Genomic DNA, 111,912 nt, shown 5'->3' with positions numbered 1-111,912 from the left:
GGCCTCACCGAGGCCCGTACCGGTAAGGACCGCACCACTCTGTTCGGGGACGAGGCCCTGCTCGCCTTCGCCGCCGGACAGGCCGACAAGTCCCCTCGGGCCGTCGTCGAGGCACTCACGGCCCTGCTGGAGAGTTTCGGTGACGGTCTTGAGGACGACACCGCCGTCCTCGCCCACACGCTGCGCGTCCTGCGCATCGTCGGCCTCGACCAGATCTTCACCATCCACCCCGGCAGCGAAACGGCCCCCCGTTCCTGACGCGCGACGCCCCGCCCGCTTCGCAGCGTCCGGGGCACCGGCCCGCACACCGCCGGCCGGCTCACTCGGTGTGAACCTTCAGGGCTGCGCATGCCGCCCGGTTGGCCCGGAAGAGCGAAGGGCGCCGCTCGAACCCGAATGACCCGGGCGCTCGCACGCGCGCGGGGTCAGTGATCGCCGGATGCCTCGAAGGGATGAACCGACGGCCTTGCAGAGATGGGTGGGGCGGGCGGTCAGCACACTGGGAGCGGCAGACGAGGGGGGAGAACATGGCGGAGCGGCGGCGCGTGAGCGCCAGGGCTCGGTACTGGTTCGACACGACCCTGGCCCGCGGTACCTCCGCACTGGTGGGCTGGCTGGTGGTGTTCTGCCTGGCCGTCGTCGTACCCGCGAGCGCGGTGCTGGTATGGACGGGGCCGCACGTCCCCGCCTCGTTGTCGGCCAAGCTCGCGGCGGTGTGGCGCCTGACCGGCGAGACCCTGCGGCTGGGTGGAACGACCGGTACGCCGGTGCGCATGCTGCTGTCGGTACTGCTGGCGCTGGTCGCCCTGTTGTACGTCTCCACCCTCGTCGGTCTCATCACGACCGGCCTGACCGAGCGGCTCATCGCCCTGCGGCGCGGACGCTCCGTGCTCCTGGAGCGGGGGCACGCGGTGGTACTGGGCTGGTCGGAGCAGGTGTTCACGGTGGTGGGAGAACTGGTCGCCGCCAACACCAACCAGCGGGACGCGGCCGTGGCCGTACTGGCCGACCGGGACAAGACCGCGATGGAGGAGGCCCTGCGCGGCAAGGTGGGCCCCACCGGCCGGACCCGTCTGATCTGCCGCAGCGGTCCGACGACCGACCCGGCGGTCCTGACCTTGGCCAGTCCCCACACGGCGGACTCCGTGGTGGTACTGCCGCCCGACGACCCGCGCGGCGACGCGGACGTGGTCAAGACCCTGCTGGCCCTCGGGGCGGCGGCGACCGGCGGCGAAGCCGGCCCGCCCGTGGTGGCCGCGGTCCGTGACAGCCGCTACCTGCTCGCGGCCCGGCTCGCCGCGGGAGCGCGCGGCATCGTCATCGAGAGCGACACGGTGACCGCCCGGCTGATCGCCCAGGCCGCCCGCCGCCCGGGGCTCTCCCTCGTCCACCGCGAACTCCTCGACTTCGCCGGGGACGAGTTCTATCTGACCTCGGATCCGTCGCTGGCCGGCCGGAGCTTCGGTGAGGTGCTGCTCTGCTACGACAACGCCAGCGGCGTCGGTCTGGTCCGCGACGACACGCCGTGGCTGAACCCACCCCCGCAGACGGTGATCGAGCCGGGTGACCGCATCATCGTCATCACCGCCGACGACGACACCGCCCGGCTCTCCGACTGCGCGCCATGGGTGGAGGAGTCGCTGATGGCGAGCCCGGAGCCGGTGCGCACCCGGCCCGAGCGCGTGCTCCTGCTCGGCTGGAACCGCCGGGCCGGCCTCGTCCTGCGGGAATGGGGCCGCAACGCGCCACCCGGTTCCGCCGCCGACGTCATCGCAGACGAGGACGAGACCGCCGGGCGGTACGGGTACGGCGCCGATCCCGCCGGACTGAGCACGGTGTTCCGCCAGGGCGACCCCACCCGGCCCGAAACCCTGCGCGGTCTCGACATCTCCTCGTACGACAGCGTCATCGTCCTCGGTCAGGAACCGCACCCGGGCGGGGTGCGGGAGGAGCCGGACAATCGCACGCTCGTCACCCTGCTGGTGCTGCGCCACCTCCAGCAGGAGATCGGCCGGGAACCACCCGTGGTCACGGAGCTGACCGACGACGGCAACCGGCCTCTGGCACCGATCGGTCCCGGGGCCGACGTGATAATCAGCGGCAAGCTCATCGGCCTGCTGATGGCCCAGATCTCACAGAACCGGCACCTGGCGCGCGTGTTCGACGAGCTCTTCTCGGCAGGCAGCACGCAGATCCACCTGCGGTCGGCCGCCGACTACGTACTGCCCGGCCGGGAGACCTCCTTCGCCACCGTCGTCGCGGCGGCGCGCAGCCGGGGGGAGTGCGCCATCGGTTACCGCAGCCACGCCGAGGCCGGGTCGGGCCCGGGTTACGGGATGCGGATCAACCCGGTCAAGACCGAGCGTCGGCGCTGGGCCGCCGGAGACGAGATCGTCGTCGTCGCCGGCGACGTACCCGAGCGCGTCCTGTGAGGTAACGGCGGGGGCACGGCCTTCGCGGCCGACTCGTCGAGTGGCATCGCAGGCCGCCCCGCCCCAGGGATCAGAGGGCCAGGCCCACGTGCGCGAGAGCCTGCTTGAGCAGGACCCCGTGCCCGCCGGGCATCTCGCTCTGCACGGCCGCGGAAGCCGCCTCCTGGGGGCTGAACCAGACGAGGTCCAGCGCGTCCTGGCGGGGCCGGCAGTCACCGCTCACCGGCACGATGTAGGCCAGGGACACGGCGTGCTGGCGCGGATCGTGGTACGGCGTGATGCCCGCCGTCGGGAAGTACTCCGCGACCGTGAACGGCTGGAGGGAGGCCGGTACGCGGGGCAGGGCGACCGGGCCGAGGTCCTTCTCCAGATGACGCAGCAGCGCGTCGCGGACCCGCTCGTGGTGCAGGACGCGGCCGGAGACCAGCGTCCGGCTCACCGTGCCGTCCTTGCCGATGCGCAGCAGCAGTCCGATGCTGGTGACTTCACCGCTGTCGTCCACGCGCACGGGTACGGCCTCGACATACAGAATCGGCATCCGGGCCCTGGCCATTTCCAGCTCGTCCGTGGTCAGCCAGCCGGGTGTGGTCTCGGTCATGTCAGACATTGCTAGATCATACTTTCCGGATGGGGCGCCCGCTGGGATCGCGGGCCGGTTCGGATACGGGCGGCCCGTACAGTCGGCGGGCGTTGTCGCGGCCCGTCCAGGCCGCGATCCGCAGGGCGTCGCCGAGACTCAACTCGTCGGCGTCCACGCGCTCCTGGAGCAGATCGGCGAGGCCCTGCCGGAAACACAGGGCACCCAGATGGTGGAACTCGGCCACACCGTAGGCGTCGGAGCTGTACAGCAGTTTGCGGAACGGGGTGATCTCCAGAGCCTCTTCCAGCACCGCACGGCAGCGGGCCGGGCCGGTGTAGTGCAGGGCGAGCCCCACGTCCAGGTACACCTGCTCGAACACCGCGGCCAGATAGGCGGCCTGGCGGTGGTACGGCCAGCAGTGCAGCAGCAGGACCGGGACGGTGCCGGCGGTCCGGCGCAGCCAGTCGGTGAGCAGGGCGGGGTCGGCAAGGTGCAGCCGTACGTCCGCGTCGCCGAAGCCGGTGTGCAGCTGAAGCGGCAGGCCGAGCTCGACGGCGGTCCACAGCAGGTGCCGCAGCAGGACCGGGTCGGCGAGCCGTCCGCCGCGCGCCAGCCAGCCCCGGGCCGCCTGTGCCACCTCGGCGTCCGTGGGGCGCTCCGGGTCCAGGGCGAAGCCGGTGCGGTAGGCCGCGACCGACTTCACCGCCACCACGCCCGGCCGGCGCACGGCCGCCTCGGCCGCGGCGCGGAACACGCCCGCGTACTCGCCCGCCTCCACACCCCGCGCGGCCACCGACTCCGCGATCCGCTCCAGCCGTACGACCTCGCCCGCGGTGGCGCCGGCCGCCGCCGCCAGTTCCGCGGGGGAGGTGAGCGGGTGCGGGGCGTAGCCGGTGTCCACGCAGAAGACCTCGGCCCGGGCCGCGGTCAGGAAGCGGCGGTTGACCTCCTGCCAGCCCAGCTCCGCCCGCCGGGCCAGGTAGTCGGCGGGCGGCGCGTGCCGGGGGAGGTCCAGCAGGGGAGCGCAGTGGCGGCGGACGGCCACGCCGGCCGGGCTGTCGAAGGGCGAGACGCCGGGCCAGGCCGCGCCCTCGGTGATCAGGGACTCGAACTCCCCGGTGTCCAGGTCGGCCGTCACCGCGCCGTGGCAGTGGTGGTCCACCAGCGGCAGCGCGGCGAGGGTCTCGTGGACCGGTCCCGGTGCGGCCATGGTCAGTACCTCCAGCGGTAGGCCGCCGCCACCCGGGCGTCGTCGAGTCCGTCGACGGTGGCCGCCTCGCCGAGCCGTACGGCGGTCACCGCGTCGGCGAGGACCGGGCCCAGCGCGGCCCGCAGCACCTGGTCCGCGCGGAACTCCTCGACGGCCTCGGGCAGCGACCGGGGCAGCCGCCGCACGCCGAGGGCCGCCGCCCCGTCGGGGCCGTAGCGGGCCGGATCGCCGGTGATCTCCTCGGGCAGGGCGCGGGCCGCCGCGATGCCGTCGAGTCCGGCGGCGATCGCACAGCCCAGCGCCAGATACGGATTGGCGGCCAGGTCGACCGGTTTGATCTCCATGTTGGCGTCCTGTTCACGGCGGCCCGCCATGCCCGTGATCATGCGCAGGGCGGCCTCGCGAGTCTCGTGGCCCCAGGCGGCGAACACGCCGGCCCACTGGGACGGCCGCAGCCGCAGATAGCTGGCGGGGCTCGGGGCGGTGACCGCCGTCAGGGCCGGCAGGTGGGCGAGGACCCCGGCCGCGAACGACTCCGCCTCGGCCGTCAGGCCGTACCGGCGGTCGCCGCCGGCGTGCAGGTTCACTCCGTCGCGCCAGCAGGACAGGTGCAGGTGGCCGCCGTTGCCGACGCCCTCGGCGCCGACCGCGGGCGCGAACGAGACGCGCAGTCCGTGCCGCCCCGCCACCGCCCGGACGGTCTGCCGGACCAGCACGCTGCGGTCGGCCGCCGCCACCGGGTCCAGCGCGCCCACCGAGATCTCGAACTGCCCGGGCGCGTACTCGGGATGCAGTTGGTCGACGTCCACGCCCTGCGCGGCGCACGCGGCCAGCAGGTCGGCGGTGTAGTCGCTCAGCTCGATCTGCCGGATCGCGCCGTACGCCGGACCGGAGACGGCCGGTACGAACTCCCCGGCGGGCGCCGAACCGAGCCCGACGGCCCACTCGATCTCGATCGCCGCCTTGAAGGAGAGGCCGTGCCGTGCGGCGGCATCGGAGACGACCCGGCGCAGAAAGGTCCGGGCACAGCCGGGGTGCCGGGCGCCCTCCTGGGTGATCCGGTCCACCGGCGCCCACGCCCAGCCGGGCTGCCCTGCCAGCGCCACCAGCTGGTCCAGATCCGGGTAGAGCCGCAGGTCGCCGTCGGGGGAGCCGAGGACGTCGGTGCTGACGATCGAGTCGCCGGCAAGGAACGTGTCGAACACCGGGGACATGCCGACGCCCCAGGACACGGCCGCCTCCAGCCGGGCCGTCGGGATCGTCTTCACCCGGCCGACGCCCGCGGTGTCGACGTACGCCAGCACGATTCCGCGCACGTCCCGGGCCGCCAGGTCGGCGGTGAGCGCGGCGACCCGGCGCAGATCACCGGGGCGCCCGCCGGGCACGGGGTCGGCAAGAGTCGTCATACGTCCTCCTCGGCGGGTTCGGGCGGCGCATGCGGCCGGGATCAGCGTGGCACGGCAACCGCGCCGTACTGCGGCACCGCAGCGGCCGACACCGACGCGGCGCGCCACCGCGAGCGGTGCACCAGGGCCGCCCGGCTCACCCGCTCGCCCGCTCGCCCGGCTCGCCCGGCTCACCCGCTCGCCCGGCTCCAGACCGGCCTTGCCCTGCCGTGTCCCGCGAAAGAAACGGGCGTAGCGGCTCATTTCAGGCGCACCCCGCGGCTGCGGGCGCCCACCCGCCATGAGGAACACTGGACCGGTACCCCGACCCCGACCGGAAGCAGGACATGCCCGCCACGCCCACGCCCATCCTCGACACCTCCGGCTCGCCCGCCGGCCCCGCCGACATCCGGCTGATCGTCACCGACATGGACGGCACGCTGCTGGACGACGCCAAGCGGATTCCGGCCGGGCTGTGGCCGATGCTCGCCGAACTGCGCCGCCGTGGGGTGCTGTTCAGCCCGGCGAGCGGACGCCAGTACGCGACCCTGTACCGGCAGTTCGCCGAGGTCGCCGGGGGCATGGTGTTCATCGCGGAGAACGGCACGTACGTGGTCCGCGACGGCGTGGAGCTGAGCTCCGACCCGCTGGACGAGTCCGTCGCGGCCGGGGTCGCCCGGACGGTACGGCGGCTGGTCGCGGACGGCGCGGACGTCGGCGCCGTCGTGTGCGGCAAGCGGGCCGCGTACGTCGAGCGGACAGACGAGGCGTTTCTGGCGGAGGTGCGCAAGTACTACGTCGAGCACCGGATCGTCGAGGACGTCACCGCCGTGGACGACGATGTGATCAAGGTCGCGGTGTTCGACTTCGGGCCGGCCGAGCACACCACCGCCCCGGCCCTCGCCGCGTTCGCCGCCACCCACCAGGTCGTCGTCTCCGGTGAGCACTGGGTGGACGTGATGAACCGCACCGCGAACAAGGGCACCGCCTTGCGCGGTCTCCAGCGCGCGCTCGGCATCGCCCCCGCGCAGACCATGGTGTTCGGCGACTACCTCAACGACCTGGAGATGCTCGACGCCGCCGAGTGGTCCTTCGCGATGGCGGGCGCCCACCCCGAGGTCGTCCGCCGGGCCCGCCACCTGGCGCCGTCCAACAACGACGAAGGCGTCCTGCGGACCATAGCCCGGGTGCTGGGCCTGTAACCCGGTCGAGAGGCCGAGGCCGGCGGGGTCAGGACTTGCGCCCGACCCCGCCGTACAGCGAGATCGGCCCGTCGGGTTCGCCCTCGGCGCCCCACCGGTCCACGGAGACGATCCCGGGCTCCAGCAGTTCGAGGCCCGTGAAGAACGCGCCGACTTCGGCGTGCGAACGGGCCACCAGGGTCACCCCGCCGGCCGCGTAGGCGGCGATGCCCTTCTGCACGTTCTCCGGCTCGAAGTCGGCGGTCATCGTCGACAGCACCAGGCAACTGCCCGGTGCCAGCGCGCCGACCAGCGTGGACACCAGGTCCCGGGCACCGTCCTCGTCGGCGACGAAGTGCAGCAGGGCGATGAGGGAGAGGGCGACCGGGCGGTCGAGGTCCAGGACGCCGGCGGCCTGTTCGAGGATGGTGTGCGGATCGCGGGCGTCGGCCTGCACGTACTCCGTCACGCCTTCGGGGGTGCCGCGCAGCAGCGCGCCGGCGTGGGCCAGCACGATGGGGTCGTTGTCGACGTAGACCACGCGGGCGTCCGGTGCCACGGACTGGGCGATCTGGTGCAGGTTCGGCTCGGTCGGTATGCCGGTGCCGATGTCCAGGAACTGGCGGATGCCCGTCTGCGCGGCCAGCGTCCGCGTGGTCCGGCGCATGAACGCCCGGTTGGCGCGGGCGGCCTTCGGGGCGCCGCCGTCGATCGCCGCGATCTGCCGGCCCAGTTGCTCGTCGACCGGATAGTTGTCCTTGCCGCCGAGAAACCAGTCGTACACCCGGGCCGGATGCGGCCGGGTGGTGTCGATGTCCTGGATGTCCGGCCCGGTCCCCGTCACGTGCTGCTCCTCGCCCCGTCCGGTCCCGGCGGTCACTCCGGGACGTGCGGGGAGCAGTCTGACACGATCATGAGGCGCGGCGCAGACAGTCTTCGGCCACCTGCTTGTCGAGCGCTGCCCGCACCAACGCGGCCGCCAGCACGGCGGGTTGGGTGTCGCCGGCCAGCTCCGCCAACTTCTCGGGGTCCTTCGGCAGGCCGAGCCGGCCGGCCCCGGAGAGCGCCTTTCGGTCCAGGTAGGGCGCGACGTCCGGCCACACCCGCTGCGCCTCGCGCAGGAAGATGTCGGCGCCGGCCGGCCCGATGCCCGGCTCCTCCTGGAGCAGCCGGGCGAGTTCGCCGGTGTCGCCGTCCGCCTCGCGGTGCAGCCGGCGCAGGTCCCCGCCCCAGCGCTCGGTCAACAGCTCGGCGCCGTCCCCGAGTTGGGTGGCGGTCCGCTCATCGTAGCGGCGGTAGCCGCCCCGGCCGAGCGCGTCCACCCGCTGCTGCCAGTCGGCCTCGGCCATCCGGTGCGGGCTGTCGAGGTGATCCTCGTGCAGGGCCCGGGCCGCGGCCACCGCGACGGAGGCCCGGATCCGTGCGCTGAGGAGCAGGGACAGCACCAGCAACCGGTACAGCGGCTGCGGGGTGTCCGTCAGGCGGATGCCCGCCTCCTCGGCGTACGTCCGCCCGTACTCGGACACCAGCTCGTGGACGACCCGTTCGTCGCGGTTCATGGCTACGGCTTGAGCGGGTCGTGGCCCAGCGTCATCAGCCGGTGCCGGCGGCGGGTGTCCTCCGGCGTGCTCTCCGGCTCGGGTTCGTTCTCCATGTCGACCAGGTCCGCGACCGTGTCGACGACCTTGTACATGACCCGGACGTCGTCGTCGGTGAGGTCGGTACGGCGCTTCTGCAGGATCGCGAGGACGTGCTGCCCGGTGGGCGTGCCCGCCTGCTCCGGCAGCGGTTCCGTCTCCTCGTCGGCGTCCCGGACCTTCAGCCAGGCCGCGAGTTCCGCCGAGGACATGTTCACCACGCGGTGGAAGTCCTCCCACAGCGCCTCGATCTCCAGGGCGTCGGCCATGGGTCTCTCCTTCCGTGGGGGCGGGGTGGGCGTTACCGGCCGGTCGCGTGATCGCGCGGGTGGTTCTCGGCCTCGAACATCCAGCGCTGCTTCTCCAGGTCGGCCGTGACGGAGATCAGCAGGTCCTGGGTGACCGGGTCGGCCTTCTCGGTCGCGTCGATCCGCTCGCGCAGCCGGCCGACGGCCGCCTCCAGCACGGACACCATCAGCTCCACGACCTCGGTGTCGCGCAGCCAGCCGTCCTTGGTGCCAGGCAGCGCGAAGGTCGCGGCGATGGTCTCCGGCCGGCCGTCCGGCGGCACGCCCAGCGCGGCGGCGCGCTCGGCCACCGTGTCCGAGTGTTCCCGGGCCGTGGCGACCACCTCGTCCAGCTGGAGGTGGATCGACCGGAACCGCGGACCCACGATGTTCCAGTGCGCCTGCTTGCCGATCAGCGACAGCCCGAGCAGATCGACCAGCGTCTCCTGCAGGGCCGTCCCGGTGACGCCGAGCGCCTCCTCGGGCAGTGTGCTCCTGACCACGGTCATGGTGCGTCGGTCCCCTTTCGTCAGCTTTCCTCGATCACGTCCGAAAGGGCGGGTGCCCGCTGCGATGGGGAGCAAACAGGCTGATCAGCGGGGCAGCACCCGGTCCAGGAAGCCCAGCATTTCGGCGAAGACCTCCTCCTTGCACGTCTCGTGGAACACCTCGTGCCGCGCCCCCGCGAAGATCCGCTCGGTCGCCCGGCCGCCGCTCAGCCGCTCCACCCCGGGCCGGCTCCCCCGCGGCGGCACCAGCCGGTCGTCGTCGCCGTGCAGCCACAGCAGCGGCAGCCGGCCGACGTCCCCGCCGCGGGCGACGGCCTGAAGGGTCCGGGCGAACGCCTCCAGCGTCGGGCGCTTCATCGGCCCGCGCCAGACCAGCGGATCCGCGGCGTACGCGGCGCCCACGGCCGGGTCCCGGGAGAGCGCGGACGGGCTGACCGGGGTGTCCGGGATCGCCTCCAGGGACAGCAGCCGCCGCGGCAGCTCCCAGCTGCCGATCACCGGGCCGGACAGGACGAGCGCGGTCAGCTCGTCGCCGTACCGCTGGGCGTAGCGGGCCGCGATCAGCCCGCCCATGGAGTGGCCGACCAGCACCAGCGGCAGTCCGGGGTGGGCGGCCCGGGCCAGCTCCGCCACCGCGTGCACGTCCGTGACCAGGTCCTCGAAGTCCTCGATCAGCACCCGCTCCCCGGCCGACCTGCCGTGGCCCGCGTGGTCCGGCCCGTACCCGGCGGCGCCGTGCCCGGTGAGGGCGGCGGCGAGCCCGTCGTACCGGCCCGCGTGCTCGGCGTACCCGTGCACCAAGAGCGCCAGGTAGCGGGGGGCCGGGTGCGGCCACTCGCGTACGGCGAGGGCTCCGTGCGTGCCGTCGAGGACGTGCTCGCGGACGTGGGACATGTCTCCTCCACTGGCTGGGCGAAGTCAGGGAGGATCTTCCCAGCGGGCCGGTCAGAGGTCTATAGTCCAAAACTAGCAGTGCTAATTAATGGGTGCTGCACAGGTCCGTGCCGATCCACAGCGTCGTAGTCGGTCATAGGTCAGGAGTCCAGCCGTGCGTCCCGTCCACTTCGCGGCCGCCCGCCGCACCCCCATCGGCAAGCTGCGCGGAGCCCTCGCCTCCGTCCGCCCCGACGATCTGGCCGCGACCGTGATCCGCCACCTCGTGGGCGACGTGCCCGCGCTCGACCCGGCCCGGATCGACGACGTGTACTGGGGCGCCGCCAACCAGGCCGGCGAGGACAACCGCAACGTCGCCCGCATGGCCGCCCTGCTCGCCGGACTGCCCGAGTCGGTCCCCGGTGCCACCGTCAACCGGCTCTGCGCCTCCGGACTCGAAGCGGTCACCGCCGCCGCTCGCACCATCGCCGCGGGCGAGGCCGACATCGTGATCGCCGGCGGATCCGAGTCGATGAGCCGCGCCCCGTTCGTCCTGCCCCGCCCCGACGAGGCCCTGCCGCACCGCATCGAGACCTACGACACCCGGCTCGGCTGGCGGCTGGTCAACCCCGCCATGAAAGAGCTGCACGGCCTGCTCTCCATGGGCGAGACCGCCGAGGAGGTCGCCGAGCGCCATGGCGTCTCCCGCGCCCGGCAGGACGAGTTCGCGCTGCGCAGCCACCAACTCGCCGCCGCCGCCCGCAAGAACGGCCACTTCGACGACGAGATCCTGCCCGTCGAGCGCCCGGACGGCATCGTGGTCGAGCAGGACGAATGCGTCCGCGAGGACACCTCGCTGGAGAAGCTGTCCCGGCTCAAGCCGGTCTTCCGCCAGGGCGGCACGGTCACCGCGGGCAACGCCTCGCCGATGAACGACGGGGCCGCCGGCCTGCTCCTGGTCAGCGAAGAGGCTCTGAACGAACTCGGCCTCGAGTCCCTCGGCCGCTATGTCGCGGGCGCCTCCGCCGGGGTGCACCCCGACGTGATGGGCCTCGGACCGGTCCCCGCCACCCGCAAGGCGCTGGCCCGGGCCGAGTGGGAGATCGGCGACGTGCAGGAGGCCGAGTTCAACGAGGCCTTCGCCGCACAGGCACTCGCCTGCGTCGACCAGCTGGGCATCGACCCGGACCTGGTGAATCCCACGGGCGGCGCCATCGCCCTCGGCCACCCCCTCGGCTGTTCCGGCGCCCGCATCCTCACCACCCTGCTGCACCGGATGCGCCGCACGGGCGCGGAGCGGGGGCTGGCCACCATGTGCGTGGGCGTCGGACAGGGGAGCGCGGTGCTGATCGAGCGACATTGAGAGGACCGCCCGTCCGGCGATCGACGGCAGCAGCACCCCGAGCCGCAGCAGAGAAACGGAGCAACCGCACATGGCCACCCTGTCCCTGGCCGCGATCCTCGCCGAGAACGCCCGGCGCCGCCCCCACAAGACCGCCCTCGTCGAAGGCGGCCTGCGCCTCACCTTCGCCGAGGTGTGGCAGCGGGCGCTGGCCCAGGCGGGCGCGCTCACCGATCTCGGGGTACGGCCCGGTGACCGGGTCGCCCTGATGGCACCCAACACGGCCGAGTTCCCGATCGCCTACTACGCGATCGCCGCGGCCGGCGGGGTCGTCGTCCCGGTGCACCTGCTGCTGTCCGCCGGCGAGGTCGAGCACGTCCTGCGGGACAGCGGGGCGAGCCTGCTGCTCGTCCACCCGGCGCAGGCGGCGACCGGCAGCACCGCGGCCGAGGCGGTGGGCGTCCGGGCGGTCACCCTGGGCGGCGAGCTGGAGAAGCTCGCGGCCGACGCCGAGCCGCTCCCGGCGTACGTCACCCGGGCCGCCGACGATCCCGCGGTGATCTTCTACACCAGCGGTACGACCGGGGTCCCGAAGGGCGCCGTCCTCAGCCACTTCAACCTGGTGATGAACGCGACCGTCAACGCCTTCGACGCCCACGACATCCGCGCCGACGACACCGCCCTCGGCGCGCTGCCGCTGTTCCACGCCTTCGGCCAGACGGTGTCGCTCAACTCCACCTGGCGGGCCGGTGCCACCCTCGTGCTGCTGCCCCGCTTCGACGCGGCCCGCGCCATCGAGCTGATGGTGGAGGAGGGTGTGAACACCTTCCACGGCGTGCCGACCATGTTCGTCGCCCTCGCGACCGCGGCCGCCGAAGCCGTCCGGCTGCCCGAGCTGCGCGTGTGCATCTCCGGTGGGGCCTCGCTCCCGGTCGCGGTACTGGAGCGGTTCGAGGCCGCGTTCGAGACGACCGTCTACGAGGGCTACGGCCTGTCGGAGACCTCGCCGACCGCCACCGTCAACCAGCCGGTGTTCGGCACGAAGGCCGGCACCATCGGCCACCCGCTGTGGGGCGTCGACGTGGAGATCGCCCGCGCCGAGGTGGAGGGCCGCGTCGAACTCCTGCCGCCGGGCGAGCTGGGCGAGGTCGTCATCCGCGGCCACAACGTCTTCTCCGGCTACCTCGGCCGCCCCGAGGCCACCGCCGAGGCCGTGGTGGACGGCTGGTTCCGCACCGGCGACCTCGGCACCAAGGACGACGAGGGCTATCTGCGGATCCTCGACCGCAAGAAGGACGTCATCATCCGCGGCGGCTACAACGTCTACCCGCGGGAGGTCGAGGAGGTCCTGATGCGCCACCCGGCGATCGCCCAGGTCGCCGTCATCGGCCTGCCCGACGAGCTGCACGGCGAAGAGGTGTGCGCAGTCGTCGTCCCGGCGCCGGGCACCACCGCGGACGCCGCCGCGCTCACCGAGTGGTCCAAGGAGCACCTGGGCAGGCACAAGTACCCGCGGCGCGTGGAGTTCGCGGACGCGCTGCCGCTCGGGCCGAGCATGAAGGTCCTCAAGCGGGAGCTGCGGGCGCGGTACACGGGCCGGTAGGGACCGGTCAGCGAGACGCCCCGCACGCCGCCGGATGTGTGCGCATAGCATCGTCCCCGCATGAACACGATGACGCTCTGGCACATATCCGGCTGGGAGTTCGCGGCGCTCGCCTTCGCGGCCCTGGTCGTCGGCTTCTCCAAGACCGCGGTCAGCGGGGCCAACACGGTCAGCCTCGCGATCTTCGCCGCGGTCCTGCCCGCCCGCGCCTCCACCGGCGTGCTGCTGCCCGTACTGATCGCCGGCGATGTACTCGCCGTCCTCACCTACCGGCGGCACGCGCACTGGCCCACGCTGTGGCGGCTGTTCCCGGCGGTGGCGGCAGGCGTGGTGGCCGGCACCCTGTTCCTGGTGTGGGCCGACGACGGGACCGTACGGACCTCGATCGGCGCGATCCTGCTGCTGATGGCCGGGGTCACCCTGTGGCGGCGGCGCCGGGAGGACGGCGGGGCGGGGGACGAGCCGGACGCGGTGACGACCCGGGCCGGCCGGATGAAGGCGCGCTCGTACGGCGTACTGGGCGGGTTCACGACGATGGTCGCCAACGCGGGCGGACCCGTGATGTCGATGTACCTGCTGTCCGCGGGTTTCCGGAAGCTCGGTTTCCTTGGCACCTCCGCCTTCTTCTTTCTCATCGTGAACCTCTCCAAGGTGCCGTTCAGCGTGGGCCTGGGCCTGATCGACGGGCACTCGCTGCTCCTTGACGCGGCGCTCGCGGTGTTCGTCGTGCCCGGTGCGTTGTTCGGCAAGTGGGCTGTGAACAGGATCAACCAGCGACTCTTCGAACAACTCGTGATCGCGGCGACGATCGTGGGCGGCCTCCAGCTGCTGCTGCGCTAGACCAGCGCCAGACAGTGTCCGACCGGTCAGGTAACCGATAGGTGTTCAGATCGTTCCGACCTTCGTGGGGCGGGGTGATCTATCCGAGGCGGAGTGGGCCCGGCTGAAGCCGCACCTGCCGCGGTCGGCAAATCAAGCACACGATCCCCGAACGAAAAAATCAGCGGGCCAACCGCCGGCGCCGAGGCGGCGCAGGCGGCCGGCCCACCGGCTTCGACCCGGCCATATACAAGCGTCGCAACGAAGTGGAACGAACGGTCCATGCCCTCAAGGGCTTCCGCGCCGTGGCCTGTCCATTCGACAAGCGGGCGTACATCTTCGCGGCGCCGTCGCCGTTGCCGCCGTGCGCCTCTGGCTCCGTCCGTGGCTTGCCGGACAGTCCTTGGAGCCGACCGACAGGTCAAAGGTCAGGAGAGCCCCCCGGCCTTGCGCAAGTGATCGGTGATCGCGTCCCGTGTCCTCATCAAACCCCGGGCAGGCTCTACCAGAGAAGAGCCATCACCTGAGCGCGCAACCTCAGTGAGCAGCCGATAGATGGGGGCGACCTGGTCCTCCAGCGACTTGACCAGGTCGAAGGCGCTACGCGGGCCCACGAGGCGAACCACTGTGCCTTGCCGCCGCACGTGGCCAATGTGGCCGTCAACCACCGCGGCAACCTCCTTCATATCGACCTGGCGACCCTCGTCAAGCTGTTCCGCCGTCTGCCGGAGAGTGCGGGCGACATCAGTGGCCGCTTGCAGAAGATCGGCATACGACTGGATCGACCGGACTTCCTGCTCGGCATGCCGGGCTCGTCGCCACTTGCTGTGCTCCAAATACATGTTGCCTGCAAGTGTTAGGGCGACTCCCGCAAGCGCGGAGGCCACCGGCACTACTTGAGTTGCTATGTCAGCCACAGAGCAGCAGTGTGCCAGCCGTGAGCATCACTCTGCGGAGCGACCCATCGGACACGACCTAGACCGTGTTCCCCCGCTCGAGACCCAGCAGTTCCGGGGCGTCCGCGAAGGAGTCCACGACGTGGTCCGGGGTGCCGCTCGCCTGCTCGTGCGTCTCCGGCTGGTACTTGCCCGTCCTCACCAGCACCCCGGTGAGCCCGGCCCGCTGTGCCGCGAGCACGTCCGACTCGATGTCGTCGCCCACCATCACCGCGTGCTCCGCGCCCACCCCCAGCCGGGCCAGCGCCGCCTCGAAGAACGCCCGGGACGGCTTCCCCGTGACCTCCGCCTCCACCCGCGCCGCCCGCTCCAGCCCCAGCAGGAAGGCACCCGAGTCCAGCTGGAGCCCGGCGTCGGTCCGCCAGTACAGGTTGCGGTGCATGGCGACCAGCCGCGCGCCCCGCTGCAGCTCGCCGAAGGCCCGGTTGAGCGCCGCGTAGTCGAACCCGGGCCCGGCCCCGCCGACCACCACCACGTCGGCACGGTCCTCGACCAGGGTGACGTCCCCCAGGTCCGCCCCGATGTCCCCGCTGTTGAGCAGGGCGACGCGGGCGCCCGGAAAGTGTTCGGCGAGATGTGCGGCGGTGACGGCGGGCGCGGTCAGCACCTCCTCCGCGGCCACCTCGAAACCGGCCTCCGACAGCGTCCCGGCGATCGACGCCCGGGTCCGGGAGGTCGTGTTGGTCACCAGAGCCACGCCGAGCCCGGCCGCGCGCAGGGCGCGCAGCGCCTCCACCGCGCCGGGCAGCGGCTTCCAGGACACGGTGAGAACCCCGTCGATGTCGATCAGAACGGCACGTGCGGACGCCATGGATTCCATGGGCCGACCGTAGCGACCCGGGCGGCGAAGCGGCCCGTACGACCTCGTACGCTCACCCTCATGCCCCCGCATGTCCTGATCCTCGGCGGCACCACCGAGGCCCGCCGCCTCGCCGCCGACCTCGCCGCCCGGCCCGGGGTCCGGGTCACCACCTCGCTCGCCGGCCGGGTCGCGCGGCCCGCGGCGCTGCCCGGCGAGGTGCGCACCGGCGGCTTCGGCGGGCCGGAGGGCCTCGCCGACTGGCTGCGGTGCCAGCACGTCGACGCCCTGGTGGACGCCACCCACCCCTTCGCCGAGTCGATCACGGCCAACGCGGCCCGCGCGGCGCGGGCCACCGGCGTCCCCGCCGTCGTCCTGCGCCGCCCCGGCTGGCGCCCGGGCCCCGGCGACCGCTGGTACGACGTGCCGTCCCTGGCCGGGGCTGCCGAGGCGCTGCCCGGTCTCGGCCGCCGGGTGTTCCTCAGCACCGGACGCCTCGGCCTCGCGGCTTTCGCCCACCTGACGGACCTGCACTTCGTCGTCCGGTCCGTCGACCCGCCCGAGCCGCCGCTGCCACCGCGCACCGAAGTGATCCTGGCCCGCGGACCGTTCACCGTCGCCGGCGAGACGCACGTGCTGCGCGCTCACCGGGCCGACGTCCTGGTCACCAAGGACAGCGGAGGGGAGGCGACGGCCGCGAAGCTGACGGCCGCACGGGACCTGGGTCTGCCCGTTGTCGTCGTACGACGCCCCGCACTGCCTGCCGGGGTGACCGCCGTGCCCGACGTGGCGGGCGTGCTGCGGTGGCTGGTTCTCAGCCCGGCGTGAGGACCGACGCGCGGAGCCGGTCGATGGTGCGCAGCACCTCGTCCCGGTTCTTCGCGCTCGTGATCCAGGCCGGGAGCCGGGCGACCAGGCTCAGCCGCGCCCCGGTGGCGTGCCGGTGGGCTCGCTCGCGCAGGGTGGCGCCGACGCAGCGCCGGATCAGATCGAGGTGCCGCAGGTCGTACACGGCACGCCGGGCCGCCCTACCCGGTGCACGGCAGGGGAGGCCGCGCGCCGCACCCGTCAGGCGTCCCCGGGCTTCCTGCGCAGCAGATACGTGTCCATGATCCAGCCCTTGCGCTCCCGTGCCTCCGCCCGCAGCCGCTCGATGCGCGGACCGGCCTCGGCGATCGGACCGGAGACCAGGATCTCGTCCGGCGTGCCGATGTAGGCGCCCCAGTAGATGTCCATGTCCTCCCCGGCGTACCGCCGGAAGGTCTGGTGCGCGTCCAGCATCACGACCACGTCGTCCACCCCCTCCGGGAAGCCCTCGGCCAGCCGCCGCCCGGTGGTGATCTGCACAGGCCGGGCGACCCGGTTCAGACCCGTGCGGTGGCGGGCGACCAGCGCGGAGACACTGCTGATGCCGGGCACCACGTCGTACGCGAACTCCACCGCGCCGTGCTCCAGCACCTCCTCGAGAATCGCCAGCGTGCTGTCGTACAGCGCCGGATCGCCCCACACCAGGAAGGCGCCGGTGCCGTCCTCGTCCAGCTCCTCGGCGATCAGCCGCTCGTAGATCCCGGCGCGGGCGCTGCGCCAGTCCCCGACGGCCGGCGAGTAGGCCGTGCCGCCCGCCTTCCGGTCCCGCTCCGGGTCCCGGGCCTCCACCAGCCGGTACGACCCCGCGGGCAGATGCGCGTCGAGTATGTCCCGGCGGAGCTGCGTCAGGTCGCTCTTGACCTCGCCCTTGTCGAGCAGGAAGAACACGTCGGTGCTCCGCAGCGCCTTGACCGCCTGAAGGGTCAGCTGGTCGGGGTCGCCCGCGCCGATACCGATGACATGAATCTTTCGCACGCCCCGAGTCTGCCGCATGCCACTGACAGCCCGTCCACCGCCTCCGCACACACCGCGACGGCGCTCCGGACTGGGCCCGGAGGGGCGGCCTCGGCCAGGGTGCCGGGGTGCCTTGGTCAGGGGTGACAGGTCGCCTCGGTCGGCGTGCCGGGCGCCTCGGCCAGGGCGTCGGCTACCTCGGTCGGGGTGCCGGGGCGCGTTGGTCAGGGCGTCGGCTCGCCTCGGTCAGGCGCCGAGCCGGGGCGCCTCGGCCCGCGCGTCCACCGGCGCCGAGCCGTGCTCCACCCGCCCGGCCAGGTCCCGCGCCCACCGGGTGAGCCCCGCCAGATCCAGCCCGTACGGCCGGTCCTCGCCCCGCTCGGCCTCCCACTCCTCGACCGCGCCCGCGCCGCGCCGCAGCAGCCGTGCCCCGCCGACGGTGTTCCCGCGGGCGGCGTGCGTGAGCCCCACCGCCAGCTGGGCCAGCCCCCGCCACAGCGTGCGCTCGTCCGCCGGGCCCGACTTCCAGGCGTCCTCGAAGACCTCGTGGGCGTGGAACGGCCGTCCCGCGGCCAGCAGCGCCTGCGCCTCGGCGACCGTCTCCGCCGGGGTGCGCAGCACCCCCTCCGGCTGCCGGGGGACGCCCTCGGCGCCGTGGGGCAGCGGGCGCCCCAGCCCGTCCCGCGGCCGCGCGTTCCGGGCCCGCCCGTCGGTGTCCCGGTCCCTGGTGGCCGACGTGTCCCCGGTGGCCGACGAGTCTCCGGTGGCCGACGAATCCCTGGCATCCGATGCGCCCGCGTTTCTCATACCGCCGATTGTCCCCTGCCCCGCCCCGGCCTTCTTCGGTACACCCCCGGGCGTGGGGTAGAGTTCTGTCCGCACGATCACGCGGGCACCCGCGAGTGAGCGCAACGGGACGTGGCGCAGCTTGGTAGCGCACTTGACTGGGGGTCAAGGGGTCGCAGGTTCAAATCCTGTCGTCCCGACGTTGCGAGAGTCGCAGGTCAGGGCCGGTTTCGGAGGCATCCGAAACCGGCCCTTGATCGTTCTTGGGGACCAGTTGGGGATCGGCGTCTTTGACCGGTGTCAGCGGGTGACGCGCCTCGGGCTCGGCACGGGCGTGGGGGCGCGGAGCACGCTGAGGTGTGCGGAGAGCGCTGCGCCGGCGGACGTGATCTTGTGTGCCGGAGGTCGTGGCGCCGCAGGCACCAGATCCCCTGGGTGGTGTGGATGTCTCCGACGCGGCAGTCTGAGACCTCGTCGATCCGTGCGGCGGTGCACGCGGCGAAGAGGACCACGTCTCCCCAGCCGCGGTACTGGCCGTGGGAGGGGGCCACGAGCGCGACGGCCGGTGCGACGAGGGTCTCCCAGTCGGGCGGGGCCGGCGGGCGTCGCCGGAGCAGGTGCTGTATCTGTCGGATCACCAGGACCGAATGGGCACGGTACTTGCCGGGGCTCGCGTTCACCCCACCCTGCCCCGCTGACGTCCCGTCACCACCCATCCCGAGGGCTTCTCCCAAAGAACTGAACACGCGGGTCAGGGGTGGTCCCGGAGGGATCCGGGACGACCACCCACCCCTGACCCGTTTTGCGTGAACCGCCGCAGGACGACGGTCTCGATCGCGTCAGCGGGAGTCCACGGTCAGGGGGCCACGGCGCGGCCGGTCTGCGGGGAGATCCGGCCGGCGCACAGGCCCTTGCTCGCCAGCGTCTGGGCGATCCGCGGAACGGCGGCAAGGGTGTTGGCCGGCCATTCGTGCATGAGGATGATCTGGCCGTTGGTCAGCCGGGACACGGCCTGCACGATCGCGTCGGTGCTCGCGCCGTTCCAGTCCTGCGAGTCGACGTCCCAGATGATCTGCCGCAGGCCGTACTTGGCCTCCACCGCCTGGACGGTGGAGTTGGTCTCGCCGTACGGCGGCCGGAAGAGCTGGGGTGTGCCGCCGCCGGCCGCGGCGATCGCCTGCTGGGTGCGGGAGATCTCGGAGTCGATCTGTGCCTGGCTCAGCTGGGTCAGATGGGGATGGGTGTAACTGTGGTTGCCGATCCACATCCCGGCGCTCACCTCGGCCCGGACCTGGGCCGGGTAGGCGGCCGCGAACTGGCCCTCGTTGAACATCGTGGCCCGCAGGCCGTTCTGTTCCAGGGCGTTCAGCAGCGCGGGGGTGCGGCCGCTGGACGGGCCGTCGTCGAAGGTGAGCCCGACGTACCCGTAACAGGTGGCGGCGTGCGCCGGAGCGGCGTCGACGGAGGCGGTGACCGTGCCGGCCACGGCTGTCGCGGCGACGGCCAGTCCGGTCAGCAAGGGGCGGTGCGCGGCGCGCATGCGGGTGGGTCCTCCTCGGATGGGGTGTGACCGCAGTGGGGGAGCGGACGGAGCGGGACGGTCACCCGTTCACCGTGATGTTGGAGCTGCCGCTGCTCTGGTATCCCTCGGTGGCGAGGATCATGTAGTAGCTGAAGCTGCCGAGGGGCATGCCGGCGCGGGCCCAGGCGTCGAAGTGGTTGCCGGTGGTGATGGTGCCGCCGGTCCGCTTGGACTGCCGGACGCTCCAGTACTGGTTGAAGGTCCTGGTGCCTTCCACGGAAGGGGCGTTGTACCGCGTCGTCTGGTAGATGTCGTATGTGCCGCCGTCGCTGGTGACCGTGCCCTTGTAGGTTCCGGTGGGCCGGTAGGTGCCCCAGTTGTCGACGATGTAGTACTCCACGAGCGGGTTCGAGGTCCACCCGTACAGGGCCAGGTAGGCGTTGCCGGACGGGCTGAAGCTGCCCGAGTAGGTCACGGTCCGGCGTCCGCCGTTGCTCCAGCCCTTGCCGGCGACGAAGTTGCCGGTGTTGCGCCACGAGGTGCTGTAGTTGCCGCCGGAGTTCAGCGTCATGGAGACCGTGCCCTGCGCGTCGGTCCAGAACGAGTAGTAGAACCCGTTGTTGGTGCCGGTCTGGTTGGTGGTGATGGTCGTGGCGGCGTGGGCGGTGCCGGGCAGCAGCAGTCCGGACGCGGACGTGGCCAGCGCCAGGGTGCCGGCACGGTTGATGAAGCCGCGGCGGCTCATCGGGCGGGACAGGGCGTTGTTCGGATCCATGCTTTCTCCTGGGTGAGGGCTGATGAGGCGGAAGACCCGGGCAGGCACAGCGTGGGATTGGCATGTTCGCGCCATGAAGTACGGCGGGGCCGTCCCTGCCGGGGGAGGGCTCGATTGCTGGAGAGTATGCGGCCGTGTCGAAAGGGCGGTCAATGCGTCCGTTTCCGAAACTTCATCGAAACTCGGCGACTATACATCGAGTGTAAATCCGAAACTTTCGTCGCATCGGGGCTGACTGATCGAGCACCCCTTGCCGCGATGGTTGACGGCATAGTGGCGGCTGTTTAGCGTGACGCAACACTCGTAAGGCGAATCGAAACTTTCGACCCACCTCCGGGAGTGCTCGTGCCCCTTCCCCGCTTCATCGCGGCCGCCGCCGCGACCTGCTGTCTTGCGCTGCTTCCGCTCACCACCGCGAGCCCCGCGGGGGCGTCTGGCGGCCCCGCCGTACCGGACCGCCCGCTGCGGCAGCTCGCCGCCGACGATCATCTGCGGGTCGGCACCGCCGTCGACATGTCCGCGCTCACCGACGACGCCGCCTACCGGCGGCTCACGGGCTCCGAGTTCTCCACCGTGACCCCGGAGAACGTGATGAAGTGGGAGGCGGTCGAACCCCGCCAGGGGCAGTACGACTACGCCGCCGCCGACCGCCTGGTCGACTTCGCCCGTCGGCACGGACAGAAGGTGCGCGGCCATGTCCTGGTCTGGCACAGCCAGTTGCCCTCCTGGCTCACCTCCGGCGACTTCAGCGCCGATCAGCTGCGTGCCGTCCTGCACCATCACATCACCGACACCGTGCGGCACTTCAAGGGCCGGGTCTGGCAATGGGACGTGGTCAACGAGGCGTTCAACGAGGACGGCACCCTGCGCGACAGCATATGGCTGCGCAAGCTCGGTCCCGGCTACATCGCCGACGCCTTCCGCTGGGCCCACGAGGCCGACCCGCATGCCCTGCTCTTCTACAACGACTACAACACCGAGTGGACCGGCCCGAAGAGCGACGCCGTCTACGACCTGGTCCGCCGCCTGCGCGCCGAGGGCGTTCCCATCGACGGGGTCGGCTTCCAGGGACACCTCGGCATCCAGTACGGCCTGCCCACCGACATGGCCGCCAACTTCGCCCGCTTCGACAAGCTCGGCCTGGCCACCGCCGTGACGGAGGCGGACGTCCGCATGGAGATGCCGGCCGACGCGGCCAAGCTGGCCACCCAGGCCGAGGGCTATCGCCGCCTGCTCGACGCCTGTCTGCGCGCCCGCCACTGCATCTCGTTCACCGTCTGGGGCTTCACCGACAGGTACTCCTGGGTCCCGGGCACGTTCCCAGGCGAGGGCGCCGCCAATCTGTTCGACGAGGACTACCGCCCGAAGCCGGCGTACCGGACGCTCCAGTCGGAACTGGCGGGCCGGGCGCGGTACGGGGTGGCCGAATAGCGCCTCGCGCCGACCCGGAATCCATGTCGCAGCCGTACCGGGGCCGTGTGCGGGTAGCCGGATGGACGGAAACGGTCCGGTCGGCACAGACGGGAAAGATCGTGGACGGACGTTCGCTTCGCGCGGTGGGCTGGGCACGCTCACTGCCGCTCAACAGTCAGGTCAAGGCGGCACGGGACTGGGCGCGGGCCCATCTGGACGAGCTGGGCTGGACGCGATCGGCCCCGGATACGGCGGACGACGTGCTGCTGGTGGTGTCCGAACTGGTCACCAACGCACATGTCCACGCGCACAGCACCGCGCAGTTGGTGATGTCCTGGGACAACGAGTGTCTGCACATCGCGGTGCACGACACCTCCCCCGTGCTGCCCGAACCCCGGCACCCCGGTGCGCTCCAGCCGGGCGGGCGCGGCATGCTGCTGATGGACGCCCTGGCCGACCGCTGGGAGGCCCGGTCCTGCCCGCACGGCAAGACCGTCCTCGCCTGTTTCCGCCCGCCTGCCCGGGCGAACGCCTGACCCGGCGCCCGGTAGCCGGCCTGTCCTGGGACGGTGTTCAGCCGGCGGCGGGCGGTGCGGTGCTCTGGCGCACCACCAGGTGCGTGGCGAGTTCGATGCGCAGCGCGGCCTTTCCGGGGTCCGCGGGCCGCAGCAGCATGCGGGCCGCCTCCTCGGCCATGCGCTGGAGCGGCTGCTGCACGGTGGTCAGCGGCGGGCTCGACCACCGGGCCGGCGGCACGTCGTCGTACCCCACCACCGACAGCTGCCCGGGCACGTTCAGGCCCAGTACCCGGGCCGCCTCCAGGACGCCCAGCGCCTGAAGGTCGCTCCCGGCGAAGATCGCCGTCGGCCGGTCCGGCCGACGCAGCAGGTCCATGGCGTGCTCGAAGCCGCTCTGGACGTGGAAGTCGCCGAACCGCACCAGCTCCGGCTCCGGTTCGCGACCCGCCATCGCCATCGCCGATCGGTATCCGTCCAGACGGGCCAGCGAGCACATCAGATCCTCGGGACCGGTGATGATGGCGACGCGCTCGTGTCCCTGGTCCGTGAGGTGGCGCGTGGCGGCCACTCCTCCGGCCCAGTTGGCCGAACCGACGGACGGGACGTCGGGGTCGGGATCGCCCGCCGGGTCCACGATGACGAACGGAATGGCCCGGGACCGAAGCTGCCTCTTCACGTCCTCCGGGACCGTGGAGAAGACCAGCAGCACGCCGAGGGGACGACGGCGCAGCACACCCCCGATCCACTCCGGCCCGGGAGCCTGCCGTGTCCCGCTCTCGGTGAGCGAGACCGTCGCGTCGTTCCGCTTGGCGACGTTCTCCACGCCGCGGATGAGTTCCATGGCCCAGACGCTCTCCAGTTCGTGGAAGACGATCTCGATGAGCGGGGCCTGCGGCGGTCCCACGGTCCGTCGGCGGTAGCCGTGGACCTCCAGAAGACGCTCGACCTTGGCACGGGTCGTCGGAGAGACATCCGAACGACCGTTGAGGACCTTCGAAACTGTCGGAAGGGAGACGCCGGCCTCTCTGGCCACGGCTGCCAAGGTGACTCTGCGACCGACCTGGGCTTCTTCGCGCATGGCCGCAGCATAAGCCACGACGCCGGGTAACGGTTTGGCTGCGTAGGTGCACAACCGTTGACCATTTCTTCCCCGGCCTCCTAGTGTCCGGCCGCAGGACTTTCGGCTATTGCTCCGAAACTTTCGGAAGGCAGATGACCATGCGTACACGGATGCCCCGAGTGCTCGCTTGTGCAGCGACGCTCGCCCTGGCGGCGAGTCTCGCCGCGTGCGGCAACGGAAGCGGTGGGGGTTCCTCGGACGACGGCAAGATCCACGTGCTGGTCTACGGGGACGCCAGCAACAAGGTGGAGAAACAGATAGTCGACACGTTCAACAAGACGTCGAAGGTCAAGGCCGTCCTCGACACCATCCCCGGCGCCGACTACCAGCAGAAGCTCCAGACGATCATCAACACGCCACAGGCGCCGGACATCTTCTTCAACTGGGGCGGCGGCAGCATCCAGCCCTTCGTCAAGGCCGGGCTGCTGATGCCGCTGGACGACTTCGTCAAGAAGGACCCGGACCTCGACAACAAGTTCCTGCCGAGCGTCTACAACAGCGCCGTCGTCGACGGCAAGCGCTACGGCATCCCCATGCGCGGCACGCAGCCGGTGCTGCTGTTCAGCAACAAGGAGGTGCTCGACAAGGCGGGCGTGCAGCAGCCCGAGACCTGGGACCAACTGCTCGACGCAGCCAAGAAGCTCAAGTCCGAAGGTGTCACCCCCGTCGCCCTCGGCGGCGGCGACCAGTGGCCGACGCTGATGTGGTTCGAGTACGTCTACGACCGCGTCGCCGGCCCCGAGTTGTTCCACAAGGCCCTCGACGGCGACAAGGACGCCTGGGCGAGCGCGGACAGCAAGAAGGCCCTCGGCATGCTCGAGGAACTGGTCGACACCGGCGTCTTCGGCAAGAACTACGACTCGGTGAAGTACACCAACGGCGCCTCGCCCGCGCTGGTGGCCCAGGGCAAGGCGGGCTTCGAGCTGATGGGCTCCTGGTACTACGCCCAGCAGCAGCAGGACGCCAAGGACTTCGCCGCCAAGGGCCTCGGCTACGGCACGTTCCCGACCATCCCCGGCGGCAAGGGCGACCCCTCGGACGTCGTCGGCAACACCAACAACTTCTACTCGGTGCTGAAGAAGACCAAGCACCCCGAGGCGGTCGCCGAGTTCCTGAAGCTCATGTACTCCGATGAGTTCGTCAAGGCCCAGCTGGCCATCGGCAACCTGCCCACCACCACGAACACCCCGCAGTTCCTCGACACGTCGGCCAGCCCCGCGTACTCCCGCTTCCAGTACGACCTCGTGGCCAAGGCCAAGTCCTTCCAGCTGTCCTGGGACCAGGCCTACCCGCCGTCGGCCATCACCCCCATCCACCAGGCCGTCCAGCAGTTCTTCAACGGGCAGCTCGACACGGACGGCTTCATCAAGGCCATGCAGGCCCTCCCGACCGAATGAACCGCTCATGACCACACAGATCACGAGCGCTCCGCCCACCGCCGCGGCCTCCCGGAAGGCCCGGCGACGGCCGGAGGACTCCTACGCCGCCCACGGCACGCGCCCCGGCTTCCTCTGGGCGCTGCCCGCCACCCTGTTCTTCGCCCTCTTCGCCATCGCCCCGCTGATCATGGTGGTGGTGCTGTCCTTCATGAGCTGGAACGGCCTGGGATCACCCCAGTTCGTCGGGACGGACAACTGGAAGCGCATCCTCGACGACCCCGTGATGATCAACAGCATCTGGCTCACCCTGCTGCTCACCGCCCTGGGCGTGGTGATCCAGACCCCGCTGAGCATCGTGCTCGGGGTCTGGGCCGCCGGGCACCAGCGCAACCGCGCCGTCCTCTCGGCGATCTACTTCATCCCGCTGCTGCTGTCCGCCACCGCGGTGTCGGTGCTCTGGCGGGCGCTGCTCGACCCCAACTTCGGCGTCCCCGCGCGGATGACCTGGCTGTTCGGGGACGGCAACCTGTTCGGTGAACAAACCACGGCCATCGGGGTGCTGGCCTTCGTCAGCACCTGGCAGTTCACCCCGTTCCACACGCTGATCTACCAGGGCGCCGCCCGGGCGATCCCGCAGGTGCTCTACCAGGCGGCCGCGATCGACGGCGCGGGACGCTACCGCCAGTTCTTCCACATCACGCTGCCGCAGCTGCGCAACTCGGTCATCACCTCGATGATCCTGATGATCGTCGGCGGGCTCACCACCTTCGAGACCGTGCTCATCCTCACCCAGGGCGGACCGGGCACCGACACCACGATCAGCGCCTACTACATGTACCAGAAGGCGTTCAAGGGCTTCGACTTCGGAGCGGGCTCGGCCATCGCCCTGTGCCTCGTCGTCGCCGCCACGGTCGTCTCGCTGATCGTGGTCCGCGTCTCCGGCTACGACAAGATGCGCAGCGACATGGAGGGGGTGTCATGAGGAACCGCCCCAACCACCTGGCCGGAGCCGGCTCGATCGTCTGGCTCGTCCTGGTGGGTCTGCCGCTGTACGTGATGCTCGCCGCGACCCTGCGCACCCGGCAGGACTACGCGAAGAAGGGCCCGGTGTCCTTCCCCGGCGAGTTCACCCTCGACAACTACACCGGGGCGTTCGACTCGGGATTCGGCCGGTACTTCCTCAACACCATCGTCGTCACCGTCTGCGTGGTCGGCGTGGTGCTGCTGCTCGTACCGCCCCTGGCCTACGCGATCGTACGCAGCCGCAGCCGCGTCACCTCGCAGATCTTCCGGCTGTTCCTGCTGGGCCTCGCCATCCCCGCCCAGGCCGTCATCGTGCCGATGTTCTACCTGATCAGCGAGGCGGGCCTGTACGACAACCTCCTCGGCGTCATCCTTCCCACCGCCGCGTTCTGCCTGCCGATGTCGGCGCTCATCCTCAGCGGGGCCATGCGCGACATCTCCCCGGAGCTGTTCGAGGCCATGACGGTGGACGGGGCGAGCCCGACGCGGATGTTCTTCCAGCTCGTCGTCCCGCTCTCGCGCGGCGGCCTGTCCACGATCGTGGTGTTCTCCGCGCTCCAGGCCTGGAACGGCTTCCTGTTCCCGCTCGTCCTGACCCAGTCCGACTCGACCAAGGTGATCACCCTCGGTCTGTACAACTTCCAGACCGAACACGGCGTCGACATCCCCGGTCTGCTGGGAGCGGTGACGCTGTCCATGGTGCCCGTCCTGCTCGTCTACCTGTTCGCCCGCCGGGCCCTGGTCCAGGGTCTGATGGGCATGGGAGGAAAGTGACCGCCAACGTGGCCGTAGAGACCACCCCCGAAGTCCCCCTCTGGAACGACCCGACCCAGGACATCGGCACCCGCGTCTCCGCGCTGATCGACGCGATGACCCTGGAGGAGAAGACCGCCCAGCTGTACGGCGTGTGGGTCGGCGCATCCGACGAGGGCGGCGAAGTCGCACCGCACCAGCACGACATGGAGGAGGCCGTCGATCTCGACGCCCTGCTGCCCGCCGGCCTGGGCCAGCTGACCCGCCCCTTCGGTACGGCACCCGTCGACCCCGCGCTCGGCGCGCTCTCCCTGCTGCGCACCCAGACCCGGATCGCCGCCGCGAACCGCTTCGGCATCCCTGCCCTGGCCCACGAGGAATGCCTGGCCGGATTCGCCACCTGGGGCGCCACCGCCTACCCCGTCCCGCTGTCCTGGGGCGCCACCTTCGACCCCGGTCTGATCCGCCGGATGGCCGCCGCGATCGGCCGCGACATGCGGTCCGTCGGTGTCCACCAGGGCCTCGCGCCCGTCCTGGACGTGGTCCGCGACGCACGCTGGGGCCGCGTCGAGGAGACCATCGGCGAGGACCCCTACCTCGTCGGCAGCATCGGCACCGCCTACGTCCAGGGACTCCAGTCCGCCGGCGTCGTCGCCACCCTGAAGCACTTCGCCGGCTACTCCGCCTCCCGCGCCGGCCGCAACCTCGCACCCGTCGGCATGGGCCCGCGCGAACGGGCGGACGTTCTCCTGCCCCCGTTCGAGATGGCCCTGCGCGAAGGCGGAGCCGACTCCGTCATGCACGCCTACACCGACACCGACGGGATCCCCTCGGCGGCCGACGAAGACCTGCTCACCGGGCTGCTGCGCGACACCTGGGGCTTCGCGGGCACGGTCGTCGCCGACTACTTCGGCATCGCCTTCCTGAAGACCCTGCACGCAGTCGCCGGCGACTGGGCGGACGCGGCGGCCACGGCCCTGCGCGCGGGTGTCGACGTGGAACTGCCCACCGTGAAGACGTTCGGCGCGCCTCTGGCCGAAGCCGTCGCCGCCGGCCGGGTACCGGAGGCGCTGATCGACCGCGCCCTGCACCGGGTGCTCCTCCAGAAGGCGCGGCTCGGCCTGCTCGACGCGGACTGGAACCCGGTCCCGGCCCGGCTCGCGGGAGCGGACCTGGACGACCCCGACGCCCTGCGCGGCACCGTGGACCTGGACACCGCCGAGAACCGGGAACTGGCCCGCACCGTGGCGGAGGAAGCGGTCGTCCTGCTGACCAACGACGGTACCCTGCCCCTCGGCCGGCCGCGCCGCATCGCCCTGATCGGCCCCAACGCGACCAGCCCCACGGCCGTGCTGGGCTGCTACTCCTTCCCGCAGCACGTCGGCGTGCACCACCCGCAGACACCGCCCGGCATCGACCTGCCCACACTGGAGGACGCCCTCAGGCGGGAGTTCCCCGACGCGGAGGTCACCGTCGTCCAGGGCACCGGCGTCGACGACGGTGACATCTTCGGCATCCCCGAAGCCGTCGGCGCCGCGCGCCAAGCCGACGTCGTCGTCGCGGCCCTCGGTGACCGTGCGGGCCTCTTCGGCCGCGGCACCAGCGGTGAGGGCTGCGATGCCGAGTCCCTGGCCCTGCCCGGTGCCCAGCAGCGGCTGCTCGACGCGCTGCTCGACACCGGCACGCCGGTGGTGACGGTCCTGCTGGCCGGCCGGCCCTACGCCCTCGGCCGCGCCGCCGACGAGGCCGCCGCGCTCGTGCAGTCCTTCTTCCCCGGGGTCGAGGGCACCACCGCCATCGCCGGTGTGCTCAGTGGCCGGACCAACCCTTCCGGACGGCTGCCCGTCAGCGTGCCCCGCGACACCGGCGGTCAGCCCGCCACCTACCTCGGGGCCCGGCTCGCCCAGGCCGGCGACGTGTCCAGCATCGACCCCACCGCGGCCTTCGCGTTCGGGCACGGCCTGTCCTACACGTCCTTCGACTGGAGCGAGCTGAGGGTCGACCGGCCGGAGGCGGACACCGGCGGCGAGTTCTCCCTCGCCTTCACCGTGCGCAACACAGGGGAGCGGGCCGGTACCGAAGTCGTCCAGCTCTACCTGCACGACCCGGTCGCCTCCGTCGTCCAGCCGGTGCAGCGTCTCGTCGGCTACGCCCGGGTCCCGCTCGCCCCGGGCGAGGCCCGCCGGCTGCGGGTCACCGTGCCGGCCGATCTGGCCTCCTTCACCGGCCGCGACGGGCGACGGGTGGTGGAACCGGGCGAACTGGAGCTGCGTCTGGCGGCGTCCAGCACCGACGCCCGCCTGACCGCGACGGTGAGGCTGACCGGCCCCGAGCGCCATGTGGACCACAACCGCCGGTTCCACGCGCGCTTCGAGCCGGAGCCGGTGCGGCCGACGAGCCCCGCCGTCTGACCCGCGCCGGGCCGTGGCCCGCTGCCCCGCCGACGGGGAGCGGGCCACGGCGCGTGGCCGGTTCCGGCGACCGGCGCGGAGGTCCAGCCCGGTGCGCGGGGGCGCCCGGGGCCGGACCGGACCTCCACGGCGCCGCCTCCGGTCAGCCGCGCCGCACGGTGACGGTCACCAGGCTGTCCGGGCCGGCCAGGACCCAGGCCCGGCCGGCCGTCCGGCGTACGACCGTCGCACCGCCGTCGGCCGTGACCCGCCAGGTGCCGGGCGGGAAGGACAGCTCGGTCAGCCGGGAGCCGCGGGACGCCGCACGATAGACCAGGCGGTAGAGGCCCGCCCCGGAGTCGTACGCGGCGGAGCGGACCGTGCCCGCCACCGTCTCGGCGTACGGCTCGGCGGTCAGCTCCTTGTTGGTGCGGAAGGCACCGGTGTCGTCGACCGCGCAGTACCCGCCGCCGTAGCACCACACATAGCCGGCCCAGCCGGAGGCATAGCGGCCCAGGGAGGCCAGCGCGTCCCGGTAGAAGCGGTTCATGTGCGGCAGGGCGTTGTTCAGCGGGCCCCACTCGCCGACCACGACCGGGACCCGGTACCGCCGCGGGTACGCGGTGACCGCCCGCTCGTACGCCTCGATCCAGCCGGCGCCGGGATCGTAGTCGCCGCCCGCCTCCATGGCGGAGTTGTAGAAGTGCGGCGCGTACACGACCCGGGGATCGTCCACGCGTCGGAGGCCGGTCGGTACGCCCTCGCCGACGATCGGGGTCGGTTCCACGAACACCCAGGCGTCCCGGTCGGCCGAACGGACGGTGTCGGCCAGGCGGTTGTACATCGGCGTGAGCTGGTCGCGTTCGATGCGGCGCGCGGCCGTCGCGAGGTCCTCCCCGGGCCGCAGTTCGCCCATCGGCTCGTTGATCAGGTCGTAGCCGAGCACGGCCGGATGGTGGGCGAAGCGGGCGGCGAGGAGGCGCCACATCCCGGCCTGGGCGCGTCGGAGGTCCGCGTCCGCGTAGAGATGGGTGAAGGCGCGTTGTACGGCGGGCTCGAAGTACTCGGCGAACCAGTCGTCCGGATGGGCGGTGAACGGCAGTCCGTCGGTTCTGGTCGCCCACGCGGGCACCCCGCGGTGGCCGAAGGCGGGCCCGAAGACGTCCTGGTGGGCGTCGATGACGACCTTCACGTCGTAGCGCTCGGCCCAGTCCAGGACGCGTTCGATCCGGCGCAGGTAGTCCCGGCTGTACCGGCCCGGACTCGGCTCCAGGTCGTCCCAGAAGACCAGCAGCCGGGCGAAGTCGAAGCCCTGGGCCCGCATGTCGCGCAGGTGGCGTTCGGTGATGCCCGTCAGGGCCTCGTCGCCCCGGTGCGTCTTGTCCTCGATGTTCCAGCCGTGCAGGGTGAGCACCCGCCCGTGCCGGTCGGTGAGCCGGGGTATGTCCGCTCCGGTCTCCTCGGCGTGGGCGGTGGCGGGGGCGAGCAGCGCGGCGACGACCGCGCCGGCCGTGAGAAGCACTCGCAGCACAGGAAACCTCCGGGGCGACGGTGTTCGATGTGCCGCGCATCCCACCAGCCGCCGCCGCACTCTTCAAGGCCTGGACTCGCTTCGGCTGCTGTGACTTGACGCGGCTCACCTACCGCGCCGGACTTCAGGGCTCAAGAAGACGAGCCCGTCGACGCGTCGCGGGACACGGTCACCGGTCGTCCCCGGGGAGCCGGACGCTGCGCACCACCTTGTCCTCGCCGCCGCCGGCGAGGAACCGCCCGTCCGGATAGAACGCCACGGCGTTCACCGAGCGGTCGTACTTGACGGCGAACAGCGACTGCCCCGTGTCAGCCGACCACACGGATACGGTGCCGTCCTCGCTGCCGGTCGCGAGCATGGTGCTGTCGGGACTGAAAGCCACCGACCGCAGTCCGGCGTTGTGCTCCACACGGAAGAGCGGCGTCCATGTCTCCGTTTCCCTGACCTCAGCGGCACGGTCCTGGCTGCAGGTGGCGATCTTCCGCCCGTCCGGGGAGAAGGCGACGCCGAGGACGAAATCGTGGTGGGGGATCCGGGCCTTCTGACGGCCCGTGTTGTCCCAGACGTACGCGTTCTTGTCCTCGGACGCCGTGAGCAGCAGGCGTCCGTTCGGGCTGAACCTCACGGCCTTGACCGCGCGGGCATGGCGCAGGGTCAGTACGCGGTTCGCGGTGCTGAGGTCCCATACACAGACCGTCGCATCCGCGCTGCCGGTGGCCAGGTACTGCCCGCTGCCGTCGAAGTCGACCGTGTTGACGAAATGGCGGTGGGCCAGCTCGGCGTCCATGGATCCGGTCGACACGTCCCAGACGCGCGCGAAGTTGTCCGTACTGCCGGTGGCCAGTCTGCTGCCATCGGGACTGAAGGCGGTCGCGTTCACCATCGTGCTCCACCCGCCGAGCCGGCGCTCCCACCTCGGCCGGCCGGTGACCACGTCCCAGACCCGAATGAGCTTGCGGGAGCCGGTGGCGAGCAGGCGCCCCTGCGGATGGACGGCCAGACTGACCACCCAGTGCCCGGTGTCGATCGCCGTGAGGGGCGTGATGCCGGGGGAAGGCGTTCTCGGCGTAGGTGGAGGTGGAGGTGGAGGTGGAGGTGGAGGCGGGGACCGCCGCCCGGGCGGCGGCGGGGGCTGCGGGAAGGACGGCTCGGTTTTTCTGTCACGGTGCGCCTCACGCCCCGGCCGGTTGGTGTCTTCGGCCACTTGCCGCGGGGGAGTGGGCGGCCGCGAAGAGGTGAGGTCGAAGAGCCGGGCGTCGCCGCTGCGCTGGTACAGGACGGGCGTGAAGCACTCGAGGCTGTCGTCCTTGTCGGCCCGCAGCGCGATACGACCCGTGCGGACCGCCTCGTCGACCGGCCGGTTGGCCGCGAGGGCCTGGTAGAAGGCCCGGGAGAAGAGCACGGCCGCTTTGTCGGTCACCGGGAACTGCATGGCCACCACGGCCGGCACCGTGTATTCGAGCTTGGCCGCCGTGCTGGAGAACAGATCCAGCGCGTGGGAGGTTCCCGTCTCGCAGCTGTTGAGCACGACGAGGCGTGGTGCGGGCTCGGCGACGCTGATGAGCGAGCCGAGCGCCTCGGCGTGCAGTGGATCCTCCCGGCCCTGCTCGTCGGCGAAGACGATCATTCCCTGCCGCCGTTGCTCGTCGAACCTCCCGTGCCCGATGAAGTGGAAGATGTGGCAGCCGCGGAACAGCGCGTCGAAGAGATGCTGCTTGGTCTGCCCCTGCACCCAGTCGAGCTGCACCATCCCCGTGTCCATGAGCGGCTTGAGCGCGGAACTCAGGCCCTCTCGCTCCATGTCCGCGTTCAGCGTGCCCAGCGAGCCGGGCAGGGCCACCATGCCGAGGATGCGCAGCGGCGGATCCACGCGCAGCGGCGAGACCGGCTCCAGCATCTCCACGTAGCGGATGATCGGATGGTGCAGGCACAGATAGCCGCCGAGTTTCGCGTCGTACAGAAGCTCCCAGGGCAGTGCCGCCAGCTCCGGGGAGCGGACCCGGAGGATCATGCGCAGCCGCCGGCCGCGTTCCTGCGCCTTCTGCCTGCTGGACAGATAGAGCGCCTTGATCGCGCTATGAAACACGGAGTCGAACAGTGTGCCGCCGACCTGCCGGGCGGGCGCCTCCAACCCCGGTCCCGCGCTCCGTGAGCGCGCGGCGGACCCCAGAACGGCCGCCTCCAGCGAGGGCAGCCGGTCCAGCAGCTCGTCCGCGTCGATGGCGGCGACGGTGGTGTCCTCACCGCACGGCGACGACACCTCGATGCGGTAACCGCCGGGCGCCTCGCTCATTTCGAGCACGAAATCAAATTCCGCCGCCATGGCGCCCTTCTCCCCTTCGGCAGGTCAATGCCGCGCTTCGGCCACGGTGTGTGACGGCGTGGCGGGGGTCTCGTTCTCGTCCCCTTCGGGTACGGAGGCGTTGCCGTTCAACCATTTGAGGAAGTCGGCGTAGTGCCGGGGATCCGAGACCTGGGCAAAGACGACGATGTTGTAACGCCGGTCCGTGTAGACGGCAACTGCGGTGTTTCCGACCATGTAGCAGGCTTGCTCGCCGACCGTGACAGACTGGTCACTGAGGGCCCACTCCTCTTTGCTCCCCTTCTTGACGTCGTCCACAGAGCTGCACTTGGCTCCCGGCAGATTGGTGGGGTCGGCTTTGTTCAACCAGTACTCCTGCATCGAGTCGACGTCGGGGAACAGGGTGAACCACGCCTGCTCCGGCGTGGTGTCGTCATCGGTGCCGGTGCATTCGAGTCCCACCGCTCCCTTGGGGGATTCAGCGGCTTCCGAGCAGTCCATCGCAGTCTTGACATCGGACGGAACGTGGGTCCTGAGTTCCGCCAACGCGGGGCCGCGCTTTTCCGTCTCGGTCGCCACGCCCCACATTCCACCCGCCAGCAGCAGCACGCCCAGAATGGCGAGCGCGATGCGTGGTGTCCGGTGCATCTTGGGAATGGTCATGAGGCGCCGGGAAATGCCACTGCCGATCAGGGCGGCGGCCAGCAGGATAACTCCGATGACGATGAGAACGATCTCGAGGGCGAGGGGCATGGCTCGCCTCCTTCGTGCGTGAAGCCGCATTCTCTACGGCTGAAGCCCACCGACCCTGCCCTCGCCCGCGGCGCACACGCTCGGGAATTAAGAGAACCGTCAACTACCTGGCGGTGTGCGGAATTTCGTGCTAATCCAGATCTTATGGCGATTATGGAGTTCCCGCTACACGATGGTGGCACCGTGCTCGTCAAAGTCTCCGACGAGCAGGTGCCAAGCCCTGTGATCACCCGAGGCGCGTCCACATCCGCGGTGATCGAGAAGGCCGAGGGCACGTTCGACTCCCTCACCCGTGCGGTGCGCGCAGTGGCCCATGGCATGGCTGCCCAGATGGAAGGACTCGTGCAACGCCCCGACGTTCTCCTCGTGGAATTCGGTGTCGAGTTGAACGCCCAGGCAGGAGCGGTCATCACGACGGCCGGGGCCTCGGCTCAACTGAAAGTCAGCCTGACATGGACCAAGTCCTGAGCGAGCTCACTCACTTCGCGGTTCGTGTATGACGGCGACTTCGCCCGGAGGGACCGTCACCGAGTACCCCAGCTCCTGGCCGCTGAGCAGTTCCACCGACCCCGGCGCCACAGCGGGTTCGGGGCCCTGACCGGTGTGGTCGATGACGAACAGGTAGTCCGCCTCCGGGCCGCGCCGACGGGCCCCACCGCCGTGCCCGCGCCGGGTCACGTGCGGGCGGGTCAGCCCTTGTTGGAGCCCAGTGTCAGGCCGCTGACGAACTGGCGCTGGAGGGCGAAGTAGACGACCAGGGTCGGGATCGCGGTCAGCAGGGAGCCGGCGGCGACCAGGTTCGGGTCGGTGAAGTACTGGCCGGAGAGGTTGTTCAGCGCCGAGGTGATCGGCATGTTCTCGCCGGTGGAGATCAGCACGAGCGCCCAGAAGAAGTCGTTGTAGATCCAGATCGACAGCAGGGTGGCCAGGGCCGCCATCGCCGGCTTGCACAGCGGCAGCGTGATCTGCCAGTACAGCCGCCACACCGAGGCGCCGTCGACCAGCGCCGCCTCCGTCAGCTCGTGCGGCAGCGATCGCATGTAGTTGCTCAGCACGAACGCGCAGAACCCGGACTGGAACGCCACATGGATGAGGACCAGGCCCAGCGCGGAGTCGTACAGCTTGCCGCTCGCGGTGATGCCCGGCAGGTTCGTGAGCAGGTACAGCCGGTACAGCGGGGTGATGATGACCTGCTGCGGGAGCAGGTTGCCGGCCGTGAACACCAGCAGCAGCGCCAGGTTGAGGTGGAAGTCGAACCGGCTGACGTAGAAGGCGACACAGGAGGACAGGAACAGCGTCAGCAGCACGGCCGGGATCGCGATCACCAGCGTGTTGCCGAAGTAGTGCATCATGTCCGACTGCTGGAACGCGTGTTTGAAATTGTCGAAGTTCAGCGTGTCCGGCCAGGACACGTAGCCCTTCGCGCTGGTCTCGCTGTACGGGCGCAGGGCCGAGAAGACAGCCCAGAGCAGGGGTGCGAGCCAGGCCAGGGCGGTGCCCGCGAGGAAGACGTGCAGCAGGACCCGGGCGGGGCGGATCGGGGCGCGCCGCTTCAGCGGGAGAACGGTGCCGCTCATGCGCGTCGCTCCTTCCGGAAGGTGGCGATCAGATACGGGACGATCACCGCGAGGGAGATGACCAGGAGGACCACGGCGATGGCGGAGCCGTATCCGATACGGCTGGACTCGCCGATGATGTTGTTGGTGACCAGGATCGACAGCAACTCGGTGCCCTGCGCGCCCTTGTTGAAGACGAAGACCAGGTCGAAGGCGCGCAGCGCCTCGATGATGGTGACGACCAGGACGACCGTGTTGGTCGGGCGCAGGGTCGGGAAGATGACGTTCTTGAACGTCTGCCACTCGTTCGCGCCGTCCAGCGCGGACGCCTCCCTGAGCGAGGGGTCGACGCTCTTCAGACCGGCCAGGTACAGGATCATCATGTAGCCGGTGTGCCGCCAGGACGCGGCGATGAGGACGGCCCACAGGTTGAGGTCGGGGTCGCCGATCCAGTCGATGTAGTGGCCGGGCTCGTTGGCGCCGAGGATGCTGTTGATCAGGCCCGTGTCCGGGTTGTAGACGAGCTGCCAGACGAAGCCGATGCACGCCATCGAGATGACGACCGGCAGGAAGAACGCGGTCTGGTAGACCCGGGTGAACCGGATCTTCTTGTCCAGTTGGACGGCGAGGAACAGGCCGAGCGGCGTCGGGATCAGGATCAGCACCACGAACCAGATGACGTTGTGCTGGACGGCCGGCCAGAACTGCGGGTTGTCGGTGAAGAGTTGCCGGAAGTTGTCCAGGCCGACCCACGTGATCGAGTCGAACCCGATGCCGTCCCAGGTGGTGAAGGCGAGGAAGACCGAGGCGATGGCGGTGACCCAGACCAGGATCACGTGCAGGACGGTCGGCACGCCCGCCATCACGGCCAGGGTGAACCGGTCACGGCGGGTCAGCAGGCGCCGGTGGCCCTGCGTGCCCCGCTTCTTCTCAGGCGTGGCGCCCGGCGGCACGGCCGCCGCCTCCGGGCTCTTCGTCGTCGTGTCGGTGGTCATCGGGCCGCTCACGAGGACGCGAAGATCGTCTTCTTCTGGCGTTCGATGGACGACAGCAGGCCGTCCACGCCCTTGGGGTTCTGGAGGAACTTCTGGAGGCCGGGCTGCATCACCGTGGAGGTGAAGTCGGGACGGCTGTCGCGGTCCATGAACTGGGTGAGGCTCTTGGCGCTGCCGATCATCTCGAACGCCTTCTTCTGCAGCGGCGAGTAGGAGGACGTGTCCGCCTTGCTGGAGGCGGCCACCACGCTCGAGTCGGTCTTCAGGTACAGCTCCTGGGCCGCCGGGCTGCCCAGGTACTCCAGCAGCTTGACCACACCGGCGTGGTTCTTCGGGGACTTGCTGACCATGAAGCCGTCGGTCGGGGCCTCGACCGTGCCCTGGCCGTACGCGGAGTTGATCTCCGGGAAGGCGAAGAAGTCGAGGTCGTCCAGGTCGGCCTTGTTCGTGAACTGCTGGGCCACGAAGGAGCCGAGGAGGTACATCCCGGCCTTCTTCGCCACCAGCGTCTGCGCGGCGTCCTGCCAGGTGCGGCCCATGAAGCCGTCCTGGTGGTAGGGGAGGATCTCGGCCCAGTGGTCGAAGACGTCCTTCACCTTGGTGTCGGTCCAGGATGCCTTGCCCGCCATCAGCTCGACGTGGAAGTCGTAGCCGTTCAGGCGGAAGTTGATCTGGTCGAAGGTGCCCATCGCGGGCCAGGCGTCCTTGTCGCCGAAGGCGATCGGGACCAGGCCGTCCTTCTTCATCTGCTTGCACAGGGCGACGAAGTCGTCCCAGGTGGCCGGGACCTTGTAGCCGTGCTGCCGGAAGACGCTCTTGCGGTAGAAGACCGCCCACGGGTATGTCGTCATCGGCACGAAGTAGTACGTGCCGTCCTCGCCCTTGCTGAGCTTCTTCATCGCCTCGGGGAAGTTGTCCCCGATCTTCGCCCACACGTCGTCGATCGGTGTGGCCAGCTTCTTCGCGGCGAAGAACTGCATGCGGTAGCCGGCGAACCAGTTGAACACGTCGTCCGGCGTGCCCTGGAGATACGAGTTGATCTGCTCCTGGAAGGTGTTGTGGTCCTTCGTGTTCACATCGACGGTGATGCCGGACTGCTTCTTGAAGGCCGCGTAGACGCTCTCGAAGGCTGCCTTCGGCACCGCGTCCGAGGCATTGGAGCCGACGGTGACGGTCTTCGGGTCGGAGGCAGAACCGCTGCCTCCGCAGGCGGACAGCAGGGGTATGCCGGCCCCGGCGAGCAGGGCGGCACCGCCGGCTCCGCGCAGCAGCGAGCGGCGGCTGGGACCCGGGACGGAAAGACCGGAGGGGGAGAGGCGCATGGCGGCTCCTGAGAAACAGGGTTCGGCCAAGGGGGTGAGTTGATCGCCGAAAGGTCTCCGAAACCGCTCAGAAACCAACTCGACCGAACATCGTGGGCGTAATAACAGCCCCACGTCCGCTCAGGCGTCAATAGCTCCGGTCGTACTGGGGGGTCTCTTGCCCGAAACGTAATCGACACTGTCACCTGCACCATTGCGGGCGGGCGGATCAGAGCGGCCCCCGCGGCCCGGGGCGGCCGCGGGGGCTGTGTGAAACAGATCGTTCCGTTTCAGGTCCTGACCAGCAGCTGGAAGTCGAAGGCGTACCGGGACGCGCGGTAGACATGGCTGCCGTACTCCACCGGCCGGCCGGCGTCGTCGTAGGTGGTGCGCTCCATGGTGAGCAGGGCCGCGCCCGGCTGCTCCTCCAGCAGGGCGGCCTCCGCGGTGCCTGCGCTCCGGGCGCCGATGGACTGGCGTGCGCTGCGCAGCGTGATCCCGGCGGCGCGCAGCATCCGGTACAGACCCGTCGACTCCAGCCGCCCGGTGTCGAGTTCGAGCGGGGAGGCGGGCAGGTGGTTGCACAGGAACGCCACCGGCCGGCCGTGCGCGCAGCGCAGCCGCTCCAGCACGGTGACCTCCGTGCCCTCCGTGAGGCCCAGTGCGGCGGCCACCTCGGCGGGCGCCGGGATCCGCTCGTTGCGCAGCACCCGGGTGGTCGGTGCCTGTCCGGCCGACTCCAGGTCGTCGTAGAGGCTGCTGAGCTCCAGGGGGCGTCTGACCTTGCTGTGCACGACCTGTGTGCCGACCCCGCGGCGGCGCACCAGCAGCCCCTTGTCGACCAGGGACTGGATCGCCTGGCGGACGGTGGGCCGGGACAGCCCGAGCCGCGCGGACAGGTCGACCTCGTTGCCCAGGAGGTTCCCCGGGACCAGTACCCCGTGCTCGATGGCCGCCTCCAGCTGCTGGGCGAGCTGGTGGTACAGCGGCACCGGGCTGGTGCGGTCCAGGGCGAGGGTGAGGCGGTCCAGCGCGCGATCGCCCGGTGCCGTTCGCTGCGCCGTGCGGTGTACTGGGCTCATGCCTCCCAGGTGTAGGTCCGGGAAGGTGAGGGTGTCAATGGTTTGTACTTACATTCGGACCTGCTCGTGAAATGATGTCTTAACAAAGTATTGACAGCGGGCTCGACAGAGGCTTGTATCCCGTCCCAACGCAATCGCGTCCCTTGCCCCGTCGCACGCACAGTGAGGTGCAGGAAAGATGGAACGCTCTTCTCGCTTCCGCTCCCGCAGACTGGCCCCCGTCGTGGCCACGGCCGCTGCGGCAGCCCTCACCCTGGCCGGCTGCTCCAGCAGTTCCGGTGGCAAGAAGGCCGAGGAGGAAGCGGCGAACGCCTCCGCGGGCAAGGCGAACACCCCCCGTATGACCGTCGCGCTGGTCACCCACCAGGCGCCCGGCGACACCTTCTGGGACACCGTCCGCAAGGGCGCGGAGGCCGCGGCGGCCAAGGACAACATCAAGCTCGTCTACTCCCCCGACCCGAACGCGGGCAACCAGGCCGGCCTGGTGCAGAACGCGATCGACCAGAAGGTCGACGGCATCGCGGTCACCCTGGCCAAGCCCGACGCGATGAGGGGCGTGATCGGCAAGGCCCAGCAGGCCGGGATACCCGTGGTCGGCCTCAACTCCGGGGTGAGCGACTGGAAGAAGCTCGGCCTGCTGGAGTTCTTCGGACAGGACGAGAGTGTGGCGGGCGAGGCTGTCGGCGACAAGCTGAACACCACCGGCGCGAAGAAGATCGTCTGCGTGATCCAGGAACAGGGCAACGTGGGCCTCACCCAGCGCTGCGACGGCGTGAAGAAGACGTTCAAGGGCACCACTGAGACCCTGTATGTGAACGGCACCGACATGCCGTCCGTGAAGTCGACGATCACGGCGAAGCTGAAGCAGGACAAGGCCCTCGACACCGTGGTCACCCTCGGCGCCCCCTTCGCCGTGACCGCGGTCCAGTCGGTGGGCGACGCGGGCAGCAAGGCCAAGGTGGCCACCTTCGACCTCAACAAGGAACTGGTCAAGGCCGTCCAGAACGGCGCCATCGAGTTCGCCGTCGACCAGCAGCCCTATCTCCAGGGCTACCTGGCGGTCGACTCGCTGTGGCTCTACAAGAACAACGGCAACTACAGCGGCGGCGGTGAGCAGCCGGTGCTCACCGGCCCGGCCTTCGTCGACAAGTCCAACGTCGACAAGGTCGCCGAGTTCGCCGCGAAGGGCACCCGGTGATGGGCATGACCCAGCAGGCTCGGCCGGCGGTGGGCAGACCGCCGGCGTCCGGACCCCGGCAGACCGACGGCCGCACCGCCCGCCGCCCGCTGGTGCTGAGGCTGCTGGCCCGGCCCGAGGTGGGCGTCTTCCTCGGAGCCGTCGCCGTCCTGGTCTTCTTCCTGATCGCGGCGCCGCCGGTGCGCGACGGCAGCTCGATGGCGAACATCCTGTACCAGTCCTCGACCATCGGCATCATGGCCCTCCCGGTGGCCCTGCTGATGATCGGCGGCGAGTTCGACCTCTCCTCCGGCGTCGCCGTGATCTCCTCGGCGCTCACCGCGAGCATGCTCAGCTACCAGCTGACCCTCAACGTGTGGACCGGCGTGATCGTCGCCCTCCTCGTGTCCCTCGCGATCGGCGCCTTCAACGGCTGGATGGTGATGAAGACCGGGCTGCCCAGCTTCCTGGTCACCCTCGGCACCTTCCTGATCCTCCAGGGCGCCAACCTCGCCGCGACCAAGCTGGTCACCGGCAACGTCGCCACCGACGACATCAGCGACATGGACGGCTTCGACCAGGCCAGGAAGATCTTCGCCTCCTCCTTCGACATCGGCGGGGTCCAGGTGAAGATCACCGTGATCTGGTGGCTGGTCTTCGCCGCCCTCGCCACCTGGGTGCTGCTGCGCACCAAGTACGGCAACTGGATCTTCGCCGTCGGCGGCAACAAGGACAGCGCCCGTGCCGTCGGCGTCCCGGTGAGGTTCACCAAGATCACCCTGTTCATGCTGGTCGGCCTCGGCGCGTGGTTCGTCGGCATGCACAACCTGTTCTCCTTCAACACCGTGCAGTCCGGCGAGGGGGTCGGCCAGGAACTGATCTACATCGCCGCGGCCGTCATCGGCGGCTGTCTGCTCACCGGCGGCTACGGCTCCGCGATCGGCCCGGTCTTCGGCGCGTTCATGTTCGGCATGGTGCAGCAGGGCATCGTCTACGCCGGCTGGAACCCGGACTGGTTCAAGGCATTCCTCGGCGTGATGCTCCTCGGCGCCGTCCTGATCAATCTGTGGGTCCAGCGCACGGCGACCCGGAGGTGACCCATGACTGACAACGGAACCGGAACGCACGGTGCCGTCCTGAAGGACAGCACACCCGCCCAGGACGGCCCCCTCGTCCAACTGCGCGGCGCCGGCAAGTCCTACGGCAACATCCGCGCCCTGCACGGCGTCGACCTGGAGGTCCACGCCGGCCGGGTCACCTGCGTGCTCGGCGACAACGGCGCCGGCAAGTCCACCCTCATCAAGATCATCTCCGGGCTGCACCAGCACACCGAGGGCGAGTTCCTCGTCGACGGAGAGCCGGTGCGGTTCACCACCCCGCGCGAGGCGCTGGACAGGGGCATCGCCACCGTCTACCAGGACCTGGCGACCGTCCCGCTGATGCCGGTGTGGCGGAACTTCTTCCTCGGCTCCGAGATGACCAAGGGCCCCTGGCCGCTCCGCCGCCTCGACATCGCCCGCATGAAGAAGACCGCCGACGAGGAACTGCGCAACATGGGCATCGTCCTGGACGACCTGGAACAGCCCATCGGCACCCTCTCCGGCGGCCAGCGGCAGAGCGTGGCCATCGCCCGCGCCGTCTACTTCGGCGCCCGCGTCCTCATCCTGGACGAGCCGACGGCCGCCCTCGGCGTGAAGCAGTCCGGCGTGGTCCTGAAGTACATCGCCGCCGCCCGCGACCGCGGCCTCGGCGTCATCTTCATCACCCACAACCCCCACCACGCCTACATGGTCGGCGACCACTTCAGCGTGCTGCGCCTCGGCACCCTGGAACTGTCCGCCGACCGCACCGAGGTCGGCCTGGAGGAGCTGACCAACCACATGGCCGGCGGCGCCGAACTCGCCGCACTCAAGCACGAACTGGCCCAGGTGCGCGGCGTCGCCGTCGAGGAGCTGCCCGAGGCGGGCGACCTGACCGCACCCGTGGTGACCTCCCCCGAAGGGAACTCCTGACCATGCCCCACGCCCTCGACCGCATCCGGGTCGGCTCGGCCCCCGACTCCTGGGGCGTCTGGTTCCCCGAGGACCCGCAGCAGGTCCCCTGGGAACGCTTCCTCGACGAGGTCGCCGAGGCCGGCTACGACTGGATCGAACTGGGCCCGTACGGCTACCTCCCCACCGATCCGGCCCGGCTCACCGACGAGGTGGCCAAGCGGAACCTGAAGGTCTCGGCGGGCACCGTCTTCACCGGCATGCACCGCGGCCCGGCCGTCTGGACGGAGACCTGGGCGCACGTCAGCCAGGTCGCCGCGCTCACCCAGGCGATGGGCGCGAAGCACCTGGTGGTGATTCCCTCCTTCTGGCGGGACGACAAGACCGCCGCGATCCTGGAACCGCCCGAGCTGACCGCCGAGCAGTGGGCGCACCTGACCAAGGGCATGGAACGGCTCGGCCACGAGGTCAGGGAGACCTACGGCCTGGACATCGTCGTGCACCCGCACGCCGACACCCACATCGACACCGAGGAGCACGTCGAGCGCTTCCTCGATTCGACCGACTCCGAGTTGGTCAACCTCTGCCTGGACACCGGGCACTACGCCTACTGCGGCGGCGACAGCGTCAAGCTGATCGAGACCTACGGCGAGCGGATCGGGTACCTGCACCTGAAGCAGGTCGACCCGGACGTCCTCGCCGAGGTGGTCGCGCACGAGGTGCCGTTCGGGCCGGCCGTGCAGCGCGGGGTGATGTGCGAACCCCCGTCCGGGGTACCGGAACTGGGACCGGTGCTGGAGGCGGCCCAGCGGCTGGGCGTGGACCTGTTCGCCATCGTCGAGCAGGACATGTACCCCTGCGAGCCGGACACGCCACTGCCGATCGCGGTGCGCACCCGGCGCTTCCTGCGGTCCTGCGGGGCCTGAGGGGGATCGAAGGGTGGTCAAGGAGCCGGGCCGCGGGCAGAACCGCGGCCCGGTTCCTGCGGTATCCCAGCGGATTCGGCCAGCCGGTGGCCGGGAACCAACCTGGGGCACGCGGGCGTTGGGAACGATGACGGGGGTTGCCCGCGCAGACGGGAGGACGAGATGACACACCGCACGGAACCTCGCAAGGCGCCCCAGGACCCCGCCGACGCGGCGGCTCTGCGCCGCGACCGCTTCGGCACGCTGCCGGAGCGAATACGCCCGCAGGACACGGTGGAGACCAAGCCGGCCACCACGCCGGATCCGGCACGGGACACGTACAACCCCGACGAGTGGCTGATCCGCTACTGCGGCTGACACAGCAGGGGATTACGGCGCCGGGCCCGTGGCCCGGCGCCGCCTCGTGGGCTCAGCCCTGCCGCACGTCCGCGAGCGTCACCGGCCGGTGCTCGTGCAGCGACAGGGTGCACGCCTCGGCGATCCAGCCGGCCTCCAGGGCGTCCTCGACGGTGCACGGGGAGGGGCGGGTGCCGGCCACGACCTCGGTGAAGGCGGCCAGTTCGGCCCGGTAGGCGTCGGCGAAGCGGTCCATGAAGAAGTCGTGCGGGGTGTCGGACGGGAAGGTCACGCCGGGCTCGACCGAGCGGAGCGGGAGCTTGTCGTCCAGGCCGACGGCGATGGAGTCGGCGAAGCCGTGCAGTTCCATGCGGACGTCGTGACCGCGTGCGTTGTGGCGGGAGTTGGACACCACCGCGATCGTGCCGTCGTCCAGGGTCAGGATCGCGGCGGTGGTGTCGGCGTCGCCGGCCGCCCTGATGTAGTCGGCGCCCCGGTTGCCGCCCACCGCGTACACCTCCGTGACCTCACGGCCCGTCACCCAGCGGATGATGTCGAAGTCGTGCACCGAACAGTCGCGGAAGATGCCGCCGGACGCGGCGACGTACGCGGCGGGCGGCGGCGCCGGGTCCAGGGTCGTGGAGCGGACCGTGTGCAGCTTGCCCAGCTCACCGGCGTGTACGGCGGCCCGCGCGGCGGCGAAGCCCGCGTCGAAGCGCCGGTTGAACCCGATCTGGATCGGCACGTCGCTGTCCTGCACGGCCCGGAGGACCCGTACGCCCTCGCCGATCGTCCTGGCGACGGGCTTCTCGCAGAAGACCGGGACGCCGGCCTCGACGCCGGCCAGGATCAGGGCGGGGTGGGCGTCGGTGGCCGCAGCCACCACTATGCCGTCCACGCCGGCCGCCAGCAGGGCCTCCGGCGAGTCGGCGACCTCGGCCCCGAACCGCTCGGCGGCGGCCTTGGCCGCGTCCGCGAACGGGTCGGTGACGACGAGCGACTCGACGGCGTCGAGCCCGGAGAGGGTCTCGGCGTGAAAGGCGCCGATACGGCCGAGGCCGAGGATTCCGATACGCATGGGGTGCTGCTCCTAGGGTGGGGTGCGGAGTTCTAGTCGAGGCCGCCGAGCACGTTCTGGTCCCAGTCGATCACCGACCCCGTGACCACTCCCGACCGGTCGGAGAGCAGGAAGACCACGAAGTCCGCTATGTCGTCCGACTGGCCGAGCCTGCCCATCGGCAGCCGGGCCGCGGCCCGGTCCCGCCAGTCGTCGCCGGCGCCGTGGAAGGCCCGCTGCGTGGCGTCCTCGCCCTCCGTGTCGGTCCAGCCGATCTTGACGACGGCCGGGTCCGGGAAGGCGCCCCGGAGAACGACGATTCCGGGGCCGTCCGCGAGCGCTCGCACCAACTCGGCCCGCAAGACGTCCCGGTCGCCGACGGCGCGCAGCCGCTCACCCTCGTACACCAGGGCGTTCTCCGCCACCGAGCCGGCGTGCGGGTGGTCGGCGAGGTCGGTCGTGCGGCCGACGAGCGCGCGGAAGGCGCCGAGCTCGCAGCCCCGCTCGGTCAGCCAGGTGCGGCCTGGCACGGGGGCGACGGACATCGGTGTCCCTCTTTCGGTCACGGAAGCGGCGCGGCCCTGCCATTCTTGTCAGTACAAACACCTCGAACAACCAGCAGAGAGCCATCAAAAACCCCTCAAGGAGCCGGTCCATGGGCCACCCGTTCCCCCTCCGGGAAATCGCACGTCAGGCGGGTCTCAGCGAGGCCACCGTGGACCGGGTGCTGAACGGCAGGGGAGGGGTGCGGGAGAGCACCGCGCAGGAGGTGCACCGGGCCATCGCCGACCTCGACCGGCAGCGCACCCAGGTCCGGCTGGTCGGCCGGACCTTCATGGTCGACATCGTGGCGCAGGCACCGGAACGGTTCACCTCCGCCGTACGCGCCGCCCTGGAGGCCGAACTGCCCGCGCTGCACCCGGCGGTGGTCCGCTCCCGTTTCCACTTCCGCGAGACCGGACCGGTCCGGGAACTGGTCGGCACGCTGGACCGGATCGCCCGGCGCGGCACGCAGGGCGTGATCCTCAAGGCGCCGGACGTCCCCGAGGTCACCGCGGCCGTCGGCCGGCTCACCGCCGCCGGCATCCCGGTCGTCACCCTCGTCACCGACCTGCCCACGAGCGGACGCCTCGCCTACGTCGGCATCGACAACCGGGCGGCCGGCGCGACCGCTGCCTACCTCATGGGCCAGTGGCTCGGCGACCGGCCCGGCAACGTCCTCACCAGCCTCAGCAGCGGCTTCTTCCGCAACGAGGAGGAGCGCGAGATGGGGTTCCGCGGCGTCATGCGAGCCCGCCATCCCGAGCGCGCGCTGGTGGAGATCGCCGAGGGCCAGGGCCTGGACGCCACGCAGTACGACCTGGTCCGCGCCGCCCTGGAACGCGACCCCGAGATCCGGGCGGTGTACTCCATCGGCGGCGGCAACAACGCCACGCTGCGGGCGTTCGCCGACCTCGGCCGCGACTGCGCGGTGTTCGTCGCGCACGACCTGGACCACGACAACACCCGCCTGCTGCGTGCCCACCGCCTGTCCGCGGTGCTCCACCACGATCTGCGGCACGATCTGCGCGAGGCATGTCACGAGGTGATGCGCAGCCACGGCGCGCTGCCGCCCGCGGGGCCGCTGCTGCCGTCGGCGATCCAGGTGGTCACCCCGTACAACATGCCGGCAAGCTGACCCACACGCCGGTCCGCGCCGACTCCGCCATCGCGTCGAGCACGGTCGCGCTGTGCACCGCGTCGGCGAGGGTGGTGCCGTACGGCGTGCCCTCGGCGATGGAGCGTACGAAGCGGTACGCCTCGATCACCTTCAGGTCGTCGTAGCCCATCGCGTTGGCCGCGCCCGGCTGGAACGCGGCGAACTCACCGGCGCCCGGGCCGACGTAGACCGTGCTCACCGGCTGGTCCTGGTAGGTCGTACCGCGGCTCAGCCCCAATTCGTTCATCCGGCGGAAGTCCCAGAACACCGCCCCCTGGGTGCCGTGCACCTCGAAGCCGTAGTTGTTCTGTTCGCCGACCGAGACCCGGCAGGCCTCCAGGACCCCGCGGGCACCGGAGGCGAAGCGCAGCAGGCAGCTGACGTAGTCCTCGTTCTCGACCGGGCCGGGCTCGCCGCCGGAGGCCAGGGCGTGGCCGGCCGTCGCGCCGACCGGGCGGGCGCGTTCCGGGAGGAAGATCGCGGTGTCGGCGGTGAGCGCGGCGATGTCGCCCAGCAGGAAGCGGGCCAGGTCGGCGCCGTGCGAGGCCAAGTCGCCGAGCACCCCGCTGCCGCCGCGCTCGCGCTCGTACCGCCAGGTCAGGGCGGAGTCCGGGTGGGCCGCGTAGTCGCTGAAGAGGCGGATGCGGACGTGCGTGACCGTGCCGATCTCGCCGGAGGCGATCAGCTCGCGGGCGGCCTCGACGGCGGGAGCGTTGCGGTAGTTGAAGCCGACCGTGCCCTGCACACCGGCCTCGGCGACCGCGTCGGCGACCGCGCGGGCGTCCCCGGCGGTCAGGCCCACCGGCTTCTCGATCCACAGGTGCTTGCCGGCCTCGGCCATCGCCACGCCGATCTCCCGGTGCAGGAAGTTCGGCGCGGTGATGCTCACGGCCCGCACGCGCGGGTCGGCGGCCACCTCGCGCCAGTCGCGGGTCGCGGCCTCGAACCCGAACTGCTCGGCGGCCTCCTCGGCCCGCCCGGGCACCTCCTCGGCGACGGTGACCAGCCGGGGCCGCAGCGGGAGCCGTGGATAGTGGTGCGGGAGCCGGGCGTACGCCTGGGTGTGCACCCGGCCCATCCAGCCCAACCCGACGACGGCGACACCCAGCGCATCCACCATGACAGCCTCTCCCTGGCGTGCTTGGACCGGCCCTTCCTCTGTCGCCGTCACCTTTGTTCGGACATAGTCAGCGTGTCAACCCTTTGACAGCGCGGCGCGCCGCATGGAACGGTCCATGCCATGTCGGTGGCCGGGTACGGCAACACCGGCATCTCCCGGTTGCGGCACCTCTGGCTGACCACCGTCGACACCGCCCCGTACGAGGCCGGCCGGCGCGCCGCCCGCTGCCTCCTGGACCGGCCGGCCGGGGAGCGCCCGGCCGGTCAGAGGGTGATCGCGTACGCCTTGCGCAGCGTCTCGTGCACGGTCCAGCGGGTACGGTCGCCCCCGCGCAGCACCGCCATGTCGCCGGGCCCCACCGTCAGCGTCGGCCCGTCCTCGACCTCGATGGTGGCCGAGCCGCTGATCACCACGAACAGCTCGTCCGCCTCCGTGTCGGTGACCACGCCCGGGGTGATCTGCCAGATCCCGCGGATCTGCCGCCCGTCCGGCGACTCCCAGACCACCTTTCCGGTGACCTCCGGGTTCCCGGAGACGATTTGTTCCGGGTCCAGGGGCTCGGGTTCGAGGTCGGCGTCGGGGATGTGGAGCGCGAAGCTGTGCGTCATGCGGCCGACCCTAGTCGGCACGCGAGCCGTGCCGCCGTGGACAGTGTGTGCGGCATCGGGCCTGGTCGGAGGACACTTCGTCGGGCCACGCGGACTGGCGGGGCCGCCGGGCCCGGGCGATCGTGGGGACATGGCTGACTCCACGGCGGCCCGCACGGCACCGCCCCGGCAGCACGACACGCGCGAGACCGTCCTGTTCGGCGGGGTGTACGGCGCCGTCCTCGCCAGCTCGTTGGTCGCGGCGCTCACCCAGTACGGGCACACGTCCGCCGACGTCCGCGGCTACGACGCCGCATGGGTGCTGGTGACCGCGTGCGCCTCCGCCCTCGCCCACGGCTACGCCCACTACATCGCCGAGCGCGTCCCGCACCGACGACGGGACATCCTGTTCGCACTCCGCAACGAGTGGCCGCTGGTCACGGCCGTGCTGCCCACGGTCTTCCTGCTCGCGGGCGCGCGCTGGGGGTGGTGGCCCGCGAAGGGTGTCGAGTACGCGGCGTTCGCCCTCAACATCGCGATCCTGTTCGTGCTCGGCCTCGTCACCGCCCGCTGGTCGGCGCGGAGCTGGCCGGCCGCCGTCCTCGTCGGGCTGGGGGACGCGCTGCTCGGGCTGGTCGTGGTGGTGGCGAACGCGCTCATCAAGTAGGCCGGCGTCAGCGGACGGTCCGGACGCCGTCCAGTGCGATCGCGAGGACCCGGTCCCGCTGGGCGGTGTCCTCGAACGCCGTCGCCGTGATCCCGGCGACCATCCGCAGCAGGTCCCCGAAGTCCATGTCCGCCCGGGCGACGCCGGCTCGCTGCGCGCGCTCCAGCAGTGGGCCGCCGGCCGCGTACATGGAGTCGCGGCACGCCTGGAAGATGTCCGATTCGCCGTTCAGGGCCTCCCGCACCGCGCGCTTGGTGACCATGTACCCGGCGAACCGGTCCAGCCAGGTCGTCAGCGCCTCCCACGGCTCCCGGTCCGCGACCTCCTCGGCCGCCCGGCACAGGGCGTTGACCTCGTCCGCGTAGACGGTCTCGAACAGGTCGCGGCGGGTCGGGAAGTTCCGGTACAGGGTGCCGATGCCGACGCCCGCGCGGCGCGCGATGTCCTCCAGGGAGGCCTCGGCGCCGTGCTCCGCGAACGCCTCGCGGGCGGCGGCGAGCAGGGCGTCGTAGTTGCGGGCGGCGTCCTTTCGGTGCGGCCGGCGGGTCGCGACGATCTCGCTGACGGGGAACGGTGTGGCCGTCACTGCTGCCTCCCGGGGAGGGACTCGATTGAAACGGAGGGTTACCTCCGCTAGAGTGGAGGGGTACCTCCACTTTACCAGTGGCGGAGTGGCTCCGCCGTGGCCGGACGCGGCCCGCACCGCCGGCTCCGCATCCGCACGCACCACCGCACGCACGGTCCGTACGACCGTGCCCCCGCGCACCCGACCCTCCGCGTCCCTGATTTCGGAGAGGCTCCTCCATGCCCCGCACGTCCAACCGCCTCACCTTCACGGTCCTCGCGACCGGTGCCGGCGTGTTCTCCATGCTCCAATCGCTGATCGCGCCGGCCCTGCCGACCGTCCAGCACGCGCTGCACACCTCCCAGTCCACCGCGACCTGGGTGATGACGGCCTATCTGCTGTCCGCCTCGGTCTTCACCCCGATCCTCGGCCGGGTCGGTGACCTCGTCGGCAAGAAACGGACCCTCGTCGCCGTCCTGGTGGCCGTCCTCGCGGGCTGCCTGATCGCCGCGCTGGCCCCGACCATCGGCGTGCTCATCATCGCCAGGGTCGTCCAGGGCGTCGGCGGCGCCCTGTTCCCGCTCTCCTTCGGCATCATCCGGGACGAGTTCGCCCCGGCCGAGGTCAGCGGCAACATCAGCAACCTCTCCGCGGTGATCGCCGCGGGCGGCGGTGTCGGCATCGTGGCCGCCGGACCGATCGTCTCCGCGCTCGACTACCGGTGGCTGTTCTGGATCCCGGTCGCCGTCGTCGCCGCGACCGTCCTGATCGCCCTGCGCTATATCCCCGAGTCCCCCAAGAGGGCACAGGGAAGGGTCAGTTGGGTAGGCGCCGGGCTGCTCTCCGGCTGGCTGGTGGCCCTGCTGCTGCCGCTGAGCCAGGCCGGGCAGTGGGGCTGGGGGTCGCCGAAGGTGCTCGGCCTGTTCGCCGTCGCCGTCGTGCTGTTCGCGGTGTGGCTGGTGACCGAGGCCCGCTCCGGGACCCCGCTGATCGACCTGCGCGTGATGCGGCTGCCCGCGGTGTGGACGACCAACGCGGCCGCCCTGCTCTTCGGCGCCGGCATGTACGCGATCTGGTCCTTCCTGCCCGGGTTCGTCCAGACGCCGTCCGCGGCCGGTTACGGCTTCGGCGCCAGCGTCACCGCGTCCGGACTGCTCCTGCTGCCGATGCTGGTCGCGATGTTCCTCTCCGGCGTCCTCTCGGGCCGCCTTGAGCCCCGCGTCGGCGCCAAGGCGCTGCTCACCACGGGTGCCGCACTCGGCGCGCTGGCCTGCGGCTTCCTCACGCTCTGGCATGACGCGCAGTGGCAGATCGGCGTGGTCGCGGGCCTGTTCGGGCTCGGCATCGGACTGGCCTTCGCCTCGATGGCCAACCTCATCGTGGGCAGCGTCCCGGCCGAGCAGACCGGCGCCGCCACCGGCATGAACGCCAACATCCGCACCATCGGCGGCTCCATCGGCGCCGCGCTCACCAGCGTCCTGGTCACCGGCCGGCTCCAGCCCTCGGGCCTGCCGTACGCCTCCGGCTACACCCATGGCTGGGCCCTGCTCGCCGTGCTCTGCCTGGCCGCGGCCGGCGCCGCGCTCCTCGTCCCGGTCCACCGCTCCACCCGCCCGGCCGGCGCCGCCACGCCGGAGACGACCAGGGCACCCGTGCGGGTGCGGTAGGGTTGACCTGCGTGATCACGCGGAACAGCCCGCGTGAGACCGCGGCGGGACGTGGCGCAGCTTGGTAGCGCACTTGACTGGGGGTCAAGGGGTCGCAGGTTCAAATCCTGTCGTCCCGACCATGCTTTCAGCAGGTCGGAGGCCGTTCTCTCACTGACGAGAGGGCGGCCTTCCGCGCGTCCGGAGCCATGGTGGCCGCAGCCACGACGCATGGTCCGTGTGGCGGCCGGCCTTCTCGGCTCCGGTGAGGGTCTGGTCGAAACGGATACGTGGCCGAGGGATACGTCCGGATCAAGCTGAAGACCGAACCCGGCTGGGACGTCGCACCGTCCGCGCCGTCCGCGCCGTCCGCGAACGCTTCTGGGACGACCTCCTCCTCCAGGTCGACGCCAACGCCGCGTACACCCTGGCCGACGCCCGACAGCTCGTGAAGCTGGACGACTTCGGCCTCCTGTCAGTCTGCTGAGCTATCCTTCCCGCCACCGCACACCGACTCCAGGGACCACGAGAATTGACCGGCCTGTCTGCTTTCCCGCTGCCCTTTCATGCTTCCCGTTCCATATCGTTCGCGACACCCCGAACGCTGCGGGAGCTTCAGATGATGCAGTGCAGCTCGCACATCCGGGCGAAGCCGGGGTGGTTCGACAAGATGAACGACGCCGACATCGTCGCCAGGTGGACGCAAGAAGCGGTCGCCCAGGGCCTCACCGAGGCGCAGGTTCGTTACGTGCTTGCCGAACTCGTGCACTACGCCGTGCTGCGGGACGGACGGACCGGCATCGAGGTATCCGCCGTCGACGGGGTGTGGCAGTCGGACACACTGGTCGACGACAAGCTCAGATCCCGGCTGCGCGAGGCGGTTCGGGTTCTGGAACAGGTCCCCGAAGCAGAACAGGACTGGCATCCCGGATCCGACGGCCAGGTACTGGATCTGGTTCATCCCTCACTGTTCTGCCTGGTGAGAGAGGTGAGCGGCGCGCCCGAGCGGGCTTGGCAGAACCCGACGGACCGCTACTCGAAGTACGAGTTCTCGGAGAAGTTCCAATGGCTGCCCACGGACGTCTACGTCAGTGACGACGGCGATGTCGCCTTCCGTTCGTACGTCAACAACGTCCACCCCGAGACTCATCACGAACTGTCCTCCGTCCTGCCGGACTTGTTCGCGCGCATGCGCCCGCTGCTGGAGAACGTGCTCACCGATCTGCGCCATCCGCGACCCCTCCGGATCGAGGCCGATCCCTTCGGGTGGTACGACTCGGAACCGGAGTTTCCGGACAAGTCTTCCTATGGTGATGCTGCGGCCTACGCAGAAGCCCTCCGTGCATGGGAAGCGGCCCAGGACGACTGGTGGGAGAACCGCCGCCCGGCCATCCCGGACGCCCCGGCCTTCACCCCGCCCGAGTTGCCCGACGAATCCGCCCGAGTCGACCTGCGCGGCCGCCATCTTCAGGTCATCGTCAAGCTCGCCACCGTTCATCTCACCCCGGACAAGCCCGAGTACCCAGGCGGTTCCTGGCATGTCGAGGGGATGTTGAACGAGCGGATCGTCTCGACCGGCATCTACTACTGGGACAGCGAGAACATCACCGAAAGTCGGCTGAGTTTCCGGGCGGCACTCGACGACCCGCACTACGAACAGAACGACGACAACGGTCTGCGTGAGGTCTACGGCCTGGAGGACGAAGACGCACTGAACCAGATGCTGGGATCGGTATCGACGCCAGCGGGTCGCTGCCTGGCGTTCCCGAACATCCTGCAACACCGCGTCGGCTCATTCCGCCTCATGGACCCCACCCGCCCGGGACACCGCAAAATCCTTGCGTTCTTCCTGGTCGACCCGTCGGAAAAAATCGTCTCGACATCCGATGTGCCACCGCAGCAACCGTGGTCCGACACCTCGACCATGACGCTTGAACAGGCCAAGAACTATCGCGAACAACTCATGCAGGAACGCAAGTTCTTCGTCGACGAACACAACGAGCAGCTCTACGAACGAGAGTTCTCCCTCTGCGAGCACTGAACCGCTTCTGTCCTGAATGCGTGCAGGTCAGGAGGGTGCGGACGGCCTGGACGACGGTGCCGATGCGGCGGGTGGAGCATCCGGCCCGCCGGAGCGGTCGCCGGGTTCTCGCCGGTGAAGGGTGATATCACCACGCCGAGGACGAAGGGCCCAGTTCTGTCACGACGTCCGCCCACCAGGCCATTTGGAGGGCGAGCTGCACGCACTGCCGCCGGCTGCCCCGGACCGTGCGGCAGATCCGCGGCACAGCCACTGGGGCGTGGAGCGCCGTGGCTGCGAGGGCGGTGACGGTGGGCGGGCGAAGTTCAGCTCGGCCATCGACGCCGAGGAGGATTGATGAGGTCGGCGGCCTTCTCCGCGGCCATGATCGTGGGCGCGTTGGTGTTGCCGCGCGGCACCGTCGGGAACACCGACGCGTCGACCACCCGCAGGCCCGCGACGCCGAGCACCCGCAGTTCGGGGTCGACCACCGCGCCGATGGCACAGGTCGACGTCGGGTGGTAGAGCGATTGCCCGGCTCGCTGCGCCCAGGCGAGGAGGTCCGCGTCGGAGTCCGCGGCCGGCACGTCGTACGCCCCGGCGACGAGGTCGGTGACCGCCTGCTGCGAGGCGATCTCCAGCGCGATCCGGATGCCGGCGACGAGCACCGCCCGGTCCTCGGCGGTCATCAGGTAGTTGTGCAGGATCCGGGGTGCGACGTCCGGGCGCGCGGAGCGCAGGGTCACCGCGCCACGGCTGGTCGGGGCGAGCACGCAGGGGCCGAAGGCGAAGCCGTGCTCGGTCGGCGCGCCGAGTCCCTCCTGGTGGAAGAGGACGGGGGCGGCGTGGAACTGCAGGTCCGGTGCGGTCAGATCGTCCCGGCTGCGGAAGAAGCCGCCGGCCTCGCCGATGTTGGAGGTCAGCGGACCGCGCCCCTCGCTCTCCAGCAGCGCCGCGTTCTCCGCGCTCGCCGCGGTGAGCAGCGACTCCTCCTCGGTACGGAAGTTCAGCAGCGCCATGTAGTGGTCCTGGAGGCCCAGGCCGACCGGCAGGTCGCGGACGACCTCGATGCCGAAGGCGGCCAGGGCGGCGGCGGGCCCGATCCCCGACAGCATCAGCAGCTTCGGGGACTCGTAGGCGCCCGCGGACAGGATCACCTCGCGTTCGGCACGGACCACCTCGACGGAGCCACCGCGCTCGACCTCCACACCGGTCGCCCGGCCGTCCTCCATCACCACGCGGTGTGCGCGGGCCGACGACAGCACCGTCAGGTTCGGCCGCTCCAGCGCCGGGTGCAGATAGGCCACGGCCGTGCTGCACCGCAGACCGCCGCGCTGCGTGAGCTGGTAGCGCCCGACACCGAACTGCGTCGCGCCGTTGAAGTCGTCGTTCGTCTTGTGCCCGGCCTGCTGGGCGGCCTGCACGAACGCGGAGGCGAGCGGGTGCCCGGAGCGTCCGTCGCTCACCGTCAACGGGCCGCCCGCCCCGTGGAACTCGTCCGCCCCGCGCTCGTTGTCCTCCGCGCGCTTGAAGTACGGCAGCACCTCGTCGTACGACCAGCCGGTGGCTCCGGCCGCCGCCCAGCCGTCGTAGTCGGCGCGGTTGCCGCGGATGTAGATCATGGCGTTCATGGAGCTGGTGCCGCCGAACACCTTGCCGCGGGGCAGGTAGGTCCGGCGGCCGCCGATCCCGGGCTCCGGGTCGGTGTCGAGGTCCCAGTCGAGGCCGGACTTGAACAACTGGGGGAAGGCGGCCGGGATGTGGATCTCCTGCGCGGTGTCGGGGCCGCCCGCCTCGATCAGCGCCACCCGGACCTCCGGGTCCTCGGTCAGCCGTGCGGCGAGCACGGCGCCCGCCGATCCGGCGCCGACGATGACGTAGTCGTAGCTGCTCATTCCAACCCCTTCGGTCGAGGACTGCCGACAACGGCGAGAAAAGCGGTGCCATGGGCGAATCGCGTGCGGTGACGGGGGTCAGCGCGTCGGGTCGACATCCTTCTCGCAGGCCGTCTCGACTGTCCACGGGGCACTGGTCCCACGTCGCGGAAACGTCTTGATCCCGCTGCACATAGCCCGAAGTCGGGTCCATGTACGGCAACCGCTCGTCGTCCAGGTGCCTTTGATGCCCCCCGACCGGCGCGCCATTGCCGTTCGGCGCAGCAGGCGCGCCGTACGGCGAGCCGACGCGGCCGCTCACGGAATGCGGTACGGAGTCCGGCGGCCCCGGCCGGGCCGCGGGTCTACCGTGGTCCGGGCTCCTGCCCTTGGCGTTCCCGAGGAGGCGGCATGTCCGACATCGAAGAGCTCGTGGAGCAGCTCCGCAGGCTCCCGCCGCACGCATCCCGCGACACAGGCGAGCTCACCGAGCTGCTCGCCTCGGTGAAGTCGGCCGCCGGCCGCTGGGCGGAGGTGCTCTACGACCTGCGGAACTCGGCGCGGTCCCTGGCCGGGCCGCGGGCCTTCGCGGCGCTGGAGCTGGCGTTCCGCAAGGCGGAGGAGTCGTACGTGGAGCTGGAGATCGCGCACGGCGACCTCAAGGCGCTCACCCGCGGCGGGCCGGCGCAGGCCTGACGGGACCAAGCGAAGAGCCGAGGCGTGACCGGAAGCTGTCCCTTGTGTTTCTTGATGCGTACACTCCACTCCGACGTGTGATCATCGCGGTCGGAGGACGCGGCATGGGTGCACCTGGGACTCCTCGACGTGAAGTGGTCACGGGGGCTCCGCGAACTCCCCGCGCGGCCCACGGACCGGCCCGCCCCGCCCGGGCGTACGAGGAGGAATCCACCGTCGACTCCCTCGCGCTCCGGACCCTGATGCGTCGCCAACTCCGGCTGGCCACCACCACCTTCGGGCTGCTCGTCGCCCTGCTCGGGCTGCTGCCCCTGGCCTTCACGGCCCTGCCGGACCCGGCGGTCTGGCCGGGCAGCGCCCTGATCATATGGGCCGTTCTCGGGGTGGCCGCCTACCCCGTACTCGTCCTCCTCGGCCGGTGGTACGTCGCACGCGCAGAACGCAACGAACGCGACACCGCGGACCTCGTCGAGAGGGCCTGACGGTGACCGACGCCCCGCCGCCCCGGCCCGGCCGCGTATCCGGGGCCGCCGGGTGAACCAGACGTACGGCATCGCGGCCGTGTCGGCGGCGGTCGTCGCCACCCTCGTGATCGGTGCCACGGGGCTGCGCATCTCCCGCACCACGTCCGACTTCTACGTCGCCTCCCGTACCGTCCCGCCGTACCTGAACGCCATGGCCATCAGCGGCGAGTACCTGTCGGCGGCCTCGTTCCTCGGCATCGCCGGACTCGTCGTCGCGCAGGGCGTGGAGATGCTCTGGTTCCCGGTCGGCTACGCCGCCGGCTATCTGGTCCTGCTCGTGTTCGTCGCCGCCCCGCTGCGCCGTTCCGGGGCCTACACCCTGCCCGACTTCGCCGACTCACGGCTTCGGTCCAGGGCCGCCCGGCGCGTCGCCGGCGTGCTCGTCGTCGGCGTCGGCTGGCTCTACCTGCTGCCCCAGCTCCAGGGCGCGGGCCTCACGCTCGGCCTGGTCACCGGGGCACCGCGCTGGCTCGGCGCAGTGCTCGTCGCCGTCGTCGTCACCCTGGCCGTGGCCGCCGGCGGCATGCGCAGCATCACCTTCGTCCAGGCGTTCCAGTACTGCCTGAAGCTGATCGCGCTCCTCGTGCCCGCGATCTTCCTGGCCCTCGCCTGGCACGGCGACCCGCGGCCCGCCGCCGCCCTGGACGAGCCGCCGGCCTTCCGTCGGCACACCCAGGTCACCGTCGAGAGCACCGTGCGCATCAGGATCGAGGCGCCGCTGCGGGCCGTCGCCACCGGCACCGTGGACGGGACGGGCTACGACAACGGCCGCCTGGCGCTGGGCCCCGGTGTGCACGAGGTCCGGGCCGGGACGACGCTCCGGTTCCCGCCCGGTGCCCCGGTGCCCGCGCGCGAGACCGACGACGGCCGCCGCAGCGGGGCCTCCAGCTGGGCGGCACCGCTGTCCGGCGGCAAGGACGATCATCCGCTGTACACGACGTACGGGCTGATATGTGCCACGTTCCTCGGCACCATGGGGCTGCCCCATGTGCTCGTCCGCTTCTACACCAACCCCGACGGCCGGGCCGCCCGGCGCACCACGGTCATCGTGCTCGCCCTGGTCGGCGGCTTCTATCTGCTGCCGCCTCTCTACGGCCTGCTCGGCCGGATGTACGCCCCCGACCTGCTGCTCACCGGCAACACCGACGCCGCCGTCCTCGTCCTGCCGGAACGGCTTCTCGGCGGTGCCGGCGGCGACCTGCTCGGCGCCCTGATCGCCGCCGGGGCCTGTGCCGCCTTCCTGTCCACCGCCTCCGGGCTCACCCTGTCCGTCGCGGGCGTGCTCAGCCAGGACGTGCTGCCCTCGCTCGGCATCCGGAACTTCAGGCCGGCGACGCTGCCGGCGATCGCGGTGCCGGCCGTGATGAGCGTGGCCGCCGGCAACCTCCCCGTCGCCAACTCGGTGGGACTCGCCTTCGCGGTGGCCGCCTCCTCGTTCTGCCCGCTGCTGGTGCTCGGCATCTGGTGGCGCGGACTCACCGCGGCCGGCGCGATCGCGGGGCTGCTCACCGGCGGGGGCAGCGCCCTCACCGCGGTCGCCCTGACCATCGCCGGACCACTGGAGGACGGCTGGGCGCACACCCTGCTGGCCTGGCCGGCCGTGTGGTCGGTACCGCTCGGCTTCCTGACCATGATCCTTGTCTCGCTGGCCACCCGGGACCGGATCCCGGCCGGCACCGAGGCCGCCATGGCCCGCCTGCACCTGCCCGAACACCCGGGCGGCCGGCGCGCGCCCGCCCCGCGCCGAGGAGCGACGACCCGATGACGACCCAGCGGCCCGCCGCACCCCGGGCCCGCGCATGAGCGGCCTCGTCCTCGCCGCCGTCGCGGCCCTCCTGCTGTTCGCCGCGGGTCTCGCCGCGGGACGGCACCTCGCGCGCCGGGCCGCCCATGCTGGGACGGATATCGCCACCCCCGTGGAACGGGCCACCTTCCACACCCTGCACACCGCCTCCGTGGCCGCGCCCCCGCTGCGTGCCGGACTCACCGAGGACACGGCCCGCAAGGCGGTACGCCGGCTGCGGCCGCTGTTCGGCACTGCCACGCTCGGCCTCGCCGCCGGGGACCGGCTGCTGGCCTGGGAGGGGCCGGGCCGGGACCACGAGGAGCCGGCCCTGGAGGGGGTCCGCCGGGCTGTGGACTCCGGCCGTAGCCAGACCTTCGCCGTCGACTGCCGGGAGCCGGACTGCCCGGTGCGCTGGGGCGCCGCCGCGCCGCTCACCGTCGACCAGCGCGTGCTCGGCGCCCTCGTCGTGCTCGGCGCCAGGGAATCGGGGTCCGTGGTCCGGGCCGCCGAGGAGGTGGCGCGCTGGGTCTCCGTCCAGCTGGAGCTGGCCGATCTCGACCGGACCCGTACGGGGCTGATCGAGGCGGAGATCCGGGCGCTGCGGGCGCAGATCTCCCCGCACTTCATCTACAACTCCCTGGCGGCGATCGCTTCGTTCGTCCGCACCGACCCCGAGCGGGCCCGCGAACTCCTGCTGGAATTCGCCGACTTCACGCGCTACTCGTTCCGTCGGCACGGGGAGTTCACCACCCTGGCCGAGGAGTTGCGCTCCATCGAGCAGTTCCTGGAGCTGGTCCGCGCCCGGTTCGGGCAGCGGCTGGAGGTGACGCTCCAGATCGCGCCCGAGGTGCTGCCCGTGGCGGTTCCGTTCCTGTGCCTCCAGCCCCTGGTGGAGAACGCGGTCAAGCACGGACTGGAGGAGAGCGTCGATCGCAGCCGTATCACCATCTCCGCGCAGGACGAGGGCGCGCTGGCCCGGATCGTCATCGAGGACAATGGGGTCGGCGTGGAGCCGGACCGGCTCCGCCGGATCCTGCGCGGCGAGGGCAGTCCCTCGACGGGCATCGGGCTGCGCAATGTGGACGAGCGGCTGCGGCAGGTCTACGGGGACGACCACGGTCTGGTCGTCGAGACCGGCGTCGGAGCCGGGATGAAGATCTCGATCCGCGTCCCCAAGTACCGGACCGGAGTGCGCAGTTCGCCTCCGCGCACCGCGCCCGGGACCCCGTGACGGGCCGGGAAACGGCCGCGCCCGCGGCCTCCGGTGTGGTTTTCCGGGGGCCGCGGGCGGTGAGGTGGGTCAGAAGGTCAGCGTCCAGTCGTCGAGGGTGCCGATGCTGTCCGCGTACACATCCGCGACCTGGAGCTTCCAGGCGCCGTTGGCGACGGAGGCGCTCGCGTCGACCGTGTAGGTCTTGCTGAGGGTGCCGCCGGTCTCCGACGCGCTCGTCGCCTTGAGGCCGTAGGTCTTGCCGTCCGGGGCGACCAGGTCGATCTTCACATCGCCGAGCCACTCGTGGGTGACGTCCACGGCCACCCGCAGCGCCTTCGGCGCGTTGCCGGAGATGCCGGCCACCGTGATCGGCGACTCGACGGTTCCCGGGTCGGGAACGGCGTAGGTGGTCTGGTTCTGGTACGACGGGAAGGTCAGCGACCATTTCTTGAGGGTGCCGACCCCGCCCGCGTCCCTGTCCTCGACCAGCAGTTTCCAGGTGCCGTCGGCGGTGGAGGCGCTGGCATTGACCGTGTAGGTCTTGGTCAGATTGCCGCCGGGGTCGGTGCCGTTGGTCGTCTTGAGCGGGTACGTCTTGCCGTCCGGGGCGACCAGGTCGATCTTCACCTCGCCGAGCCACTCGTGGGTGAGGTCGACGGCGACCTGCAGCGCTCCGGACGCCGTGCCGGACATCCCGGCCACGGTGATCTGGGACGTGAGGGTGCCCGGGTCCGGGATGGCGAAGGTGCCGCTCTTCTCGAACGGCGTGGGGAAGGTCAGCGACCAGCTCTTGAGGGTGCCGACCGAGCCCGCGGACCTGTCGTCGACCCGGAGCTTCCAGGCGCCGTTGGCGACGGAGGCGCTCGCGTCGACCGTGTAGGTCTTGCTGAGGGTGCCGCCGGCCTCCGACGCGCTCGTCGCCTTGAGGCCGTAGGTCTTGCCGTCCGGGGCGACCAGGTCGATCTTCACATCGCCGAGCCACTCGTGGGTGAGGTCCACGGAGACCTGCAGCGCCTTCGGCGCGTTGCCGGAGATGCCGGCGACCGTGATCGGCGACTCGATCGGTCCGGGGTCGGGCACGGCGAAGTCGGTGTCGTTGATGATCTTGGACGGCCGGGGCTTGGTGACCGGCTCGGGGACGGCTCCGCCGATCGCCCGGCCGATGTCGATGCGGGGCGTGGTGGCGCCGGTGTACGTGATGGTCTTGCCCGTGGCCTTCAGCAGCGACTCCAGGGAGGCGATGCTCTTCTCGGGGAACGCCTGCCGGAGGATCGCGAGGGCGCCGGTCACGTGCGGGGCGGCCATGGAGGTGCCGTTCTTGGAGGCGTAGCCGCCGCCCGGAACGGAGGAGACGATGCCGGTGCCGGGCGCGAACACGTCCAGCAGCGGGCCGCGGTTGGTGAACGCGGACAGCTGGTCGTCGTCGGTGGTGGAGCCGACCGCGATGGCGGAGGAGACACAGGCCGGGGCGCTGACCGCGTCGCCGTACGCGTTGTTGCCGGCCGCGACCACGGTGGCGACACCGGCGTCGAAGAGGCTGTCGATGGCCAGCTTGCGCGGGTCGTTCGCACAGGCCGTGGCGTACCGTCCGGCGCCCAGGCTGAGGTTCGCCGCGACGATGGGCGTGCCGGCCGTCTTCAGCTGCCGCACCTTCTCCAGCGCCGCGAGCTGGGCGCTGGTGAAGCTGAGGACGCACGGGGCGGCGCCGGCACCGCAGAAGTCCTCGGAGCTGAACTTGCTGAAGACCTGGATGGCGACGATGTTCGCACCTGGGGCGACACCGGACTTGGGGGCTCCGGTGAGCCCCTTGCCGTTGCCGGCGGCGATACCCGCCACGTGGGTTCCGTGGTCGCATTCGGCGATCGTCGCGCACGGCCCGGACTCGGAGTTGGCGGTGCCGGTGCCCTCCTGCTGCGCGGTGCCGTTGGGGCACAGGCTGGTGGCGGAGTAGTCGGCGTCGACCGGCGAGAAGCACGCCTCGGCGACGACCCGGCCCTTCAGGAAGGGGTGGTTGGTGGCGACGCCGGTGTCCAGGACGGCGACCGCGCTGCCCGCGCCGGTCAGGCCCTTGCCGGCGGCGACGTCACCGCCGATCAGGGGGACGCTCTGGTCCAGGGAGGGCCGTACCGGAGTGTCCTCGGTGACACTGACCACGCCCGGCTGGGTGGCCAGCTTGTCCAGGCCGTTCTTGTTCACCTTCAGGGTGACGACGGGCAGGCTGGTGAAGGACTGCACGGTGGCACCGGCGGACGCCGCGCCGGACAGGTCCGTGCGGTTCTCGGTGACGACGTTCACGCGGACGCTGCCGCCGTCGGCGGTCTCGTCGTACAGCGGCGGGTCGACCGGGCTGTTCGTCGCCGCGGTTGCGGCGGGGGCGCCCTGCGGCGCGGCGGCATGGGCCGGTATCGCACCGAGGGCGACGGTCGTCACCGCGGCGATGACCGTCGTCCGAATCGGTCTTCTCAAGGTTGCTCCAGCGGCAAGCGGGCAGGGCTGTGCCCGCGGGTGAGTGCGTGGCAGGTGCGGGCGTGGAAAGGCCGGATGACGGACTCGCCGTCATCCGGCCCGCACGCCCGGGCGTGCTCCGTCAGGAGGTGGTGCCGGGCATCAGGTGGCGTTGGCGCCGTTCTTCGGGTTGCCCTTCTTCTGAACGGCCTTCAGGTATCCCAGCGCCACGGCCTGGCAGTGGCCCTTGTGCTTGTACGCCGTGCAGGTGTAGTCGCGGAGCGTGGTGTGGAAGGCGTAGTCCACGTTCGACTTCTTGCTGCGGTCGAGGTAGTAGCGGTAGCCCTTGTAGGTGTTGCCGATCAGGCCGTAGCCGTAGTCGTGCATGTCGCAGGCGGCCCGGAAGTCCCAGCCGAACGGCTTGTCGGGGGAGCTGGTGCAGTGGTCGTGGTTGATGCCGACCACCAGGTAGCCCGCGGGGGTCACCTTCCAGTACGGGTTGTGCCAGCCGTAGTGCGCGACCTTCGCGGCGCAGCCGCTCTTCAGGTACCACAGCCACGAGGTGGCGGTGTTGCAGTGGCGCGGGTACGACTGCGGGTCGGAGATCTCACCGGCGGTGAAGTCCGTGGCCGGAGGCGCGGTGCCGTCCGCGTCGTTGATGCCGGCCGCGCCCTCCAGCTGCGACTCCCGCGCCGGGCGCGCGAGACCGGTCTCCTCGACGTTCGGGACGACCGACTCCGCCGGGAAGTCCAGGTCCCAGCCGCCGTTGTTGGGCGACGTCACCTCGGTGACGCGGCCGGTCGTGTCGTAGGTGTACGACGCCACCGGCTCGGTGCTCTCGACCGGGTTGGTCAGGGAGCGCAGCAGGCCCGAGGAGTCGTAGGCGTAGCGGGCGAGGGTCTGCGTGGTGGCGCCGGCGGTGACGGTGATCTCCTTGGCGCGGCCCGCGTAGTCACCGAGGGTCGTCCCGGAGGCCGTCGTGGCGGAGGCGTAGGTGACCTTCACCGACTGCTGCGGGGTCTCCCCGGCGGCCGGCTCCGTGATGGTGGACACCCGCCCCTGGGCGTCGTAGCCGACGGTGGAGGTGCCGTTGGCCACGCTGCCCACACCGGTGACCCGCCACTTGTCGCTGCCCGGCGCGGCCTGCTTCCAGGTGTACGTGGGCTTCAGGTCGGCGGCGGGGATCGGGTTGCCGCTCGCGTCGGTGAAGGTGTCGTCACCCGCCTGTGTGGTGGCGAGGTCCACACCGATGGTCTCGACGACGGTGGTGGCCATGGCGCCGGTCGCGGAGTCCCACTTGGTGGTCTCGGTGATCTTGGAGCCGTCGGTGGCCTCGTAGGTGTTGACGCCGCCGCCGCTCGGGTAGTCGACGCTCTTGGTGAGGTTGTAGCGGTACGTCTCGTTCACACCGAGGTCGGTCACCGCGATGGCACCCGACTGCTGCTCCAGCCTGCGGTTGAGCTGACCGCCCAGGAACTCCGCTTCCCAACCGGGGCCGAAGACGCCCATGTCGGTGCGGCCCGCGGGGGCCGACTCGGGCTTGGCGACGCCGCCGTCCTGGGCGACGACCGCGTGCCGCCGGTCGATGAGGCCCGCGGCCACATCCGTCTCGGCGATCTCGAAGGACTGGGTCTCGGAGTAGTACGTGCCGGGGCCCACCTGCTGGATGTCGCCCGTGGCCATGGGCTGATCGATGGTGTCCGCCGCTGCCTGCTGCTGCGGGAGCAGCAGCGATACGCCGAGTGCCGCGACGACCGGGAGCGCTGATCTGCGCACAAGTCCCCCCTCGTGAAGATCAGTTCGAATTCCGCTGCGGACCCTAGAGCGGGGGTGATCGCGTTCACAAGAGTTACAAAAGGAGGTCAAGGTTCCAGTTGGTTGCAGCAGTGAAATGCGTCAACTCCACGTAAAGCAAGGGCAATGAGTCTGATTCCCGACCCGGGGGGAGGGTGTGCGGTCGGTCTCCGAGGTGGGCTCGCGGGCTGCCGAAGCCCATGCCGCTCCAGAGGTCGATCCGTTCACGCGCGAAAAGCGGAGGAAGCACCACCGTCGCAATGTGACCCAGATCACTTACGCCCGGTCACATCATGAGACCTCGGGCGTACGAACGGCTCACCGCTCGGCGCCCGTTATCGCTCCAGCAACGGCAGTGCCGCGAAGGAGTGGTCGCGCCACAGCCGGCGGGAGGTTTCCTCCGGGTATGCGGCGCGGGACGGACGGGTGCCGAAGAGGCGGGTGAGGCGCCGGCCGGTGTCGTAGGCGGGCCGGCCGGGGTCGCCGTGGGCGGCGCAGGCTGCCGAAGTGGCCGGCCTGCGGGGGCGGCGGACCGTACGCCGTGGCAGGCCGTACGCCGTCCCGGTCGCCGGCCGGCCGGGGCCGGCGAACCGGGGCGCGCCCACCGGCGGTTCGGCGAACGGGATGCCGTGGAGGGCGGCCACGCCCTTCTCGACGCTCCCGCGGAATGTCCCCGCCGTCGTGCGGATCTCGGGCTCCACGGCGGCCGGTTCGGGCGCGGCACTCGTCATCACGGTTCCTCTCCCCGGCGGTGGCATCCGTGACGGATCGCCCCGCCGTGCACCGGGGAGGGCCAACGGCTACGGCACCTTGATGGTTGATGTCTGCTTTCGCTGCCGCCGCGCCGCCATCACCGCGTAGACGATGACCCCGACGAACAGGAACAGCACGCCCTGGTACACCGCCGCGTAGCCGGCGCCCGCCATCAGCCAGACGGAGAAGGCGGCGGCCACCGCGGTGACCACGGAGTCCCGCACCAGCCGGGCCCGGTCGACCGCCTCGGAGCGGCCGGCGACGAGGTGGAAGAGCTGCGCGGCGGTGGCCAGCAGATACGGCACGGTCGCGGTGAACGTGGTGACGAGGACCAGGATCTCGAAGACCCTGCCCGAGCCCGAGGCGTAGTTGTAGACGGTGAGCAGCGATGCCAGGACGACGGTCACGCCGACGCCGACCGTGGGCACGCCCCGCCGCCGGCGGGCGAAGGCACTCGGGAACAGGCCGTCGCGTGCCGCCGCGTACGGCGTCTGGGCACTGAGCAGGGTCCAGCCGTTGAGGCAGCCGGTCATGGACACGAGCGCGGCGAGGGCCACGGCCGTACCGCCCCAGCTGCCCCCGAACATCGTGTTCACGGCGTCCGAGAACGGCGCGGTGGAGGTCACCAGGCGGTCGTGCGCGACCGTGCCGAACACGGACAGCGTGCCCAGCAGGTACACCAGCGCGGCGCCCGCGGTGCCGATGACGGTGGCCCGCCCCACGTTGCGGCGGGCGTTCTTGACCTCGCCCGCGCTGACGGCGGCGGACTCCACCCCGAGGTAGGAGAAGAGCAGCAGGGCGGCGGACGCGGACACCGCGCCGATCGCGCTGTGACCGCCGGTGTTGAACGGCCCGAGCCGGTCCGGGTCGAAGAAGAACAGCCCGCCGACCGCGACCAGCAGCAGCGGCACGAACTTCAGCACCGTGGACACCAGCTGGACGGCGCCCACATAGCGGGTGCCGGCGAAGTTGGCGAGGGCGGGCAGCCACTGGAGGGCCAGCGCGGCCAGGCAGGCGGTCCAGCGGTGGCCGTTGACCGGGATCAGCACATCGAGATAGCCGACGGCGGCGACGGCGAGCGCGGCGTTCGACACCCAGGTGGTGATCCAGTACGACCAGGCCGCGAGGAAGCCGGCGAAGTCGCCGAACGCCTCGCGGGCGTAGACGTACGGGCCGCCGGTGCGCGGGTCGCGGGCGGCGAGCCGGCCGAACACCAGCGCGAGCGCGATGGCGCCGACGGTCAGCACGACGAAGGCGACCAGGCTGACCGTGCCGTACGGGGCGATGGAGGCGGGCAACAGGAAGATGCCGCCGCCGATGATGTTGCCCATGACCAGCGCGGTGGCGACGGGCAGGCCGAACCGTCGGGTATGCCTGCCGGTGTCGCCGTGCGGGTCCTCGGCGGGAAGCGTGGGGGACTCCGCGGGGGCCCCCGCGGGGGCCGGAGCCGACTGCGGGACGGTTCCGGTGCTGTGCATGGGTGGTGCGCCTCTCATGGAACTGACGTTCCCGGGATCGCCGGGACGGGCCCATGGTCGGGGATGCGCCGATGTGGCTCAAAATCGCCGCTTGTTGTTCTGTGCGGGCCGCTTGATCACGAAAAAAGCATCGTGGCGCGGCCCTCGCACCGCGAGATGTCCGGCGCCTCCTCCAGGGGGCGGCGGGCCACGGTGCGTTCAGTCCGCCGCCCAGAGACTGCGCACGTGCCCCAGGTGCCGGGCCATGATCGCGTGGACGGCCTTCTCGTCCCGCTCCAGCAGCGCGTCCAGCAGCTCCAGGTGCTCCTCGGCGGAGGCGAGCAGCCGGCCAGCCTCCATCAGCGCGGTCAGTCCGTACAGACGGGAGCGTTTGCGCAGGTCGGCCACGACCTCGACCAGGTGGGCGTTGCCCGCGAGAGCGAGCAGACCGAGGTGGAAGCGGGTGTCGGCCTCGACATAGGCGATCAGGTCGCCCGCCACCGCGGCCGTGACGATCTCCCGGGCCGCCGGACGCAGCGCCTCCAGCGACACGCGGTCGGCCGTGCGGGCCAGCGCCACCACGGTGGGGATCTCGACGAGCGCCCGTATGTGCGTGTACTCGTCCAGCTGCTTGTCGGACACGGCGGTGACCCGGAAGCCCTTGTTGGGCACGGTGTCGACCAGCCCCTCCTTGGCCAGGTCGAGCATCGCCTCGCGCACCGGAGTCGCCGAGACGCCGAACCGGGCGGCCAGCGAGGGCGCCGAGTACACCTCGCCCGGCCGCAGCTCGCCCGCGATCAGCGCGGCGCGCAGCGCGTCCGCGACCCGCTCGCGGTAGCTGCTGCGCCGGCCGCCCAGCCGGGGGAGTGCGGGCGTCTTGGTGCCCCGCGTGTTCTGTGCCATGTCACGCATCACCGGGGTGAGTCTAGAGGACGCTAGAGAACGAACCCCTCCGGGAACGGATCGTCCGGGTCCAGCAGGTACTGGGCGGTCCCCGTGACCCACGCCCGGCCGGTGAAGCTGGGCAGCACGGCCGGCACCCCGGCGACCTCCGTCGTCCCCAGCAGCCGTCCGGTGAAGTGGGTGCCGATGAAGGACTCGTTCACGAACTCGGTGTGCAGGGGGAGTTCACCGCGCGCGTGCAGCTGTGCCATGCGCGCGCTGGTGCCCGTGCCGCACGGGGAGCGGTCGAACCAGCCCGGATGGATGACCATGGCGTGCCGGGAGTGCCGGGCCGTGGCGCCGGGTGCGTACAGGTGGACGTGGTGGCAGCCGCGGATCGACGGGTCCTCGGGGTGCACCGGCTCCGCCTCCGCGTTGATCGCCGCCATCAGCGACAGGCCCGCCGCCAGGATGTCGTCCTTGCGGGCGCGGTCGTAGGGCAGCCCGAACGCGTCGAGCGGCAGGATCGCGTAGAAGTTGCCGCCGTAGGCCAGGTCGTAGGTGACGGTCCGGCCGTCGGGCAGGGTGATCTTGCGGTCAAGGCCGACGGCGAACGACGGGACGTTGCGCAGCGTCACGTTCCGCGCGGCGCCGTTCTCCACCGCGACCTCGGCGACCACGACCCCCGCCGGGGTGTCGAGCCGGATGGTGGTCACCGGCTCCACGACCTCCACCATGCCGGTCTCGACCAGCACGGTGGCCACCCCGATCGTGCCGTGCCCGCACATCGGCAGATAGCCGGAGACCTCGATGTAGAGGACACCCCAGTCGCAGTCGGGGCGGGTGGGGGGCTGGAGGATGGCGCCGCTCATCGCGGAGTGGCCGCGCGGCTCGTTCATCAGCAACTGCTTGATGTGGTCGCGGTGTTCCCGGAAGTGCAACCGCCGCTCGTTCATCGTCGCACCGGGCACGGTGCCGATCCCGCCGGTGAGCACGCGGGTCGGCATGCCTTCGGTGTGCGAGTCGACGGCGTGCAGGACGAGCTTGCTGCGCATGGTCCGGCTCCCTTACGCGAGGCCCTGGGCGACGGCCTTCTCCGTGGCCGCGCGGACCGCCGCCTCCTGCTCGGCCGAGAGCGGGACGCGCGGCGGGCGCACCGGGCCGCCGTACCGTCCGACGACGTCCATGGACAGCTTGATCGCCTGCACGAACTCCACCTTCGAGTCCCAGCGCAGCAGCGGGTGCAGCTGCCGGTACAGCGGGAGCGCGGTGGTGAGGTCCCCGGCCACCGCGGCCCGGTACAGCTCCGCCGAGGCCCGGGGCAGCGCGTTGGGGTAGCCGGCCACCCAGCCCTTGGCGCCGGCCACCGCCAGCTCCAGCAGTACGTCGTCCGCGCCGATCAACAGGTCCAGCTCCGGAGCGAGTTCGGCGATGCGGTAGGCGCGGCGGACGTCGCCGGAGAATTCCTTGACGGCGTGCACGAGCCCCTCGCCGTGCAGCCGCGCGAGGAGTTCGGGCACCAGGTCGACCTTGGTGTCGATGGGGTTGTTGTACGCCACCACCGGCAGGCCCGCCTTCGCCACCTCCGCGTAGTGGGCGAGGACGGAACGCTCGTCGGCGCGGTAGGCGTTGGGCGGCAGCAGCATCACCGACGCGCAGCCGGCCTCGCCCGCCTGCTCGGTCCAGCGGCGGGCCTCGGCGGAGCCGTAGGCGGCGACGCCCGGCATCACCCGCTGCCCGCCGATCGCGGCCACGGCGGTCTCCACCACCCGGGCCCGCTCCTCGGGGGTCAGCACCTGGTACTCGCCGAGCGAGCCGTTCGGAACGACCCCGTCGCAGCCGTTCGCGACGAGCCAGGAGCAGTGTTCGGCGTAGCGGTCGTGGTCGACCGAGAGGTCGTCGCGCAGCGGAAGGGCGGTGGCGACGAGGATGCCGCGCCAGGGACGGTTCTGTGCCTCGGACATGGGTGATCCCCCATCTCAATAGGATGTGACATATTACTGGGTCGGGCGTGGATCGGATTCACTCCGCTTCGGGCAGGGCGGCCAGGACGCCGAGGGGTACCGGCCGGGCGAACGGCCGGCGTCCGGCGGTGAGCGGGCATCCGGCCAGGCCCGCCACCGCGGGCGCGCACATCCGGCCCTGGCACCAGCCCATCCCGGCCCGGGTGAGCAGCTTCACCGTGCGCAGGTCTCCGGCGCCGAGCGTGCCGACGGCGTCGCGCACCTCGCCGGCGGTCACTTCCTCGCAGCGGCACACCACCGTGTCGTTCCCGACCGCGTCCGCCCAGCCGGCCGGCGGGGCGTACACCGCGTCGAGGGCCGCGGCGAACTCCCGCAGCCGGGTCCTGGACCGGGCGGCGGCGGCCCAGCCGCGCGGGTCGGGAGCGGCGCCGTGCAGCCGGGCGGCGGCCGAACGCCCGGCGATGTGCCCCTCGGCGAGTGCGAGGGCCGCGCCGCCGACACCGGTGGCCTCCCCGGCGGCCCAGACGCCGGGCACGTCGGTGCGCTGCTCCTCGTCGACCCGTACGGCGGTGCCGGACAAGGTGCAGCCGAGGGTCTCGGCGAGATCGGTGTGCGGCAGCATGCCGTGGCCGACGGCGAGGGTGTCGCAGCGGACGCGCCGGGCGCCGCCGGGCCGCGGGTGTCCGTCCCGGCCGAGCGCGGCCACCGTCACCGCCTCCAGCCGGCCGGCACCGTGCGCCGCCACGACGGTGTGCCGGGTCAGGGTGCGCACGCCGTGCCGCAGCAGCCGGGCCGCGTACCCGGCGCCCTCGGCGAGTTTGCCCGGCTGGGCGGCCAGGGCGGGCGCCCGGCGCAGCAGTGCGGTGGGGCCGGCGGACTCGACCAGGGCGGCGACCCGGGCACCGGCCGCGGCGAGCCCGGCGGCCACCGGCAGCAGCAGCGGCCCGGTCCCGGCGACCACGGCCGTCCGGCCGGGCAGCACAAGGCCGCCCTTGAGCATGGCCTGCGCACCGCCCGCCGTGACCACGCCGGGCAGCGTCCAGCCGGGGAAGGGCAGCACCCGCTCATAGCCGCCGGTGGCGAGCAGTACGGCGTCGGCGTGGACCGTGACGCCCTCCTCCTGCGCGGGGCCGAGCAGGGCGTGCACACCGAACGCTCCCGAGGCAGGATCCCGCTCCACACACCACACATGATGTTCCGTCAGATGTGTGATGCGGCCGGCCGCGCGGTGCTCGTCGAGACCGGACCGCAGCCGCTGCCAGGTACGCCACTGGTGATGCAGGGCCTGGGGCCGGCGGGCGCCGAGGGCGTCGGCGGGCTGCCGGTAGAACTGTCCGCCCGCCTGGGCGGCCGCGTCGACGAGGGTCACGTGCACGTCTCGGGCGGCTGCCGCCAGGGCCGCGGCGAGGCCCGCCGGGCCCGCCCCGACGACGGCGAGGCGCGGTCGCTCACTCATGGTCCCCTCCTGTGCCCTGCGGTCGTACGTCGCCGTGTCCCGTCCCCTCCTGTGTGCGGATCACGTCCCCCGCGCGCACCGGGACCAGGCACGCGCGCTGGTTCGGGCGGCCGTTGACGGTGACCAGGCAGTCGAAGCACACGCCGATCCCGCAGAAGACCCCGCGGGGCCGGCCCGTGCCGCGGGTGCCGCGCCAGGCCGTCACGTCCGCCGCCCACAGGGCCGCCGCGACGGTCTGCCCGGGCAGTGCCGTCAGGGTCCGGCCGTCGAAGGTGACGGTGACCGCCGGACCCGGCCGGGCCCGTGCCAACTCCAGTGGATTCACGGCGTGTCGCCTCCGTCGGTGTCGAACCGTTCCGGCCGGAACGGTGTGCGGTCCAGCTCCGGTGCCTTCCCGGTGAGAGCCTGCGCGATCAACTGCCCGGTGGCGGGGGCGAGTCCGATCCCGGCGCCCTCGTGCCCACAGGCGTGGAACAGGCCGGGCACCCGCGGGTCGGGGCCGATCGCCGGCAGATGGTCCGGCAGGTACGGCCGGAAGCCCGCGTACGTCCGCAGCGCGCGGACCCGCTCCAGGAACGGGAACAGCCCGATCGCCCCGGCGGCGAGCACCCGTACCGCGGGCAGTGACAGAGCGTGGTCGAAGCCCACGCGTTCCCGGGTCGCGCCGATCAGCACCGGACCGGCGGCCGTGCCCTCCACCACCGGCGAACTGCGCAGGTCGGCCGAGTCGCTGGCCACGTCGGCCACATAGTCCGCGGCGTACACCTTGTGCCGGACCATCCGCGGCAGCGGCTCGGTGACCAGGACGAAGCCGCGCCGGGGGAGTACCGGCAGCCGGACGCCCGCGAGCGCGGCGAGGCCGCCGCCCCAGGTGCCGGCCGCGTTCACCACGGCCGGCGCGTGCAGGTCGCCCCGGTCGGTGCGGACGCCGTACACCGTGCCGTCCGCCCTGCGCAGCACGCCGGTCACCGTGTGGCCCGGGTGGAACCGGGCGCCGGAGGCGCGGACCAGGTGGGCGGCGGCCAGCGCGGGCATCACCTGGGCGTCCTGGGGGTAGAGCACTCCGCCCGCCATACCAGGCGCCAAGTGCGGCTCCAGCTCGTGGAGTTCGTCCCCGCCGACGGATACGGCCGTGACGCCGGCGGTGCGCTGGCCCACGGCGAAGTCCCGCAGCGCGGCCAGGGTGCCGGGCGTGGCGGCGACCACGAGGCCGCCCTTGGGTTCGTACTCGATCGCGGCGCCCAGCTCCTGTGCCAGTTCGGCCCACAACCGGGCTGACAGCAGGGCGAGTTCGAGTTCCGGGCCCGGTTCCTTGTCGGACACGAGCAGGTTGCCCTCGCCGGCACCGGTGGTGCCGCCGGCCACGGGGCCGCGGTCCACCAGCCGCACGTCGAGTCCGGCGCGTGCGGCGTACAGCGCACAGGCGGCGCCCACCATTCCGGCCCCGACGACCACGACATCGCAGGTCGGTCGCTTCGTCACGGCCAGTACTATGTCACATGTTTCTCTCGCTGAGGAGACCCCCGATCCCCAGGCGTGGACACCCCCTTGACGTCGCCGGAAGCCGGATCGACACTCCAGGGACGGGAATCCTAGTGGACAGGTAGGGAATCATGGCGCGCCGTGAAACGGGCACCGGCCGGGCCGGCCGGACGCCGTTGCGCGCACCCCTGCTCACCTCCCGCCGTCACATCGACCTCCAGCGCGTGTGCAGCGCGATCAGCCGCCACCGCTGAGCCGGGCGCCCGCACGCCCGCAGACCGGCCGTCCCTGCGCCGGTGTGCCCGTCAACACGCCCACGACCCAGGGAGATTCATGTCCGTCACTCCGCTCGCCGCCGTCCCGTCCGCCCGCCGCACCGCCACCGTCTTCCGCGGCCGCATCGGCCGGGACCCGCGCAGCGGCCACTACGCCGTGCCGCACCGCTACCGGCTCCATCTGTCGACCGCCTGTCCCGACGGACTGCGCCTCGCCGTCGGGCACAGCCTGCTCGGCCTGGACACCAGTTGTCCGGTCACCCTCCTGCCCGCCGTCCCGGACTGTCCCGGCGGCGGCCACGCGGCGCTGCGCCCGCTGTACGAGGCGAGCGCCCACCACTACACCGGCCCGGCGCTCGCGCCCGTCCTCAGCGACGACTGGTCCGGACGCATCGTCAGCACCCGCACCCCCGACATCCTGCGCGACCTGGACCTGTTCCGGCCGGGCGGCGGCGCCGGCCTGTACCCCTCCGGACTGGAGTCCGTGATCGAGGCCGTCGAGCGGATGTGCGCCGAGGGCATCGAGGAGGCCGCACAGCGCGCCGGGCGGGCCGGCGCCGACGCCGGCGAGCGGACCGCCGCGCTCGACACCCTGCTCGACACCCTGGGCCGGCTGGAGCGGCGCCTGGGCGAAGAGCGGTACCTGGTCGACGACCGGCTGACGGCCGCCGACATCGAGCTGTGGGTGACCCTGGTGCAGCTCGACACCGTCCACCGCTGCCACCTCGACGCCTCCGCCGTGCACCGCGTCGCCGGCCACCGCGCCCTGTGGGCCTACGCCGGCCGCCTGGCCGCCCACCCCGCCTTCGGCCGCCACCTCGACCTCGACGCCATCGCCCGCCGCCACCACGGCCGCTGCCGGGGACTGGAGGCCGCCGGAGCCGCCGTCCAGATCCTGGACTGGGCGGGTCACGCGGCGGACGCTCCGGACGCTTCACGCAGGTGAGAGCGGTCCGTCGACGTCCACGGAACGGACGGGCGTTGACATTCGAACGGGCAACTGCCTTACTTACGGCCCAGAACGGTCATGAGCGTCAGCGACAAGCCCTGGCTCGCTGACCGGCAACCCTCGCTTCGCGGTGGGGTGCCCCAGGTGACGACCGGACCGGACGACGATCTCGGTAAGCGCGCGGCCCCACGGGGCCGGGACAGTGACAGGTGACGCCATGTACGCAGCTCCCAGGACGGCCGCGAGCCGCCCCCAGGGCTGCGTACGGTCGTACGCCGGCCTCCTGGTCGCCGACCGCGCCGTCGATCTGCTGCGCGTGAACAGCGCACTGTGTACCGCACCGGGCTCTGCCCGCTGTCGGGGCTGACCTCTTCGCACCGCCCCCGCGACTGGCCGCACACCGTCCGTGTGCCGTGCCGTTGCCCGCCCAGACCCCGGTTCCGCGCCCACCCGTGCGCCGCCTCGTGCCGTAGTGCCGTCGTGGCCCACGCCCGTCCGGCCGCGGTCCCCGGTGTCCGACTCCGCCGGAGCCCGCCTTGAGCGACCCCTCAGGCGCCGCCGTCTCCCTCGCCGAGGCGCCGGCACCGACCGACACAGCGTCACAACCCTTTGCAGAGGAGCCCATTCGGCCACTGCGACGGCCCGGCCGGTGGATCGTCACCGCCGTCGTCCTCGTGCTCGTCGCGCAGATCCTGCACGGCCTGGTCACCAACCCCTTCTACCAGTGGCACCGCTTCCGCTACTGGTTCCTGCGCCCGGCCGTCCTCGACGGTCTCCTCGTCACCCTCGAAGTCGCCGCGCTCAGCGCCGTACTGGGGCTCCTCGGCGGCGTCCTGCTGGCCCTCGGCCGGCTCTCCGGGAGCCCGGTGCTGCGCGCGGTCAGCTGGACCTACACCTGGCTCTTCCGCTCCGTACCGCTGATCGTGGTGCTGATCTTCCTGTACAACTTCGGCGCCCTGTACAAGACGGTGAGCCTCGGCGTGCCCTTCGGCCCGGCCTTCGTCACCTTCGACGAGTCGAGACTGGCCACCGACATGACGATCGCGGTCATCGGCCTCAGCCTCAACGAGGCCGCGTACGCCGCCGAGGTGGTCCGCGGCGGCATCCTCTCCGTCGACCAGGGGCAGCACGAGGCGGCCGCGGCCCTCGGCCTGCCCAGGGGCCGCCAGTTCCGCAGAATCGTCTTCCCGCAGGCGCTCAGGTCCATCACCCCGAACTACGTCAACCAGCTGATCGGCCTCCTCAAGAGCACGTCCCTGGTGTTCTACGTGTCCCTGCTCGACCTGTTCGGCACCGTGCAGTCGATGGGCAACACCTACCCCGGTGACGTGGTGCCGCTGCTGATGGTCGCCACCGTCTGGTACCTGCTCCTGACCAGCGCCGTGTCCGTCGTCCAGTACCACGTCGAGCGGTACTACGCCCGGGGCGCCACCCGCATCCTGCCGCCGACCCCGTTCCGGAACGCCCGGGCCGGCCTGGCCGCACTGCGGACCCGGCTGCGCAATGTGCTCTGACCCCGCCCCCGCACCCCCGCCCTCCCCCCCACGGCACCACTCTCACCACCCTCAGCAGCGAGACAAGGACAGCCACGCCATGCCTAGCCACATCTCCCGCCGCAGCCTGATCCGCGGCATCTCGGCGGCGACCGCCGTCGCCGCCCTCGCCACCGGGCTCGCCGCCTGCGGGGGCGACAGCGAGGCCGCCGCCACGACCGACACCGCGGGCACGGTCACCGTGGGACAACTGTCCAACGGGGCCGCGCGGGAGACCGAGCTGAAGGTCTCCGAGGTGAAGTCCATCAGCGCCGAACTGCCCGCCTCCGTCCGCAAGAGCGGCAAGCTCGTCATCGGCGTCGGAGCCCTGCCCTCGGGATCCGCGCCGCTGAACTTCGTGGGCAGCGACCAGAAGACCCTCACCGGCTCCGAGCCCGACTTCGGCCGCCTGGTCGCCGCGGTCCTCGGCCTCGACCCCGAGATCAGGAACTCCACCTGGGAGAACCTCTTCGTCGGCCTCGACAGCGGCAAGGTCGACGTGGCCTTCTCCAACGTCACCGACACCGAGGAGCGCAAGAAGAAGTACGAGTTCGCCTCCTACCGCAAGGACGACCTGGCCTTCGAGGTGCTGAAGAAGAGCAGCTGGAACTTCGACGGCGACTACGAGAACCTCGCCGGCAAGACCGTCTCCGTGGGCCCCGGCACCAACCAGGAGAAGATCCTCCTGGAGTGGAAGGCCAAGCTGGCCAAGGAGGGCAAGAAGCTCACCGTCAAGTACTTCCCGGACCAGAACTCCATCAGCCTGGCGCTCAACAGCGGCAAGATCGACGCCTACTTCGGACCGAACCCCGCGGTCGCCTACCGCGCGCGGCTCACCGCGAAGACGCCCCACCCGACCCGCAACGCGGGCACCTTCTCCGGCGCCGGCGAGTCGCTCCAGGGCCTGATCGCGGCCACCGCCAAGAAGGACAGCGGGCTCGCAGAGCCGCTCGCCGACGCCATCAACCACCTCATCGAGCACGGTCAGTACGCCAAGTGGCTGGCCGCCTACGGCCTCTCCACCGAGGCCGTGACGAAGTCGGAGGTCAACCCGCCCGGGCTGCCCCTGACCAACTCCTGACACCCCACGAGCCGCCCGGGTGCGGGCGCCGGGAACATCCGGCGCCCGGCGGGTGTTGTGAGTCAGGACGAGATGTGCCAGGCGGACGCCGAACCGGCCCGCCGCGCCCGACGGAGGGAGGTGACGGCCGTGACCCGAGTGCACCCGCAGGCGTGCCCGCCGCGGCTCCCGCAGCCCTACCGTTCCGTCCGTCTGCACTCCCGGCCGCACATCGACCTCCAGCGCGTGTCCGCCGCGCTCTGTCGCTCCTGACTCCCGCCCCGGCCTCCCCGCCCCGGCCTCCCCGGCCCGGGGTCTCCTCCCGCCGCGCTCGCTCTGCGCCGACGCCCCGTGCCGCGAGCCGGTGCTTCTCGTACGGACATCAAGGAAGGCACCGACGTGTCCTCGACTCCCCCCTCCGCCCTGCACCTCGCCGTCGCCCTGGACGGCACCGGCTGGCACCCGGCGTCCTGGCGCGAGCCGGCCGCCCGCCCCCGGGACCTGTTCACCGCCGGCTACTGGGCCGACCTGATCACGGAGGCCGAACGCGGCCTGCTCGACTTCGTCACCATCGAGGACGGCCTCGGCCCGCAGTCCTCGCATCCCCTGGCGCCCGACGAGCGCACCGACCAGGTCCGCGGCCGGCTCGACGCGGTCCTCGTCGCCTCCCGCGTCGCCCCGCTCACCCGGCACATAGGGCTGGTCCCGACCGTGGTGGCCACACACACCGAGCCGTTCCACATCTCCAAGGCGATCGCCACCCTCGACTACGTCAGCACCGGACGCGCGGGCCTGCAGGTGCGCGTCACCCTCCGCCCGGACGAGGCGGCGCACTTCGGCCGCCGCACCGTCCCCCGGTACGACACACTGGCCGGCGCCGCCGCGCGGGAGCTGGTCACCGACGTCTTCGAGGAGGCCGCCGACCACGTGGAAGTGGTGCGCCGGCTCTGGGACAGCTGGGAGGACGACGCCGAGATCCGGGATGCGGCGACCGGCCGCTTCGTCGATCGGGACAAGCTGCACTACATCGACTTCGAGGGCCGCTTCTTCAGCGTCAAGGGCCCCTCCATCACCCCCCGACCGCCGCAGGGCCAGCCGCTGGTCACCGCCCTCGCCCACCGGAGCGAGCCGTACCGGCTCGTGGCCCGCCAGGCCGACATCGGCTACGTCACCCCGCACGGCGCGGCACAGGCCCGCGCGATCGTCGCCGAGATCCGCGCCGAGCAGGAGGCGGCGGGCCGTGCCGGACAGACCGTGCACGTCTTCGGCGACCTCGTCGTCTTCCTGGACGACAGCCGGGCCGAGGCGGCGGCACGCCGGGACCGGCTCGACACGCTCGCGGGCGAGCCGTACACCAGCGACGCCCGGATCTTCACCGGCACGGCCGGCCAACTGGCCGACCTGCTGGAGGAACTGGCGGCCGGCGGCCTGACCGGGTTCCGGCTGCGGCCCGCCGTCGCCGGCCACGACCTGCCGCGGATCACCCGGGACCTGGTGCCGGAGCTCCAGCGCCGCCGCCGCTTCCGCGAGACCTACGAGGCCGGCACCCTGCGCGGCCTCCTCGGCCTCACCCGCCCCGCCAACCGCTACGCCGCAGCCGTCGCCTGAGCCAGGAGGACCGCACCCCCATGAGCAAGCCGCTGAAGCAGATCCACCTGGCCGCCCACTTCCCCGGCGTCAACAACACCACCGTATGGAGCGACCCGGCCGCCGGCAGCCACATCGAGTTCAGCTCCTTCGCGCACTTCGCGCGGACCGCCGAACGCGCCAAGTTCGACTTCCTGTTCCTCGCCGAGGGACTCAGGCTGCGCGAGCAGGGAGGCAAGATCTACGACCTGGACGTGGTCGGCCGCCCCGACACCTTCACCGTGCTGGCCGCGCTGGCCGCCGTCACCGACCGGCTCGGCCTGACCGGCACCATCAACTCCACGTTCAACGAGCCCTACGAGGTCGCCCGCCAGTTCGCCAGCCTCGACCACCTCTCCGGCGGCCGGTCCGCGTGGAACGTCGTCACCTCCTGGGACGCCTTCACCGGCGAGAACTTCCGCCGCGGCGGCTTCCTGCCGCAGGACGACCGCTACTCCCGCGCCCAGGAGTTCCTCACCACTGCGCACGAGCTGTTCGACTCCTGGCACGGCGACGAGATCGTCGCCGACCAGGCCACCGGCACCTTCCTCCGGGACGCCGGGGCCGGCGCCTTCGTGCACCGGGGGCGGCACTTCGACATCCACGGCCGGTTCAACGTCCCGCGCTCCCCGCAGGGCCGGCCGGTCGTCTTCCAGGCGGGCGACTCCGAGGAGGGCCGCGAGTTCGCCGCCGCGAGCGCGGACGCGATCTTCAGCAGGTACGCCACGCTGAAGGAGGGCCGGGCCTTCTACACGGACGTCAAGTCCCGCCTCGCCAAGTACGGCCGCCGTCCGGACCAGCTCCTCATCCTGCCCGCCGCGACCTTCGTCCTCGGCGACACCGACCAGGAGGCCGCCGAGCTCGCCCGGGAGGTCCGCCGGCAGCAGGTCAGCGGCGCCACCGCCATCAAGCACCTGGAGTTCGTCTGGAACCGCGACCTGTCGGCGTACGACCCGGAGGGCCCGCTGCCCGACGTCGACCCGGTGGTCGCCGAGGCCCACATCGCCCGGGGCCGCGCCCAGGTGCGGATGTACCGCGACCCGGTCGCCATCGCCCGCGAGTGGCGGCAGCTCGCCGAGGCCAACAAGTGGTCCATCCGCGACCTGGTCATCAACACCGGCAACCGGCAGACCTTCGTCGGCTCCCCGGCCACGGTGGCCCGGACCATCAACGACTTCGTGCAGGCCGACGCCTCCGACGGCTTCATCCTCGTCCCGCACATCACCCCCGGCGGTCTCGACCCGTTCGCCGACACGGTGGTCCCACTGCTCCAGGAACAAGGCGTGTTCCGCGCCGACTACGAGGGCACCACCCTCCGCGACCACCTGGGCCTCGCCCACCCCGACGCCGGGAACCCGGCCGAGCGGGCCGCCTCGTGAAGTTCCTCGCCATCACTGATCGTGCACCGGCCGGACCCGGTCACCGGCGTGCTCCGGCCGACGCACGAGCGGTTCCGCGAGGTCCTGGCCGACGCGGTGCCGGCCGAGGAGCTGGGCTTCGACGGGTTCGGTGTGGGGGAGCGGCACGAGCGGCCGTTCCGGTCCGGCCCCGGCCGCCGCCCGCCGCCGCCCCCGGCGTGGCACCGCTGCGCACCGCGCCCTGAGCCGGGCACGCCGGCGTGGGCGTGGACGTCACCTCCCCCGTAGGTGACGTCCACGCCCGCTCCCCCGGCGCCGGACTGTGGTGCTGTGCCGTCCGTGTGCCGTCACCAGCACATGACCGCTGTCTCCCCCGCCCCCCACGTGGAGTACAGACGGACCCGGACGGCATAGCGGCGGCCCTTGACGAGCCGGACCCGGACGGCGGCGTTGTCCGGCGTGCCGCCGTCGTCCTGTCCGGCGAGGAAGCGCGGCTCCCCATCGCGCTCCTCGAAGACCACCAGCACGGTGTCGGCGTCGCCGAAGGTGCCCACGGTGTAGTCGCGGGTCTCCGGCGGCTCGACGGTGAAGTCGGCCTGCTCGCCCGGCCCGAGACCGAGCGGCGCGGACCGGAACGGCACCAGCGCGTCCGGCGCGGCCGGCCGGGCGGGCGGGTACCAGCGGAGCACGAACTCCTTGTCGGCCGGGGAGAGGGTGCCGGGCGGACGCAGCCCCCCGCGGTACTGCTCCGGCTCCAGCACCAACCCCGGTCCGATCGGCAGCGTCATGACCGACTGCGCATCCCACACCGAGCCGCCCGCCTCACAGGCGTCCAGCCGGCGCAGTACGTTCGTGTCCGTCGTCTCCCGGCTCCAGAAGTTCGGCGGGCCCGCCAGCTCGGCGTACACGGCCTCGTCGTCCCAGTGGAGCCCGGCGTACGGGCTCTGGTGCTCGTGCACCATGCCGAGCGCGTGCCCGATCTGGTGCAGGACCGTCCCGCGCTCCGCGGGCGCGGTCACGTCCCAGCCGAGGTTCATGGTGCGCGCGCCCCGGCCGGCCGACAGCGCGTCCCGGCCGACCGCCGACCAGGACCCGGCACCGGACTGGAACCCGATCCGCAGCTCCGCCTCGTGACGGTCGCCGACCTCGGCGAAGGTGATGCCGATGCCGAGGTCCTGCCACTCGCCGAAGCATCCGCGGACCACGTCCCGCTGCTCCTCGCCGCCGGCCCACGGCACCCGGCGCAGCTCTCCGGTCCCGGGGACCGGGACCACCGAGGCGTCGGAGCGGGCGTCCAGGAAGCAGTAGTGCAGGACGGTGCCGTTGACCCACATCCGCCGCCCGGCGAGCAGCGCGCCCAGCCGCTCGGCCGTCAGTCCCGGTGCGAGGCACGGGACCGGCTGCCGCGGTAGCGAGCAGAGGCGTCGGGTCATGCGGACAGCGTGCCCGCCCGCCGCGCCAGGACGCCTGAGTCGGGGGCTACTCAAGTCGCCCTGTATCAAACCTGAGTACGCGCGCTCTGGATGATGTGAGGACTTACGAACAGGACGCGAAGACCCTGGAGCTGCCCTGGCCGTTCACCGGCCGGACGGACGAACTGGAGCTGGTGCGCGGTGCGCTGACCGCGGGCCGGCCCGGCATCGTGGTCACCGGCCCGGCCGGGCACGGCAAGACCCGGCTGATCACGGAGGCGGTCCGGGGCACGGACCACGTCCGGGTGACCGGCACGCCGGAGGCCCGGGACCTGCCCCTCGCCGCGTTCGCGCACCTGCTCCCCGACACCGCCTCGCTGCACCGTGCGGTCCGGATGCTGTCGGGCCTGCGGCTTCTCGTCGTGGACGACGCCCAGTTGCTGGACGAGACCTCCGCCGCGCTGGTCCACCAGCTCGCCGCGCACGGGCGCACCCGCCTGGTCGTGGCCGTGGCGGACGGCGTGCCCGCGCCCGGCGCGGTCTCCCGGCTGTGGAGCGGGGAGCTGCTGCCCCGGATGGCCCTCGATCCGCTGCCCCGCGAGGACACCGCCCAGCTGCTCGCCGGTGCCGGTCTGGAGCCGCTCACCGTACGCCGGCTCTACCAGGCGTGCCGGGGCGATCTGCGGCTGCTGCGCGACCTGGTGACCGCGCTCGCCGGGTCCGGCCGGCTGACGCCCGTCCCGGGCACCGGCGAGCGGGCCTGGCGGGGCGCGCTGCCGGTCACCCCGGCCGTCCGTGAGCGGCTCGCCCCCGCCCTGGAGCGGTCCGGGCCCGGCGAACGCGAGGTTCTCGAACGCCTCGCCTTCGCCGAGCCCCTGCCGCTGGCGCTGGACGAGCTGCCACTGGACGTCCTCGAACGCCTGGAGGCGGCCGGCCTGATCCAGGCCGACGACCAGGGGGCGGTCACCCTCGTCCACCCCCTGCACGGGGCCGCGCTGCGCGCCACGACCGGCCGGCTGCGCGCCCGGCGGCTGGCCAGCCCCGCCGGCGCGCACGGCCCCGCGCTGGCCGCCGAGCAGCGCACGCTGGAGCTGCGGACGGAGCAGCTCGACGTCCGGCCGGTGCCGACGCCGGTGGGGGAGTGGCTGGTCGCGGAGGGCGGCCTGCTGCCGGCCGGATACGCCGGGGTCCGCGCCCGGTTCGCGCGCCTGCGGGGCGAGCTGCGGGAGGCGGCGGCCTGGGCCCGGGAAGGGCTGCGGGACAACCCGGCGCACCGCGGTTGCCGAACGGAACTCCGGCTGGCCGAGGGGGACGTGGACGCGGAAGCCGAACCGGACGGCGTCCACGCGTGCTACACCGCCGTACGTCTCGGCGCGCCCGAGCGGGCGGTCGGGCTGCTGCCGGCCGGCAGTGTGTTCGCGCGGCACGCGGAGGCGCTGGCCCACGGGGACGGGGCCGCGCTGGACCGGGCGGCGGAGGCGCTGGCCGAGCGCGGCTTCCTGCTGTACGCGGCGGAGGCTCACGCGCAGGCCGTACGGGTGCACCGCGATCCGCGGGCCGCGCGGCGCTCGCGGACCCGAGCGCTGGCGTTCGCACGGCGGTGTGACGGTGCCCGTACGCCGGCCCTGACCGGACTCGTCCTCGGTGAACTCACCGCCCGACAACGGCAGATCGTCACGCTCGCGGCCGCGGGACTGAGCAACCGCGAGATCGCCGAACGGCTGACGCTGTCGGTGCGGACCGTCGGCAATCACCTGTACAGCGCGTACACGCGGCTCGGCACGGGGGACCGGGGGGCGCTGCCCTGGCTGGTGGACGTGCCCGAGCGGGAGACGGCGTAGGGGGACTCACGCCGCACCGAAGGCGGCGAACGCCCAGCCCGTCGCCTGGTGCACCGCGTCCCCGGGCAGGGAGGCGCGGGCGTCGAGGAGGGCCTCGGCCAGGGAGAGACCCGCGCACAGGCCCTTGTGCAGGGTGAGCATCAGCGGCACCACGGCCGCGTCGTTGACCGGCGCGCTGCTCGCCACCACGCCCGCCGTGCCCAGCGGCAGCAACGCCGTGACCAGACCGAGGAGTTCGTCGGCACCGACCGAGGCGAGGCGGGCCGTGTCGCAGCTGGACAGGATGATCCGGTACGGGCTGCGGGCCAGGCGCTCGAAGTCGTGCACGATCAGCGGGCCGTCGGCCATCCGCAGGGCGGAGAACAGGGGGCTGTCCGCGCGGAACGTGCCGTGCGCCGCGAGGTGCGCGAGGCCCGCGCCGTCGAGTTCCGCCAGCACCCGGGGCGCCTGGGCGTCGTCGCCCTCCAGGACCGTCGCCGAGCCGTACCGGCCGGCCAGTTCGGGCACCTCCGCGCCGCCCGTCGCCAGCCCCGGGCCGCGCACCAGCACGGGCCGGCCGTCCGGCGGCGGCGCCGTCTCCCGGGCGCGCAGCCAGCTGCCCGCCGACGGCGACACGCTGAGCACCCGCTCCCGCAGCGCCGGCAGCAGCGCCCACGGCACCCGGTGCAGCGCCCCCGGCGGCACGATCACCACCGGGCCCGAGCCCAGATGCGGTACGGCCCCGGCCAGCAGCAGTTCCTGGAGCCGCCGCCCGGCCGCCTCCACCAGCGGCAGCCGTGCCTCGGCGCCCGGGTGCGCGAGCCGGCGCAGCCCGGCCTGCACATGCTCCGCCTCGGCGAGCGCCTCCGCCAGCGGCCCGCCGGCGAACCGCCGTACCTTCCCCTGCCCGCACAGCAGGACGTGCACCCGGCCGTCGACCACGGCCAGTTCCACCAGCCGTCCGTCACCGAGCCGGTCCAGCAGCCGGGTCACGTCGAACCGGTCCCCGGCGTCGGCGGCGGCCCCGCCCATGTGCCGGGTGCGGGAGCGGATCTCCCGTTCCAGGCGCCGCTGTTCACGCTCCAGCGCCGGCACCGGGCGGCCCCCCATCCGGGCGGCCTCCGCGCGGGCCGCGATCTCCCGGTAGGCGGTCAGTCCGCTGAGCAGCGCCGGATCCTCGGGCGGCCGGGTCGGCGGCGCGCACAGCACGGTCGCCCGCCACCGCTCGCTCCACCCCAGCAGCCGCCGCGGACTGCCCTGGGCGAGGCTCACCTCCTGTGCCAGCGCGGCCAGTTCGGCGCCCTGCGCGGTCGCGTGGGCGCGCAGCTCCGAGGCGCCCAGGGTCATCCGGTGGTCGTCCAGCACGTCCAGGCCGCGCCGGCAGGCCTCCAGCACGCCCCGCCGGGAACCGGCCGCCCGTGCCCGCAGCGCCTGCGCCACCCAGCCCGTCATCCGGGTCGGCGGCGGCCCGCCGTGCCGGCTCCGGGCGGCCACCGCCAGATGCCGTTCCGCGTCCGCCCGCCAGCCCAGCGCCAGCGCGATCCGGCCCGCCAGCAGCGAGGCCTGCGGCGCGGCCGGCGAGCCGAAGGCGGCCAGCCGCTCGGCGACCCGCGCCGCGTCCGCGACCATCCGCCCCGACCGGCGCCCGGCCGCCACCCGCGCCTCGATGAGCACCAGCCGGGCATGCGTCTCCCACCAGCTGCGGCGCTGCGCGGAGAACAGCCGTACGGCGACGGCGGCGCGCGCTATGGCGGTGTGCGCGTCCCCGGCCGAGCGGGCGGCCCACGAGGCGGCGAGCAGCAGCTCGGCCTTCCGGGTGGACTGCCCGCCGATCCGGTCCAGCAGCGCGATCGCCCCGTCCGCCTCGGCCAGCGCCTCCGGGGCGAGCCCCGCCGCCATCAGCACCTCGCAGCGCCGGATCGACAGGTTGTACGTGGGGGTGCCCAGCTTGGCGTAGCGCTCCTCGGCCTCGTCCAGCAGCCGCAGCGCCGCCGGGATGTCCCCGGACCGGAACGCGGCCAGGCCCCGGCTCTCCACCGCGTCCGCCTTGTCGTGCTCCTGGCCGGTGGTGTCCCACAGCCGTTCGGCCGCCGTGAAGTCCGCGACGGCCCGGTCCACCGCGCCGAGCGCCAGATGCACGGTGGCCCGCAGCGTCAGCGCCCGTGCGGTCCAGATGTCGTCGGCGACCTGCCGCAGCACCGGCAGCGCCCGCCGCACGTCCTCCAGCGCCTCCGGGTGGTGCCCGAGCACCCACCACACATAGGCCCGGCGGTACAGCACCCGGGCCCGGGTGTGTCCGCTGCCCCGGGCGACTCCCCGCTCGAAGGACGCGAGCCCCTGCCGGGTGCGCCCCGCGTGCACCAGTGCGACCCCCAGCGTCGCGAGCACATCGGCCTCCCGGTCGGCCGACTCGGCCCGCGCGGCCAGGTCCCTGGCCCGCCGCAGATGCCGCAGCGCGATCCGCAGATCGCCGAAGTCCCGCTGCCAGATGCCGAGCACCTGATGGGCGATGCTGGCGTGCACCGGTGACGGACCGGCTCGCAGGACGTGTTCCGCGCGTGCCCGGGCCTCGCCCGGATCGGCGAACACCATGGGCAGCAGTTCGAGAACCGCCTCGCTTCCCGCTGTCACGTCTCGCATGGTAGTGGCCTGCTGTATCAGACGGTGGCCCCGGGGCTCTCACTGTCGAACACCGTCTTGAGGGGGAGGACACGACATGGCACCACAGCGATTCCACGAGCAGTTCCACCACATCCAGCGCTCCTTGCCGGACGTCCCGCTGGCCATGGGGCCGGACGACTCCGCCGGGCTCCTGTACGAGAAGGGTGTCGTCCTCGTCCGGGACGGCGAGGAGGCCCGGTTCGTCGAGGACGCCGTGCGCACCCACTTCACCGCGACCGCGGGTCTGGTCCCCGACCATGTGCGCCGACTGGGCCCGCAGGCCGGCCGCACCGGCGTCACCCGCATCCGGGTCGGCGACCCGGCCGAGGGCGAGGACACCGTGCCGCACGCGCTGGGTGCCCTGCGCGAGGCCGAGGGCCGCCAGGGCCGCCGGCTGGCCGGCCGCAACCACGTGCTGCACATCGCGGTCAACGCCTGCCCCGGCGATGAACCGGTGCCCGCCCCGCGCACCGACCCCGCCAACCCCGCTCCCGCCGAGGAGAGTTACGACCCGGCCGGCGCGGTCGGCGTCCTCGTGATCGACACCGGTCTGGTGCACGACCACCTCTCCTACCCGCTGCTCGCCCACACCGCGGGCGACGCCCAGCTGACCGAGACCGACGGCGACGGTGTGCTCCACCAGTACGTCGGCCACGGTACGTTCATCGCCGGGGTCCTCGCGGCCGTCGCGCCCAACACCGACATCACCGTCCGGGGCACGCTCAACGACGCCGGTGCCGTCCTGGAGTCCGAGTTCGCCACCCGGCTCTTCGAGGCCGTCGACCGGGACGGCTGGCCGGACATCATCAGCCTCTCCGCGGGCACCCCCAGCGAGCACACCGACGGCCTCGTCGGTCTGGACGGGTTCATGGCGGAACTGCGCGACCAGCGCACCCTGCTGGTGGCCGCCGCCGGCAACAACGGCAGCGACACCCCGTTCTGGCCCGCGGCCTACGCCGCCCTGCCCGAGTACGCGGACTGTGTGCTGTCGGTCGGCGCCCTCCGCGCCGACGGCGAGTTCGGGGCCTGCTTCACCAACCACGGTCCCTGGGTGCGTGTCCACGCCCCCGGCGAGCGTCTCACCAGTGCCCTCACCGGCTTCACCACCCCCGTGCCGTACATCTACCAGCACTCCACCTACGACACCTGCCGGTTCGGCGCCGACTACGCCTGCACCTGCCAGTACCCGCGCCACACCGGCGTGCTGAGCGAGGGCCGCGAGCCCACCGGCGCCAAGCCCGACCAGGTCATGTTCGACGGCCTCGCGCAGTGGAGCGGCACCTCCTTCGCCGCCCCGGTCGTCGCGGGACTCGTCGCCGCCAGGATGACGGCGCATGGGGAGCGCGACCCGCGCACGGCCGGTGCCCGGTTGCTCGCGGCCGCCACCGACCGGGCCGAGGTGCGCGGGGCGCACGTCCCGGCGCTCCGCCCGCCCACCTGGCGCCCCGTCCCGGCCGTGATCCCGGCTCTGCCCGCATGAGGGCCGGAACGCTCCGCTCCACGGCGTACGATGACGTGCCGTACACAAGGGGTGGAGCCGTGGACCGTACAGAGGTCGGCGCGTTGGTCCAGTCCGCCGTCGACGGGGACGCCGCGGCCTGGAAGGCGCTTGTGGAAGGGATGAGTCCGCTGGTGTGGTCGGTGGTGCGCGCACACCGGCTGTCGGAGGCCGACGGACACGAGGTCTTCCAGACCGTGTGGTTCCGCTTCGCCCAGTACCTGGGCCGGATCCGGGAACCCGACAAGGCCGGTTCCTGGCTGGCCAGTACGGCCCGGCACGAGTGCCTGAAAGTGCTCAAAAGCCTGGCGCGGCTGACCCTGACCGACGATCCGCGGGTACTGGACCGGGCCAGCGAGGACCGGACGCCGGAAGAGACGCTGATCGAGTCGGAAGAGGCGGCGGACCGGGCCGAACGGGTCCGCCGACTGTGGCAGGAACTGGACGCGCTGGGCGAGCGCTGCCGGCAGTTGCTGCGCGTGCTGATGGCCTCGCCCCCACCCAGCTACGGGGAGATCTCGGCCGCGCTCGGCATCGCGGTCGGCAGTATCGGTCCGCTGCGCCAGCGCTGTCTGCGCCGGCTGCGGGCCCGGATGGACGCACGAGGTGCGGTGTGAACGGCGACGACGACAACCGGCTCCCGGAACCGGACCCGGACGACGGCGCGTTCGCGGACGCGCTGCTGGAGGAGGAGCTGCGCCAGGCCGCGGCCGTCCTGGACCCCGTCCCGGCCGAGCTGCTCCAAACGGCCCTGGACGCCTTCGCGTTGCACGACCTGGACGCCCGGCTCGCCGAGCTGACCTTCGACTCGCTCCTGGACGCGCTGCCGGTCAGGGGGGTCATGGACCCGCCGCGCATGCTCACGTTCCGCGCGGGCGAGGTGACGGTCGACGTGGAGGTCACCCCGGGCGGACTGATCGGCCAGCTGCTGCCGCCGCAGTCGGCACGGATCGAGGTGCTCGGCGGCCCGCAGACCGCCCGCCCGGTCACCGCCGACACCCTCGGCCGGTTCACCAGCGACATACCGCCGGCCGGCCCGTTCGCCCTGCGGCTGCGCACCGGCGCGGAGGTGATCGTCACCGAGTGGCTGCGGGCCTGAGCCCCCGCGACAGCTGAGCGACCGGCTCGCGCGCCGGCCCGCCTACTGCACGGACGCTCCCGCCCGACGGCTAGTTAGAGGGCGTCGACCAGAGTGGCCAGGGCGGTGGCGAGCCGGTCGAGGCCCGGCCCGGCGGGTCCGCCCGGCTCGGCCATGTAGGTGTCCCGCCGGATCTCCACCATCAGCGCGCCGACCCGGGCGTCCCTGCTGTAGAACCGCAGCGGCACGTACGTCCCGGCGAACGGGCTGTCCAGCCCGGTCTCCCCGCAGCCGGCGAACGCCGTGCGGGCCGCCTCGATCAGCTCAGGCGGGGTGTGGAAGGCGTCCGTGCCCAGGCACACCGGCGGGCGTGGCCCGCTCCCGTGCAGCTCGTACGGGAGCGGCCGGGTCGGGTACGAGTGCACGTCGATGACGACGGCCCGCCCGGTCGCGGCCAGCCGTCCGGCCACCGCCTCCGTCACGGCCTCGGCGTACGGCCGGAAGTAGCGGGCGAGCAGCGGCTCCGGGTCGGTGTCCGCGGGCCGCAGCTCGCCCCGGTGGGTGGTCCGCGTGTAGACGGCGCCCATGCCCACGGCCAGCATCTCCTCCCGCTCGTCCGGGAACCGCTCCGGATCCACGACGAGCCGGGACAGCCGGTTCACGAACCGCCAGGGCGTGACCCCGGCCAGCGCGGCGGCCCGCTCGGCGAGCTCGGCGGTGTGCGCGTCCGTGATGTGGTCCAGCTCCCGCTCCAGCTGCGTGTCGTCCAGCACGATGCCGTCGCGCACGTCTCGCGGGACGGCCCGCGCGGAGTGCGGCACATGCAGCAGCACGGGCGAGTCGGCGGCGCCGGGCAGGAGGTCGAACGAGGGGTCTATCCGGGTCACGGGCTGCTCCAGGGGCGTGGTCGGTGGCATGGTGCACGGGTACGGCTCCGCCCCGGCCGGGCAGTGCCGACCGGGGCGGAGACTTCAGGGACCCTCGGGCCGCGGGCGTCAGCTCACGGACGCCAGCACCTCGTTCCAGGTGGCCGACGGGCGCATGACCGCGTCCGCCTTGGCCTTGTCGACCTGGTAGTAGCCGCCGATGTCGGCCGGCTTGCCCTGGACGGCGATCAGCTCGTCCACGATCTTCTGCTCGTTCGCGGCGAGCGTCTCGGCGAGCGGGGCGAACGCCTTCGCCAGGTCGGCGTCGTCGGTCTGCTTGGCCAGCTCCTGAGCCCAGTACAGGGACAGGTAGAAGTGGCTGCCACGGTTGTCGATGCCGCCGACGCGCCGGGTCGGGGACTTGTCCTCGTTGAGGAAGGTCGCCGTGGCGCGGTCCAGGGTGTCGGCGAGCACCTTGGCGCGGGTGTTGCCGGTGGTCGCCGCGTACTGCTCGAAGGACGGTACCAGGGCGAAGAACTCACCGAGGGAGTCCCAGCGCAGGTAGTCCTCCTTGACCAGCTGCTGGACGTGCTTCGGCGCGGAGCCGCCGGCGCCCGTCTCGAACAGGCCGCCGCCCGCCATCAGCGGGACGACCGACAGCATCTTGGCGCTGGTGCCCAGCTCCAGGATCGGGAAGAGGTCGGTCAGGTAGTCACGCAGCACGTTGCCGGTCACCGAGATGGTGTTCTCGCCGCGGCGGATGCGCTCCACCGACAGCTTGGTGGCCTCGACCGGGGACAGGATCCGGATGTCCAGGCCCTCGGTGTCGTGCTCCGGCAGGTACTGCTTGACCTTGGCGATCAGGTTGGCGTCGTGGGCGCGGCCCTCGTCCAGCCAGAACACGGCCGGGTCGCCGGTGGCCCGGGCGCGGGTGACGGCCAGCTTGACCCAGTCGCGGATCGGGGCGTCCTTGGTCTGGCAGGCGCGGAAGATGTCGCCCTGCGCGACCGGCTGCTCGATCAGGACGTTGCCGGCCTGGTCGACCAGGCGGACGGTGCCCGCGGCCGGGATCTCGAAGGTCTTGTCGTGGGAGCCGTACTCCTCGGCCTTCTGCGCCATCAGGCCGACGTTCGGGACCGAGCCCATGGTCGACGGGTCGTAGGCGCCGTTGGCCCGGCAGTCCTCGATGACGGCCTGGTAGACACCGGCGTAGGAGGAGTCCGGGATGACGGCGAGGGCGTCGTGCTCCTGGCCGTCCGCGCCCCACATGTGGCCGGAGGTGCGGATCATCGCCGGCATGGAGGCGTCGATGATGACGTCCGACGGCACGTGCAGGTTGGTGATGCCCTTGTCGGAGTCGACCATGGCGAGGGCCGGGCCCTCGGAGATCTCGGCGTCGAAGGAGGCCTTGATCTCGGCGCCCTCGGGCAGGTTCTCCAGGCCCTTGAGGATGCCGCCGAGGCCGTCGTTCGGGGTGAGGCCGGCCGCCTTGAGGGTCTCGCCGTACTTCGCGAACGTCTTCGGGAAGAAGGCGCGCACCACGTGACCGAAGATGATCGGGTCGGAGACCTTCATCATCGTGGCCTTCAGGTGCACGGAGAAGAGGACGCCCTCCTCCTTGGCACGGGCGACCTGCGCGGCGAGGAACTGGTTCAGCTCGGCGACGCGCAGGACGGACGCGTCGACGACCTCGTCCTTCAGGACCGGCACGGACTCCTTCAGGACGGTGGTGGTGCCGTCCTCGCCGACCAGCTCGATCTTCAGGGCGCCGTCCTCGGCGATCACCACGGACTTCTCGGTGGAGCGGAAGTCGTTCTCGCCCATGGTCGCCACGTTCGTCTTGGACTCGGAGGTCCAGGCGCCCATGCGGTGCGGGTGGGTCTTGGCGTAGTTCTTCACCGAGGCCGGGGCGCGGCGGTCGGAGTTGCCCTCGCGCAGGACCGGGTTCACGGCGGAGCCCTTGATCTTGTCGTAGCGGGCGCGGATCTCGCGCTCCTCGTCGGTCTTCGGGTCGTCCGGGTAGTCCGGCAGCGCGTAGCCCTTGCCCTGGAGCTCGGCGACGGCGGCCTTCAGCTGCGGGATGGACGCCGAGATGTTCGGCAGCTTGATGATGTTGGCCGCGGGGGTCTTGGCCAGCTCGCCCAGCTCGGTCAGCGCGTCGGGGATGCGCTGGTCCTCGTTCAGGTACTCCGGGAAGACGGCGATGATGCGCCCGGCCAGCGAGATGTCGCGGGTCGCCACGGACACACCGGCCTGCGAGGCGTACGCCTGGATCACCGGCAGGAACGAATGCGTCGCCAGGGCCGGGGCCTCGTCTGTGTAGGTGTAGATGATGGTCGAGTCAGTCACCGGGTGCTCCGCTCCACGTCTGCAACATTGCTCGACATCAAGATATCTCGTGATCGGGGTCGGCTCGACAGGGGTCCTGACCGGAAAACGTGCCGTCCCCCATCTCGCGCCCGATCCAGCGGCAGATCACGTCCACCACGTACACGTGTTCGGCGCGGGTCAGCTCCCGCCCCTTGGGGATGCCGTGCCAGCGCTCCAGACAGCTCCGGCAGCAGGTGGCGGTCGCGTGCTGGGCCACGAACACCGGGTGACCGCGGTACGGCGTCTGCTTGCCGTCCTTGTACGGCTCGGCAGGCGCCAGCCGCTTGGCGATCAGGTCGTAGGCGTGCCACCGGAGGGTCGCCGGCCCCTTCAGCTCGGCGGTCGCCCGGTCCCGCCCGCGCAGGTGGAACTTCGCCCGGAACGGCTGGCGGGCCAGGGCGTCCAGCCGCTGGTCGAGCGCGCGGGGGCCGACGGGACCCCGGCCGGCGGGCCGGGGGCCGGCGGACGGCTGCCCCGGCGAGCCGGGGGTCGGGGAGGAGGTCATGCTGCTTCGAGCGTAGTCCGTGAGCGAGCGGTTCGCCGACGGGGTGCGCGGGCGCGGGGGGAGCGGGGACGCGGCGGAGTCCGCCACCGCGCCGGGCGGCGCGGGGCCGTCGCCGGTCAGGGCTCGACGTCCGCTCGCTGCCAGGGGCTGGGGCCCGTGCCCCGGCGCCAGGCATCCAGATCGTCGCCGTTCACGCAGACGATCCCGCACTGCAGCGCGTACTCGAGAGCGGGTGTCGTGAAGTCGCTCGTGGTGACCACCGCGGCGACATCCGCCTCGTGGATGGTGAAGCAGGTTCCACCGAAGCGCTGCATGTCCTGTGAGCCGACCTTGTTGTCGTCACCGTACTGCTTGCACTGGATGACCAGGCGCCGCCCGTCCGGGGTGATCGCGATGACGTCCGCCCCGAGGTCGCCGGCGCCCCCCACCACCTCCACGTCGCGGCAGTCGCCGTGGACACACAGCTCCGCTACGGCCTGCTCGAAGGCGTCGGGGTCCAGCTCGGCGTAGTCGGCCGTGACGAGGAAGGAGGCGGGCTCGTCCGCCGGTACGGCGCTTGCGGACGGCTCGATCGCTGCGTCGATCCCCGCCGTGCCGATCCCCGCCGGGCCGGCAGCCGCTTCGTCCGGCGCCGTGGCACGGAGACTGGCGGAAGCGCTGTCGGCGGCTTCCTCCAGGGCCCGGGCGGCCCGGCGCGCGTACCTCCCGGCGGAGAAGCGGCGCCGCGCGGAACGGAACCTCAGTGCGGCGGCCAGGCCGAGCACCGCCAGTACAGCGGCCCACAGCGGGCGGCGTTCGACCATGCCGGCAGCCGTACGCGCCAGGAACGCGAGAACGCACAGGATGATCGCGAGCAGGAGGAAGAACATCGCGGTGCTGCGCAGATCGAAGCGCCGCCGGCGCTCGGCCCGTCGAACCTGGCGCACGGGTATGGTCATGCCGGCTACCTCCTGACAGCGACGAAGATCTCCTGGCTACGCATGCCCAAGATCCCCGACCGCTCCCACGGGTGGCTTTCAGCCGGGTGCCGCCGCGCCGCGGTGCGGCGAACCGCGGCGCCGGGCAAAGCTGCTGCGGGAAGAGCGGCGGAAAAAGCGGCGCCCCTCGCGGACGAGGGGCACGCGCCGGTGACCCGCGGTCGTGGCGTTCGCCGCCGAGGGGCGCGTGCGGGTGACCGCGGTCGTGGCGTTCGCCGCCCGGCCGTGGCCTAGTCGGCGACGGCCGCCCCGCCGACGACGTCCTCCCCACTCCGCTGCTGCGGGATCATCGCCGAGCCCGGCTGGAGGGACACCGTGCGCGTGGGGGCAGGGATGCGGATGCCCTCCTCCCGGTAGCGGCGGTGCAGGCGCTTGATGAACTCGTGCTTGATCCGGTACTGGTCGCTGAACTCGCCCACGCCGAGGATCACCGTGAAGCCGATCCGGGAGTCGCCGAAGGTGTGGAAGCGGATGGCCGGCTCGTGGTCGGGTACGGCGCCCGTGACGTCCGTCATGACCTCCGTGACCACCTCCGCGGTCACCCGCTCGACGTGCTCCAGGTCGGAGTCGTAGCCCACGCCGACCTGCACCAGCACGGTCAGCTCCTGCTCGGGGCGGGTGTAGTTGGTCATGTTGGCCTTGGCGAGCTGGCCGTTGGGGATGACCACCAGGTTGTTGGACAGCTGGCGGACCGTCGTCTGGCGCCAGTTGATGTCCACGACGTAGCCCTCCTCGCCGCTGCTCAGCCGGATGTAGTCACCCGGCTGGACGGTCTTGGAGGCGAGGATGTGGACGCCCGCGAAGAGGTTGGCCAGCGTGTCCTGGAGGGCCAGGGCGACCGCCAGACCGCCCACGCCCAGGGCGGTGAGCAGGGGCGCTATGGAGATGCCGAGGGTCTGGAGGACGACCAGGAAGCCGATCGCCAGGACCAGGACGCGGGTGATGTTGACGAAGATGGTCGCCGAGCCCGCCACCCCGGAGCGGGACTGCGTGACCGAACGGACCAGACCGGCGATCACGCGGGCCGCGGAGAAGGTCACCACGACGATCAGCCAGACCTGGAGCACCTGGTTGACGTGGTCCTGGACGGACCGGGTGAGCGGCAGCACGGCCGCTGCCGCCGCCGCGCCGCCCGCGATCGCCGCCCAGGGGACGACCGAGCGCAGCGCGTCCACGATGACGTCGTCACCGCTCCAGCGGGTCCGCTTGGCGTGCTTGGCGAGCCAGCGCAGCAGCGTGCGCGACATGAAGGCGAGCACCAGGCCCGCCGCCAGGGCGATGCCGGCGAGGACGAGGTCGTCCAGGGTCAGCGCGCGGTTCACCGGTCACCTCCGGGGCGCTGAGCCGCTGCGGGGAGGCAGTTGTGAAGTCTCGTCACGTTGTCACCTGCTCGATGTCCGGGATGTGCGACCGCGCCGGCCGAAAGAACTCCGGTGACCGGCGCGCTCGTTCATCCTGCCGTATCCGGCACTCCGGTTCGTACCGGACCGGCGCTCTTCGGGCAGCCGGCTCAGACGATGCCCTCCGCGAGTTCCGCCTGGTCACGGTCGCTGCCGTACGCGGCGGTGGTGGGGGTGCCGTACGACCGGCGGGCGACGTACCACCAGACGCTGGCGAGGATCAGGACCACGGCGAGGGCGACGGAGGCGTAGTTCATCGTGTCGACCGTGACCGGCGATGCCTGCGGCAGGCAGAACAGGACGGTCACGCACGCCACCCACACGACCGCGATCCAGCCGATCGGCTTGCTCCAGCGGCCCAGCTGCCACGGCCCCGGCTGGAAGCGGTCCCCCGCGCGCAGCCGCAGGAACACCGGGATGGCGTAGGCCGGGGTGATGCCGATGACGTTGATGGCGGTCACCGCGTTGTACGCCGTCGCCGAGTACAGCGACGGCAGGGCGAGCACGCCGGCCACGACGACGGACAGCCAGACGGCGGCGACCGGCGTCTGGGTGTGGCTGCTCACCTTGCGCCACAGGTGCGAGCCGGGCAGCGCCCCGTCCCGGCTGAACGCGAACACCATCCTGCTGGCCGCGGCGACCTCGGCGTTCCCGCAGAACAGCTGGGCGATGATGACGACGAGCAGCAGCGCGCCGGCGCCGTCGGTGCCGAGGCCGTCGAGCAGGATCTGGGCGGGCGGCACACCGGTGTCGGTGGTGCGCGTGGCGTCGTAGTCCTGGATGGCGAAGGTGAGTCCGGCCAGCAGCGCGAAGCCCGCGAGCCAGGACACCCAGATGGCACGGACGATGCCGCGGGACGCGGCCACCGAGGCGTGCGAGGTCTCCTCGGACAGGTGGGCGGAGGCGTCGTAGCCGGAGAAGGTGTACTGCGCGAGCAGCAGACCGATCGCGGCGACGTACAGCGGGTTGTCCCAGCCGGTCTCGTTGACGAACTTCGTGAACACGAAGGACGGCGACCGGTGATGGTCCGGGACGATCGCCAGCGCGCCGACGATCAGGGCGACGCCCGCCAGGTGCCACCACACGCTGATCGAGTTGAGCAGGCTGACCAGGCGGACGCCGAACAGGTTCAGCACCGCGTGCAGCAGCAGGATGGCGCAGAAGATGAGCATCGTCTTGCCCGGTGTCGGCTCGAAGCCCCACTGGAGATTGGCGAACGCGCCGGTGAACAGGGCGGCGCCGTAGTCGATGCCGGCGATCGCGCCGAGCAGCCCGAGCAGATTCAGCCAGCCGGTGTACCAGCCCCAGCGCCGACCGCCGAGCCGGTCGGCCATGTAGTACAGGGCGCCGGAGGTCGGGTAGGCGCTGGTGACCTCAGCGAGCGCGAGCCCGACGCACAGCACGAACAGGCCGACGCCGGCCCAGCCCCACAGCATCACGGCGGGCCCCCCGGTGTTCAGGCCGAAGCCGTACAGGGTCATGCAGCCGGACAGGATCGAGATCACCGAGAAGCTGATGGCGAAATTGCCGAACCCGCCCATGCGGCGGGCCAGCACCGGCCGGTAGCCGAGTTCGCGCAGGCGCTGCTCCTCGTCCTGCTGCGGCAGGCCGGCGGAGCGGGTGGGCGAGGGGTCGGGGGTGGGGGACACGCGGGGACCTCCGGAGGAATCGACGGGTTGGTCGAACGGGGACGTTCGGGGTGGAGCCGAGGAGTGTTCCGGGTGGTGCGGAGGAGCGCTGGGCGGCCGGTGTGGGGGTCGGTCAGGGGCGGGAGCCGTCCGCCGCGGCCCGGCAGCGGTCCCGGGCCTGGACGAAGACCTCCACGGCACGGTCCCGGTCCGGGGTGCGGTACATCCACGGAGGAGGCGTGAAGTAGGGGCCGATCGCCTCGAACACCCGGGCCGCGTCCGGGAACTGGAGCGAGCCCCACAACGCGTGGGCCAGGTGGTTGAGGTCGATCAGCGAGCGCTCGCCCGGCCGGGTGTGCTCGAACCAGGAGTGCAGGGCGCGCCGCGCCTCGCGGGCCGCCTCCTCCACCACCCAGTGCAGGTCCAGGGCCGCGTCGTGGCCACTCTCCCGGCGGTAGCGCTCCACCCGGACGTACAGCGGCAGCAGGTGCAGCGCCGAACCGGGCGGCGCCTGGCCGGCGGCCCACTGCGCGTACCCGGCGGCCTCCGCGAGCCGGCCCGAACCGCCGCGCGCGTACAGGAACTGAAGCATCCGGTGGTGCGCCTCGCGGTTGAACGGGTCGCGCTTGCCGGCCTCGGCCAGCAGCCCCCAGGGGCCGGGCGGCAGCATCGGCTCCGGCGGGCGGGCCCGGTGCTCCTCCCAGCGCTGTTCCGGATCGAGCTGGGCCAGCGCCAGCAGACACACCCAGGGCACGGGGTCCTGCGGGGCGGCCGCGGTGGCGGACTGGGCGGCGTCCCACGCCTCGATCCACAACTCATGGGTACGGCGGTGCCGTTCGCGCCGGGCCCGCAGCGCGCGCTCCACGCCGACCCGGGCGTGCATCACCGCCGCGTGGACGCTGCCCGGCTCCTCGGTGAGCCAGGCCCGCACCACGTCGGTGCCGGCCGCGGCCGCCGCCAGGACCTGGGTGCGCTGGGTCCACTGCCACCACTGCGTGGTCTCCGCGAGCAGGGCGCGCATGGCCATCCAGCGGCCGGTGCGCAGGTCCTGGAGCGCGGTGCGCAGCGCGTGGTCGGGGCCGGCGGGGTCGTAGAAGGGTCGGGCTCCGTCTCTGACCATCAGCCGCCGGCCCCGGTCCACTGGCGCACGGGCGAGGTGGCGGGGTGACGTTGCAACAGCCCTCCCCTGGGCGGTGACGGGGATGTCTCGGGTGGTCGGCGGTCACTATAGAGGGGGAGGTTCTGCCTTACCATTGTTGCCAAGTCAACCAGTGGGCAAGCGCAGTTGACCACGGACCGGAAGAGCTTGACTGCGGGCCGGTACGGCGGCAGGCTGGCGCGGTGATCTTCACGGCCGCAGCGGAGGACGCGTGATGACGGGGCCGGTGCTCGCCGTCGACCAGGGCACGTCCGGCACCAAGGCCCTCGTGGTCTGTCCGGAACGCGGCGTCCTCGGCTCCGGGTTCGCCGAGGTCCGGCCGCGGTACCTGCCCGGCGGCCTGGTCGAGGTGGACCCGGCGGAGCTGTACGACTCGGTGGTCGACGCCGGCCGGCGCGCGCTCGCCGAGGCCGGTGAGGACGTCGTGGCGCTCGGCCTCGCCAACCAGGGCGAGACCGTCCTCGCCTGGGACCCGGCCACCGGCCGCCCGCTGACCGACGCCCTGGTGTGGCAGGACCGCCGCGCGGAGACCGTCTGCACCGAACTCGCCGAACACGGCGAGGAGTTGCGGCAGCTGACCGGTCTTCCCCTCGATCCGTACTTCGCCGCGCCGAAAATGGCCTGGATCCGCCGCCACCTCACCCGCGAAGGCGTCGTCACCACCTCCGACGCGTGGCTGGTCCACCGCCTCACCGGCGCCTACGTCACCGACGCGGCCACCGCCGGCCGCACCCAGCTGCTGGACCTGGACCGCGTCGCATGGTCCGCGCGCGCCCTCGACCTCTACGGCCTGGCCGGTGAACGCCTGCCCGAGGTCACCGACGCGGCCCGACCGGTGGGGACGACCACGGCGTTCGGCCCCGAGATCCCGCTCACCGGACTGATCGTCGACCAGCAGGCCGCCCTCCTCGCCCAGCGCGTCACCGGGCCCGGCACCGCCAAGTGCACTTACGGCACCGGCGCGTTCCTGCTCGCGCACACCGGCGACCGCCCCCGGCGCGGTGGCTCCGGCCTGGTCAGCTGCGTGGCCTGGCGGCTCGCCGGAGAGACCGCCTACTGCCTGGACGGCCAGGTCTACACGGCCGCCTCCGCCGTCCGCTGGCTCACCGACCTCGGCGTCATCTCCTCCGCCGCCGACCTCGATCCGGTCGGCGGCAGCGTCCCCGACAGCGGCGGGGTCACCTTCGTCCCGGCCCTCGCCGGACTCGCCGCCCCCTGGTGGCGCGGCGACCTGCGCGGCTCCCTCACCGGACTCGGCCTCGACACCACCACCGGACACCTGGTGCGCGCCCTGTGCGAGGGCATCGCCGCCCAGGTCGCCGAACTCGCCGAGGCCGCCGCCGGCGACCTGGGCACACCCCTGGGCACGCTCCGCGTCGACGGCGGCCTCACCCGCTCCGCGCTCCTCATGCAGACCCAGGCCGACCTGCTCCAGCGCCCCGTCGAGGTGTCGGCGCTGCCCGACGCCACCGCGCTCGGCGCCGCCACCCTCGCCCGCCTCGGCGCGCACCCCGGGCTGAGCGTCGAGGACGCCCTGCCCGACTGGAAACCGGCCGCCGTGTACGAGCCCCGCATCCCGGCCGGCCAGGCCGCCGAACGCCGCGCCGGCTTCCGTGCCGCCGTCGCGGACCTCCTCCGCTCGTGACGGTCACCGCGAACGGCCCGCTGCCGACGCGGACGTACGACGTGGCCGTCGTCGGCGCCGGCGTGGTCGGCTGCGCCATCGCCCGCGAACTCGCCCGCCACCCGCGGCTCGACATCGCCCTGGTCGAGGCCCAGGACGACGTCGGCCAGGGCACCTCCAAGGCCAACACCGCGATCCTGCACACCGGTTTCGACGCGACCCCCGGCACCCTGGAGGCCCGGCTGGTCCGCGAGGGATACGAGCGGCTCGGCGCCTACGCCACCGAGACCGGCATCCCCGTCGAACGCGTCGGCGCCCTGCTGGTCGCCTGGGACGAGGAGCAGCGCGCCGCGCTGCCCCGGCTCGCCGAGAAGGCCGGCCGCAACGGCTGCCACGACAGCCGGCTCCTCGGCCCGGACGAGCTGTACGCCCGCGAACCCCACCTCGGCCCCGGCGCGCTCGGCGCCCTGCACGTCCCCGGCGAGAGCATCATCTGCCCCTGGACGACGACCCTGGCCTACGCCACCCAGGCGGTCCGTGCCGGAGCCGACCTGCACCTGAACACCGCGGTGCGCGAGCTGTCGTGGGCGGACGGACACCGGCTGAGCACCACCCGGGGCGTCCTGCGCGCCCGCCACCTGGTCAACGCGGCCGGACTGCACGCCGACACCCTCGACCGCGGCCTCGGCCACCGGGACTTCACCGTCACCCCGCGCCGCGGCCAGCTCCTGGTCTACGACAAGCTCGCCCGCCCCCTCGTGCGGCACATCCTGCTGCCGGTACCCACCGCCCTCGGCAAGGGCGTCCTGGTCGCGCCCACCGTCTACGGCAACGTCCTGCTCGGCCCCACCGCCGAGGACCTGCCCGACAAACGGGCCACCGGATCCACCGCCGACGGACTGGCCGCGCTGCGCGACAAGGGCCGGCGCATCCTGCCCGCCCTCCTCGACGAGGAGGTCACCGCCGTCTACGCCGGGCTGCGCGCGGCCACCGAGCACGAGGACTACCGCATCACCGCGCACCCCGAGCAGGCGTACGTCACCGTCGGCGGCATCCGCTCCACCGGCCTCACCGCGTCCCTGGCCATCGCCGCCCACGTCGCCGGACTGCTGGCCGGCACCGGACTCGACCTCGGCCCGGTGCGGGAACCGGAGCCGGTGACCATGCCGAACCTCGGCGAGGCGTTCCCGCGCCCCTACCAGCGGCCCGGCCTCATCGCCGCCGACCCTGCGTACGGCACCCTCGTCTGCCACTGCGAGCGGGTCTCCCGCGGCGAGATCCGCGACGCCCTCGCGAGCACCGTCCCGCCCCGCACCCTGGAGGGCCTGCGCCGCCGCACCCGCGCCCGGGCGGGCCGCTGCCAGGGGTTCTACTGCGGTGCAGCGGTACGGGAGTTGTTCGAGCGCGAGCAGTCCGCGGGGGGCCCGGTATGACCGGCGCGCGCCATGTCGACGTGCTCGTCGTCGGTGCCGGCCCCGCCGGGCTCGCCGCCGCCGCGCGGCTGGCCGCCGCAGGTGCCGGGCGCGTGGAGGTGCTGGAGCGCGAGGCCCAGCCCGGCGGAGTGCCCCGGTACTGCGCACACGGCGGTTTCGGCACCTGGCCGCACCCGCTGACCGGCCCGCGCCACGCCCGCCTGCTCACGGAGGCCGCCGAGCGGGCGGGCGCCACGGTCCGGACCGGAGTGACTGCGCTGGACTGGGCGGCGGCCGGGCCGGTGCTCAGCGCCGTCGGCCCCGGCGGGCCGGAGACCATCGAGGCACGGGCGGTCGTCCTCGCCACCGGCGCCCGCGAGCGCCCGCGCAGCGCCCGGCTGGTCCCCGGCAGCCGCCCCGCCGGCGTCTACACCACCGGCGAACTCCAGCAGGCCGTCCACCTGTTCGGGCAGCGGATCGGCACCCGCGCCGTCGTGGTCGGCGCCGAGGACGTCTCGTACGCGGCGGCCGGCACCGTCCGCGCGGCCGGCGCCGAGGTCGTCGCCCTGGTCACGGAGCACCCGCGGGCCCAGACGCACCGTGCCCGCGCCCAGGCGGCCCGGCTGTGCCACGGCATCGCGCTGCTGACCGGCACCACGGTCACCGAACTGCTCGGCCACGGGCGGCTGTCCGGCGTCCGCGTCCGCCACCGGGACGGCCGTACGGCCGTCCTGCCCTGCGACACCGTCGTGTTCACCGGGGATTTCGTCCCCGACCAGGAACTCGCCCGGCGGGGCGCCCTCACCCTGGACCCCGGCACCCGTGGCCCCGCCGTCGACGGCTCCCTGCACACCTCGCGCCCCGGCGTCCTCGCCGCCGGCAACGTCCTGCACGCCGTGGAGCCCGCCGGTACCGCGGCCCGCGAGGGCGCCCGTGCCGCCCGTGCCGTGCTGGACCATCTGGCGGGCGCCCCCTGGCCGGACCCCGGTGTTCCGCTGGTCGTGGAGGCGCCGCTGCGCTGGATCGCCCCCAACCGTGTCACCCCGGCCGCCGCGCCCGCCCACCACGTCCTGCGCACCGGCACCCCGCTGACCCGCCCGGTCCTGCACGTCCGCCAGGACGGCCGCCTGCTGCACCGCGAACGGCTCGGCCCCGGAACCGTCCTTCCCTGCCGCACCCTGACCCTCTCCGCCCGCTGGTACGACCGCGTCGACCCCGAGGGCGGGGAAATCCGGGTGGACACCGGCTGAGCGATCCGGCCTGGCGACGAGGAGCGGTTCACGAGTCCGCGAACGACCCGTGCCGTCCGGCCCCGGACGCGAACCGGGCGGCACCCTCGGCGCTCTCGGCCAGCACTCCCAGGCCGTACCGGAGTTCGCCGCGCAGGGCCGTCTCCTCGTCCTGCCCCTCCTGGTCCAAGGCCGAGGCCCGGTCACTGCGCAGGCAGGACTGCGGGAAGCGGGCGATCTCCGCCGCCAGCGCCTCCGCCTCGGCGCGCGCCCTCCCGGTCGGGACCAGCCGGTTCGCCAGCCCCATCGCGTACGCCTCGGGGGCCGGGACCGGGCGGCCGGTCAGGATCAGGTCCAGCGCCCGGCCGGTGCCGATCAGCCGGGGCAGCCGTACCGTGCCGCCGTCGATCAGCGGCACCCCCCAGCGGCGGCAGAACACCCCGAACACGGCGTCCTCCTCGGCCACCCGCAGATCGCACCACAGGGCCAGCTCCAGGCCGCCGGCGACCGCGTGCCCGGCCACCGCAGCGATCACCGGCTTGGACAGCCGCATCCGGGTCGGCCCCATCGGCCCGTCCCCGTCCTCCGCCACCCGGTTGCCGCGTCCGGTGCCGATCGCCTTCAGGTCCGCGCCGGCGCAGAACGTGCCGCCCTCACCCCACAGCACCGCCACGCGGGCGGTGTCGTCCGCCTCGAACGCCCGGAACGCCTCCGCCAGTCCGGCGGCCGTCGGACCGTCCACCGCGTTGCGGGCCTCCGGCCGGGACAGGACGACCGTGGTGACGTACTCCTTGCGTTCCACGCGGACCGGCACGATGGGTGCTCCTTGTCGGGGTGCGGCTCGAAGGGCCCACTGTGCCTCAGATGACCTTCAGCCGCACCAGCGCCCCGAGCGTCAGCGCCCCCGGCACCAGCGGCAGCCACACGGTGATGATCCGGTAGGCCAGCACCACCGCCGTGGCCACCGCGGCCGGGCCGCCCACCGAGACCAGCGCCACGATCAGCGCAGCCTCCACGGAACCCAGCCCGCCGGGCGTGGGCACCAGGGCCACCGCGACCGTCGCGGCCAGGTAGGCGAGCACCATGTGCGCGAGCGGCACCGGCAGCCGCAGCGCCTGCCCGACCGCCGCGAGACCGGCCGCCTGGAGCGCCGGGAAGGCCAGCGAGCCGCCCCACAGCGCCAGCGCGCGGGCCGGCCGGGAGTGCACGGACCGCGCCTCGCCCACGGCGTCCCGCACGAACGCGAGCACGCGCGTGCGCAGCCGTCGTACGAGCGCCAGCACGGTCCCCGCGACGACCAGCAGGGCGGCCGCGCCCAGCAGCAGCGGGAGCGCCGAGCCGTCCGGCAGCAGAGGGCCGAGCCGCAGCGCGTCCGGGAAGGCGATCAGCAGCGCGGCCAGCAGGCCGACCCGGCCCACGCTCTCGGCCAGCAGATACAGGGCCAGCGCCGCCGAGGAGCGGGCGAGCGGCACCCCGCACACGGTCATGAAGCGCAGGTTCACGGCGCCCGCGCCGAGCCCGGACGGCAGCAGATGGTTGGCCGCGGCGGCCGCGAACTGGGTGGCCAGCAGCCGCCCCTTGGGCAGCGGCTGCACCACCGCGCCCTGCCGGGTGAACGCGGCGGCCACCCAGGTCAGGCAGGTGGCCGCGGCCGCCGTGAGCAGCCACGGCCAGGAGGCGGTGCGCAGCTGGCCGAAGCCTTCGGCGAGCACCGAGCGGTGCCGTACGGCGACCACGGTGACGAGGACGAGCGGCAGCAGGCACAGCACCTGGCGGACGGGGCCGCGACGGAGGGAGCGTCGGGGGATTCGTCCCCGGGAGAGCGGGGAGAGCGGGGAGAGCGGGACGGCAGTCACATCCGCACAGGTTTTCCGTACCGCGGCAACGGCGGGTGGCGGAATCGAGGTCGGCGGCTCACCGGGCGGGGTCCTCGGGACCTTCGGGCGGCGGGACGCCGGTGCGGGTGAAAACACGCGGACATTGACCTCAACGAAGCTTGAGGTTCTACGTTCTGGTGTATGAGCATGGAGACCACCGCCTGGACGCAGCTGCACAGCGTGATGAACGCGCAGTCCGAGCGTCGCCCCTTCGCCCGCGCCGCCCTGCGCCGCATCGCCGCCTTCGCCCGCCCGCACCGGGCCGGCATCGTCCGCTACGTGCTGCTGGGGGTGGTGACCGCACTGCTCGCGGTCGCGACCCCCGTACTCGCCGGCCGCGTCGTCGACGCGATCGTGGCGGGGCACGACTCCGGCACGGTGGTCCGGCTCTCCTTGCTGATCGCGCTCGTCGCGCTCGCGGAGGCGGGGCTCGGCATCCTCGGCCGGCGCCTGTCGGCGACGCTCGGGGAGGGACTCATCCTCGACCTCAGAACGGCTGTGTTCGATCATGTGCAGCGCATGCCTGTCGCGTTCTTCACACGTACGCGTACGGGCGCGCTCGTCAGCCGTCTCAACAACGACGTGATCGGCGCCCAGCGGGCGTTCGCCAACACCCTCTCCGGTGTCGTCAGCAACCTGGTCACCCTGCTGCTCACCCTCGCGGTGATGCTGACCCTGTCCTGGCAGATCACCCTGCTCGCGCTGGTGCTGCTGCCGGTGTTCGTGCTGCCCGCCCGCCGCATGGGCAGCCGGATGGCCCGCATGCAGCGGGAGGCGGCGGCGCTGAACGCGGAAATGGGCACCCGGATGACCGAGCGGTTCTCCGCCCCCGGCGCCACCCTGGTCAAGCTGTTCGGGCGCCCGGAGGAGGAATCGGCGGAGTTCGGGGCCCGGGCCCGCCGGGTCCGGGACATCGGGGTGCGCACGGCCACCGCCCAGTCCGTCTTCATCACCTCCCTCACCCTGGTCTCCGCCCTCGCCCTGGCCCTCGTCTACGGCCTGGGCGGCTGGTTCGCGCTGCGCGGCACCCTGGAGCCCGGCGCGGTGGTCTCCCTCGCCCTGCTGCTCACCCGCCTGTACGCCCCGCTGACCGCGCTGGCCGGGGCCCGGGTCGAGGTGATGAGCGCGATCGTCAGCTTCGAGCGGGTCTTCGAGGTGCTCGACCTCAAGCCGCTCATCGCCGAGAGCCCGGACGCCCGCGAGGCCCCCGTGGGCCCGCTGGCCGTGGAATTCGAGGACGTCCGCTTCGCCTATCCGTCCGCCGACCAGGTCTCCCTCGCCTCCCTGGAGGAGGTCGCCGCGCTCGACACCCGGGGCGGCTCAGAGGTCCTGCACGGCATCTCCTTCCGCGCCGAACCCGGCCAGACCATCGCCCTCGTCGGCTCCTCCGGCGCCGGCAAGTCGACCATCGCGCAGCTGCTGCCGCGCCTGTACGACGTCGACGCGGGCGCGGTCCGTATCGGCGGGGTCGACGTCCGGGACCTGACCGCCGGGTCACTGCGCGCCACCCTCGGCATGGTCACCCAGGACGGTCACCTCTTCCACGACACCGTCCGCGCCAACCTGCTGCTGGCCCGGCCCGACGCCACCGACGACGAGCTGTGGGACGTCCTCGGCCGGGCCCGCCTCGCCGAGGTCGTACGGTCCCTGCCCGACGGCCTGGACACGGTCGTGGGCGAGCGCGGCTACCGGCTCTCCGGCGGCGAGCGCCAGCGCATGACCATCGCCCGGCTGCTGCTGGCCCGCCAGCGTGTGGTCATCCTCGACGAGGCCACCGCGCACCTGGACAACACCTCCGAGGCGGCCGTCCAGGAGGCGCTCACCGAGGCGCTGGCGGGTCGCACCGCCCTGGTCATCGCCCACCGCCTGTCCACGGTCCGGGCCGCCGACCAGATCCTGGTGGTCGAGGCCGGCCGGATCGTGGAGCGGGGCAGGCACGAGCAACTCCTCGCCGCCGGCGGCCGGTACGCGGAGCTGCACCGCACCCGGTTCGCCGAGCGGAACGGCGAGGCGACGGACGTCCTCGCGGTGGGGGAGGCCCGGGCGTGAACCCGCCGTGGCGGGGCCCGGGCGAAAAGTCGACGCCGGGTGCGGTGGACGGGCGCCCAAGCGGTCAGGGGGGCGTTCGTGTGGATCTCGCGAGGGATGACCTTCCGGACGTGTGAGCCCGGCGCGAGCTGGATACGCGGTCTGCACGGCAGCACCGACCGTCCGGAAGGTCATATCCGCCATGACCAGCGCATCCCCGCCCGGCCACCACTCCGAGGTCACCCTCCGGGTCAACGGAAAACCCCACACCCTGCGCGTCGACCACCGGCGCGTCCTGCTGGACCTGCTCCGTGAGGACCTGGATCTCACCGGATCCAAGAAGGGCTGCGACCACGGCCAGTGCGGTGCCTGCACCGTGCTGGTCGACGGGCGCCGCCAGAACAGCTGCCTGCTGCTCGCCGTGACCCTCGACGGCAGCGAGGTCACCACCGTCGAGGGCCTGGGCGGCGACGGCGAGGAGCCGCACCCGCTCCAGCGGGCCTTCCTCGACCGCGACGCCTTCCAGTGCGGCTACTGCACCCCCGGCCAGCTCTGCTCCGCCGTGGGCATGCTCGCCGAGGCCGCCGCCGGCCACCCCTCCCACGTCACCGACCCGGCGACCCCCTCCGACCGGCCGGTACCGCTGGACCGGTCCGAGATCCGCGAGCGCATGAGCGGCAACCTGTGCCGCTGCGGCGCCTATCCGCGCATCGTCGAGGCGGTGGAGGACGTGCTCCCGTGAACGGATTCGGATACCTCAGGCCCGGCAGCGTCCAGGAGGCCGTCGAGGCGTACGCCGCCCACCCCGGCGCCCGCTACCTCGCCGGCGGCACCAACCTGGTCGACCTGCTGAAGCTCGGCGTGGAGCGGCCCACCGTCCTCATCGACGTCGGCCGGCTGCCGCTGGACACCATCGAGGAGCTGCCCGACGGCTTCCTGCGGGTCGGCGCCACGGTGCGCAACAGCGACCTGGCCGCCGACCCGCGCGTCCGGGACCGCTACCCGGCCCTGTCCCAGGCCCTCCTCGCGGGCGCCTCCGCACAGCTGCGCAACGCCGCCACCACCGGCGGCAACCTGCTCCAGCGCACCCGCTGCCCCTACTTCCAGGACCTGGACAAACCCTGCAACAAACGAGAGCCGGGCAGCGGCTGCGGCGCCCTGCACGGCGTCCACCGCGACCACGCCGTCCTCGGCCACTCCCCGCACTGCATCGCCACCCACCCGTCCGACATGGCCGTGGCCCTGGCCGCCCTGGACGCCCAGGTGGAGCTGTACGGCACCGACGGCAGCCGGCGCCTGCCGGTGGCCGACTTCCACCGGCTGCCCGGCGAGCACCCCGAGTGGGACACCTGGATCCGCCCCGGCGAACTGATCACCGGCGTGCTGCTCCCGCCCACCACGGCCGGCGTGCCGTCCGCCTACCGCAAGGCCCGCGACCGGGCGTCGTACGCCTTCGCCCTCGCCTCCGTGGCCGTCGTCCTGCGGGTCACGGACGGGATCGTCGACCAGGTGGGCGTCGCCTTCGGCGGGCTCGCCCACCGCCCCTGGCGGGCCCGGCACACCGAGCTGGCCCTGCTGGGCGCCCCCGCCACCCCGGCCGCCTTCGAAGGGGCCGTGGCGCTCGAACTCGCCCACGCCGAGCCACTGCGGGACAACGCCTACAAGGTGCCCCTCGCCCGCAACCTCGCCCTCGATGTCCTGCACCGTCTCGCCCCGGCACCCGCACCGGCCTGAGCCGCCACAGGAGGACCCATGACCGGCACTGCTCTGGGAGCCCCCGCCGAACGCCGGGAAGGGCGCCAGAAGGTCACCGGCGCCGCCCGGTACGCCGCCGAGTACGCCCTGCCCGGCCGCGCCCACGCCTGGCCCGTGCCCGCCGCGGTCGCCCGCGGCCGGGTCACCGCCGTCGACACCTCGGCCGCCCTCGCCCTGCCCGGCGTCCTCGCCGTGCTCACCCCCGGCGACGCACCCCTGCCGGCCGAGCCCGAGGACGGCACGCTCGCCGTCCTCCAGGGCTCTGAGGTGCCGCACCGGGGCTGGTGCGTCGCGCTCGCCGTCGCCGAGACCCCGGAGACCGCCCGCGCCGCCGCCCGGGCCGTCCGGATCACATACGCCACCGCACCCCACGACGTCGGCCTCACCGAGGGCCGGCCGGACGCCTACGAGCCGGCGGAGGTCACCGGGCAGCCCGGCCGGGTCGAGTACGGCGACCCGGAAGCCGCCTTCGCCGCCGCCGACGTCCGCGTCGACGTCACGTACCGGGTGCCGCCGCTGCACAACCACCCCATGGAGCCGCACACGAGCACGGCCCACTGGGACGGGGGACGGCTCACGGTGTACACCTCGACCCAGGGCGGTACGACCGTACGGTCCGTGCTCGCCCAGGTGTTCGCGATGCCCGAGGACCGGATCACCGTCGTCGCCGAACACGTCGGCGGCGGCTTCGGCTCGAAGGGCACCCCGCGCCCCGACGTGATCCTCGCCGCGCTGGCCGCCCGGCACACCGGCCGGCCCGTCACCCTCGCCTACCCCCGCCGCCAGCTGCCCACCGTGGTCGGCCACCGCGCCCCCACCATGCAGCGGCTGCGGCTCGGCGCACACCCGGACGGCCGCCTCACCGCCCTGCTGCACGAGGCGACCACGTACACGTCCCACGTGCGGGAGTTCGTGGAACAGGCCGCCCTGGTCTCCCGCGTCATGTACGCCACCCCCAGCCTGCGCAGCTCCCACCACGTGGTGCCGCTGGACGTGCCCAGCCCGTCCTGGATGCGGGCCCCCGGCGAGGCACCCGGCATGTACGCCCTGGAATCCGCCGTGGACGAACTCGCCGACGCCCTCGGCATGGACCCCGTGGAACTGCGCGTCCGCAACGAACCGGAGCGGGAGCCTGCCGGCGGCAAGCCGTTCAGCAGCCGGAACGTGGTCCAGTGCCTGCGCGAGGGCGCCCGCCGCTTCGGCTGGGCGGAGCGCGACCCGCGCCCCGGCACCCGCCGCGAGGGCCCGCTGCTCATCGGTACCGGCGTGGCCGCCGCCACCTACCCCGTGCAGACCGCCCCGTCCACCGCCACCGCCGAGGCCCGGCCCGACGGCACCTTCGTCGTCCGGGTCAACGCGGCCGACATCGGCACCGGGGCCCGTACCGTCCTCGCCCAGATCGCCGCCGACGCCCTCGGCGTCCCCCTGGAGCGGGTGCGCGTCGAGGTCGGCCACAGCGATCTGCCGCCGGCCCCGCTGGCCGGCGGCTCCTCCGGCACCGCCTCCTGGGGATGGGCCGTGCACGAGGCGTGCACCCGGCTCGCCGCCCACCCCGACCAGGGCCCGACGGTCCGCGCCGACACCACAGGGAAGGCCGACGCGGACAGCCCCTACGCACGGCACGCGTTCGGCGCCCACTTCGCCGAGGTCGCCGTCGACACCGTCACCGGCGAGATCCGGGTCCGCCGACTGCTCGGGATCTTCGCCGCCGGCCGCATCCTCAACGCCCGTACCGCACGCTCCCAGTTCACCGGCGCCATGGTCATGGGCCTCGGCATGGCCCTCACCGAGCACAGCACCCTGGACCCGGCGTTCGGCGACTTCACCGAGACCGACCTCGCCTCCTACCACGTGCCCGTCCACGCCGACATCCCGGACATCGAGGCCGACTGGATCGACGAGCACGACCCGCACCTCAACCCCATGGGCAGCAAGGGCATCGGCGAGATCGGCATCGTCGGCACCGCCGCCGCCCTCGGCAACGCCGTCCACCACGCCACCGGCATCCGCTTCCGCGCACTCCCCCTCACCCCCGACCGGATCCTCACCCGCCTGTTGTCCGAAGGCTGACGGTGGACGGGCCCACCTGGGAGTACGAGGGCTACCGGCCCGCGGAGGAACGCCTGCGGGAGTCCCTGTGCACCCTCGGCAACGGCTACTTCGCCACTCGCGGGGCACTGCCCGAGTGCACCGCGGACGACGTCCACTACCCCGGCACCTACGCGGCCGGCTGCTACAACCGGCTCACCTCCGAGATCGCCGGGCGCCGGGTCGAGAACGAGGACATGGTCAACCTGCCCAACTGGCTGCCGCTGCGCTTCAGGCCCGCGGGCGGCAAGTGGCTCGCCCCGGACACCGCGTCCCTCACCGAGCACCACCAGATCGTGCACCTCGACCCCGGCCTGCTGGAGCGCCGCACCCGCTACCGGCTCGGCGCCGGCACGCTGCTCGTCCGGCAGCTCCGCCTGGTCCACCTGGACGACCCCCATCTCGCCGCGCTGCGCACCGAGTTCACCGCCGACGGACCCACCCTCGACCTGGAGATCGAGGCCGCGCTCGACGGAAGCGTCACCAACGCCGGCGTCACCCGCTACCGGGACCTGGACAGCCGGCACCTCACCCACGTCAGCGTCGGCACCTCCGCCCCCGGCACGGTCTGGCTGCGCTGCCGTACCCGCACCTCCGACATCAGCTTCGGGCTGGCCGGCCGGCTGACCGCCGAGGCGCAGATCACGCACGCGAACGAGACCCACCGCGCCGTTCAACGGCTGCACCTGCGGCTGCCGCCCGGCCGCACCGTCACCGTCGACAAGACCGTCGCCCTGCACACCTCCCGCGACCCGGCCATCAGCGACCCGCTGCGCGCCGCCATCGACAGGGTCGCCGCCGCGCCCGGCTTCGACGCGCTGCGGGAGACCCACAGCGCGGCCTGGGACCAGCTGTGGCGGCGCACCGCGCTCGACGTGCCCGGCGAGGCCGGCAGCATCCTGCGCCTGCACCTCTTCCACGTCCTCCAGACCCTCTCGCCGCACACCGCCGACCTGGACGTCGGCGTGCCCGCGCGCGGGCTGCACGGAGAGTCGTACCGGGGCCATGTCTTCTGGGACGAGCTCTTCGTCCTGCCCTACCTCAATCTCCACCTCCCCGAGGTCTCCCGCGCCCTCCTGCGCTACCGCCACCGCCGGATCGACGCCGCCTGCCGCGCGGCCGGGGAACTCGGCCGGCGCGGCGCGCTCTACCCGTGGCAGAGCGGCAGTGACGGCCGCGAGGAGACCCAGCAACTGCACCTCAACCCGCGGTCGGGCCGCTGGCTGCCGGACCACTCCCGGCTCCAGCACCACGTCGGCTCGGCCGTCGCCTACAACGTCTGGCAGTACTGCGAGGCCACCGGCGACACCGACTTCCGGGACGGCGAGGGCGCCGAGATGCTGCTCCAGGTCGCCCGCTTCTGGGCGGATTCGGCGAGTTGGGACGACCACCTCGGCCGGTACCGGATCCGGGGCGTGGTCGGCCCCGACGAGTACCACGACGCCTACCCCGGCGCGGTCCTGCCGGGCCTGGACGACAACGCGTACACCAACGTCACCGCCGCCTGGGTGCTCACCCGCGCCCGGGAACTGCTGAACGGCCTGCCCGAGCCGCGCCGCCGCGAACTCGCCGAGCACATCGGCCTGACCGAGGACGAGCCCGCCCGCTGGGAGGAGGTCTCCCGCGGGCTGCACATCCCCTGCCACGACGGGGTGATCAGCCAGTTCGACGGCTATGGAGACCTCGCCGAGCTGGACTGGGCCGGCTACCGCAAGCGGTACGACGACATCCGCCGCCTGGACCGGATCCTGGAGGCGGAGGGCGACACCGTCAACCGCTACAAGGCGTCCAAGCAGGCCGACGTGCTGATGCTCGGCTACCTCTTCTCGCCGGCCGAACTCCGCTCGCTGTTCCAGCAATTGGGGCACCCGCTGGACGAGCACACCTGGGCCGCGACCGTGGACCACTATCTGCACCGCACGAGTCACGGCTCCACCCTCAGCGGCCTGGTCCACGGCTGGATACTGGCGCGCGCCCGCCGGGCCGACGCCTGGAGCTTCGTCCAGGAGGCGCTGCGCGGCGACATCGCCGACCTCCAGGGCGGCACCACCGGCGAGGGCGTCCACCTCGGCGCCATGGCCGGCACACTCGACCTCGTCCAGCGCGGACTGACCGGCCTGGAGACCCGCGGCGGCGGCCTGTGCCTGGACCCGGTCCCGCTGCCCGAACTGTCCTCCTACGGCTTCACCCTGCGCTACCGCGGCCACTGGGGCGTCCGGCTGCGCCTGCGCAGCGGACTGCTGGAGATCGCCGTACCGGCCTCCCACGGCTCGCCCATCGACATCCGCCTGGGGGGCCGCGTGGTCCCGGTGGGGCCGGGGGAGGAGGCCCGGCTGGTGCTGCCGGACTGAGGTCCTCGCCCGATGAGCCCCTCGGCCGGCCCGCGTCCGTCACGACGGAGGGCGCCCGGCGTCGCCTGGTGGCAAGATGGTGGTCTCGTTCAGCATGAGGGGGCGTCAGGTGAGCCGGACGACACGTTGGTTGCTCGTCATCGCCGGGTGTGCGGCCGTGTTCGGGCTGTGTGTGCTGCTGGGTGATCTGCTGTTGCCGTGGGACCAGGCGACGAGGATCGGGACGGGCGCGGGCGCCGGCGCGGTGATCGCGGGTGTGCTGGCTGCCTGGGCATCGTCGGCCGTGGGCTCCTCGGCCCCGCCCACACCGCCCTCGCCCACACCGCCCTCGCCCACGCCGCCCGCGGGCGGGCCGACGGCTTCGGGTGACCGGGCAGTGGCCACCCAGGACAATTCCGGGATCATCATCACGGGGGACAACGGCAACGTCCAGCGATGACCGAGTCACCCACACCACACGCCTCGGGCGGTCGCTCCGCCGCGGCGGGCCACAGCTCCGGGGTGATCTCCACCGGAGACCAGGCACGGATCGAACAGCGCAACCTCGTCCTTCCTCCCGGCGCCCTGGCCGCCGCGGTTCCGGACGAGGCGATAGCCAAGCTGAACAATCTGCCGGCGCCGGACAGCCGCGTCTTCGAAGGCCGGGACAGCGCACTCGCCAGCCTGCGGAACCTTCCGACGACCGGCACGGGCATCGTCACGCAGACCGTGCGCGGCATGGGCGGAGTCGGCAAGAGCACGCTGGTGCTGCACCACGCGCACGCGCAACTGGCGGCCGGGTGCGGGCCGGTCTGGTGGATAGAGGCCGCGACATCCGCCACCGTCACGGCCGGGCTGGCCGCGCTGGCCACGAACCTCGACCCGGTGCACGCCGCACTCCCGCTGGACGAAGCCGCGGCCTGGGCCGTGGCGTGGCTCCAGGGCCGCACCGGATGGCTGCTGGTCTTCGACAACGCGGAAGACCCCGCCGACCTCCAGCCCTACCTCGGCCGGCTGACCACCGGCCAGACCCTCGTCACCACCCGCCGCGACCTCCCCTGGCGCGACCTCGGCACCCCCCTGCGCCTGGACATCCTGACCCCTGAGGTCTCCGTGCTGGTGCTTCAGGAGATCACCGGACGCCACGCCGAAGACGACGCCGCGGGGTTCGCCGAACTGGCCGGTGAACTCGGCCATCTGCCCCTGGCCCTCCAGCAGGCCGGGGCCTATCTGGCCCAGACCCGCATCAGCGCAGCGAGTTACCTCGCACAGCTGCGTGCCGATCCCGCCGGTGTGCTGGCGGCCACTGTCCCCGGCGATCCGCAGCAACGTACGATCGCGCAACTGTGGAGTGTCACCCTCAACACGCTGAACGCCGGCGAGCCCCACGCGGTGGACCTGCTCCGGATCCTGGCGTACTGCGCACCCGATCCCCTGCCCCGCCGCGTCCTGGCCCCCGCCCTGCCGACGCCTCACTCCGTCGACCACGCGCTGGGCGTCCTCGCCGCCTACAGCATGATCACGCTCACCGACAGCACGGTCACCGTCCACCGGCTCGTCCAGACGGTGGTACGCATCGCCACACCGGCGCCGGCCGCACCGGCCCGGCCCGGACTCCTCCGCCGGCTGCTGCGCCGGCGGCCGGTCGGCCCGCCGCATCCGAGCGACTTCACGGTGGGCCTGCTCCATGTGGCGATGCCGCAGGGGAGTCCGGAAGACGTGGGGACCTGGCCGGAGTGGCAGGAGCTGTGGCCCCACGTCGAATCCGTCAGCGCACGCCGCCACGGTGTGGAGTCGTCGCCGCTCCTGGCTGATTTGCTCGGACAAGCCGCGTACTACCTGTGGGCCCGGGGGCAGGCGAACGAAGCCCTGCCACTGATGGAGCGGACCTTGCAGATCACTCAGGCCGGGGCCGGTCCCGACCATCCCATGATGGCCATCCGCCTGGGCAACCTCGCCATCACGTACAGCGCTCTGGGGCGTCATGCGGAGGCGTTGCCGTTGGAGGAGCGGGCGTTGCGGATCACCGAGTCGGCGCTCGGTCCCGACCATCCCAGCACTGCCGCCCGTCTGGGCAACCTCGCCAGTACATACGGTGACCTGGGCCGTCATGCCGAGGCGTTGCTGCTGGAGGAGCGGGCGTTGCGGATCACCGAGACGGCAGTTGGCACCGACGACCCGGACACTGCCATCCGCCTGAGCAACCTTGCCGCCACTTACCAGGCGCTGGGCCGTCATGCCGAGGCGCTGCCACTGAAGGAGCGGGCGTTGCGCATCAGCGAGACAACGCTCGGCCCTGACCACCGGGACACCGCCGTCCGCTTGGGGAACCTCGCCCTCACGTACAGCGCTCTGGGCCGTCATGCGGAGGCGTTGCCGTTGGAGGAGCGGGCGTTGCGAATCATCGAGTCGGCGCTCGGTCCCGACCATCCCAGCAGTGGCGTCCGTCTGGGCAACCTCGCCGCCACCTACAACGATCTGGGGCGTCATGCGGAGGCGTTGCCGTTGGAGGAGCGGGCGTTGCGGATCACCGAGTCGGCGCTCGGTCCCGATCACCCCAGCACGGCCATCCGCCTGAGCAACCTCGCCGTCACGTACAGCGCTCTGGGGCGTCATGCGGAGGCGTTGCCGTTGGAGGAGCGGGC

95 protein-coding genes, 2 tRNA genes, 8 pseudogenes and 1 riboswitch (1 of these 106 only partly in view) are annotated in these 111,912 nt (G+C 72.3%); of the genes and pseudogenes, 53 read left to right on the top strand and 52 right to left on the bottom strand.

Going from position 1 to position 111,912, the window contains the following annotated elements; genetic code table 11:
* Window positions 1-258: pseudogene (locus ACZ7DL_RS26860) on the top strand (PP2C family protein-serine/threonine phosphatase); its annotated part reaches 387 nt to the left of the window's first position; the annotation flags it as partial.
* Between the two features lie 269 nt (window positions 259-527).
* A complete protein-coding gene (locus ACZ7DL_RS26855) occupies window positions 528-2,432 on the top strand; it encodes a CASTOR/POLLUX-related putative ion channel (protein ID WP_470777800.1) in 1,905 nt (634 codons plus the stop codon).
* Between the two features lie 70 nt (window positions 2,433-2,502).
* Here ACZ7DL_RS26855 and ACZ7DL_RS26850 read toward each other — a convergent pair whose 3' ends face one another.
* The 3 genes from ACZ7DL_RS26850 to ACZ7DL_RS26840 are packed head-to-tail and all read right to left on the bottom strand — an operon-like array spanning window position 2,503 to window position 5,628.
* Entirely contained in the window at window positions 2,503-3,030 is a 528-nt protein-coding gene (locus ACZ7DL_RS26850) for an NUDIX hydrolase family protein (RefSeq protein WP_470777957.1), read from the bottom strand.
* A gap of 16 nt (window positions 3,031-3,046) precedes the next feature.
* Window positions 3,047-4,222 carry an amidohydrolase family protein gene (locus ACZ7DL_RS26845; protein WP_470777798.1) on the bottom strand — a complete coding sequence of 392 codons (1,176 nt, stop codon included), beginning with the start codon at window positions 4,220-4,222 and terminating at the stop codon, window positions 3,047-3,049.
* A 2-nt stretch (window positions 4,223-4,224) separates the two neighbouring features.
* Entirely contained in the window at window positions 4,225-5,628 is a 1,404-nt protein-coding gene (locus ACZ7DL_RS26840) for a glutamine synthetase family protein (protein WP_470777796.1), read from the bottom strand.
* 326 nt (window positions 5,629-5,954) lie between these two features.
* On the opposite strand from ACZ7DL_RS26840, the gene ACZ7DL_RS26835 reads away from it, so the two are divergent.
* Window positions 5,955-6,809, top strand: coding sequence for a Cof-type HAD-IIB family hydrolase (locus ACZ7DL_RS26835; protein ID WP_470777794.1), 855 nt, complete (start codon window positions 5,955-5,957; stop codon window positions 6,807-6,809).
* 28 nt (window positions 6,810-6,837) lie between these two features.
* Here the strand turns inward: ACZ7DL_RS26835 and ACZ7DL_RS26830 are convergent, their stop codons facing one another.
* The 5 genes from ACZ7DL_RS26830 to ACZ7DL_RS26810 all read right to left on the bottom strand — a co-directional run bounded on the left by ACZ7DL_RS26830 (window position 6,838) and on the right by ACZ7DL_RS26810 (window position 10,115).
* A complete protein-coding gene (locus tag ACZ7DL_RS26830; RefSeq protein WP_470777792.1) occupies window positions 6,838-7,632 on the bottom strand; it encodes an SAM-dependent methyltransferase in 795 nt (264 codons plus the stop codon).
* 67 nt (window positions 7,633-7,699) lie between these two features.
* Window positions 7,700-8,347, bottom strand: a complete 648-nt coding sequence (locus ACZ7DL_RS26825) for an HhH-GDP family DNA glycosylase (RefSeq protein ID WP_470777790.1) — start codon at window positions 8,345-8,347, stop codon at window positions 7,700-7,702.
* A gap of 2 nt (window positions 8,348-8,349) precedes the next feature.
* The gene (locus ACZ7DL_RS26820) at window positions 8,350-8,694 is read right to left on the bottom strand and encodes a DUF3140 domain-containing protein (RefSeq protein ID WP_470777788.1); all 345 of its coding nucleotides are present in this window, start codon (window positions 8,692-8,694) and stop codon (window positions 8,350-8,352) included.
* A gap of 32 nt (window positions 8,695-8,726) precedes the next feature.
* Window positions 8,727-9,221: a Dps family protein gene (locus ACZ7DL_RS26815; RefSeq protein WP_470777786.1), complete on the bottom strand. Its 495-nt coding sequence runs from the start codon at window positions 9,219-9,221 to the stop codon at window positions 8,727-8,729.
* 84 nt (window positions 9,222-9,305) lie between these two features.
* Window positions 9,306-10,115, bottom strand: a complete 810-nt coding sequence (locus tag ACZ7DL_RS26810) for an alpha/beta hydrolase (RefSeq protein ID WP_470777784.1) — start codon at window positions 10,113-10,115, stop codon at window positions 9,306-9,308.
* A gap of 154 nt (window positions 10,116-10,269) precedes the next feature.
* Between ACZ7DL_RS26810 and ACZ7DL_RS26805 the strand changes: the two genes are divergently transcribed.
* The 4 genes and pseudogenes from ACZ7DL_RS26805 to ACZ7DL_RS26790 form a co-directional block, all read left to right on the top strand.
* Window positions 10,270-11,457 carry a thiolase family protein gene (locus tag ACZ7DL_RS26805; RefSeq protein WP_470777782.1) on the top strand — a complete coding sequence of 396 codons (1,188 nt, stop codon included), beginning with the start codon at window positions 10,270-10,272 and terminating at the stop codon, window positions 11,455-11,457.
* A 70-nt stretch (window positions 11,458-11,527) separates the two neighbouring features.
* Entirely contained in the window at window positions 11,528-13,039 is a 1,512-nt protein-coding gene (locus ACZ7DL_RS26800; protein WP_470777780.1) for a long-chain-fatty-acid--CoA ligase, read from the top strand.
* A gap of 60 nt (window positions 13,040-13,099) precedes the next feature.
* Window positions 13,100-13,879 carry a sulfite exporter TauE/SafE family protein gene (locus ACZ7DL_RS26795; RefSeq protein ID WP_470777779.1) on the top strand — a complete coding sequence of 260 codons (780 nt, stop codon included), beginning with the start codon at window positions 13,100-13,102 and terminating at the stop codon, window positions 13,877-13,879.
* 110 nt (window positions 13,880-13,989) lie between these two features.
* Window positions 13,990-14,240 (top strand): annotated as a pseudogene (locus tag ACZ7DL_RS26790) (IS5/IS1182 family transposase); the annotation flags it as partial.
* Window positions 14,241-14,286: 46 nt separating this feature from the next.
* Here the strand turns inward: ACZ7DL_RS26790 and ACZ7DL_RS26785 are convergent.
* Together ACZ7DL_RS26785 and ACZ7DL_RS26780 are read right to left on the bottom strand one after the other, a co-directional pair.
* Window positions 14,287-14,745 carry a hypothetical protein gene (locus ACZ7DL_RS26785; protein WP_470777777.1) on the bottom strand — a complete coding sequence of 153 codons (459 nt, stop codon included), beginning with the start codon at window positions 14,743-14,745 and terminating at the stop codon, window positions 14,287-14,289.
* A gap of 88 nt (window positions 14,746-14,833) precedes the next feature.
* Entirely contained in the window at window positions 14,834-15,625 is a 792-nt protein-coding gene (locus ACZ7DL_RS26780; RefSeq protein WP_470777955.1) for a TIGR01458 family HAD-type hydrolase, read from the bottom strand.
* A gap of 69 nt (window positions 15,626-15,694) precedes the next feature.
* Between ACZ7DL_RS26780 and ACZ7DL_RS26775 the strand changes: the two genes are divergently transcribed.
* A complete protein-coding gene (locus ACZ7DL_RS26775; protein WP_470777775.1) occupies window positions 15,695-16,441 on the top strand; it encodes a cobalt-precorrin-6A reductase in 747 nt (248 codons plus the stop codon).
* Here ACZ7DL_RS26775 and ACZ7DL_RS26770 read toward each other — a convergent pair.
* The 3 genes from ACZ7DL_RS26770 to ACZ7DL_RS26760 form a co-directional block, all read right to left on the bottom strand.
* Window positions 16,428-16,625 carry a hypothetical protein gene (locus ACZ7DL_RS26770; protein WP_470777773.1) on the bottom strand — a complete coding sequence of 66 codons (198 nt, stop codon included), beginning with the start codon at window positions 16,623-16,625 and terminating at the stop codon, window positions 16,428-16,430. The two genes, ACZ7DL_RS26775 and ACZ7DL_RS26770, sit on opposite strands and share 14 nt — an antisense overlap.
* Window positions 16,626-16,681: 56 nt before the next feature.
* On the bottom strand, window positions 16,682-17,455 hold the full coding sequence (cobF, locus tag ACZ7DL_RS26765) for a precorrin-6A synthase (deacetylating) (RefSeq protein WP_470777771.1): 774 nt from the start codon (window positions 17,453-17,455) through the stop codon (window positions 16,682-16,684).
* A gap of 225 nt (window positions 17,456-17,680) precedes the next feature.
* Window positions 17,681-18,241, bottom strand: coding sequence for a DUF309 domain-containing protein (locus tag ACZ7DL_RS26760; RefSeq protein WP_470777770.1), 561 nt, complete (start codon window positions 18,239-18,241; stop codon window positions 17,681-17,683).
* A 105-nt stretch (window positions 18,242-18,346) separates the two neighbouring features.
* Between ACZ7DL_RS26760 and ACZ7DL_RS26755 the strand changes: the two genes are divergently transcribed.
* Window positions 18,347-18,420 (top strand) — tRNA-Pro (locus ACZ7DL_RS26755).
* A gap of 659 nt (window positions 18,421-19,079) precedes the next feature.
* Here the strand turns inward: ACZ7DL_RS26755 and ACZ7DL_RS26750 are convergent.
* Together ACZ7DL_RS26750 and ACZ7DL_RS26745 are read right to left on the bottom strand one after the other, a co-directional pair.
* Window positions 19,080-19,760, bottom strand: a pseudogene (locus tag ACZ7DL_RS26750) (polysaccharide deacetylase family protein); the annotation flags it as partial.
* Between the two features lie 61 nt (window positions 19,761-19,821).
* The gene (locus tag ACZ7DL_RS26745; protein WP_470777768.1) at window positions 19,822-20,517 is read right to left on the bottom strand and encodes a glycoside hydrolase family 11 protein; all 696 of its coding nucleotides are present in this window, start codon (window positions 20,515-20,517) and stop codon (window positions 19,822-19,824) included.
* A gap of 345 nt (window positions 20,518-20,862) precedes the next feature.
* On the opposite strand from ACZ7DL_RS26745, the gene ACZ7DL_RS26740 reads away from it, so the two are divergent.
* A complete protein-coding gene (locus ACZ7DL_RS26740) occupies window positions 20,863-21,948 on the top strand; it encodes an endo-1,4-beta-xylanase (RefSeq protein ID WP_470777766.1) in 1,086 nt (361 codons plus the stop codon).
* 101 nt (window positions 21,949-22,049) lie between these two features.
* Window positions 22,050-22,466, top strand: a complete 417-nt coding sequence (locus tag ACZ7DL_RS26735; protein WP_470777764.1) for an ATP-binding protein — start codon at window positions 22,050-22,052, stop codon at window positions 22,464-22,466.
* Between the two features lie 37 nt (window positions 22,467-22,503).
* On the opposite strand, the gene ACZ7DL_RS26730 is transcribed toward ACZ7DL_RS26735, so the two are convergent.
* Complete coding sequence (locus ACZ7DL_RS26730) at window positions 22,504-23,526, bottom strand: LacI family DNA-binding transcriptional regulator (RefSeq protein WP_470777763.1); 1,023 nt, start codon at window positions 23,524-23,526, stop codon at window positions 22,504-22,506.
* Window positions 23,527-23,660: 134 nt separating this feature from the next.
* Here ACZ7DL_RS26730 and ACZ7DL_RS26725 point away from each other — a divergent pair, with 134 nt between their 5' ends.
* Genes ACZ7DL_RS26725 through ACZ7DL_RS26710 form a run of 4 tightly spaced genes read left to right on the top strand, consistent with a single transcriptional unit; the run spans window position 23,661 to window position 29,134 of the window.
* Window positions 23,661-24,965 carry an ABC transporter substrate-binding protein gene (locus ACZ7DL_RS26725; RefSeq protein ID WP_470777761.1) on the top strand — a complete coding sequence of 435 codons (1,305 nt, stop codon included), beginning with the start codon at window positions 23,661-23,663 and terminating at the stop codon, window positions 24,963-24,965.
* A 7-nt stretch (window positions 24,966-24,972) separates the two neighbouring features.
* Window positions 24,973-25,929: a carbohydrate ABC transporter permease gene (locus ACZ7DL_RS26720; protein WP_470777759.1), complete on the top strand. Its 957-nt coding sequence runs from the start codon at window positions 24,973-24,975 to the stop codon at window positions 25,927-25,929.
* Window positions 25,926-26,744, top strand: coding sequence for a carbohydrate ABC transporter permease (locus ACZ7DL_RS26715; RefSeq protein WP_470777758.1), 819 nt, complete (start codon window positions 25,926-25,928; stop codon window positions 26,742-26,744). The genes ACZ7DL_RS26720 and ACZ7DL_RS26715 overlap by 4 nt, the downstream gene beginning before the upstream one ends.
* Entirely contained in the window at window positions 26,741-29,134 is a 2,394-nt protein-coding gene (locus ACZ7DL_RS26710; RefSeq protein ID WP_470777756.1) for a beta-xylosidase/alpha-l-arabinosidase, read from the top strand. Before ACZ7DL_RS26715 ends, ACZ7DL_RS26710 begins: the two co-directional genes overlap by 4 nt.
* A 142-nt stretch (window positions 29,135-29,276) precedes the next feature.
* Here ACZ7DL_RS26710 and ACZ7DL_RS26705 read toward each other — a convergent pair whose 3' ends face one another.
* The 3 genes from ACZ7DL_RS26705 to ACZ7DL_RS26695 form a co-directional block, all read right to left on the bottom strand.
* Window positions 29,277-30,644, bottom strand: coding sequence for a cellulase family glycosylhydrolase (locus tag ACZ7DL_RS26705; protein ID WP_470777754.1), 1,368 nt, complete (start codon window positions 30,642-30,644; stop codon window positions 29,277-29,279).
* Between the two features lie 169 nt (window positions 30,645-30,813).
* On the bottom strand, window positions 30,814-32,967 hold the full coding sequence (locus ACZ7DL_RS26700) for a CHAT domain-containing WD40 repeat protein (RefSeq protein ID WP_470777753.1): 2,154 nt from the start codon (window positions 32,965-32,967) through the stop codon (window positions 30,814-30,816).
* A 24-nt stretch (window positions 32,968-32,991) separates the two neighbouring features.
* The gene (locus tag ACZ7DL_RS26695) at window positions 32,992-33,699 is read right to left on the bottom strand and encodes a tetraspanin family protein (RefSeq protein ID WP_470777751.1); all 708 of its coding nucleotides are present in this window, start codon (window positions 33,697-33,699) and stop codon (window positions 32,992-32,994) included.
* Between the two features lie 183 nt (window positions 33,700-33,882).
* On the opposite strand from ACZ7DL_RS26695, the gene ACZ7DL_RS26690 reads away from it, so the two are divergent.
* Window positions 33,883-34,167, top strand: coding sequence for a CU044_2847 family protein (locus tag ACZ7DL_RS26690; protein ID WP_470777749.1), 285 nt, complete (start codon window positions 33,883-33,885; stop codon window positions 34,165-34,167).
* Between the two features lie 221 nt (window positions 34,168-34,388).
* On the opposite strand, the gene ACZ7DL_RS26685 is transcribed toward ACZ7DL_RS26690, so the two are convergent.
* From ACZ7DL_RS26685 to ACZ7DL_RS26670, 4 genes are all read right to left on the bottom strand, one after another.
* The gene (locus ACZ7DL_RS26685) at window positions 34,389-35,276 is read right to left on the bottom strand and encodes a carbohydrate ABC transporter permease (protein ID WP_470777746.1); all 888 of its coding nucleotides are present in this window, start codon (window positions 35,274-35,276) and stop codon (window positions 34,389-34,391) included.
* Window positions 35,273-36,250 (bottom strand): carbohydrate ABC transporter permease, encoded by a 978-nt coding sequence (locus ACZ7DL_RS26680; RefSeq protein WP_470777744.1) that lies wholly within the window; start codon window positions 36,248-36,250, stop codon window positions 35,273-35,275. The genes ACZ7DL_RS26685 and ACZ7DL_RS26680 overlap by 4 nt, the downstream gene beginning before the upstream one ends.
* Before the next feature lie 8 nt (window positions 36,251-36,258).
* Window positions 36,259-37,572, bottom strand: coding sequence for an ABC transporter substrate-binding protein (locus ACZ7DL_RS26675; RefSeq protein WP_470777741.1), 1,314 nt, complete (start codon window positions 37,570-37,572; stop codon window positions 36,259-36,261).
* Window positions 37,573-37,841: 269 nt separating this feature from the next.
* The gene (locus ACZ7DL_RS26670) at window positions 37,842-38,633 is read right to left on the bottom strand and encodes a GntR family transcriptional regulator (RefSeq protein ID WP_470777739.1); all 792 of its coding nucleotides are present in this window, start codon (window positions 38,631-38,633) and stop codon (window positions 37,842-37,844) included.
* A gap of 178 nt (window positions 38,634-38,811) precedes the next feature.
* Between ACZ7DL_RS26670 and ACZ7DL_RS26665 the strand changes: the two genes are divergently transcribed.
* The 5 genes from ACZ7DL_RS26665 (at window position 38,812) to ACZ7DL_RS26645 (ending at window position 43,084) form a co-directional block, all read left to right on the top strand.
* Entirely contained in the window at window positions 38,812-39,831 is a 1,020-nt protein-coding gene (locus ACZ7DL_RS26665; protein ID WP_470777737.1) for a sugar ABC transporter substrate-binding protein, read from the top strand.
* Window positions 39,831-40,907, top strand: coding sequence for an ABC transporter permease (locus ACZ7DL_RS26660; protein ID WP_470777735.1), 1,077 nt, complete (start codon window positions 39,831-39,833; stop codon window positions 40,905-40,907). The genes ACZ7DL_RS26665 and ACZ7DL_RS26660 overlap by 1 nt, the downstream gene beginning before the upstream one ends.
* Window positions 40,908-40,910: 3 nt before the next feature.
* Complete coding sequence (locus tag ACZ7DL_RS26655; RefSeq protein ID WP_470777733.1) at window positions 40,911-41,822, top strand: ATP-binding cassette domain-containing protein; 912 nt, start codon at window positions 40,911-40,913, stop codon at window positions 41,820-41,822.
* A 2-nt stretch (window positions 41,823-41,824) separates the two neighbouring features.
* Window positions 41,825-42,727 (top strand): sugar phosphate isomerase/epimerase family protein, encoded by a 903-nt coding sequence (locus tag ACZ7DL_RS26650; RefSeq protein WP_470777731.1) that lies wholly within the window; start codon window positions 41,825-41,827, stop codon window positions 42,725-42,727.
* Between the two features lie 162 nt (window positions 42,728-42,889).
* Window positions 42,890-43,084: a hypothetical protein gene (locus tag ACZ7DL_RS26645; protein ID WP_470777729.1), complete on the top strand. Its 195-nt coding sequence runs from the start codon at window positions 42,890-42,892 to the stop codon at window positions 43,082-43,084.
* 52 nt (window positions 43,085-43,136) lie between these two features.
* On the opposite strand, the gene ACZ7DL_RS26640 is transcribed toward ACZ7DL_RS26645, so the two are convergent.
* Both ACZ7DL_RS26640 and ACZ7DL_RS26635 read right to left on the bottom strand, forming a co-directional pair.
* Complete coding sequence (locus tag ACZ7DL_RS26640; protein WP_470777726.1) at window positions 43,137-44,141, bottom strand: Gfo/Idh/MocA family protein; 1,005 nt, start codon at window positions 44,139-44,141, stop codon at window positions 43,137-43,139.
* 32 nt (window positions 44,142-44,173) lie between these two features.
* Window positions 44,174-44,401, bottom strand: a pseudogene (locus ACZ7DL_RS26635) (SDR family oxidoreductase); the annotation flags it as partial.
* Window positions 44,402-44,775: 374 nt separating this feature from the next.
* Between ACZ7DL_RS26635 and ACZ7DL_RS26630 the strand changes: the two are divergent.
* The gene (locus ACZ7DL_RS26630) at window positions 44,776-45,798 is read left to right on the top strand and encodes a LacI family DNA-binding transcriptional regulator (protein ID WP_470777722.1); all 1,023 of its coding nucleotides are present in this window, start codon (window positions 44,776-44,778) and stop codon (window positions 45,796-45,798) included.
* Here the strand turns inward: ACZ7DL_RS26630 and ACZ7DL_RS26625 are convergent.
* Window positions 45,770-46,939, bottom strand: a complete 1,170-nt coding sequence (locus tag ACZ7DL_RS26625; RefSeq protein ID WP_470777719.1) for a Gfo/Idh/MocA family protein — start codon at window positions 46,937-46,939, stop codon at window positions 45,770-45,772. The two genes, ACZ7DL_RS26630 and ACZ7DL_RS26625, sit on opposite strands and share 29 nt — an antisense overlap.
* 120 nt (window positions 46,940-47,059) lie before the next feature.
* On the opposite strand from ACZ7DL_RS26625, the pseudogene ACZ7DL_RS26620 reads away from it, so the two are divergent.
* Window positions 47,060-47,201 (top strand): annotated as a pseudogene (locus tag ACZ7DL_RS26620) (LacI family DNA-binding transcriptional regulator); the annotation flags it as partial.
* 1 nt (window position 47,202) lies between these two features.
* On the opposite strand, the gene ACZ7DL_RS26615 reads toward ACZ7DL_RS26620, so the two are convergent.
* Window positions 47,203-47,547, bottom strand: coding sequence for a cupin domain-containing protein (locus tag ACZ7DL_RS26615; RefSeq protein WP_470777953.1), 345 nt, complete (start codon window positions 47,545-47,547; stop codon window positions 47,203-47,205).
* 130 nt (window positions 47,548-47,677) lie between these two features.
* Between ACZ7DL_RS26615 and ACZ7DL_RS26610 the strand changes: the two genes are divergently transcribed.
* A complete protein-coding gene (locus ACZ7DL_RS26610) occupies window positions 47,678-48,193 on the top strand; it encodes a hypothetical protein (protein ID WP_470777951.1) in 516 nt (171 codons plus the stop codon).
* Between the two features lie 7 nt (window positions 48,194-48,200).
* On the opposite strand, the gene ACZ7DL_RS26605 is transcribed toward ACZ7DL_RS26610, so the two are convergent.
* Window positions 48,201-48,779 (bottom strand): TetR/AcrR family transcriptional regulator, encoded by a 579-nt coding sequence (locus ACZ7DL_RS26605; RefSeq protein WP_470777717.1) that lies wholly within the window; start codon window positions 48,777-48,779, stop codon window positions 48,201-48,203.
* Window positions 48,780-48,997: 218 nt separating this feature from the next.
* Here ACZ7DL_RS26605 and ACZ7DL_RS26600 point away from each other — a divergent pair, with 218 nt between their 5' ends.
* The 4 genes and pseudogenes from ACZ7DL_RS26600 (at window position 48,998) to ACZ7DL_RS26585 (ending at window position 52,445) form a co-directional block, all read left to right on the top strand.
* Window positions 48,998-50,425 carry an MFS transporter gene (locus tag ACZ7DL_RS26600; protein WP_470777715.1) on the top strand — a complete coding sequence of 476 codons (1,428 nt, stop codon included), beginning with the start codon at window positions 48,998-49,000 and terminating at the stop codon, window positions 50,423-50,425.
* Between the two features lie 45 nt (window positions 50,426-50,470).
* Window positions 50,471-50,547 (top strand) — tRNA-Pro (locus ACZ7DL_RS26595).
* Window positions 50,548-50,688: 141 nt separating this feature from the next.
* Window positions 50,689-50,885: pseudogene (locus ACZ7DL_RS26590) on the top strand (enolase C-terminal domain-like protein); the annotation flags it as partial.
* A 51-nt stretch (window positions 50,886-50,936) separates the two neighbouring features.
* Window positions 50,937-52,445 (top strand): DUF4246 domain-containing protein, encoded by a 1,509-nt coding sequence (locus ACZ7DL_RS26585; RefSeq protein WP_470777713.1) that lies wholly within the window; start codon window positions 50,937-50,939, stop codon window positions 52,443-52,445.
* Between the two features lie 10 nt (window positions 52,446-52,455).
* On the opposite strand, the pseudogene ACZ7DL_RS26580 reads toward ACZ7DL_RS26585, so the two are convergent.
* Both ACZ7DL_RS26580 and ACZ7DL_RS26575 read right to left on the bottom strand, forming a co-directional pair.
* A pseudogene (locus tag ACZ7DL_RS26580) lies at window positions 52,456-52,545 on the bottom strand (IS5/IS1182 family transposase); the annotation flags it as partial.
* 205 nt (window positions 52,546-52,750) lie between these two features.
* Window positions 52,751-54,319 carry a GMC family oxidoreductase gene (locus ACZ7DL_RS26575; protein WP_470777711.1) on the bottom strand — a complete coding sequence of 523 codons (1,569 nt, stop codon included), beginning with the start codon at window positions 54,317-54,319 and terminating at the stop codon, window positions 52,751-52,753.
* Between the two features lie 390 nt (window positions 54,320-54,709).
* Between ACZ7DL_RS26575 and ACZ7DL_RS26570 the strand changes: the two genes are divergently transcribed.
* The 4 genes from ACZ7DL_RS26570 to ACZ7DL_RS26555 all read left to right on the top strand — a co-directional run bounded on the left by ACZ7DL_RS26570 (window position 54,710) and on the right by ACZ7DL_RS26555 (window position 58,535).
* Window positions 54,710-54,994, top strand: a complete 285-nt coding sequence (locus tag ACZ7DL_RS26570; RefSeq protein WP_470777709.1) for a hypothetical protein — start codon at window positions 54,710-54,712, stop codon at window positions 54,992-54,994.
* A 104-nt stretch (window positions 54,995-55,098) separates the two neighbouring features.
* Window positions 55,099-55,476: a hypothetical protein gene (locus ACZ7DL_RS26565; RefSeq protein WP_470777707.1), complete on the top strand. Its 378-nt coding sequence runs from the start codon at window positions 55,099-55,101 to the stop codon at window positions 55,474-55,476.
* 52 nt (window positions 55,477-55,528) lie between these two features.
* The gene (locus ACZ7DL_RS26560) at window positions 55,529-57,283 is read left to right on the top strand and encodes a sodium/solute symporter (RefSeq protein ID WP_470777706.1); all 1,755 of its coding nucleotides are present in this window, start codon (window positions 55,529-55,531) and stop codon (window positions 57,281-57,283) included.
* Between the two features lie 34 nt (window positions 57,284-57,317).
* Window positions 57,318-58,535, top strand: coding sequence for a sensor histidine kinase (locus ACZ7DL_RS26555; protein ID WP_470777704.1), 1,218 nt, complete (start codon window positions 57,318-57,320; stop codon window positions 58,533-58,535).
* A 69-nt stretch (window positions 58,536-58,604) separates the two neighbouring features.
* On the opposite strand, the gene ACZ7DL_RS26550 is transcribed toward ACZ7DL_RS26555, so the two are convergent.
* From ACZ7DL_RS26550 to ACZ7DL_RS26505, 10 genes are all read right to left on the bottom strand, one after another.
* A complete protein-coding gene (locus ACZ7DL_RS26550) occupies window positions 58,605-60,983 on the bottom strand; it encodes a proprotein convertase P-domain-containing protein (RefSeq protein ID WP_470777702.1) in 2,379 nt (792 codons plus the stop codon).
* Between the two features lie 141 nt (window positions 60,984-61,124).
* The gene (locus ACZ7DL_RS26545; protein ID WP_470777698.1) at window positions 61,125-62,738 is read right to left on the bottom strand and encodes a phospholipase A2; all 1,614 of its coding nucleotides are present in this window, start codon (window positions 62,736-62,738) and stop codon (window positions 61,125-61,127) included.
* Between the two features lie 353 nt (window positions 62,739-63,091).
* A complete protein-coding gene (locus ACZ7DL_RS26540) occupies window positions 63,092-63,487 on the bottom strand; it encodes a hypothetical protein (RefSeq protein ID WP_470777697.1) in 396 nt (131 codons plus the stop codon).
* 69 nt (window positions 63,488-63,556) lie between these two features.
* A complete protein-coding gene (locus tag ACZ7DL_RS26535; RefSeq protein WP_470777695.1) occupies window positions 63,557-64,987 on the bottom strand; it encodes an amino acid permease in 1,431 nt (476 codons plus the stop codon).
* Window positions 64,988-65,185: 198 nt separating this feature from the next.
* Entirely contained in the window at window positions 65,186-65,878 is a 693-nt protein-coding gene (locus tag ACZ7DL_RS26530; protein WP_470777692.1) for a GntR family transcriptional regulator, read from the bottom strand.
* A gap of 23 nt (window positions 65,879-65,901) precedes the next feature.
* Window positions 65,902-66,903 carry a proline racemase family protein gene (locus tag ACZ7DL_RS26525; RefSeq protein ID WP_470777690.1) on the bottom strand — a complete coding sequence of 334 codons (1,002 nt, stop codon included), beginning with the start codon at window positions 66,901-66,903 and terminating at the stop codon, window positions 65,902-65,904.
* A gap of 12 nt (window positions 66,904-66,915) precedes the next feature.
* Window positions 66,916-67,812, bottom strand: a complete 897-nt coding sequence (locus ACZ7DL_RS26520) for a dihydrodipicolinate synthase family protein (RefSeq protein ID WP_470777688.1) — start codon at window positions 67,810-67,812, stop codon at window positions 66,916-66,918.
* Window positions 67,813-67,870: 58 nt separating this feature from the next.
* Entirely contained in the window at window positions 67,871-69,268 is a 1,398-nt protein-coding gene (locus ACZ7DL_RS26515) for an FAD-dependent oxidoreductase (RefSeq protein ID WP_470777686.1), read from the bottom strand.
* Window positions 69,261-69,593 (bottom strand): (2Fe-2S)-binding protein, encoded by a 333-nt coding sequence (locus ACZ7DL_RS26510; RefSeq protein ID WP_470777684.1) that lies wholly within the window; start codon window positions 69,591-69,593, stop codon window positions 69,261-69,263. The genes ACZ7DL_RS26515 and ACZ7DL_RS26510 overlap by 8 nt, the downstream gene beginning before the upstream one ends.
* Window positions 69,590-70,750: an NAD(P)/FAD-dependent oxidoreductase gene (locus ACZ7DL_RS26505; protein WP_470777682.1), complete on the bottom strand. Its 1,161-nt coding sequence runs from the start codon at window positions 70,748-70,750 to the stop codon at window positions 69,590-69,592. Before ACZ7DL_RS26505 ends, ACZ7DL_RS26510 begins: the two co-directional genes overlap by 4 nt.
* Window positions 70,751-70,881: 131 nt before the next feature.
* Here ACZ7DL_RS26505 and ACZ7DL_RS26500 point away from each other — a divergent pair, with 131 nt between their 5' ends.
* The 8 genes and pseudogenes from ACZ7DL_RS26500 to ACZ7DL_RS26465 all read left to right on the top strand — a co-directional run.
* Entirely contained in the window at window positions 70,882-71,004 is a 123-nt protein-coding gene (locus ACZ7DL_RS26500; protein WP_470777680.1) for a putative leader peptide, read from the top strand.
* Window positions 71,005-71,083: 79 nt separating this feature from the next.
* Window positions 71,084-71,971: a glutathione S-transferase C-terminal domain-containing protein gene (locus tag ACZ7DL_RS26495; RefSeq protein WP_470777677.1), complete on the top strand. Its 888-nt coding sequence runs from the start codon at window positions 71,084-71,086 to the stop codon at window positions 71,969-71,971.
* 77 nt (window positions 71,972-72,048) lie between these two features.
* Window positions 72,049-72,159, top strand: a riboswitch (SAM riboswitch).
* Between the two features lie 351 nt (window positions 72,160-72,510).
* Window positions 72,511-73,488 (top strand): amino acid ABC transporter permease, encoded by a 978-nt coding sequence (locus ACZ7DL_RS26490; protein WP_470777675.1) that lies wholly within the window; start codon window positions 72,511-72,513, stop codon window positions 73,486-73,488.
* Window positions 73,489-73,567: 79 nt separating this feature from the next.
* Window positions 73,568-74,587, top strand: coding sequence for an ABC transporter substrate-binding protein (locus ACZ7DL_RS26485; RefSeq protein ID WP_470777673.1), 1,020 nt, complete (start codon window positions 73,568-73,570; stop codon window positions 74,585-74,587).
* A 72-nt stretch (window positions 74,588-74,659) separates the two neighbouring features.
* Window positions 74,660-74,839 carry a putative leader peptide gene (locus ACZ7DL_RS26480; protein ID WP_470777949.1) on the top strand — a complete coding sequence of 60 codons (180 nt, stop codon included), beginning with the start codon at window positions 74,660-74,662 and terminating at the stop codon, window positions 74,837-74,839.
* Window positions 74,840-74,965: 126 nt separating this feature from the next.
* Entirely contained in the window at window positions 74,966-76,174 is a 1,209-nt protein-coding gene (locus ACZ7DL_RS26475) for an LLM class flavin-dependent oxidoreductase (protein ID WP_470777671.1), read from the top strand.
* A gap of 20 nt (window positions 76,175-76,194) precedes the next feature.
* Window positions 76,195-77,571, top strand: a complete 1,377-nt coding sequence (locus ACZ7DL_RS26470) for an NtaA/DmoA family FMN-dependent monooxygenase (RefSeq protein WP_470777669.1) — start codon at window positions 76,195-76,197, stop codon at window positions 77,569-77,571.
* Window positions 77,568-77,736, top strand: a pseudogene (locus ACZ7DL_RS26465) (LLM class flavin-dependent oxidoreductase); the annotation flags it as partial. The gene ACZ7DL_RS26470 and the pseudogene ACZ7DL_RS26465, both read left to right, overlap by 4 nt.
* Window positions 77,737-77,897: 161 nt before the next feature.
* Here ACZ7DL_RS26465 and absR1 read toward each other — a convergent pair.
* Window positions 77,898-78,983, bottom strand: a complete 1,086-nt coding sequence (absR1, locus tag ACZ7DL_RS26460) for a beta-glucuronidase AbsR1 (protein ID WP_470777668.1) — start codon at window positions 78,981-78,983, stop codon at window positions 77,898-77,900.
* 95 nt (window positions 78,984-79,078) lie between these two features.
* Between absR1 and ACZ7DL_RS26455 the strand changes: the two genes are divergently transcribed.
* Window positions 79,079-80,803 (top strand): LuxR family transcriptional regulator AbsR2, encoded by a 1,725-nt coding sequence (locus tag ACZ7DL_RS26455; RefSeq protein WP_470777666.1) that lies wholly within the window; start codon window positions 79,079-79,081, stop codon window positions 80,801-80,803.
* Window positions 80,804-80,809: 6 nt separating this feature from the next.
* On the opposite strand, the gene ACZ7DL_RS26450 is transcribed toward ACZ7DL_RS26455, so the two are convergent.
* Complete coding sequence (locus ACZ7DL_RS26450) at window positions 80,810-83,422, bottom strand: CHAT domain-containing protein (protein ID WP_470777664.1); 2,613 nt, start codon at window positions 83,420-83,422, stop codon at window positions 80,810-80,812.
* A 76-nt stretch (window positions 83,423-83,498) separates the two neighbouring features.
* Between ACZ7DL_RS26450 and ACZ7DL_RS26445 the strand changes: the two genes are divergently transcribed.
* Genes ACZ7DL_RS26445 through ACZ7DL_RS26435 form a run of 3 tightly spaced genes read left to right on the top strand, consistent with a single transcriptional unit; the run spans window position 83,499 to window position 86,040 of the window.
* On the top strand, window positions 83,499-84,923 hold the full coding sequence (locus ACZ7DL_RS26445; protein ID WP_470777662.1) for a S8 family peptidase: 1,425 nt from the start codon (window positions 83,499-83,501) through the stop codon (window positions 84,921-84,923).
* Window positions 84,920-85,558 carry an RNA polymerase sigma factor gene (locus tag ACZ7DL_RS26440; RefSeq protein WP_470777661.1) on the top strand — a complete coding sequence of 213 codons (639 nt, stop codon included), beginning with the start codon at window positions 84,920-84,922 and terminating at the stop codon, window positions 85,556-85,558. The genes ACZ7DL_RS26445 and ACZ7DL_RS26440 overlap by 4 nt, the downstream gene beginning before the upstream one ends.
* Window positions 85,555-86,040 carry a hypothetical protein gene (locus ACZ7DL_RS26435; RefSeq protein WP_470777659.1) on the top strand — a complete coding sequence of 162 codons (486 nt, stop codon included), beginning with the start codon at window positions 85,555-85,557 and terminating at the stop codon, window positions 86,038-86,040. The genes ACZ7DL_RS26440 and ACZ7DL_RS26435 overlap by 4 nt, the downstream gene beginning before the upstream one ends.
* A gap of 74 nt (window positions 86,041-86,114) precedes the next feature.
* On the opposite strand, the gene ACZ7DL_RS26430 is transcribed toward ACZ7DL_RS26435, so the two are convergent.
* From ACZ7DL_RS26430 to ACZ7DL_RS26400, 7 genes are all read right to left on the bottom strand, one after another.
* A complete protein-coding gene (locus tag ACZ7DL_RS26430) occupies window positions 86,115-86,936 on the bottom strand; it encodes an N-formylglutamate amidohydrolase (protein ID WP_470777657.1) in 822 nt (273 codons plus the stop codon).
* 78 nt (window positions 86,937-87,014) lie between these two features.
* Entirely contained in the window at window positions 87,015-89,234 is a 2,220-nt protein-coding gene (locus tag ACZ7DL_RS26425) for an NADP-dependent isocitrate dehydrogenase (RefSeq protein ID WP_470777656.1), read from the bottom strand.
* A gap of 37 nt (window positions 89,235-89,271) precedes the next feature.
* On the bottom strand, window positions 89,272-89,760 hold the full coding sequence (locus tag ACZ7DL_RS26420) for a DUF4186 domain-containing protein (protein WP_470777654.1): 489 nt from the start codon (window positions 89,758-89,760) through the stop codon (window positions 89,272-89,274).
* A 116-nt stretch (window positions 89,761-89,876) separates the two neighbouring features.
* Window positions 89,877-90,698, bottom strand: a complete 822-nt coding sequence (locus tag ACZ7DL_RS26415; RefSeq protein ID WP_470777653.1) for a restriction endonuclease — start codon at window positions 90,696-90,698, stop codon at window positions 89,877-89,879.
* A gap of 269 nt (window positions 90,699-90,967) precedes the next feature.
* Window positions 90,968-92,059 (bottom strand): mechanosensitive ion channel family protein, encoded by a 1,092-nt coding sequence (locus tag ACZ7DL_RS26410; protein WP_470777652.1) that lies wholly within the window; start codon window positions 92,057-92,059, stop codon window positions 90,968-90,970.
* Window positions 92,060-92,247: 188 nt separating this feature from the next.
* A complete protein-coding gene (locus ACZ7DL_RS26405; protein ID WP_470777650.1) occupies window positions 92,248-93,786 on the bottom strand; it encodes an amino acid permease in 1,539 nt (512 codons plus the stop codon).
* A gap of 112 nt (window positions 93,787-93,898) precedes the next feature.
* Entirely contained in the window at window positions 93,899-94,885 is a 987-nt protein-coding gene (locus tag ACZ7DL_RS26400; protein ID WP_470777648.1) for a hypothetical protein, read from the bottom strand.
* A gap of 253 nt (window positions 94,886-95,138) precedes the next feature.
* On the opposite strand from ACZ7DL_RS26400, the gene ACZ7DL_RS26395 reads away from it, so the two are divergent.
* Genes ACZ7DL_RS26395 through ACZ7DL_RS26385 form a run of 3 tightly spaced genes read left to right on the top strand, consistent with a single transcriptional unit; the run spans window position 95,139 to window position 99,210 of the window.
* A complete protein-coding gene (locus ACZ7DL_RS26395; protein WP_470777647.1) occupies window positions 95,139-96,569 on the top strand; it encodes an FGGY family carbohydrate kinase in 1,431 nt (476 codons plus the stop codon).
* A complete protein-coding gene (locus ACZ7DL_RS26390; protein WP_470777645.1) occupies window positions 96,566-97,981 on the top strand; it encodes an FAD-dependent oxidoreductase in 1,416 nt (471 codons plus the stop codon). The genes ACZ7DL_RS26395 and ACZ7DL_RS26390 overlap by 4 nt, the downstream gene beginning before the upstream one ends.
* On the top strand, window positions 97,978-99,210 hold the full coding sequence (locus tag ACZ7DL_RS26385) for an NAD(P)/FAD-dependent oxidoreductase (RefSeq protein WP_470777643.1): 1,233 nt from the start codon (window positions 97,978-97,980) through the stop codon (window positions 99,208-99,210). Before ACZ7DL_RS26390 ends, ACZ7DL_RS26385 begins: the two co-directional genes overlap by 4 nt.
* Window positions 99,211-99,238: 28 nt before the next feature.
* Here the strand turns inward: ACZ7DL_RS26385 and ACZ7DL_RS26380 are convergent, their stop codons facing one another.
* Window positions 99,239-100,003 (bottom strand): crotonase/enoyl-CoA hydratase family protein, encoded by a 765-nt coding sequence (locus ACZ7DL_RS26380; protein ID WP_470777641.1) that lies wholly within the window; start codon window positions 100,001-100,003, stop codon window positions 99,239-99,241.
* Between the two features lie 46 nt (window positions 100,004-100,049).
* A complete protein-coding gene (locus ACZ7DL_RS26375) occupies window positions 100,050-101,045 on the bottom strand; it encodes a lysylphosphatidylglycerol synthase transmembrane domain-containing protein (RefSeq protein ID WP_470777639.1) in 996 nt (331 codons plus the stop codon).
* A gap of 162 nt (window positions 101,046-101,207) precedes the next feature.
* Between ACZ7DL_RS26375 and ACZ7DL_RS26370 the strand changes: the two genes are divergently transcribed.
* The 5 genes from ACZ7DL_RS26370 (at window position 101,208) to ACZ7DL_RS26350 (ending at window position 109,288) form a co-directional block, all read left to right on the top strand.
* Window positions 101,208-103,115 (top strand): ABC transporter ATP-binding protein, encoded by a 1,908-nt coding sequence (locus tag ACZ7DL_RS26370; protein WP_470777637.1) that lies wholly within the window; start codon window positions 101,208-101,210, stop codon window positions 103,113-103,115.
* 181 nt (window positions 103,116-103,296) lie between these two features.
* On the top strand, window positions 103,297-103,836 hold the full coding sequence (locus ACZ7DL_RS26365) for a 2Fe-2S iron-sulfur cluster-binding protein (RefSeq protein WP_470777636.1): 540 nt from the start codon (window positions 103,297-103,299) through the stop codon (window positions 103,834-103,836).
* Entirely contained in the window at window positions 103,833-104,828 is a 996-nt protein-coding gene (locus ACZ7DL_RS26360; protein WP_470777634.1) for an FAD binding domain-containing protein, read from the top strand. Before ACZ7DL_RS26365 ends, ACZ7DL_RS26360 begins: the two co-directional genes overlap by 4 nt.
* Window positions 104,829-104,846: 18 nt before the next feature.
* On the top strand, window positions 104,847-106,919 hold the full coding sequence (locus ACZ7DL_RS26355) for a xanthine dehydrogenase family protein molybdopterin-binding subunit (protein WP_470777632.1): 2,073 nt from the start codon (window positions 104,847-104,849) through the stop codon (window positions 106,917-106,919).
* A gap of 2 nt (window positions 106,920-106,921) precedes the next feature.
* Window positions 106,922-109,288 (top strand): glycoside hydrolase family 65 protein, encoded by a 2,367-nt coding sequence (locus tag ACZ7DL_RS26350; protein ID WP_470777630.1) that lies wholly within the window; start codon window positions 106,922-106,924, stop codon window positions 109,286-109,288.
* 105 nt (window positions 109,289-109,393) lie between these two features.
* Here the strand turns inward: ACZ7DL_RS26350 and ACZ7DL_RS26345 are convergent, their stop codons facing one another.
* Entirely contained in the window at window positions 109,394-109,672 is a 279-nt protein-coding gene (locus ACZ7DL_RS26345; RefSeq protein WP_470777628.1) for a hypothetical protein, read from the bottom strand.
* 51 nt (window positions 109,673-109,723) lie between these two features.
* On the opposite strand from ACZ7DL_RS26345, the gene ACZ7DL_RS26340 reads away from it, so the two are divergent.
* On the top strand, window positions 109,724-111,912 hold a 2,189-nt coding region (locus ACZ7DL_RS26340; RefSeq protein ID WP_470777626.1), incomplete at its 3' end, for a tetratricopeptide repeat protein.

The organism is Streptomyces sp. NPDC036984 (assembly GCF_055607665.1).
This window is presented reverse-complemented; position numbering and strand designations above follow the sequence as displayed.

What these genes read in the sequence shown, in the direction of transcription:
- ACZ7DL_RS26855 (WP_470777800.1), top strand. Translation starts at nt 528, where the DNA reads ATGGCGGAGCGGCGGCGCGTGAGCGCCAGGGCTCGGTACTGGTTCGAC.
- ACZ7DL_RS26850 (WP_470777957.1), bottom strand. Translation starts at nt 3,030, where the DNA reads ATGACCGAGACCACACCCGGCTGGCTGACCACGGACGAGCTGGAAATG.
- ACZ7DL_RS26845 (WP_470777798.1), bottom strand. Translation starts at nt 4,222, where the DNA reads ATGGCCGCACCGGGACCGGTCCACGAGACCCTCGCCGCGCTGCCGCTG.
- ACZ7DL_RS26840 (WP_470777796.1), bottom strand. Translation starts at nt 5,628, where the DNA reads ATGACGACTCTTGCCGACCCCGTGCCCGGCGGGCGCCCCGGTGATCTG.
- ACZ7DL_RS26835 (WP_470777794.1), top strand. Translation starts at nt 5,955, where the DNA reads ATGCCCGCCACGCCCACGCCCATCCTCGACACCTCCGGCTCGCCCGCC.
- ACZ7DL_RS26825 (WP_470777790.1), bottom strand. Translation starts at nt 8,347, where the DNA reads ATGAACCGCGACGAACGGGTCGTCCACGAGCTGGTGTCCGAGTACGGG.
- ACZ7DL_RS26820 (WP_470777788.1), bottom strand. Translation starts at nt 8,694, where the DNA reads ATGGCCGACGCCCTGGAGATCGAGGCGCTGTGGGAGGACTTCCACCGC.
- ACZ7DL_RS26815 (WP_470777786.1), bottom strand. Translation starts at nt 9,221, where the DNA reads ATGACCGTGGTCAGGAGCACACTGCCCGAGGAGGCGCTCGGCGTCACC.
- ACZ7DL_RS26810 (WP_470777784.1), bottom strand. Translation starts at nt 10,115, where the DNA reads ATGTCCCACGTCCGCGAGCACGTCCTCGACGGCACGCACGGAGCCCTC.
- ACZ7DL_RS26800 (WP_470777780.1), top strand. Translation starts at nt 11,528, where the DNA reads ATGGCCACCCTGTCCCTGGCCGCGATCCTCGCCGAGAACGCCCGGCGC.
- ACZ7DL_RS26795 (WP_470777779.1), top strand. Translation starts at nt 13,100, where the DNA reads ATGAACACGATGACGCTCTGGCACATATCCGGCTGGGAGTTCGCGGCG.
- ACZ7DL_RS26780 (WP_470777955.1), bottom strand. Translation starts at nt 15,625, where the DNA reads ATGGCGTCCGCACGTGCCGTTCTGATCGACATCGACGGGGTTCTCACC.
- ACZ7DL_RS26775 (WP_470777775.1), top strand. Translation starts at nt 15,695, where the DNA reads ATGCCCCCGCATGTCCTGATCCTCGGCGGCACCACCGAGGCCCGCCGC.
- ACZ7DL_RS26760 (WP_470777770.1), bottom strand. Translation starts at nt 18,241, where the DNA reads ATGAGAAACGCGGGCGCATCGGATGCCAGGGATTCGTCGGCCACCGGA.
- ACZ7DL_RS26745 (WP_470777768.1), bottom strand. Translation starts at nt 20,517, where the DNA reads ATGGATCCGAACAACGCCCTGTCCCGCCCGATGAGCCGCCGCGGCTTC.
- ACZ7DL_RS26730 (WP_470777763.1), bottom strand. Translation starts at nt 23,526, where the DNA reads ATGCGCGAAGAAGCCCAGGTCGGTCGCAGAGTCACCTTGGCAGCCGTG.
- ACZ7DL_RS26725 (WP_470777761.1), top strand. Translation starts at nt 23,661, where the DNA reads ATGACCATGCGTACACGGATGCCCCGAGTGCTCGCTTGTGCAGCGACG.
- ACZ7DL_RS26720 (WP_470777759.1), top strand. Translation starts at nt 24,973, where the DNA reads ATGACCACACAGATCACGAGCGCTCCGCCCACCGCCGCGGCCTCCCGG.
- ACZ7DL_RS26715 (WP_470777758.1), top strand. Translation starts at nt 25,926, where the DNA reads ATGAGGAACCGCCCCAACCACCTGGCCGGAGCCGGCTCGATCGTCTGG.
- ACZ7DL_RS26700 (WP_470777753.1), bottom strand. Translation starts at nt 32,967, where the DNA reads ATGGCGGCGGAATTTGATTTCGTGCTCGAAATGAGCGAGGCGCCCGGC.
- ACZ7DL_RS26695 (WP_470777751.1), bottom strand. Translation starts at nt 33,699, where the DNA reads ATGCCCCTCGCCCTCGAGATCGTTCTCATCGTCATCGGAGTTATCCTG.
- ACZ7DL_RS26685 (WP_470777746.1), bottom strand. Translation starts at nt 35,276, where the DNA reads ATGAGCGGCACCGTTCTCCCGCTGAAGCGGCGCGCCCCGATCCGCCCC.
- ACZ7DL_RS26680 (WP_470777744.1), bottom strand. Translation starts at nt 36,250, where the DNA reads ATGACCACCGACACGACGACGAAGAGCCCGGAGGCGGCGGCCGTGCCG.
- ACZ7DL_RS26675 (WP_470777741.1), bottom strand. Translation starts at nt 37,572, where the DNA reads ATGCGCCTCTCCCCCTCCGGTCTTTCCGTCCCGGGTCCCAGCCGCCGC.
- ACZ7DL_RS26670 (WP_470777739.1), bottom strand. Translation starts at nt 38,633, where the DNA reads ATGAGCCCAGTACACCGCACGGCGCAGCGAACGGCACCGGGCGATCGC.
- ACZ7DL_RS26665 (WP_470777737.1), top strand. Translation starts at nt 38,812, where the DNA reads ATGGAACGCTCTTCTCGCTTCCGCTCCCGCAGACTGGCCCCCGTCGTG.
- ACZ7DL_RS26660 (WP_470777735.1), top strand. Translation starts at nt 39,831, where the DNA reads ATGGGCATGACCCAGCAGGCTCGGCCGGCGGTGGGCAGACCGCCGGCG.
- ACZ7DL_RS26655 (WP_470777733.1), top strand. Translation starts at nt 40,911, where the DNA reads ATGACTGACAACGGAACCGGAACGCACGGTGCCGTCCTGAAGGACAGC.
- ACZ7DL_RS26650 (WP_470777731.1), top strand. Translation starts at nt 41,825, where the DNA reads ATGCCCCACGCCCTCGACCGCATCCGGGTCGGCTCGGCCCCCGACTCC.
- ACZ7DL_RS26645 (WP_470777729.1), top strand. Translation starts at nt 42,890, where the DNA reads ATGACACACCGCACGGAACCTCGCAAGGCGCCCCAGGACCCCGCCGAC.
- ACZ7DL_RS26640 (WP_470777726.1), bottom strand. Translation starts at nt 44,141, where the DNA reads ATGCGTATCGGAATCCTCGGCCTCGGCCGTATCGGCGCCTTTCACGCC.
- ACZ7DL_RS26630 (WP_470777722.1), top strand. Translation starts at nt 44,776, where the DNA reads ATGGGCCACCCGTTCCCCCTCCGGGAAATCGCACGTCAGGCGGGTCTC.
- ACZ7DL_RS26625 (WP_470777719.1), bottom strand. Translation starts at nt 46,939, where the DNA reads ATGGTGGATGCGCTGGGTGTCGCCGTCGTCGGGTTGGGCTGGATGGGC.
- ACZ7DL_RS26615 (WP_470777953.1), bottom strand. Translation starts at nt 47,547, where the DNA reads ATGACGCACAGCTTCGCGCTCCACATCCCCGACGCCGACCTCGAACCC.
- ACZ7DL_RS26610 (WP_470777951.1), top strand. Translation starts at nt 47,678, where the DNA reads ATGGCTGACTCCACGGCGGCCCGCACGGCACCGCCCCGGCAGCACGAC.
- ACZ7DL_RS26600 (WP_470777715.1), top strand. Translation starts at nt 48,998, where the DNA reads ATGCCCCGCACGTCCAACCGCCTCACCTTCACGGTCCTCGCGACCGGT.
- ACZ7DL_RS26575 (WP_470777711.1), bottom strand. Translation starts at nt 54,319, where the DNA reads ATGAGCAGCTACGACTACGTCATCGTCGGCGCCGGATCGGCGGGCGCC.
- ACZ7DL_RS26570 (WP_470777709.1), top strand. Translation starts at nt 54,710, where the DNA reads ATGTCCGACATCGAAGAGCTCGTGGAGCAGCTCCGCAGGCTCCCGCCG.
- ACZ7DL_RS26565 (WP_470777707.1), top strand. Translation starts at nt 55,099, where the DNA reads ATGGGTGCACCTGGGACTCCTCGACGTGAAGTGGTCACGGGGGCTCCG.
- ACZ7DL_RS26555 (WP_470777704.1), top strand. Translation starts at nt 57,318, where the DNA reads ATGAGCGGCCTCGTCCTCGCCGCCGTCGCGGCCCTCCTGCTGTTCGCC.
- ACZ7DL_RS26540 (WP_470777697.1), bottom strand. Translation starts at nt 63,487, where the DNA reads ATGACGAGTGCCGCGCCCGAACCGGCCGCCGTGGAGCCCGAGATCCGC.
- ACZ7DL_RS26535 (WP_470777695.1), bottom strand. Translation starts at nt 64,987, where the DNA reads ATGCACAGCACCGGAACCGTCCCGCAGTCGGCTCCGGCCCCCGCGGGG.
- ACZ7DL_RS26530 (WP_470777692.1), bottom strand. Translation starts at nt 65,878, where the DNA reads ATGCGTGACATGGCACAGAACACGCGGGGCACCAAGACGCCCGCACTC.
- ACZ7DL_RS26525 (WP_470777690.1), bottom strand. Translation starts at nt 66,903, where the DNA reads ATGCGCAGCAAGCTCGTCCTGCACGCCGTCGACTCGCACACCGAAGGC.
- ACZ7DL_RS26520 (WP_470777688.1), bottom strand. Translation starts at nt 67,812, where the DNA reads ATGTCCGAGGCACAGAACCGTCCCTGGCGCGGCATCCTCGTCGCCACC.
- ACZ7DL_RS26515 (WP_470777686.1), bottom strand. Translation starts at nt 69,268, where the DNA reads ATGAGTGAGCGACCGCGCCTCGCCGTCGTCGGGGCGGGCCCGGCGGGC.
- ACZ7DL_RS26500 (WP_470777680.1), top strand. Translation starts at nt 70,882, where the DNA reads ATGGCGCGCCGTGAAACGGGCACCGGCCGGGCCGGCCGGACGCCGTTG.
- ACZ7DL_RS26495 (WP_470777677.1), top strand. Translation starts at nt 71,084, where the DNA reads ATGTCCGTCACTCCGCTCGCCGCCGTCCCGTCCGCCCGCCGCACCGCC.
- ACZ7DL_RS26485 (WP_470777673.1), top strand. Translation starts at nt 73,568, where the DNA reads ATGCCTAGCCACATCTCCCGCCGCAGCCTGATCCGCGGCATCTCGGCG.
- ACZ7DL_RS26480 (WP_470777949.1), top strand. Translation starts at nt 74,660, where the DNA reads ATGTGCCAGGCGGACGCCGAACCGGCCCGCCGCGCCCGACGGAGGGAG.
- ACZ7DL_RS26470 (WP_470777669.1), top strand. Translation starts at nt 76,195, where the DNA reads ATGAGCAAGCCGCTGAAGCAGATCCACCTGGCCGCCCACTTCCCCGGC.
- absR1 (WP_470777668.1), bottom strand. Translation starts at nt 78,983, where the DNA reads ATGACCCGACGCCTCTGCTCGCTACCGCGGCAGCCGGTCCCGTGCCTC.
- ACZ7DL_RS26450 (WP_470777664.1), bottom strand. Translation starts at nt 83,422, where the DNA reads ATGCGAGACGTGACAGCGGGAAGCGAGGCGGTTCTCGAACTGCTGCCC.
- ACZ7DL_RS26445 (WP_470777662.1), top strand. Translation starts at nt 83,499, where the DNA reads ATGGCACCACAGCGATTCCACGAGCAGTTCCACCACATCCAGCGCTCC.
- ACZ7DL_RS26440 (WP_470777661.1), top strand. Translation starts at nt 84,920, where the DNA reads ATGAGGGCCGGAACGCTCCGCTCCACGGCGTACGATGACGTGCCGTAC.
- ACZ7DL_RS26430 (WP_470777657.1), bottom strand. Translation starts at nt 86,936, where the DNA reads ATGCCACCGACCACGCCCCTGGAGCAGCCCGTGACCCGGATAGACCCC.
- ACZ7DL_RS26420 (WP_470777654.1), bottom strand. Translation starts at nt 89,760, where the DNA reads ATGACCTCCTCCCCGACCCCCGGCTCGCCGGGGCAGCCGTCCGCCGGC.
- ACZ7DL_RS26415 (WP_470777653.1), bottom strand. Translation starts at nt 90,698, where the DNA reads ATGACCATACCCGTGCGCCAGGTTCGACGGGCCGAGCGCCGGCGGCGC.
- ACZ7DL_RS26400 (WP_470777648.1), bottom strand. Translation starts at nt 94,885, where the DNA reads ATGGTCAGAGACGGAGCCCGACCCTTCTACGACCCCGCCGGCCCCGAC.
- ACZ7DL_RS26395 (WP_470777647.1), top strand. Translation starts at nt 95,139, where the DNA reads ATGACGGGGCCGGTGCTCGCCGTCGACCAGGGCACGTCCGGCACCAAG.
- ACZ7DL_RS26385 (WP_470777643.1), top strand. Translation starts at nt 97,978, where the DNA reads ATGACCGGCGCGCGCCATGTCGACGTGCTCGTCGTCGGTGCCGGCCCC.
- ACZ7DL_RS26370 (WP_470777637.1), top strand. Translation starts at nt 101,208, where the DNA reads ATGAGCATGGAGACCACCGCCTGGACGCAGCTGCACAGCGTGATGAAC.
- ACZ7DL_RS26365 (WP_470777636.1), top strand. Translation starts at nt 103,297, where the DNA reads ATGACCAGCGCATCCCCGCCCGGCCACCACTCCGAGGTCACCCTCCGG.
- ACZ7DL_RS26355 (WP_470777632.1), top strand. Translation starts at nt 104,847, where the DNA reads ATGACCGGCACTGCTCTGGGAGCCCCCGCCGAACGCCGGGAAGGGCGC.